This window comes from Sphingopyxis sp. GW821-FHT02C12 (genome assembly GCF_059421785.1).
Genome location: NZ_JBWKVQ010000001.1, coordinates 1980403 through 2091776, shown reverse-complemented (window position 1 = coordinate 2091776; position 111374 = coordinate 1980403). Strand labels below are relative to the sequence as shown.

The window sequence follows — 111374 nt, the reverse complement described above, 5'->3', positions numbered from 1 at the left end:
AAAGCCGCGTCATCCGCATGGGCTATGGCGCCGACACCATCTATTCCGAGATGGCGCGCGAATCGCTGCCCTATTGGAAGACGCTGTCCGACAGCGCGAGCGCGCCGATCTTCCACAACACCGGCGTGCTCTGGTTCGCGCCGCAGGGCGACGCCTATACCGCGCAGTCGCTCGCCTGGCTCCAGGCGAACCGCATCGGCCACGAACAGGGCGACGTGAGCTGGCTCCAAAATAAATATCGCCAGATCCAGTTCTACCAGGGCGAAACCGGCATCCTCGAAACCGAAACCGGCGCGCTGATCGCCGCACGCGGCGTGCAGGAAGTGATCGCCGACGCACAGATTACGGTCGAACCCGTCGTCATGCCCGCGCCGCTCTTGTCGAAGAAGATCCAGCGCCACACGCTGCCCGACGGCGGCACCGCCGACCATCTCGTCTATGCCTGCGGACCCTGGCTCGCCGAAATCTTCCCGCAGCATCTGATGGGCAAGATCGTCGCAACGCGGCAGGAAGTCTATCATTTCGGCGCGCCGCAGGGCGACACCCGCTTCGCCCCGCCGAACCTGCCGGTGTGGGCCGATTTCAACAACGGCCGTATCGTCTATGGCATCCCCGACCTCGAAGGCGCGGGGTTCAAGATCGCGATCGACGTGCATGGTCCGGTGGTCGACCCCGACACGCAGGAGCGCGCCCTCACCCCCGCGGGCATCGCCGAGGCGCGCGCCTATGTCGCGCGCCGCTTCCCCGGTCTCGCGACCGCGCCGCTGATCGGCGGGCGCGTCTGCCAATATGAGAACAGTTCGAACGGCGACTATCTGATCGACCGCTTCCCCGGCCAGCCGCATGTCTGGCTTGTCGGCGGCGGCTCGGGGCACGGTTTCAAGAACGGCCCCGCGGTGGGCAAGCGCGTCGCCGCGCATATCCTCGACGAAAACCTGCCCATCGAACCGCGCTTCAGCTTCGCGACCAAGGGCACCGTCGCGGCGCGGACGGTTTTCTAAACTTCGTCATTGCGAGGAGCGCAGCGACGCGGCAATCCAGAGCCTGCGTAAAACCGCCCTGGATTGCTTCGCTATGCTCGCAATGACGGGGTAAGAGCGGGGCCGAAATGAAACTCACCGACTGCCACAATATCGACGATTTCCGCGCCCTCGCGAAGCGGCGCCTGCCCTGGCCGGTGTTCGACTATATCGACGGCGCCGCCGACGACGAGGTCACCCGCCGCCGCAATCGCGCCGCCTTCGACGATTGCGACCTCATCCCCCGCGTGCTCGCAGGGGTGGAGAGCATCGACATGCGCACCACCCTGTTCGGACGCGAGATGGCGATGCCGCTCTTCCTTTCACCCACCGCGCTCCAGCGCCTTTTCCACTGGCAGGGCGAGCGCGCGGTGCTGCGCGCCGCGGCGAACGCCGGCACCGTCGCGGGGATCAGCAGCCTCGCGACGATCGGCCTCGCAGAGGCCGGCGCGCTCACCGACGGCCCGAAGCTCTTCCAGCTTTATGTCCACCACGACGAAGGCCTCAACACCGCGATGCTCGACGCCGCGCGCGCCGCGAAATTCGATGCGGTCGCGCTCACCGTCGACACGATCGTCGGGGGCAATCGTGAACGCTGCCTGCGCTCGGGCTTCACCTCGCCGCCGCGCTTCACGGCGCGCAACATGCTCTCCTATGCGATCAAGCCCGGCTGGGGCCTCAACTATGTGCTGCGCGAGAAATTCAGCCTGCCCAACCTGGCGACGCATGTCTCCGAAGGGTCGAGCGTGCCCAAATCGGTCGCCGAATATTTCACCTCGATGCTCGACCAGAGCCTCGACTGGAAGCGCGCCGAGGCGATCCGCAAACAATGGGACGGCCCCTTCTGTTTGAAGGGCATCGTCGCGGTCGAGGATGCGCGCCGCGCGGTCGACATCGGCGCGAGTGCGATCATGGTGTCGAACCATGGCGGGCGCCAGCTCGACGGCAGCCGCGCACCCTTCGACGCGCTCGCCGAGATCGTCGACGCGGTCGGCGACAGGATCGAGGTGATCTGCGACGGCGGCATCACGCGCGGGACGCATGTGCTCAAGGCGCTGTCGGTCGGTGCCAAGGCCTGCTCGGGCGGGCGCCTCTACCTCTATGCGCTTGCAGCGGCGGGCGAGAAAGGCGTCACCCGCGCGATCGCCCTGCTTCGCGCCGAGATGGAACGCGGGATGAAGCTGATGGGGGCGAAAACCCTCGCCGACCTGTCACGCGACAACCTGCGCTGGCGGTAACCCGGCTCGTCATTGCGAGGAACGAAGCGACGCGGCAATCCAGAGCAGGCATAAACCGCCCTGGATTGCTTCGCTTCGCTCGCAATGACGAGGTTTAAGCCGCCACCTCGCTCTTCTTCCCGACCCCACCCCAGTCGATATTCCGCGTCATGTACATCACCCCCGCGAGCGCGAAGAACATCAGCACCGACCCGATCAGCAGCGAATAGGCCTCAAGGTTGAGCAGCACATAGAGCAGCGCATAAAGCCCGAGCAGCATCGCCGCGAGGAAGCGCGCGCGTTTCCAGCTCTTGAGCACCGCCGCGCTATACGCCGCCAGCAACCCGATGATCGCGCCCGCCGCCAGCAGATAGGCGAACAGGAAACCGATCACCTCGGCGAAGGCCAGCAGCAGCACGAAGAACAACACGAGCGCCACACCGGTCAGCAGATATTCGGCCGCCGCGACGCGCGCACCGGCGATGACATCGAACATCAGGAAGGCCACGAAGGTGAAACCGATGAACAGGAAACCATATTTGATGCTGCGATCGACCTGGCTGTAGAGGTCGACGGGTTCGATCAGGGTGATCGCGATCGCCTTGGCGGTACCGCCCGACGCCTCGCTCGCGCCGTCGGCGGCCGCCGCAACGGCTTCGACCGCAGCGGTTTCGACATATTGGTCGCGCCCGCCGCCATAACTCACCTGCGGCGCCGACAGATCGCCGGTCAGCACCTGCGCCTGTCCGAGCGCGAGGTTCGGAATCGCATAGGTCGCGGTGAAGCCGCTCCCCGTCACACTGCGCGTCGCAGGCAGGAAATCGCCGCCGAAGCTGGGGTTCGGCCAACTCGACTTGACCGTCCAGCGCGTATCGACCCCGCGCGGGACCAGCCGGAAATCGCCGAGGCCGCGCACCCCGATCTTGTAATCGACCTTCATCGGCGCGCCGCCGGTCCAGTCGACGAAGGCGAAGGTTCCCGAATTGCCGGTCGAGAGCAGCCCCTTGCCGGGCTGCAGCGGCACTGCGGTGCCGTTCACCGCCAGGCTGTTGCCGTCGACGAGGCCGCGCGCGTCGCTGACGCCGAGCCGCAGTTCGGCGCGGTCGAGCAACAGCGCCTCGCGCGCGGCGCCATAGCGCGCGATGTCGGCGGGCAGCACGAAATCGGCGCTCCCCGAAATCTGGCTTTCATAGACGACGGTCTCGTAAATCGCCTTCTTGCGTTTCTCGGGCTTGATGACGACGTCGGCCTTGTTCGCCTGCGGCGAGAGATAGAGGTTTCGAAGAACGGTCACCGACCGCGTCACATCGCGGCCATTTTCGGTCACCGTCTGTGTCTCGGTCGCCCGATAGGGGATGACGATCACCGGCCCGGCGATCGTCTGTTGCCCGCCCCAGCCCTGCCCGATCGACGCCTGCGCGGTCTGCGCCTGTTCCTGTCGGTCCCACAGCAGCCCATAGACCATCAGCAGCGGCACCATCAGCGCGACCGCGATGAGCACCGCGATCACCAGCTTCACGCCCGGCGAGCGTTCGCCCTTTTCGCGGGGCGGATTGGGGGATGACGGGACGGGCGGAACGGACGCGGCTTGGGGCATGGGGGACTCCTCTCGCTCAACTCGTCGCTGGAAATAAACGGTTCATCGACAGCGTCAAGCGACTTGCGATGTGTCGCGGGAATGCTATCGCTGCATCGGGGTATCGCGACGCACGGGGGACAGAAGGTTGCGACGACCATGACTGCGCAAGAGGGGGACGCGTCGAACGAGCGCCCCTACGACATCTTCGTCAGCTACAGCCGCGCCGATGCGGACAAGGCGATGCAACTGCGCGACCTGCTGCTCGCGCGCGGCCATCATGTGTTTTTCGACGCCGAGGGGATCGACGCCGGCGCCGAATTTCCCGACGTCATCGACCGCGCCGTCAAGGGCGCCGGGGTCGTGCTCGGCTGCTGGACCCCCGCCGCGATCCAGCGCCGCTGGGTGCGCATCGAAAGCCGCATCGGGCTCGACCGTGGTTCGCTCGTCGCGATCGCGCTCGACAAGATCGATCCCGAGGCGCTGCCCGCCGAATTCTATAACGTCAACGTCCTCGACATGTCGGGCTTCGACGGCAGCGAGGCGCATCCGGCGTGGCAGCGCGTGCTGACCGCGATCGACCGGCGGCTGAAGAAGACCGGCGCCGCGCCGCCAACCGACGACATCCGTCCCGCCGGCCCGCAGAAGCGCCGCTTCTCGCCGCTCGCACTCGGCGGCGCGGCCGCGCTCGCGATCGCCACGGTCGGTGGCGGCGGCTGGTATTTTGCCGGGAGCGGCCCATCCTTCGACCAGACCGCCACCGCCGCGAGCTTCGACAAGACGGTCAAGACCACCGAACCCGTCATGGCCAACGCGCTGGTCAGCGCGCTGAACGACGTCGAGACCACCAACAACGGCAAGGTCTTCTGGGCGCTCGCCCAGCTCATCGCGGTCGAAAAATCGCCAAGCACCGAGGAACTCGCGCGCTTCGAGGCGGCGGTGACCAAATTCCTCGGCGGCCCCTGCCATTGCGTGATGGTCGAGGGTGCGCCCTTCACCATCGTCTCGACCTGGACGCTGACCGCTTATGGCGTGATGGACCGCGCGCCCCCTGCACCGGTGGTCGACGCGCTGCTCGCCGCGCAAAATCGCGAAGGCTGGTGGTCGAGCACGATGGACGCCGCTGACCGCCCCGACAATGCCGCCACTTATATCACCGCGCTGTCGGTCATCGCGCTGCGCGACATCGACCCGGTGCTGAAGGCCGATCCGGCGTTGCAGGCGAAGGCCAGGGCGGCGCGCGCCCGCGCGGTCGAATGGCTCAAGAAGCGTCGTCCGCGCGCCGGGGTCAACTGGTCCGACTATCCCGACAACAGCCTGCGCACCGAGGCGCCGTCGGTGTCGGCGATGGCGACGCTCGCGCTGCTGCCCGAGGTTGGCGCGGGCGAGGCGAAGGAGATCGCGGAAACCTATGTCGCGGGGATCGACAAGCTGTCGCCGGTCGACCAGAATATCTCGAACGATGTCAACGTCATCCGCGCCGGCGGCGACACCTATGTCGACACCTATCGCCACGTCCCCTTCGGCTGGGAGGTCTATGCGCTGGGGAAAAGCTATCCGCTGTTGAGCGGCGAGGCCGCGACCAAGGCGGCGAGCCTGCTCGATCAGGCGAAGGCGGTCAGCCTCTCCGACCCCAAGCTCGCACGCCAGGACTGGATGCTCGCCGAACAATTCCTCGGCCTGCGCGGCGCCCGCGACGCGCTGGCGGCGAAGAAGCCTTAGCCTGGAAGCACCGACCGGTCCGGGGTGGCTTCCCCTGACCGCCCACTCTTCCGTTCGTGTCGAGCGAAGTCGAGACACCCATTGGTAGCGCACGTCTTCGGGGTGTCTCGACTTCGCTCGACACGAACGGGGTTTATATGGCGGCTTGCCCATTTCCGCCCATTGTCACCCCAAACAGAAAAAGGCCGGCGACCGCCGGCCCTTTCCGTCGAGAGAGAAAAGGGAGGCGGCCTCCCCCCAGAGGCCGCCTCCGGGTCCGGCGTCAGAAAGAGGCGCCGAGCGAGAAGAGAACCGCACCGTCGGCACCCACGGCTTCCTTGTAGCCAAGGGTCTTGGGAGCGTCGGTGTTGACGTATGAAATGCCGAGCGTCAGCATCTTCCAGGTGAAGTCGACCCCGACCGAATAGTCGAACACTTCGCCGTCGAGCCCGCCGAGGAAGCTGTCGCTCTTGGCATAGCCGAGATGGCCCTTCAGCTTGATCGGGGTATCGGGGATCGCGACGCCGACATCGCTGTACAGATAGATGCCGCTGGCGTCGCCGAGCGAATCCTGGCCGCCGGGCGCCCAGGCGACGCCGCCCTTGATCGACGCCGGGCCGACGGTGCCGGTCAGCGACGCATAGGGTTCGATCACAGTGGTGTTGCCGACGCCGGGATAGAGATAGAGCGTCGCGCCGATGTCGCCGACGAGGCCCGAGGTCAGTTCGGTCGAATAGCCGCCATAGACGTCGATTTCGGTGCCGTTGTTAAAGCCGATGCTCGAACCCCAGGTGCCGACATAGAGGCCGCTTTCATGCGTGATCGTGAAAGTGCCCTGGATAGCCGCTTCTTCGTTCGACTGGCTGAAACCGCGGAAACGATAGTCGCTGACCACCGTTGCACCACCGGTGATGGTGATGCCGTCGGTGTCTTCTTCTGCGTCCTGGGCGTAGGCGGCCTGCGGAACGGCAACGGCGGCGAGAAGCATGCCGAGGCATGCGCGGGAGAGTTTCTTCATGGACAGATCCCCAAATGGAAAAACGGATCGTCCCTGCCTGCTGCGTGACAGCCAGCCTCTGTATCGGGCCGGTCCGGTCATGCGTGCGTCTCTTTTGGGCAAGTTGCTGCGCCGCACAATCGAAAAAGTTACCGCTCCTGTCTTAAAAAGGGTCGATGTGACAATTATGCAACAATTACCTTGCGTCGGACCGGTTTCACCCGAAACAATATTACGTCGGCCAGAATGAGCTAGAAGGAGAAACCGAGCGAAGCGACGACCGTCGCGTCATAGCGCCGGTCGATCGCCTTCACCCCGGTCTTGCGCACATCGGTGTCGACATATTTCAGCCCGAGGGTGAAGCGGTCGAAGGTCGCACTCGCGCCGAGCGACCAGTCGCGATAATCGCCCCCGGGCGCCAGCGCACCGTCGCTATGACCGACGCTGGCCTTCAACGTCACCGGCGTGTTCGGAATGCCCGACGACAGGCCGAGCCTCAGATAGAGATTGTCCGCATCGCCGAGCGCCGCCTGGTCCCAGGCATAAGCCACCGTTCCCGTCGCCTCGACCGGCCCCAGCATATAGGACAAGCGCGCACTCGCTTCGCCGAAATCGCTCGGTCCAAAAGCCTTGTCGCCGTCGGGATGCCAATAATAGGTAGCCCCCAGGTCGAGCCGCGTGCCCGACGCGATCTCGGTCTCATAGCCGCCATAAAGCTGCGCCTCGACATCGCCCCGCGCCGGCCCGGCATCGATATTCGATCCCCAGGCACCGAGGTAGAAGCCGCTGTCGTGGGTGACCGTGATCGTCGGCTGCACCGCGACGTCCTTGTCCGACAGCGAGAGGCCGCGGAAGCGATAGTCCGACACCAGATCGACCCCGCCCGACACCGACAGCGCGCTCGACGGCGGGTCGGTGATCTCCTGCGCGGTGGCGGGAACGGCGAACAGGAGCGCCGGGACGGCAAGCAGGCGAAGCATGGAAAATCCTTGGGGTGTTTGGGGGGAGCGCGACCTTGGCGGCGTGCGATGGCCGACGCAACCTAATCCGTCGCCCCCGCGCAGGCGGGGCCGCAATCGGCCTTGCGCTACTCCTCCAGCGGCCCTCGCCTGCGCGGGGGCGACGATGAATAGAAAGCTTCATCCCGCCACAATCCTGCTCTAAAGACCTCCCACCCCCTCCCGAGGACCGAAGAATGAGCGATCACAACCCCGGCCTGCGCCCCTGGCGCGACATCGCGCGGCGCACCAGCCGCCAGATCATGGTCGGCACCGTCCCCGTCGGCGGCGGCGCGCCGATCACGGTGCAGACGATGACCAACACGCTGACCAGCGACGCGGTCGCGACGATCGACCAGATCCGCCGCTGCGAAGAGGCCGGCGCCGACCTGATCCGCGTCTCCTGCCCCGACACCGATTCGACCGCCGCGCTCGGCAAGATCGTCCGCGCCGCGCGCGTGCCGATCATCGCCGACATTCATTTCCACTATAAGCGCGCCTTGGAAGCCGCCGACGCCGGCGCCGCGTGCCTGCGCATCAACCCCGGCAACATCGGCAGCAGCGAACGCGTCGGCGAGGTCGTCCGCGCCGCCAAGGCCAATGGCTGCGCGATCCGCATCGGGGTCAACGCCGGCAGCCTCGAAAAGGATCTGCTCGAAAAATATGGCGAGCCCTGCCCCGAGGCGCTGACCGAAAGCGCGCTCGACCATATCAAGCTGCTCCAGGACCATGATTTTCACGAATACAAGGTCGCGGTGAAGGCGAGCGACGTCTTCCTCGCCGTCGCCGCCTACATGCAGCTCGCCGATGCGGTCGACTGCCCGCTGCACCTCGGCATCACCGAGGCGGGCGGCCTAATCGGCGGCACCGTCAAGTCGGCGCTCGGCATCGGCAATCTGCTCTGGGCCGGCATCGGCGACACGATCCGCGTCAGCCTCTCGGCCGAACCCGAGGAGGAAGTGCGCGTCGGATACGAGATCCTGAAATCCTTGGGCTTGCGCACCCGCGGCGTCCGCGTGGTGTCGTGCCCCAGCTGCGCGCGGCAGGGCTTCGACGTCATCCGCACCGTCCAGGCGCTCGAAGAGGCGCTCGGCCACATCAAGACCCCGATGTCGCTCTCGGTCCTCGGCTGCGTCGTCAACGGCCCCGGCGAGGCGCGCGAGACCGACATCGGCATCACCGGCGGCGGCAACGGCAAGCATATGGTCTATCTCTCGGGCGTCACCGACCATCATGTCCAGGATGCCGACATGATCGCGCATGTCGTGAAGCTCGTCGAAGCCAAGGCCGCCGAGATCGACGCGGGCAGCGCGGTGAGCATGGACACCCTCCACGGCAAGGCCGCGTGAAGGCGAAGACCGGCATCGTCATCGAACCTCCGGTCGCCCGCAAGGCGGCCGCCGCCGGCGCGACGGCGACCGGCGCCGCAGCGCTCGGCGCGGGCCATATCGCCGCGCTCGCGATCGGTGCCTTCGCGCTCGGCGCCTTCGCGGTAGGCGCGCTCGCCATCGGCCGCCTCCGCATCGGCAAGGCGCGCATCCGCAAACTGCACATCGACGAGCTGGAGGTCGGCAAGATCGTCCGGCTCGGCGACGATGTGGGGCGGCCAGGGCGCGAATGAGAAGAGCGGGCAGCGTGCGGCGACCGCTCCGGATCGCTCTCCTCGCCGTCCTCCTCATCCTCGTCACCGTCCTTTGGCGCATCACCAAGCTGCCCTGCTGGCAGATGGTCGGCGAGGTCACCTGCCGCATCGAGACCGGCGAGAAGATCGTCGCCCTGTCCTTCGACGACGGCCCGACGCCCGAGGGGGTCGATGCGGTCATCGACGAACTGGCGAAGCGCCGGGTCCATGCGACCTTCTTCCTCATCGGCAGCAAGATGGCGCGCTACCCCGAACAGGCGAAGCGCCTGCTCGCCGCGGGGCACGAACTCGGCAACCACAGCTGGTCGCACAAGCGGATGATCGGGCGGTCGCAGGCGTTTTACCGCGAAGAGATCGCGCGCACCGACGCGCTGCTGCGCGCTGCCGGAGTGGCGCATCCGACCTTGTTCCGCCCACCCTTCGGCCGCCGCCTCGCCGGCCTGCCGCTCGCGGTCGAGCAGGAAGGGTATCGCAGCATCACCTGGGACGTCGCCGACGACGCGGTGCACAACATCACGCCCGAAACCTATGCCCGCGACATCGTGTCGCGCGCACGGCCGGGGTCGATCATCCTGATCCATCCGATGTACCGCGGCAACAGGGTCGAACGTGCCGCGGTGCCGCTGGTCCTCGACGGACTCGCTGCCAAAGGCTATCGCATCGTCACGGTCGGCGAATTGCTGAAGGGGGAACAGCCCGAATGACCACCGCATCCAAGGCCATGACGATCCTTCGCACGATCCTCTCCGCCGTCGCCCAATATCTCACGCTCAGCGCCAGCCTGTTCTGGGTCGGCCCGATCGTCGTCGCACTCGTCGTCGTTCCCGAATTCGCGCAGCATGTCGCCGAAATCCACCTCGGCATGTTCGACAGCGTCGCCGCCGCGAAGCTCGCCGGCAACGATCCGCTGCGCTGGGCCTTCGGCTATGCGAAGATCGCCGGACTCGTCCTGACCTTCATCGCCTCGGCGCGCTTCTGGTGGTGCCGCGCGCACGGCGGGCGCTGGTACGATATTCGCCGGCTCGCATGGGTACGGTTGGTGATCGGTTTTGTGCTGTTCATGGCGATCGGATCGATCGGCGAGCTTTTTGCGCTGATCGCCGACCGGAAAGCGCCGGTCGCGGTCTCGATCGTCTTCAGTCTGCTCTCGCTGCCCTTCCTGTTCGTGATGCTCGCGGGGCTGTTCGGCGACCGTGTCACCCCGATGAAGGCGCTGATCGCCAAAAGCTGGCCGTGGCTCCTGTTGCTCGCCTTGCTCTTGCCGCTCCTCTTCGCGCCGCTATCGTGGCTGCACGGGATGAACCACAAATGGGCGCTCGGCGCGCCCGATGCCATGGTCTGGGCGCTGATGATCTTCGACTCGCTCGTCGTCGGGCTGATGGCGTCGTCGGTCGGCGCGGCGCTGTTCGTCGCCTACGATCGGTTTCACCGGGAGAATGCCTCATGACGGATGCAAAGCTCGACGCGCTAGACCGTCTCGCCCAGCTGCTCCTGCTGGTCGCGGCGGTCACCACCATCGCCAACGGCCTCTTCATGCTGGCTAGGCCGCTCGACTGGTATGTGTTCGTGCCCACCGTCGTCACCACCGGCCCGCCGAACCAGCATTTCATCCGCGACATCGGCCTCGCTTATATCGGCTCGGGCCTGATCCTGCTCTACGCGACCGCCAGCCCGATCCGCCGCTGGCGCGCCGCGATCGTCGGCGGGCTGTGGCTCGCGCTCCACGGCGCGCTCCACATCTATGAGGTTGCGGCGGGCATCTGCGGCCCCGCGACCTTCTGGGCCGACGCCCCGGCGGTGATCGGCCAGCCCGCACTCGTCATCGCCGCGCTCGCGATCCTCGCCGCACGCGGGCGGATCGGGCGCGGCGTTTGACAGGTGCATGACGAACGTCCTTCGCCTCATCCTTCTCTTTCTATTGTCGACGACGCTCGCTCCCGTCGCTGCAGCACAGGGCGACGAGAACCTCGACAAGCGCAGCTTCACCTGCCCGCTCGGCGGCAAGACGTTCACGCAAGAGGTCGGTTATTCGGCCTTTCCGCTGATCACCCTGCCCGATGGCAGCTGGCTCGGCGATGCGCTGATGGATGTGCAGATTCCAGTCTGTCCCGACAATGGCCTCGTCATCCTGCCCGACTATGCGGCGATGGAAGCGAGCGACGAGCAGCGCATGACCTATGGCGATTACAGCGTCGCCGAACGCGCGCGGCTTCCCGGGCTGATCGCCGACCCCGCCTATCTTGCGCTCAAATCCGAAAATCGCCACGCTCAGGCCTATTGGCTCGCGACGAAGCTCGGCCGCCCTGCCTCGACGCGCTTCCATCTGCTCCAGCGTTCGACCTGGGCGACGATCGACCCGATGCTGCGCAAACGCCGCGTCGAGCAATTCGCCGCCGATGGCCCGGCGCTGATCGATGCGATGGACGAATCCGACGCCAAATTACTGGGACTGCGCCTCTATATCGTCAACGGCCTGCGCGAATTGGGCCGTTTTGACGACGCGCTGACGCTGCTCGACGCAATCGAGGGCAGCTTTCCCGGAGAAGGCGACGACCGCTACGCCGAGGCAGCCATCGCGGCGAGCCAGATGCGAAGGACGCTGGCCCACAGGGACGATGACCGCTATCCCGTCGATCTGCTCGACGACCGGATGGCGAACGACAAATGTTCGGCCACCATCCAGTATCCACCCTATGATCAGCGCACCGCCAAGACGGGAGAAGCCTGCAAACGCCGCGCCGCCGCAGCGACGAAAAACGAAATACTCAACGCTGCGTTGGCAGACCTTCGTGACGACCCCGCCCGGCTCGACACATTATGCGGCGCGACCGCAAAAGAAGATCAGAGCGAGGCGCTCTCCATCGCCTGCTTCGAGGCTCAGTGGAACCGTGATCGAATGATTGGCCGGGATATGGCAATGCACGGCGCAATCCTTGCGCCGCAATGCGAAGCGACACCCGAAACCGACCGTGAAGGTGCACTGGCCCACGCCTGCATCGCCTATGACGTGGCTATCGAATCGCAGCTCGCTAAACTGCTCACCGACGATGATGAAGGCTATCGTGTCCTTTGCAATGGCGATGGCGGCCAAGAGATTCCGGAACGCCTCCGCCGCGTCTCGGGTGCTTGCCTTAGCGCACAGTCGTACCGGCACGACCGCAGCATCGAAGCCATGCTTACCGATCCCGCGGTCATCGACGCACGCTGCACCGCAGTCCCCGAGGATTCCAGATCATCCGATCTGGCTGACGCCTGCAGCCGCCGATCGCGGCAGAAGTTCACCGAGCGGCTCGAACTGTTGATGGCGGACGACACAGCCTATCGGCGCGAATGCGCACGTTTCGGCGACAAGCCGCGTGACCTGTTCGCTATGGACAACCCGAGCGAGGACGAAGTCGCTTGCGACTTGGCGCGCTATCACCGCATGGCGGACAAGGGTGACCTCGCCGGCTGGACCGCCGAGGCCGCAATCGGCGACGAGGTGATAGATCTCGACGATGCCTCGGCTGGGGATATGGACTATTTTTCCGACGGCTCCGAACTCAGCATCGCCGCACGCGACGCCGCCACGGCGATTATCGCCAGAGCGAAAGCCGAAAACACCTATCCGCGCCGGCCGAAGGGACAGCGCGACTGACCCCGGGCTTGCGTCGCCGAAACATCGCGCCTGTGCACCGGCGGCATCAATGCCGTGTTCGCCGACGGATCGGTCCGGTCGGCCAACGCGCCCGCGAAGAGCGGCAACGGTGGCTGAAGGGTTTGACAGGCGCGGGCCCGCCCGACACAGGGGGGCGATGACCCTCGCCATCCGCCCCGCCGCAGCCGCCGACCTGCCGCTCATCGCGCAGTTCATTCGCGACCTCGCCGATTATGAAAAGCTCGCGCATGAGGTGCGCTTCGACGAGGCAGCGTTCGGCGACCGGCTGTTCGGCGCACGACCCTATGCCGAGGTGGTGATCGGCGAGATCGACGGGGCGCCGCAGGGCTTCGCGCTCTTCTTCCACAATTTTTCGACCTTCGAGGGCAAGCCGGGGATCTATCTCGAGGATCTGTTCGTCCGCCCCGCCGCGCGCGGATCGGGGCTCGGCAAGGCGCTGCTCGCGCATCTCGCGAAGCTCTGCGTGGAGCGCGACTGCGCGCGGCTCGAATGGTCGGTGCTCGACTGGAACGCCCCCGCGATCGGTTTCTACCGGAGCCTCGATGCGAAGCTGATGGACGAATGGACCGTGATGCGCGTCGACGGCGACGCGCTGACCAGGCTGGCACGCAGCTAACTCCCCTCCCTGCAAGGGAGGGGTTGGGGGTGGGTCGCGAGCAAAGCGAGCGTCCGCGCTGTCCGCCCTACCCACCCCTTGCAGGGAGGGGAAATCTCACCCCGGCTTCTTGAACCGCAGCACGAACTGGTCGGTCCTGCCCTTGATCGCATCGTCGAACACCGGCAGCGTGCGTGTATCGGCCTTGTTGATCAGCATCGGGCTTTCACCCTCAAGCACGAAACCCGCCGCGAGTACCTCGGCCTTCACCGCCTCGGCGTCGATGCGGTGCAGCGTGTCGACGTCGCGCAGCCCCGATCCGGCCGCGGCGCTATGGTCGAGCACGACATAATAGCCGCCAGGCTTGAGCGCCGCGAACGCCGCCTTGTTGATCCGCGCGGCGCCATCGGCGGGGACCTTCGGCCCTTTCAGGTCGTGATAGTTGCGCGACGTCCAGACGACGTCGGCGACACCCGCCGGGGCAATGTCGTCGAGCTTGCCGGTGAACACCTCGATATTGCCGCGCCCCGGTTCGGCGGCGATCGCCTGCGCCTTCGCCGGGTCGCGCAGCTCGGTCGCATAGACCTTGCCCTTCGGCCCCACCGCGTTCGAAAAGATGCGGGTGAAATAGCCCTCGCCGGGCAGGATTTCGACGACGGTGTCGCCGCGCTTGATCCGCGCGAACTTGACCATCATCCCGGGCTTGCGATTCACATCCTGCGCCTTGTCGGCGGCGGGGCGGCCGGGCTCGACCGCCGCGACCTGCGCGTGCGCGGGTTCGACCGGCAGCGCGACCGCTACCCCGGCGACGGCAAGCCCGAAGGCGGCGAAAAAATAGCTGGTGCTGCGAAGCAGTGCCGGACGCGACATGATATTCCTCCCTTTGTGGCGACAGATGACAGCAGCTAGACGCCAGCAACCCGATGATCGGATGCACGCGCGGCATAGAGAATTTGCACAAGTCAAACGTGTATTATTCTGCCAACACACTTGCGATGCCGACGAACGGACGAACGGCGCGGATCAATCCGGCAAATCGGGGTGCGGTCAGCCCGCGGGCTTGGGGCGCCGCCGCTCCATCGGCCAGCCCGGCTTGTGCGCGTCGGACAGGCGCTTCGCCTCGGCGGCATCGACGCCCAGCTCGGTCAGCGCGCGTTCGAGCGCCTCTGCGGGGGCGACCTGGATGTCGGGCAGCACGCCGCTGCCTTCCCAATCCTTGCCGGTCGTGGGATCATAGGTGCGCCCGACCGGGATGAAGGCGCCATAGCCGCCGCCCAGATCCTCGCCGAACCCGAAATGATTGGCACCCGCGGTCGGATCGCCGACCAGCACGCCGCGCCCGGTATGCTTCATCGCGAGCGCAAAATGCTCGGCCGCCGACGCGCTCGCGCCCGAGGTCAGCACATAGACCTTCGCATCGCGCAGCCGCGTGTCGCTATTCGGCGTCGCCCAATGTTCGCGCGTCACCATCGCCGCATCGCCCGTGACCGGCCGCATCGACGGCACCCCGTCGATCGGCGATCCGCCGCGCGCATCGACCGAGGCGCGCGTCGCCATCGTCACCAGCCGCGTCTCCTGGCCGAACAGCCAGGGAAAGATGACGTCCATCTGCGCGAGCCCGCCGCCATTATGCGTCCGGATGTCGAAAATGATCGCCTTCGCATCGGCATGGTCGGCCATGAACTTGGCGGCTTCGGCGGTCACCGCGGCATCGTCGGGAAAGACGTTGAAGCGGACGAAGGCGATGCCGGGGGCGATCCAGCCCGGCTGCTCGACCGGGACCTTTTTCGGGCGCGGCATCGGCGCGGGCGCGCCGGGCACTGCTCCCGCCGGCGGGGCGGCGAGCGGCGTGCGCAACCGCAGATGCCCGTCGGGCGACACCGCATTGATATCGGCGTCGATCGCGCGGCCGAGCGCCTCGCCGGTCAGCGGCGCATAGCGGCCCGCCTTGATCGCGGCGCGGATCGCGGCGGCATAACGCTCGCCGGTCTCGGGATAGACATAGTCGCGCGCGAGCAGCGCGGCATAGGCTTCGGCGACGGCGTTTGCGCTGATGGGGGCGCTCACCGGCGCGGCCTCGTCGGCGGCGAGCGCCGGGGATGACGCGGCAAGCGGTAACGCCGCCATCCCCGCAAGCAAAAGGGCAGGAAAAAGGCGCGGCGAACGAATCATCTTGGTCTCCAATCCAACCCCGGTCGGACGAAGGTGTATCACATCATCAATACAGATCAACTACATTTGTAGTCGAACGCGATTCACGGCTTCTTGCGCGCGAACCAGATCAGGAACACGCCGACCACCGCGAGCACCGTGCCGTTGCGCGTCCAGGTCGTGTCGCCGAGCATGAAACTGCTCGCCGGCCAGCGCACGATGTCGAGTCCCTGCAGGATCCACAGCCCGCCCATCATGATCGCCGCGATCCCGATGACCGCGATAATGCCCTTCGCTGCACCCATGCCCGCTCTCCCCTATCGGCGCTGCAGTCCGATCAGCGGCCGCAGCCAGGTGATGCTGCGCCCGATCCGGTAGAAAAGCCAGCATCCCGTGACGGTCGCCGCGAGCAGCACCACGAACGACGGCAACGCACCGACCCCCGCCTGCAACAGCCACCAGCCGACCACAACGATGATCGTCTGGTGAATGATGTAGAATGGGAACACCGCCTCGGCGAGCATCGCGCGGCTCGGATGGTCGCGGTTCCAGAAGCGATCGGCAATCCCGGCCAGTGCGACGATCACCAGCCAGCCGTTGATATTGCGCGCGACATGATAGGGCAGGAACACCCAATCGGGCGCGACCGTGTCGCCCGGCCATGTTCCTTCGACCCACGCGACGGGAACGAAGGCGAGCAGCCCGACGACCAGCGCGACCTTCCACCAGCGCGCGACCGCTTCGAACAGGACGGGCCGCACGCGCAGCAGCCAGCCGATGCCGAAGGCCGCCAGATAATGAAGATGCGACGGCCCGTCGTCGAACAGCGCGTGCGTCTCGTCATGGTCGGGAAAGGCGAGGTAGAGCGCGATCCACCAGAAAGCCGGCACGACCAGCAGCCGCCACCCGCCGAGAAGGTGCGCCGCGCCGTCGGCGATCCGCGCCCGCGCTGCGGCGGGGATCAGCGCCAGCAACAGTGCCGCGAGCATCGTATAGACCCACAGGTACACGACGAACCACAGATGCTGCCAGGTCGGCAGCGCGATGCCGTCGATGAACCGGAAGCCGAAATAATCGTGCAGCCAGAAATACAGGAAGCCGTGCGGATAGCCGTGCTGGCCCTTGAGGTCGATCCATGGCTGCGGCGGGACGATCACCGCCATGCCGAACACTAGCGGGATCAACAGCCGCGCGCTGCGCGACCGCGCGAAACCGCCCGGACCGCCGAGCTTCGCGAACAGCGCCGCGCTCGCATAACCCGACACCAGGAACAGCAGCGCAAGCCGCCAGCTGTTCGTCGCGAGCATCGGGATCGCCACCCAATCGAGCGGCTGGGCGATCTTCACATGCCAGCCCCACGGCACGAAATACATGCCGATATGATAGAGGATCAGCAGCGCGAACGCCCCGATGCGGAGCCAGTCCATCCCGTAATGGCGTTGCGTGCTCATCGGCCCCCTCACCCCGTCATTGCGAGCGCAGCGAAGCAATCCAGAGCGGGTTACGCAACCCTGGATTGCTTCGCTGCGCTCGCAATGACGAATTTACCGGAGAACCCGCCACGCCAGTTCGGCAAACTCGCACAGCAACGGCCGCGTATCGCGCGGGTCGATGATATCCTCCACCCCATATTTCTCCGCCGTCCGGAACGGCGATCGCACGCGGTTCAATCGTTCGCGGATCGCTTCCAGATGCGCCGCGGGGTCCGCCGCCGCCTCGAGCTCGCTCTTGTACGCGACCTCGACCCCGCCCTCGATCGGCAGGCTGCCCCAGTCGCCGGACGGCCAGGCGAAGCGGTACTGGAAGCGTTCGGCGTTCGACATCGCGCTCCCCGCGATCCCGTAAGCGCGGCGCACCACCACCGACGCGAGCGGCACCGTCGCGCGGTAGATCGCGTTCATCGCCTGCACCCCGTAACGGATCGTCCCCGTGCGCTCGGCCTCGCCGCCGATCATGAAGCCCGGATTGTCGACCAGATGCACGATCGGCAGCCGGAACTGGTCGGCCATCTTGACGAAGCGCTCGGCCTTCTCGCTCGTCTTCGCGTCCCACGACCCGCCGAGGAACGACGGATCGCTCGCCAGCACCGCCACGGGATAGCCATCGAGCCGCGCAAAGGCGGTGATCGCGGCTCGCCCCCAGCGCGCGCCCATCTCGAAAAAGCTGCCCTGATCGAACACCGCACCCGCGATGCGCCGCATCGAATAGACCTGCTTCGCCTCGCGCGGGACGATCGAGAGCAGGCTTTCCTCGCGCCGGTCGATCGGATCGCGGCATTCGGTCCGCGCCGCGCGGTCGTGGATCGACGAGGGCAAATACGACAAAAAGCGCCGCGCCGCCGCGAACGCCTCAGCCTCGCTCGCGACCTCGTCGTCGACCACGCCGTTGCGCGTATGCACGTCGACCCCGCCCAGTTCCTCGCGGTCGAGCGTATCGCCGATCGCCGCCGCGACCGCCGGCCCCGCCGCGAACAGCTGCGACAGCCCACGCACCATGATGCTGTAATGGCTCGCCACCACCCGCGCCGCGCCCAGCCCAGCGGTCGGTCCCAGCGCCAGCGCCACCACCGGCACGGTATCCAGATTGGCGATGATCTCATGCCACCCCGGAACATGCGGAATATAGGTATAGCCCATATCCTCGAGCGTCTTCACCGACCCACCGCCGCCGGTGCCGTCGATCATGCGGATCAGCGGCAGGCGATATTCATGCGCCATCGCCTCGCACTGGACGAATTTGCGGTGCAGCGCCGCATCGGCCGCGCCGCCGCGCACGGTGAAATCGTCGGCCGAGGCGACGACCGGCCGCCCGTCGATATTGGCGCGGCCGAAGATGAAATTGCTCGCCGCCAGATCCTCGAGTTCGCCATCGGCGTCATATTTTCCGCGCCCGGCGATCTTGCCGATCTCGCGAAAGCTGCCCGGGTCGACGATCGCATCGAGCCGCGCCCGCGCGTCCATCTTGCCGCGCCCGTGCTGGCGCGCGACCTTTTCATCCCCGCCCATCTTCTCGGCCATGGCGCGGCGCGCGGCGAGTTCGTCGACTTCTTTTTTCCAGCTCATGGGAGGAAGGCTATCTTACGTTGACGGAAACGTCATGCGAAACCTATCGTCGGGCCATGACGCGCAAAATCGCCCTCGCTTTCGCCGCCCTGCTGCTCCCGCTGACGCCCGTTTCGGCGAGCGAGGACGCGCCGCTCCGCAGCATCCCCGGCGTCGCCACCCCCTATGAAACCACGGCCTTCGATCCCGATGCCGACGCGATGGCGGCGGTCGACGCGGCGCTTCATGCGGCATGCCGGTCGGGCAAGCGCGTGCTGCTGGTGATGGGGGCGAACGATTGCCACGACAGCGCCTGGCTCGCCAATGCGGTGACCAGCGCCGACCTCGCCGCCGCCCTCGCCACCCGCTACCATATCGTCTTTGTCGATATCGGCATGCCGCAGGTCGGGCGCGGCCGGAACCCGGAAATCCCGACGCGCTTCGGCTTCAGGAAAATCAAGGGCACGCCCACGGTCGCGATCCTCGACGCGCGCGGCCATGTCCTCAACCGCAAGGCGGCGCCCAAATGGCGCAACGCCGCGAGCCGCAATGTGACCGAAATCCAGACCGAATTGATGCAATAGGGAGAGAGACATGGCCGAGATCAACCTTGCGGGGCGCACCGCGCTCGTCACCGGCGCCTCGCGCGGCATCGGCCGCGGCATCGCGCTGGCGCTGGCGAGGGCAGGCGCCGACATCGCGGTCAACTACACCCGCGACGCCGACGCCGCCGCCGCGACCGTCGCGGAGATCGAGGCGCTCGGGCGCAAGGCGAAAGCCTATCGGGCGTCGGTCACCGACGAGGATGCCTGCGCCGCGATGATCGCCGCGATCGAAAGCGACCTCGGCCCGCTGTCGATCCTGATCAACAATGCCGGCATCGCCAGCCGCGGCCGCACCGTCGCCGACACCGATCCCGCCGAACTCGAACGCGTCATCGCGACCCATGCGCTCGGCCCGCACCGCGTCAGCCGCCTCGCGCTGCCGCAGCTGCGCAGCCATGCGCGCAGCGACATCATCGTCATTTCCAGCGTCGCGACGCTCAGCCACAGCGCCAATGGCGCGCCCTATAATATGGGCAAGGCCGCGGGCGAGGCGCTCGCGCTGACGCTGGCCAAGGAAGAGATGGCGAACGGCATCCGGGTCAACATCGTCTCGCCGTCGCTGACTGTCAGCGACATGGGCGACAAGCTGGCACGCGCGATCACCGGGCAGGACGACATCCATCACCTCGACGCCAAATTCCCCTTCGGCCGCGTCTCGCTGCCCGACGATGTCGCGGCGGCGGTGCTATGGTTCGTGTCGGACGCCAACCCCTATTGCTCGGGGCAGAAGCTCAACATCGACGGGGCGGGCATGGCGACGTTTCGGTGACGCTTTCCCTCTCCCCTTGGGGGAGAGGGTTGCGAAGACTTGCCAGCTTGCTGGCTGGTCGCAGCTGGGTGAGGGGTTGCGAGCCCTTGGCTCGCGCGGAGCAAAGCTCCGCTCACCCTCATCCAAGTCCGCCTAATCGCCTGCGGCGATAAGGCTTCCTATCCTTCTCCCCTCAAGGGAGAAGGTCGGGTACAGCGCCCGCCATGCGCCCCGATTCGCCCTCCCCTACCATCCCCTTCCTGATCGCGTGCGCCGGCATTGCGACCTTCTCGGCGATGGACGTGCTTATGAAGGGGCTGTCGATCGACATCGGCGCGTATAACGCGGTGCTGTGGCGCACCGGCACCGGCGCGCTGGTCAGCGGCGCGATCTATGCCGTCAGCCGCCCGACGATGCCCGACCGCGCCACGATGAAAATCCACGCGGTCCGCTCGCTGTTCGTCGCGGGTATGGCATTGAGCTTCTTCTGGGGCCTCGCGCGGCTGCCGATGGCCGAGGCGATCGCGATCGCCTTCGTCGCGCCCTTGCTCACCCTCTACATGGCGGCGCTGTTCCTCGGCGAGAAGATCGGCCCGCGTTCGATCGCCGCGTCGCTGCTCGGCATCGCCGGGGTGCTCGTCATCGTCGCGGGCAAATTGGGCCGCGGCGACTATGCGCCCGAGGCGCTATGGGCGGTCGGCGCGGTGTTTTTCTCGGCGATGCTCTACGCCTATAACCTCATCCTCGCGCGGCGGCAGGCGAAGATGGCCGAGCCGCTCGAAATCGCCTTTTTCCAGAATTTCTTCGTCGCGCTGATCATCGCGCTCGGCGCGCCCTGGTTCCTCGCGGTGCCGGGCGGCGACCATGCGCCGCATATCCTCGGCGCCGCGATCCTCGCGACCCTGTCGCTGCTGCTGCTGAGCTGGGCCTATGCCCGCGCCGAGGCGCAGATCCTCGCGACCACCGAATATACCGGCTTCCTGTGGGCGATGATGTTCGGCTGGTTCTTCTTCGACGAACGCGTGACCTGGCCGACGATCGCCGGCGCGCTGCTGATCGTCGCAGCGTGTTTGATCGTGGCGCGCAAGGTCCCGCACGACGATCCCGTCGAGCCGGCGGCGGCTTAGTCCCCCTCCCGCTCGCGGGAGGGGAGAAGTTAGGCCGCCGCGCGCGACAGCCGGTCGTTGATCGCCGCGCCCAGCCCGTCCTGCGGGATCGTCGCCACCGCGATCTTCGTCTTCGCGCTCGCCGCCCCCGCGTGCAGCGCATCGAACAGGCGCGCCGCCGCCTCGGTCAAATCGCCCCCCACGCTCAGCTGGTAATCGCCCAAAACCGCGCCGAACCCGATCCCATATTCGTCCGGCGCAAAATCCGCCGCCCCCAGTCGCACCGGCTTGCCCGGCGCATAATGGCTCGCCAGCATCCCCGGCGCGACGATCTCGGCCCCCTTCACCCCGGTCACCGCCAGCCCGGACGCCTCGCCCAGCATCGCCGCCGTCACCGGCCCCGGGCGCAGCACTTCGACCGCGCCGTCCCGCACCCGCGCGATCGTCGATTCGACGCCCGCCGTCGTCGGCCCGTCGTCGATCACCATCGCGATCCGCCCGTCGAGCGTCGCGAGCACATGGCTTGCCTTGGTCGGACTCACTCCGCCGCTCGCATTGGCGCTCGGCGCCGCGAGCGGGGCACCGCTTGCCGCCAGCAGCGCCTGCATCGCGCGGTGCCCCGGCACCCGCAGCGCAATCGTATCGAGCCCCGCCGTCGCGATGCTCGCGACCGGGCAGCCCACCGTGCGCGGCACCACCAAAGTCAGCGGCCCCGGCCAGAAACGCGCCGCCAGCGCCCGCTCGACTTTGCCGAACACCCCCAGCTTTTCCGCCGCCGAGAGGTCGGGCACATGCACGATCAGCGGGTTGAAGTCGGGCCGCCCCTTCGCCGCGTAAATCCGCGCCACCGCCGCCGCGTTGCGCGCGTCGGCGGCGAGACCGTAAACCGTCTCGGTGGGCACCGCGACCGGCCACCCCTCCCCGATCAGCCCCCCGGCGCGCGCGATTGCATCCGCGGAGAAAGCGCGGGTATCGGTGAAGGTAAGCGGTGTTGTTTGACCCTCGGCCATGCCGCGCTATAGCGCCGCCACCTGTGGAATCATCCCTAAAAGGGGAACGCAGGGTCACCATCCGTTGCTGGCGCGCTCGAGGTTTGAGGCGATTTTGTTCAGGGCAAGGAAGCGAGACGAAGGCATATAAACATATTCCAAGGCTCGCTGACGCAGCCATGGACAAAATCGACCAAATCCCGCAGGGACGCCGAAATGGCTTCGATCTCGCCTCCGTGCGGCCTTGCTGATGGAACCACCATCAGCAGCGGCCCCACGAAGGCGATATCTTCGCCATTTCGACGCCTCGAGCGTGCCAGCAACGGATGGTGACCCTCACATGACCTATACGCCGCCGACCACCGAGCAACTTTTCGTCCTCGACCATATCGCGCGCATCGACGCGATGGCGCAGCACGAGCGTTTCGCCGACGCGACCCCCGACATGGTCGAGGCGATCGTTACCGGGATCGGCGAATTCGCGGCAGAGGTCTATGCGCCGCTCAACCGCGTCGGCGACGTCCAGAATCCCAAATGGGACAATGGCAAGGTCACTATGCCCCCGGGGTTCAAGGAGGCCTATCGGGCGTTCGTCGACGCCGGCTGGGGCAGCATCGACGGCCCGACCGAATATGGCGGGCAGGGCCTGCCCTTCACCCTCGCCACGGTGGTGATCGAGGCGCTCGGCAGCGCCGACATGGGCTTCACCCTCTGCAACATCCTGACCCCCGGCGCGATCCACGCGCTGATGGCCTATGGCACCGAGGACCAGCGCCGGACCTGGCTCCCGAACCTCGTGTCGGGCGCCTGGAACGGCACGATGAACCTGACCGAACCGAGCGCCGGCAGCGACGTCGGCGCGCTGCGTTCGACCGCCGAAGCGGTCACCGAAGGCCCCGACGCCGGCCTCTACAAGATCCGCGGGCAAAAAATCTTCATCACCTTCGGCGAGCATGACCTCACCGACAATATCGTCCACCTCGTCCTCGCCCGCACCCCCGGTGCGCCGGAGGGAACGCGCGGCATTTCGCTGTTCCTCGTCCCCAAATATCGCCTCGACGCCGCCGGCAATTCGACGATTTCGAACGGCGTCCATTGCGCGTCGATCGAGCACAAGCTCGGCATCCACGGGTCGCCGACCGCAGTGATGGTTTACGGCGAGGACGAGGATTGCCTCGGCGAGATCGTTGGCGCCGAAATGGGCGGCATGCGGGCAATGTTCGTGATGATGAACAACGCGCGCCTGATGGTCGGTTGCCAGGGGGTCCAGATCGCCGAGCGCGCAACCCAGCAGGCGCAGACTTTCGCCGCAGAGCGCGTCCAGTCGGCGCTCGCCGGCGGCACCGACCGCAATCCGGTCACCATCGACCAGCACCCCGACGTCCGCCGCATGCTGTGGCGGATGCGCGCCCAGACCGAAGCCGCGCGCGCGCTGACCTATTATGCCGCCGCCCAGATCGACTTCGGCAAATTGGGCGACGAGGGCGCCGCGATGCGCGCCGAAATCCTGATCCCGCTGGTCAAGGCGCATGCCACCGACATCGGCTGCGAGGTCGCCAGCCTCGGCATCCAGGTCCATGGCGGCATGGGCTTCATCGAGGAAACCGGCGCCGCGCAGCATTATCGCGACGCCCGCATCGCCCCGATCTACGAAGGCACCAACGGCATTCAGGCGGCCGACCTCGTCGGACGCAAGCTCGGCATGGCGGGCGGCGACCTCGTCCGCGGACTGATCGACGACATCGCCCGTGGCGCGGCCGATTTCCCCGAATTGCAGCAACTCGTCGACGCGTGCCGCGCAGTCACCGACTGGATGGTCACCGCCCCCACCGGCGACCGGCTCGCGGGCAGCTATCCCTATCTCACCATGCTGTCGACCGCGACCTGCGGCTGGCTGATGGCGCTGCAGCACAAGGCGGCGAAAACCGCGCTCGAAGAGGGCCAGGGCGACGCCGCCTTCCTCGCAGCGAAAATCGCCTCGACGCGTTTCTACCTGCAACAGATCGTCCCCGCCGCCGTCGGCCTCGCCCCGTCGGCTCTCGCCGGCGACGCGGCGCTTCCTGCGCTGGGATAACACGCCCAAACCAGCCACCCTTCCCATGATTAACGCGATGATAACCATCGCGGCCTAGGCACGTGGGGTAGTCGCTGGGAGACGTGCGCGCGTGCCGATTGGTGTCAACAGGATGATCGTCAGCTGGCGCACCCTCGGGCTCGCGCTGCTGCTCAGCATCGCGGTCGGCGTGTCGGGCATCGGCGAACTTCCCGACCGATTGATCGCGATGGTGACCAGCCGGGTCGGCGACCGCCCGGTTTCGGGCGATATCGTCATCGTCGCGCTCGACGATCGCACGCTCGGCCAGACCCCCGGCGGCAGTTTTTCGATGACCCAATATGGCGAGGTGATCAGCGCGATCGACAAGGCCGGCGCGAAGCGCATGTTCCTCGATTTCTATTTCGACCGCCGCGAATCGGACCCCGACTTCTCGCGGCTGACCGCCGCGGTGCGCAAGATGGGCGACCGCGCCGTGCTCGCGGTCGCGACCAAGTCGATGCCCGGCACCGACCGCAGCCGCTCGATCTTTCCCAACCCGGCGTTCGGCGACAAGGCGCAGCTCGCCAGCATCGCGTGGGATTTCGAATATTGGCAGGTGTGGAACGTGCCGATCACCTATGTCGCCGACGGCCGCAAGCTGCCCAGCTTCGCGTCGCTGCTCGGCGGCAAAAGCTCGGCCGAACCGAAAAGCTTCCGCCTCGATTTTTCGTACAACACCAGCAGCATCCCGCAATATGGCGCCGCCGACCTGCTCGCCGGCCGCGTCGGTGCGGCGCAGCTCCGCGGCAAGGACGTCATTTTCGCGCCGACCGCCTCGACCTTTCAGGACGCCCATTATCTGCCCGGCCACGACCTTGTCCCCGGTGCCTATATCCATCTGATCGCGGGCGAGACGCTGAAGCGCGGTAATCCGGTCGACATCGGCTGGGCGCCGCCGCTGGCGTTCGTCGCCTTGCTCCTGCTCGCCGCGCTGCTACCGCGCTTTCAACGCTGGTACGCCCCGGTCGCGCTCGCCGCGGTGGGGATCGCGATCGTCGGCAAGGTCCTGCTCACGACGCTGCTCATCACCACCTCGATCGGCGCCTCGCTGTTCCTGATCGCGGCGGTCAGCGCCAATGTCAGCCGCAAGCGCCGCCGCTTCTCCGCCCAGCGCGAAAACCCGGTGTCGGGCCTGCCCAATTTCGAAGCGCTGCGCACGCAGCCCGCCTTCGGCAGCGCGACGGTTATCGCCGCCAAGCTCGTCAATTTCGAGGATCTCGCCGCCTTCCTCCCCGGCGAGGGCAGCCAGCAGCTCGTCGACCAGGTCGCACGCCGCCTGACGCTCGCGTGCCACGGCACCCAGCTCCATCACGACCTCGACGGCACCTTCGCCTGGCTCGTCCCCTATTATCAGCACAGCCAGATCGAGGGACATCTCGCCGGCCTCGCCGCGCTGTTCAACGCCCCGCTGACGATCGGCGAGCTGCGCGTCGACGTCGCGATCGCCTTCGGGGTCAACGACGAGTTCGAGGGATCGAACGCGCAGCGCCTCGCCGCCGCGCTCGTCGCCGCCGAACGCGCGATCCGCACCCGCGCGCTGTGGACCAAATATTCGCCGCGCCAGAAGGAAGACGCCGGCTGGCAGCTCAGCTTCCACTCGCAGCTCGAGGATGCACTCACCGGCGGCGACATCTGGGTCGCCTTCCAGCCGCAATATGAGATCCGCACCCGCGAGCTTGTCGGGGTCGAGGCGCTCGCGCGCTGGACCCACCCGACGCGCGGGCCGATCCCGCCCGACGAATTCATCGTCCAGGCTGAAAAGAGCCAGGACATTTATCGCCTCACCCTGTTCGTGATGGACCAGGCGATCCGCTCGGCGGCGCAACTGCGCGACCGCGGACTCCGGATCAACATGTCGGTCAATCTCTCGGCCACCCTCCTCGACCACGCCGACCTTGTCGGCACGATCCGCGTCATGCTGACCGCGCATCATTTGCCGCCCGAAATGCTGACGATCGAGATTACCGAAACCGCGCAGATCGAAAACAGCCGCCAGGCGCGCCAGACCCTTGCGCAACTCCGCCGCGCGGGCATCCGTCTGTCGATCGACGACTATGGCACCGGCCAGTCGAACCTCGAATATCTGACCGAAATCGAAGCCGACGAAATCAAGATCGACAAGCGCTTCGTGATGACGATGCGCGATTCGCAGCGCAACTTCGAAGTGGTTAAGTCCACGATCGACCTCGCGCACCGCCTCGGCGCCGTCGCGGTCGCCGAAGGCATCGAGGATGCCCCCACCATGGCGCTGCTCGAAGAGCTCGGCTGCGACGTTGGCCAAGGCTATCACCTTGGCAAACCGCAACTATTTACCGAACTCACGACCTCGCTCGCGACCACCCCGCACAGCCGCTCCGCCTAATCGTTACCAAAATGGTACCAAAACTAGTTAAGACTCGATTTACCACGTCTCTTAGGGTATACGCCCTGTTAACTGCTCTGCTTGGGCAGTGCACGCGATGCATCTAGGAGACAGCACATGGGTTGGTTCTGGCGGTTCATGGGCGGCGGCGGCACCGGTAGCGGTGGTGGCCAAGCCTAATCCGAACGAAATAGAGAAAGGGCCCCGGCATCGCCGGGGCCTTTTTTTCGTTTGGGGTGGTGGAAATCGACCGGGCGGGCGGAACGAGGCCTGGCAACGCTCGACCGATTGCGGCCCCGCCTCTTCTTCAAGCGACGGGCTGCGGACATCGGCCACCATCGTCACCCCGGGCTTGATCCGGGGCCTGCCTTGCCTTTTCCCGCGAGGATGACGCCGCGATCCTGCGCGACGAGCGGATCAAGCGAGGGCTGCGGCCCTCGAATATGATCTGACGCAAGCTCGCCGAGGATTTCGGGTTCGAGTCTTTGCCGCTGGGGAGAAGAAAGGCGGGTCCCGGATCAAGTCCGGGATGACGAGGTTACAAACGTCCGCGTCTTTCCCAATACAATCCTCCCTTCCCTCACCCCTTGATGAACAGCCGGTCGGCAAGCCGCCGCACGACGAGCGCCATCGGGACGAGCAAAGGGAACGCCATCAACAGCACGATCAGCACGATATAGGCGAAGTAGAAGGCGGTGGAGAGCGGCGGACGCCAGGCGTTCACCGCCGCGTCCTGCACCAGCAGCAGCAATATCCCCGCCAGCACCACCGGCGCGGCCGGCAGGTCGGGCATGGTTCGGGCCCCCGCAACGACCACGATCACCGCCGCGATCAACAGGCCCACTCGCACCGCACCGAGCATCGTCGCGGGCAAGGCCTCCCATGTCGCCACCAGCCGTTCGCGCAGCAACTGCGCCGCCGCCACGACCAGCAGCCCGGGCGCGATCGCCTGAACCCATTCGGGCGCATGGACCACCGCAAAGGCGCCGAACAGCCCCGCCGCCATGATCGGATAGCGCCCGTTGTACAGGCCCCACAGCGCCGGATCGCGCTCGTCCTCGGACGGCAGCACCGCCCCGCTGAGCGGCAACAGCGCGACATTCGCCAGCGCGAGCGCGATGCCGATCGCCCAATGCGGCGGCAGCAGAACGGCAAGCGCGAACACCACCAGCATCAGCGCGAGCGCGCCGGCCTGCCGCGCCGTCAACGGACCGCCATAGCGCGACGGGCGCGTGGGGCGAATGCGCTGCAATCCCCAGCGATACGCGGCAAGCCCGACCAGCCCGGCCAGGAAAAAAACCCAGAAGGCGGCATTGCCGGCGGCGGCATCGAGGTCGATCCAGCTCGCCGCGATCGCCGCGATGGCGCCGAGCACGACGAGTCCGAACAACGATCCCAGCGAAATGCCGGGATTGCTCATCCGCTCCCACGCGGCGACGATGTCGGCATCGAACCGGTATTCGCCCTCGGGATGCCGCCGTCGCAGCTCGTCGAGGAAAGCGGTGATCCGCCGCTTCGGGAAAAAGTCGCGCCACCAGCGGCCGCTCGGCGCCTGTTCGATATCGTCGATCACCTGCTTCGCATGGCCGGCGATGACGCCTTCGCCGATCTGCTGGAACCAATGCTCGGCCGCGGCGCGCTGCCCGACTTCGCGGATCGCCCAGTCGGTCCCGACCCGCTGCGAACGCCGCACCCAGCCATAATGCCAGCTCGCCAGCCGCAAGAGATAAGACGCGTCGGCGCCATGGTCGAGCGCGAGATGGGCGAGGCGATACTCGGCATCCTCGGCCGCATCGACCGTCTCCAGCGCGGGTTCGGCCCACAGCGCGCGCATCTCGCGGTCGAGGGTCCGCTCGCGCCCCTCGCCGCCCGCCACCAGTGCCGCCTCGATCGCCGCGAAGCGCGCCGCGACCGGATCCACCGCGGGCGCGGCCCAAGGGTTGGCCCGCTCGGGCGTCCGGATCGATGGCACCGCCGCCTCCACCGGATCGCCGGACAGGGTCGTCCAGCCGTCACCCGCCGCCAAGCTGTCCCCTGGCCCTGCCGGGTCGTCCGGCGCATTCTCGGGCCAGTCGATGCCCTCATCGTCGATCGCGCCGTCGTCGATCCAGCGCGCTTGTCGCAGCGCGTCTTCCAGACGTCCGCGCAGCGCGATGAATTTCGCCGGTTCGGCCTCGACGTCGATCTCTTTCAGCTTCCCGGCATAGGCGCGCTTGATCGCCCGCTCGTCGCTCGTCGGATCGATCCCCAGGCTGCTCCACGGCGGCCGGCGGCGGCTCACAGGAACTGCTCTCCGTCCATGCCGTCGACCGCCTTGTCGAGTTCGGTCCGTGCCGCCTCGATCTCGCGCGGTTCCTGCCGCGCCAGCACCGCTTCGAATTGCGCGATCCATTCGCCGACCAGTTGCCGCTCATAGCCCAGCCGGTTTTCGAACAGCTGGTTGGCGCGCGCCAGCGTCGCGGCGTTCGCGGCTTCCTCGCGCGGATGGATCTTCAGCGCCTCCAGCGCCTTGCGGCGCTTGGCGAAATCGGCCTCGCTCTCGCGATCCTCCTCGTCGCGGATCACCAGCTGGCGCCGTGTTCCGGTGCCCGGCACTTCGACGTCGATCTCGAGCAGCCCCGACACGTCATAGGTGAAGCGCACCGCGATGCCGATCTGTCCGCCATGCCCCTGCGGCAACGGCACGTCGAGTTGCCCCAGCTTGACGTTCTGCGCGACGAAGCGCGATTCGCCCTGATAGATACCAAAGGTCACGCTCTGCTGGTGCGCCTCCATCGGCGAATAGACCTCGCTGCGGCTCGCCGGGATCACCGTGTTGCGTTCGATGATCGGCGAGAACAGCCCGGTGGTCACCTTGCCGCCCGCATCGCGGTGCCCCGTATCGACCCCCAGCGTGAAAGGGCAGACATCGGTCAGGCGGATCTCCTTCAGCGCCGCGTCGCGGCTCTTCAGCCCCGCCTGCACCGCCGCGCCCAGCGCGATCGCATGGTCGGGGTTGATCTGCGCGTTGGGAAAGCGCCCGAACATCCGCGTCACCGCGCGGCGGACCAGCGGCATCCGCGTCGCGCCGCCGACCATCACGATCTCCGACAGGCCTTCCGCCCGCACATTGCCGTCGCGCAGCGCGCGCAGCACCGGGTCGCGCAATCGGTCGATCAGCGGCTGCGCCCGCGCCTCGAACGCCTCGCCGATAATCTCGCATTCGAACGCCTCGCCCCTCCACACGATCTGGAACGGCGCGCGGTCGGCGTCGCTCAGCGCGCGGCGGGTGCGTTCGGCGGCGGCACGCATCACCTCGTCGAGCATCGCGCTGTCGCCCGGCTTCGCCTTCAGCCCCTCGCCCAGCGCATCGCGTGCCAGCGCGACGATCGCCGCGTTGAAATCCTCGCCGCCCAGCCGGTTGTCGCCCGCCGAGGCGCGCACCTCGATCACCCCGTCGAAAATCTCGACCAGCGACACGTCGAAGGTGCCGCCGCCCAGGTCGAAGACGAGGAAGGGCCGTTCCTCCTCGAGTTCGTGGATGCCATAGGCCAGCGCCGCCGCGGTCGGCTCGTTGATCAGCCGCTCGACCTTCAGCCCGGCGAGTTCGCCCGCGCGCCGCGTCGCCTTGCGCTGGCGGTCGTTGAAATAAGCGGGGACGGTGATGATCGCGCCGGTGACCGGTTCGCCCAGAAACGCCTCGGCATCGGCCTTGAGCGCGCCGAGCACCATCGCCGACAGCTCTTCGGGGCGATAGCGGCGCTTGCCCAATCGCGCTTCCTCGGTCGTGCCCATCCGCCGCTTGAAGATCGTCGCCGTCGCCTCGGGATGCGTCGCCTGCCGCTCGCGCGCCGCAAGGCCGACGAGCAGCGCGCCGTCGTCGCCGACGCTGACCGCCGAGGGGGTGAGCAGGTCGCCGAGCGCGTTGGGAATCAGTTCGGGGCCGCCGTCGCGCCACACCGCGACCGCGCTGTTCGTCGTCCCCAGATCGATCCCCACCAGCATAAGTGCCTGTCCCCCAACGCGCTTCCAGGGCACACCGCCTAAAGGCTGCGCGCCGCGATGAAAAGCCGCTCCCCCATATCTTGTGTCACCCGAAAAAATTTTTGCCGGTGCGGCACTTTTGTCACGCCCGCGCCGGACCCGCGGAAAGCCGCGGCCCGACTCCGCGAAGCGTGCTTTGCCATCGACGAAACGAATCAAAATGGCGACGAGTCGAGTCCCTAATCTGTCATTTACTCTCTTGCGTCTCAGCGCCGACGTGGCACTATGGATGGTGGGTAGACCACGGGGGCACCCCAAGAAATAGTGCTTGGCTGGAAATGGCGGTTTTCCGTCGCTCATGAGACATGGGCACGGGAAAGAGCGTTTTGCGCCCAAAAATATGTGCCCCCGAGGACGGTTTAGATGCTAGGCTGGGGTTTCGTCCCGAGTCGAACAAGACAGGAACAGGCGCGCGATGCGCGCCGGTGTAATCGAGGGCGTGATACATGGATTTTCGGGAAACGGACCGGGTGGAGACGAGCGACGTGGCGACGATGGAATTGACGAAAAACGACACGCAGGCGGCCCCCGAATCAAAGGGCGATTCGCCCGCAACGGCAAAGCTCAACGACAGCGGCGAGGCGAAAGTCCACGCGCGCCGGTTCGAGGTCGTCACCGACCGCAGCCGCGACGCGCTGCTCACCGACTTCGGCAAGGAAACGCTCGAAGACCGCTATCTGCTTCCCGGCGAATCCTATCAGGATCTCTTCGCGCGCGTCGCGTCGGCCTATGCCGACGATCAGGACCACGCCCAGCGCCTCTACGACTATATCTCGAAGCTGTGGTTCATGCCCGCGACCCCCGTTCTCTCGAACGGCGGCACCGGCCGCGGCCTGCCGATCAGCTGCTATCTGAACTCGGTCCCCGACAGCCTCGAAGGCATTGTCGAGACGTGGAACGAGAATGTCTGGCTCGCCAGCCGCGGCGGCGGCATCGGCACCTATTGGGGCAGCGTGCGCGGCATCGGCGAGCCCGTCGGCCTCAACGGCAAGACCAGCGGCATCATTCCCTTCGTCCGCGTGATGGACTCGCTCACCCTCGCCATCTCGCAGGGCAGCCTGCGCCGCGGCTCGGCCGCCTGCTACCTCGACATCTCGCACCCCGAGATCGAGGAGTTCCTCGAAATCCGCAAACCCTCGGGCGACTTCAACCGCAAGGCGCTCAACCTCCACCACGGCGTGCTGATCACCGACGAGTTCATGGAGGCCGTCCGCGACGGCACCGAATTCAACCTGCGCAGCCCCAAGGACCAGAGCGTCCGCGGCGCCGTCGACGCGCGCAGCCTGTTCCAGAAGCTCGTCGAAACGCGCCTCGCGACCGGCGAACCCTACATCATCTTCATCGACCAGGTGAACCGCATGATGCCCAAGCATCACCGCGATCTCGGGCTCAAGGTCACCACCTCGAACCTGTGCAGCGAAATCACGCTGCCGACCGGCCGCGACCATCTCGGCAACGATCGCACCGCGGTCTGCTGCCTCTCGTCGCTCAACCTCGAAACCTGGGACGAGTGGAACGGCGACAAGATGTTCATCGAGGATGTCATGCGCATGCTCGACAACGTCCTGCAGGATTATATCGACCGCGCCCCGCCCGAAATGGCGCGCGCAAAATATAGCGCCAGCCGCGAACGTTCGGTTGGCCTCGGCGTCATGGGCTTCCACAGCTTCCTCCAGGCGCGCGGCCTGCCGTTCGAGGGCGCGATGGCGAAATCGTCGAACCTGCGCGTCTTCAAGCATATCCGCGCCCAGGTCGATCAGGCGTCGATGCTGCTCGCCAACGAGCGCGGCCCCTGCCCCGACGCCGCCGATCAGGGCGTGATGGAGCGGTTCAGCTGCAAGATGGCGATCGCGCCGACCGCGTCGATTTCGATCATCTGCGGCGGCACCAGCGCGTGCATCGAGCCGATCCCCGCGAACATCTACACCCACAAGACGCTCTCGGGCAGCTTCTCGATCCGCAACCCGCACCTCGAAAGCCTGCTCGTCGACAAGGCGAAGAACAGCGACAATGTGTGGAACTCGATCCTCGAAAAGGGCGGCAGCGTCCAGCACCTCGACTTCCTGACCCAGGACGAGAAGGACTGCTACAAGACCAGCTTCGAGATCGACCAGCGCTGGCTGCTCGAACTCGCCGCCGACCGCACCCCCTATATCGACCAGGCCGCGTCGCTGAACCTGTTCATCCCCGCCGACGTCGAGAAATGGGACCTGCTCATGCTCCACTATCGCGCGTGGGAACTCGGCATCAAATCGCTCTATTACCTTCGGTCGAAATCGGTGCAGCGCGCCGGCTTCGCGGGCGGGGTCGAGGCCGACAACACCGCCGAAGCGCCGGTGTATCAGCTGGAGAGCACCGATTACGATGAGTGTCTGGCCTGTCAATAAGGCATAAAACCCCTCTCCCCTTGTGGGAGAGGGAGGGGCCCGTCGCCGCGTGAGCGGCGATGGGAGGGTGAGGGGGCGAGGCCGCAAAGCTGACCTCCCTTGGTGGACGACCGAAAGAGCACGCAAGCTCCGCCGCGAAGCCACCGACGCAGAGAAGCGCATGTGGCGCGCCTTGCGGGAGGCTTTCCCTCTCGCAAAGTTTCGCCGCCAGCAAGCTCTCGGGCCCTATTTCGCCGATTTCGCATCGCACGCCGCGCGGCTGGTGATCGAAATCGACGGGGGACAACATGGCGAAGCCGTCGCCTATGACGAAGCGCGCACGCGCTTTATCGAAGGCGAAGGCTATCGGGTGATCCGGTTTTGGAATGACGATGTGATGACGAATATCGAGGGAGTGCTGGCACAAATCGACGCCGCCCTGGCCCCCTCACCCTCCCAAGGCTGACGCCTTGGGCCCCTCCCTCTCCCACAAGGGGAGAGGGAATGAAGTTCGAACGCAAGGATAGACTGATGCCCCTTCTAGAAGCCCGCAAGACCTACAAGCCCTTCGAATATCCCTGGGCGTTCGATTTCTGGAAGCGCCAGCAGCAGATCCACTGGGTTCCCGAGGAAGTGCCGCTGGGCGAGGATTGCCGCGACTGGGCGCAGAAGATCAGCGACCATGAACGCAATCTGCTCACCCAGATTTTCCGCTTCTTCACCCAGGCCGATATCGAGGTGCAGGATTGCTACCACGACAAATATGGCCGCGTGTTCAAGCCGACCGAGATCAAGATGATGCTGACCGCGTTCAGCAACATGGAAACCGTCCATATCGCGGCGTACAGCCACCTGCTCGACACCATCGGCATGCCCGAGAGCGAATATGGCATGTTCCTCGAATATGACGAGATGCGCGCCAAGCACGACTATATGCAGCAGTTCGGGGTCGAGAATGACGAGGATATCGCGCGCACCCTCGCGATGTTCGGCGGCTTTACCGAGGGCTTGCAGCTCTTCGCCAGCTTCGCGATGCTGATGAACTTCCCGCGCTTCAACAAGATGAAGGGCATGGGCCAGATCGTCAGCTGGTCGATCCGCGACGAAAGCCTCCACTGCGAAGGCATCATCAAGCTGTTCCACACCTTCACCAAGGAACGCGGCTGCCTGACCAAGGCGGTGAAGGAAGACATCATCGACACCTGCCAGAAGACCGTGCGGCTCGAGGATGCGTTCATCGACCTCGCCTTCGAACAGGGCCAGGTCCCCGGCATGACGCCCAAGGAGATCAAGCGCTACATCCGCTACATCGCCGACTGGCGCCTGGGGCAGCTGGGTTTCCAGCCGATCTACATGATCGACGAACACCCCCTCCCCTGGCTCGCCCCGCTGCTCAACGGCGTCGAGCACGCGAACTTCTTCGAAACCCGCGCCACCGAATACAGCAAGGGCGCAACCCGCGGCGAATGGAACAGCGTGTGGTCGAGCTTCGACAACCGCAAAAAGGCCAAGACCAGCGACGACGCCCCCGCGGTGAACGACGCCGGCGACGAGGGCGAAGACATGTTCGCCAAGGCCGGGATCGCCGCGGAGTGATAACCAAACCCCTCCCCTTCAGGGGAGGGGCAGCGAAGCTTGCCAGCTTGCTGGCTTAGCGCAGCGGGGTGGGCCAGCAACCTCAGGGCACAGGCCCCCGCCCAATAAACAGAACAAGGCAAAGACAATGACCGACAAGAAACCCAAGCTCCTCATCCTCAGCCAGCCGCAACGCGCGACGCTCGAAGGCCTGTCGAACCGCCGCCCCCAACTCCCCACCGACCCGATCCGCGACGAACTCGTCACGCTGGGACTGGTGGTCGCACAGGGCGCCAAATGGGCGCTGACCCCGCAGGGCAAGAAGGTGCTGGCGGCCAGCTCGAACCGGCGGAATTCGGGCGGGTTTTCGGTTTAATGGTGGTATTCGAAGACCGTCATCAAGACGGCGCAAGACTTTACGGAACAGAGCATCCATGACGCCGTACCAGGCTATTGCCAGCGCCGCCGGAGTCGTCGCGCTGGCGCTCGCTGCGCCCGCGTCAGCAACACCGGCCGCTACGCCCAAGGTCGAACGCGTAACCGACCGTTACGGCACGGTACGGGACGTCCAAGTCCTGTCCCCATCGCCTGACGAGCCCGCTATACGCCCGCTTACTCTCGCTGAACGCTACGCGCTGTGGTCCGGCGCCGGAAGGGAAAGCGTCGGCTCGACGCGCGTATCGATGCTCTGCCCGGTCTTGCCTAACGGGGCCGTCAGCTTCGATTGCACCGCCGAGGGTTTTGACGCCGATGGTCCCACGGCGGCGATCGCCAAAGATTTGCTCTACTACGCGCATCCATCCTTCACGCCGTTCGCAGCGATCGAAGCCAGTGCCGAAAACGGCCCCTGGCGCAGCGTCCGCTTCGACGTGGATATCGACCCCGCAACGCGCCCTGCGCTCGATCTCGACAACGGCGAGTTCGTCGATAGCGTCCTGCTCGGGCCGTTGTTCAAGATCACGGCGGGCGACTATCCAGCGCGCGCGATGCGCTATAATGCACAAGGGACGCTCTCCGTCGAATGCCAAGTGCAGACCGACTATTCGTTGATTTGCCGGACCACTAGCGCGAACCCGCCAGAATTCGCTGGCTATTTCTCTCGCTGGGCTGAGCACCGGAGCCGCGAAGTGCGCATGCCCGCAACGCTGCCTGACGGACGTCCAACCGTCGGCCTACGCACACGTTTCCCCGTACGGTTCCAAAATTGATCAAGCCTAGTTCACCGTAACGCCGCTCGGCACCCCGCGCATCCCCGCCACCGCGAACATCACCCCGCCGCGCACCGCGTCGGGCGTGTCCTCCAGCAGCGCGAGCTTCACCAACTCGCGCGTCACCTCGCTGTCGTCGTCGACCACCAGCCGCAGCGATTCCACACCGACCCCGTCCTTCGCCAACACCACGTCGCGGACCAGCGCCAGCGGCCAGCGCGCGCTGCCGCCGCGGTACAGCGTCACCCCGTCGTGGCGGACATAGGCGTTCCGCCACCGCCACAGCCGCCGGAAATAGACGAAGCCCAATAGCGCGACCGCCATCAGCGCGGTCATCACGACATCGCCGAACATAATGTGCCGCACGACCTCGCCGACCGTGTCGCCGCGCGCCTGCATGGCGACCAGCGCGGCGAGCGCCAGCGCGCACAGCAATTGCCCCGCCGCCAGCGGTTTCGGCTTCAGCCGCGCGATCACGATCGTCATCCGGTCCCCAGTTCTCATCGCGCGCCTAGATAGGCACGCCCACGCGGCAGCGCCAGACGGCGGCCGCAAGAACCCGATAAAGGACCGCGTGACGAAATAGGATCGGCTCCGGCCATTCGCGGCTTTCCTAATTTATTCCGCCATGCTTCACCCGGTGCGATGACGCACGCGCCCACCCGCCCTCTCGCCGCCCCATGGTCCGACGTCGGGCGGCTTAAGGGCACAAAGGGCACAATTTCGCTGCGCGCACCGGGGAATCTTGTGACCTTAAGCGCCATCGCGGCCCTTCTGTTCCTCCTCGCCCCCCCCGCCGCCGCGCAGACCGTCACCCCTGTCCCCGCGGCGATTCGCGCCGAATTCGACCTGCCGCCGCGTGCCTATGCCAAATATCTCAACGCCGGCGGCATCCCCGTCCTCGGCTCGGCCGCGGTCGGCGACGCCGCGTTGCAGAAGGCGCGCGTCAATGTCCTCACCCTGCTCGCGACGCGCCCCGGGGTCGCGGCGCGGCTGCGCTCGCAGCGCGTCCGCGTCGTCATCCTCGCGCGCGGTGAGACCGTCGGCGCCATCCCCGAATATCGCGCCGCCTTTCCCGACCGTTCGCTCGACAAGCGCTTCTGGGGCGGCTTCGGCGCGACGCCGACGCTGCCGATCGTCGCGGGGACCGAGGCGAATTTGATCGACGGCCAGAATGACGAAAATGTCTTCGTCCATGAATTCGCGCATACGGTCGCCGAAATGGCGCTCGCCGCCGACCCCGCTTTCGCGAAGGGCCTGACCGCCGCCTGGACCCACGCCCGCAAGGCGCGGCTGTGGGCGAACACTTACGCGGGCAGCAGCCGCGACGAATATTGGGCCGAGGGGGTGCAGGCCTATTTCGACGTCAACCGCGAAGGCCCGCCGGGCGGCGACGGCGTCCACAATGACCGCAACACCCGCGCCGAACTGCGAGACTATGACCCCCTGCTCTTCGCGCTGATCGACCGCGTCTATCGCGGCGCGACCCTGCGCGACGCGGCGGACTGAGGCTGCGCTTGCATCGCATCGCCCGGACTGTATTATAAAGACAACACAGTAGGAAAACCGCCATGTCCCTCAGCTTGCTTCTCGCCGCCGCGCTCGCCGCCCCCGCTCCCCAGCCAATGCCGACCGGCGAGGCGCTCACCGCGCAGATCGCCGACGAGGACGCGCAGCTGTTCCAGGCGGTGTTCGAAGGCTGCCGGCCGCAGGCGCTGACCGACCTGCTCACCCCCGGTTACCGCATGGTCCACGACAAGGACGGCCTCGCCATCCCCGACCGTGCCGCCTTCGTCGCGGGGCTCGAAAAGCAATGCGCCGCGCGGGAACCCGGCGGCGCCAACGCGGGGTACAAGAACCGCCGCCTCCTCGTCCCCGGCTCGCGCACCGTCCGCGCCATGGGCGACTGGGGCGCGCTCGAGGAGGCGAGCCATGTCTTCTTCGAATGGAATGCAAAGGCCGACCGCTGGGACATGGTCGGCGGCGCGCGCTACATGCATGTCTGGCAATGGATGCCCGCCGAGGGCCGTTTCCGCCTGACCGAAAGCCTCAGCTACGACCATGGCGCCGCGGCGCCCGCCCCGTCTAGCGCGCCATGAACGGGATCATCACCGCGTCGGCGAGCACCCACAGCGACCAGAGGATCAGCCCGATATAAAGGATCGGCGACAGGAAGGCCATGATGCCGACGACCAGCGTGCCCGCGAGCAGCAGCACCATCGCGATGCCGCTGTTGTTGTAACCGAGGTAGAAACGGTGCGCCGCGACCCCGCCGAGGAAGAACCACAGCAGATACGCCACCAGGATCGATTTCTGGTCGCGCCGTTCGAAACGCACGTCCGAAAAGGCGTAAAGGTCGCCATTATATTCCGCCATCGCCATCCCCCTGCCGGCCCAAATACCCCGCCGCCCTCCTCGCACAAATTGCTGATCTATCGGTAAACGGCGCGCGCTTGACAGCGGGACGGCGACGGGCGCACCCCGGATACGGGCAGCCGCACCGCTCGCCGGAGGGAGACCAACCGATGACCGTCCGCCACCGCACCGCCACCGCCTTTCTCCCCGCGCTGCTCCTCCTCGGACCGCCCACCGCCGCCACCTCCGTCGTCGCGACCCCGCCGCACCGGATCGACCGCGCCTGCGCGATCGCCGCCGACGTGCTTGTCCGACTCGTCGCCAACGCCAGCCCGCGCCCCAACGTGCTGCTCGGCGTCAGCGTCACCACCGATGCGCTCGGCACGGCGACGTGGGAGGACAATGCCGCGCTCGCCGCCGAACTCGGCAGCCACGCGGGCCAGCCCGACCGCGTGCCGCTCCGCCTACTCTCGCTGCGCCGCCTCGACGACGGCGGCGACAAGACACGCGCGCTCTATGTCGCGACGGTCGAACGCGACCGCTGGGAACTCACCCGCTACACCGGCACCGACGGCCTGCTGATGCCCGTCTACGAACCCGATCCGCATTATGAAACAAGCAGCAACGCCTGGCTCGTCACCTTTCGCGGCAACCAGGTCGCCACGCTGCGCGAGGCGGGCGAACTCTGGGCGATCGGCCGCGGCGATGGCGCGATCGACTGCCGCGGCGCGATCGACCCCGAAGCCCCGATTCCGGTCTCGGCCCCTCACAGCGACTGACCGCCTCACCGGCGCGACAAGCCGCCGCCGCGCGCCGCGAAATCCTGCTATGCCGGTGGCGGAAGGAGACAGCCCATGCAGGCCGTAACCGAAGACGACCGCCGCAAGGAAATCCGCGTGCTGCTGCACCAGATCGAGGCGCATCCCGAACGCGACTGGAGCGCCGCGCGCCGCCGTCTCGCGACGCTGAGCAAGCTCGTCACGGTCCCGTCGAAGCGACACTGACCCGCACGACGGGCAAAAGAAAGGCGGGGCGGCGGCCGAAACCGCGCACCCCGCCGATCCTGTTTCCAGTGGCGCCGACGATGTCGGCGCGCCTTGGCTTATTCTTCGAGCCCGGCGAGCTTCGGACCGATCGTCTTGGCGACGTCGACGCGCACCGAGGCATTATGTTCGGCGACGGTCATCACGACCTTGCCGTCCTTATCGAGCAGCACCGCTTCCTCGTTCGAGCCTTCGGGCGCGAGCTTGACGATCAGCGGGCGCGGATAGAGGCGGTTGCTCGCCCCGTTGCTGCCGTCGACCACACCGCCGACGATGCCGCCGAGCAGGATGTTGCCGAACGCCGAACCGCCGAGCTTCGACTGGATCAGCACATAGGTCGGCTTGTAACCCGGCAGCGTGATGTCCGCGCGCTGATCATTCTTGCGCTTGAACTCGAGCTTGCACGGCGTCGTGCAGCTGTCGCCGCTGGTGAATTTGACGAGCGCCCCGCCCGGGTTCGTCTCGGTCGAATAATCGGTCTTGGTACCGTTCACTACCGTGGCGCAACCCCCGAGTCCGAAGGACAGGGCTGCTGCGACCGCCACAGAAATTTTCGCTTTCACTGGTATTCCCCCTTGTTGAAACCAACGTCGTGATGGATGCAAAAAATGCAACGGTAAAGCGTTTTCCTCGTGCGACGAACCGAGGGGCGGAGGCGCCCGCGAAAAGCGCGGAAAAGCGTGTAGTGAACGCGTGATTAACCGGTACGACGGGCCATCGCACCGGCAATTACAGCCCTCACCAGACCCTTCGTCGTGCCTTCGCGGCGCCCCGTCCGATTCGCCCCCGGCGCGCGCAACGCGCCGCCGGCACCGCCGTTTCGACGGCACGGCAAATCCATTCCGGGAGTTATATCATGCGTAAGGTCCTCATCATCTTGTCCGCCGGCACGGCGCTGTTCGCCGCCCCCGCCCTCGCGCAGGTCGCGGGCGTCGGCGGGCAAGTCGGGGTCGGCGGCCAGGTCGGCGTCGATACCGGCGCGACGCTCGGCACCGTCAGCGACCGTCTGTCGGGAACCGTCGATCGCGTCGACGGCACCGTGAACCGCACCGTCGACAGCACCAACCTCCGCGTCGCGACGCGCGAGCAGGTGCGCGCGGGCGCCGACATCCGCGATGGCCGCGGCAACAGCATCGGCACGGTACAGAGCGTCGAGGGCGACACCGCGGTCGTCGTGCGCGGCGGCAAGCTCTACAATATCCCGCTGTCCGACATTTACCACGACGCGAGCGGCACGGCGAACGGCCTTGTGACCAGGTTGTCGTCCGGCGAGATCAAGGCCCGCGCGGTCGCGGGTGCCGAGGTCAAGGGCAACTGACCGGCGACGGCGACCCCTCGCATGCCGGGACGTCGCCACGCATCGGGGGCCGGGTGCGCACCCGGCTCCCTTTTGGTTTTGCGCTATGTTACCGAGGCTTGGGTCGTCGCCTGAGTCAGATTTCGCAGGCGAGCACCGATATCCACGGATAGCTTTTGCTCCCGTCCTTGCGCGGAAGCAGTCGTCCATTGCCATCGAGCGATAGCTTCTTGCGGTCCACATTGTGGATGATGTTACCGCCGATGGTAATGGCATGGGTCGTCGTCACCTCGATGACGATATCACCGTGCGACGGATAGAAGCTGTCGGCCTGATAGATCATCTTGGCTTGGTCGTAATCATAGGTTTTGGCATATTCCCGCCCGCCACAGATGATGTCGCCGACCTTCGGCGTATAGGCCGCGGGTTTCATCGCTCGATATCCATAACCGGCGTTGGTCCCCGCGCTCGCCTTCATCGCGGCGTCGATATAGTGACAATGGGCCTGGCTATATTTGAACTTCGTGCCCGCCCCCGCCTTGCGGATGCAGAAAGAAACAAAGGCCGACGACCAGGCCGGCCGGATGCCGCCTTGGACCGTCCGGCCCGTCAGATTGTTGATGTTGATGCTCTTCCAATACTCTTCGACGAATAGATAATAGTCCTTCGCGATTCCCGGATCATCTGTACCCTGGGTTTCGCGTCCCGCACCGTTGTCCCAACGGGCATATTCTGCGAGACAAATCTGAGTAAGATTATCGGTAAATATAGTCATGGCAACGCTCCCCCAAAAATCTATGGCGTCGCGACTCAGTATTTTTTCACCGATCGGAAGAATGAGCGAAAAAGGTTAGAAAGCTAAATCAATATTGTTCAATCGACCGGCGGCACATCCGCGGCCGTCCCCGGAAAGGCGCGGCCCGCGCTGACCGCGATCTCGCCGCCTTCGCGTACCGGGATCACGCTGCGCCCGAACCACACATAGCGCGCCGTCGGCGCGTCGAGGTCGTGGTCGTAGCGCGCCGCCACCGTCGCGCGGTCATACCCCATCCACCCCAGGGTCGCCGGAAAGATCTGGCTCGCCGACCGCCCGCCCCCGGGCGCCGCGGCATAGCGCACCGCCAGCCGGTCGGGCACGAAGGCCACCAGCGGCACGCGAAACTCGTCGGCGACCGGCGCCTGGCTGCAATGCGGCAACGCCCCGGGGGCGAGGTTCTGGCCATGGTCCGACGTATAGACGACCGCGACCGCCTCGCGATCGACCCCAGCGAGCAGCGTGTCGAAGAAACCGCGTTTCGACCAGGCCAGCGCCGTGTCATATTGACGCGCGACCGGCGCGTCGGCGGGGATCGTGCCTGCGGGATAATGGTCGCGATACTGGAAATGGACACCGCGCAGCACCACCAAGGCAAAGCTTTTCCCCGGCGATTTCATTTGCGCGTTCAGCATCCGGGCGATCCGCCGGTCGGTGTCGATGCCCCCCGCCATCGACCGGAAATCGTCGATCAGTGCGCGTTCGGGCGGCAGCAGCAAATTCTGCGGCGCCCCCGCGGTCTGCCCGTCGATCAGGATCGTGCGATACCCGGCGCGCTTCGCATAGCCCCAGATCGACGGCGTCGCCCGCAGGTCGCTGTCCTTTCCGACATGCCGCACGTCGACCCCCGACCGCAGCGCGACCTGTGCCGGCGCGCTGCAATGCCCCAGCGCCGCCGCCACGCCGAAGTCCCGATGCGCCACACCGTGTAGCGACGGAGCGATCAACCGCGCGAAGGGTGCCGCCGCGACGCTTTCGTCGATCAACCAGACAATATGCCGCGGCGCATCGCCGGTATCGGGCACCAGGGTCACCGCTTCGCGCATCGGCGGCGGCGCCGCGCTCGCGAGCTCCCATGCCAGCCCGTACAGATTGCGCTCGGCGCCTTCGGGCCAGCGGTCGAGCGGGCGGATCAGCAATCCGGGCAACAGGAACAAGGCGGCGCCGGCCCAGGCGAAGATCCGGCCGGCGGGCAGCCGCCCGGATCGCAGCAGCATGGACCGCGCGCCCGCGAACAAGGCGACCGCCGCCGCCGCCTGCACGGCCGCCAGCATGAACGCCCCGCCGAATGCACCCGCGGCATTGCCCGCCTGCCGCGCCTCGGCCGCCATCCACGCGAGCGTGCCCGCGCCCATCAATTCGCTGACCAGCCCGCTATAGCCATGGTTGACGAGGATCGAGACCCCGGCGAGACCGAGCAGCAGCATCGCCCAGCGCCGCGGCAGCCAGGCCAGCGCCGCGAGCAAACCGGTCGCCTGCACCGCGAGGACGGCAAAGGCGCCGACGGCATTGCGCGGGTCGCCCGCCGCGAGGCGGTAGACGACGTCGTGGGTCAATTGATACCGGTTGGCGACGGCATAGCCGGCCGCGAACAACAGCAGCCCGGCGGCGACCCGCCATGCCCCGCTTGCTGCGCCCTGCGATCGTCGCTGTTTCGCCCAATTCCCCATACGCGCGCCGAGTTAGGGCAAACTCGTTGAAAAATAGCAAAAAGATGTGCCGCGTCCGCAAGCTGGCCTGCCCGCCCCCGTTGCGATAGGATAGGCCGGCGCGACGATGAGGAGGCCGACACGATGAACGGTGCCGCCGACAGCGAAAACGCGGGCGAGCGGCTGTACGCCGCCGCGGTCGCCCACGCCCAAAGCCGTGGCTTCCACCTCGGCGACGGCGCCGATCAATATTTTCGCCAACGATCCGGCGACGCCGCTCGGCAACTGGCGGGTGCGGCGAACGACGATGGCTTCGACCTCGCCATCGCCAACGCGCGCGCGCTGATCGACGCGATGATCGCCGCGCGCCCGGCGGCCTATGCCGACGATCCCGACCGGCTCGCGTCGGACATCATCGGCGAAGTCACCCTCGGCGAAGCCCTCGCACGGCTCTGCCCGATCTGGCCTTTCTGCTGATGGCCTTCGACGAGCGCACCGGCGCCGCTTTCGGCGCGGCGAGCGACACGGTGAAGCAATTGCTGGCTCTCGCGACGGCGTCGATCGGCGGCGCGATCGCCTTGTTCGACGACGGCGCCAAAGCGGGCATCGACTTCGGCCCCGCCGACCTCTGGGTCCGGGTCGGGCTGATGCTGCTGGCGTTCAGTGTGCTGGGCGGGCTGATGGCGCTCGGCGCGATCGCCGGACAGCTGGGCAGCGACAAGGTCGATACCCCCAGCAGCTATGCCCCCGGACTCCGCCTGTTCTACGGACTCCAGCTGCTCGCCTACGGTCTCGGCGTCGTCGCGCTCGTGGTCCACGCGGTCGGCTAGCAACGAAAACGGCCCACCCCGCGCGTCGGCGGGATGGGCCGGTTTCGATGCCGTGGCGGCGCGCGGTCCGCGCCGCCAACCCGCTCTTGCTTATTCGGCCTCCTCGAACAGGTCGACCGCATTGGCGGCGGTCGCCGACAGGCGGATCGTGTCGCCGTCGACCGACGCGACGAGCCCGGCGGGCAGATAATGATGCTTGCCGCCCTCGCCGTCTTCGGCCTGCGGGCTGTCGGCCTTGGTCAGCTTGATGCGCTCGCCGTCGAGATGGTCGACGGTACCGACATGGACACCGTCGGCGCCAACGACAGTCATATTTTCCTTGATCGCGCTATGGTCATGCTCTGCCATGGGGAGTCTCCTTGCCGCTCGCGGGGGCTGTTCCGGGCGAGTCCTGCGCATCATACGCCCGATCCTGGCATTCGATCCACCGGCTTCGACGATCCGCCCCAAAGCCGCGTTCGCCTTTCATTCGGGCGCGAAGCGACTAAGCTCGGCGCATGCGTTTCCCGGCCCTCTTCATCGCCCCCTTCATCGCCCTGGCGCTCTTCGCCGCGCCCCCCGCCGCCGCCTGCTCCCCCGCCCCCGGCTACCGCGTGCCGACCAATATGGAGCTCGTCGGACAGGCCGACCTGATCCTGCTCGCGACGGTGAGTCCCGGCGATTTCGAACCCGACGGCCCGCCGACCCAGCAAATCCTGCTGGAACCCGTCGCAGCGCTCAAGGGGACGATCCCCGACGGGCCGCTGGCGCTGTCGGCGATGATCGCGACCGATGCCGAGGCGATGCTCAGCAACCCCTATGAGCTGAACGAGGCGCATCCGCAAAGCTACACCGGATCGTGCACCCGCTACGCCTTCCCCAGCGGATCGCGCGTGCTTTTCTTCCTCACCAAAGAGGACGGCCATTGGCGCGAAGCCGGCGGCCCGTTCAGCCGCTGGGCCGAGGACGTACTCACCGACGATGCGCCCTGGCTGCGGCTCGTGCGCTTCTATCTCGAGGTTCAGGCGCTGCCCGAGGCCGAGCGCGACGCGGCGCTCGCCGAACGCCGCGCTTTTTGGGGTGCGCTGGGCGACGATCCGGTCGCGCAATTGATGGCGCAGGACATCGGCCGCCAGCTCGCGGGTCCGAACCCGCCGCTGCGCGGCGAACTGCCGCCGGCGCCCGAAGACTGAACCGTCAGCACCACGGCTGCCGCGCCCCTTCCCACCGCCTCGCCAGCCCCTCGCCGACAAGCACATCGCCGACACTCGCGCCGCCGCGCGTCACGATGCGCAGCTTGCGCCCGTAACGATCGCCGCCGCGCCCGGCACTTTCGAGGCTGAAGGACCCGGCGTTCAACCACGCCTGCAGCCGCCGGGTCGCCGCCCTGCCCAGTGCCGCCTCTTCCGCGCAGCGCGACGGATGCGTTTCGGGCGTATCGATGTCGGCGATGCGATATTTCTCGCCCGCGAACCAGAAGGTGTCGCCGTCGACGACACAGTCGCGCCCGCCCCCGCTATGACAGAAACCGAACCGCGCGGCATGGCGGCCGCCCGGCATCACCGGCGCTGCCCGAACTGCAAGGCCGTCGCCCTTGGCGCCATCGGCGAGAGCGGGCGAGAATTGCAGCGCCGCCAGCGTTCCCAGAAAGCCCAGCGCCATGACCGGCGTGATCCACCGGATCGCGCCGACTCCACCGCTGGAGCGTGCCGGTTTGCGGTGCCGCCGCTGGCGGCGATGGGTCGAAAGAAAATCGGGTCCGGCCATACCGCGACCCTGCCATCACCCGCATGCCAAAATCCCGACTGGCCCGCTCCGCTATGGCGGCGACCGCCGTCAGATTGCGCCGCAGCGGTGCCGGATGGGACGAAAACAGGCGTCAGGGCGCGCCGCGCGGCTCATCGTCCTCGATGCCGCCTTCGCCGAGTTCGCCATCCTCGTCGTCGTCGCTGCGTTCGCCGCGATAGGCGCCCATGTCGATGCGGCCCGAGCGTTCCATCTGGCGCATATGATCGACCAGATCCTGCATGTCGTCGCTGTCGCCCGGCCCTTTCGCCTTGACGCTGTCGCCCAGCGGCCGCGCGCGCCGCGCCGCCTCGGCGACGGTCTGCGCCTGCGCTTCCTCGTCCTCCTGCTCGCGGTTGACCGCTTCGGGGGCTTGGTCTTCGCGAGGTTCGTCGATCATGGCCGGCTCCTTGATGGGGATGACCGATCAACGCACCGCGCGCGCCCTCCGTTCCTCAGGCCGCGTCGGCCAGCACCTTGCGCTCGATCACCCGGATGAAGACCTCGGGGTCCTGCGCGCCGGGCACGAGCATCCGTCCGCCGAGGATGAAGGCGGGCACGCCGGTGATATTCTGGTCGGCCCAATAGGCCTCCTCGGTGCGCACCATCTCGCCGAACTCGTCACCACTCAGAATCGCCGCGGCGCGCGCGCGATCGAGCCCGACCGACGCCGCAACATCGGCAAGCACCGCATGATCGCTCACATCGCGGTTGTCGGTGAAATGCGCCTTGAACAGCGCGAGCTTGAGCGCGGTCTGCACCCCCGTCGCCTCGGCCTGCTCGGGGTCCTCGCGCGACCCCGCCCAGGTCAGCAACCGGTGGGCGTCGAAACTGTTGCGCATCCGGAAACCCGGCCCGCGGTTGAAGGCGAAACCCAGGTCGGCCGCGACCCCCGCCATCTTGCCGCTGTTGGCGCGGCTCTGTTCGGCGCTGACGCCATATTTGCGCATCACATGGGCGGCGGCATCCTCGCCCTCGGGCGGCATGTCGGGGTTGAGTTCGAAGGGATGCCATTGCACCCGAAACTCCAGCCGCCCGGAAAAATGCGCCATCACAGTCTCGAACTTCAGCCAGCCGATGATGCACCAGGGGCACATCACGTCCGACACGATATCGACGCTGAGACGCGGAAGCGGGGCTTGGGTCATGACGGGGCCTTTCACTGGCCCAGCCTAGCCCCCCGAATTTCCGGACGCCACCCCCGATCGGAACCGCCTAAAAGACGATGCGGCGATCGCTACCCGACCGGCGATCGACGCCCGAACGACGTTCGGGTCCGCGATAATCGGGGTCGTGCGCCTGGCGCCGATCCTCGGCACGGCGCCCCGGGCCGCCACGCTTGTTCTGTTGGGTTTCCATCTGGTCCCTCCTTTACCGCCCACGGCAAGAAGAGGACCATCGCAGAAGGGCGATGAAAAATGGTTAATCCGGTTCAGCCGAGGGGATCGGCCGGCGCCGGCGCCGGGCGCGACAACACCCACCAGCTGCCGACCATCAACAGCACCGACAGCGCCTCGATGATCATCCCCTGCACGATTCCGAAATTGGTCGGATCGCCCAAAGCGACTCCGATCAGCCTGCCAGTGAGCGCGGTACCATATAGCGCCGCCGGCACCAGCAACGCCCGCACCCACCCCGGCATCAGCACACCAAGCGCCGCCGATCCTGCCGACACGAGGAAGAAGGACGACAGGTCGGCGCGCAAGGTGTTGATCGCGACGCCGCTGATCGTGAAGCCGAAGGTTTCCGAATAGCTCGCCGGATCGATCACCCCGCGTGCCCCGATCATGAAGAAAAACACCGCCCACAACAGGACGGCGCCGCGCAAGACCCAGTTGACCATTTTCTTCTCCCCTGTCTGCCCACAGGCTGCGGCATCGGGAGCGAATGTGCAATCTATTCCGCGGCGAACGTCGCTTCGATCCAGCCGCCGCCCAGCACGCGCGACGCGTCTCCGGCATCGTAAAGCACCGCCGCCTGTCCCGGTGCGACGCCATATTCGGGTTCGGCGAAGATCAGGCGCTCGCCTTCGACCCGCGCCGCCACCGGCCGCGCCATGCTGCGGACCTTCGCCAGCACGTCGCGCCCGTCGACATCGCCGAGCCAGTTCGCCTCGCCCAGCCGCGCCCTCGACACCGCCAGCGCGCGCCGCGGCCCGACGACGACACGCTTCGCCTCGGCCTCCAGCCGCACGACATACAGCGGCTCGGCCTGCCCGCCGATCTCGATCCCGCGCCGCTGCCCGACCGTATAATGAATGAGGCCCTTGTGCGCGCCCAGCACGGTGCCGTCGACATGGACGATCTCGCCCTGGTCGTCGGCTTCGGGGCGGAGCTTGCGGACCAGCGTCGCATAGTCGCCGTCGGGGACGAAGCAGATGTCCTGGCTGTCGGGCTTGCCCGCGACGCCGAGGCCCAGGTCGCGCGCAATCTCGCGCACGACGCTCTTCTCGAGTCCGCCGAGCGGAAAGCGCAAAAAGTCGAGCTGGTCCTGCGTCGTCGCGAACAGGAAATAGCTCTGGTCGCGCGCCGGATCGACCGCGCGGTGCAGCTCGGCACCCGCAGACCCCATCACCCGCCGCACATAATGGCCGGTCGCGAGGCAGTCGGCGCCCAACTCCTTCGCCAGCGCGAACAGGTCGGTGAACTTCACCCCCATGTTGCACCGCACGCACGGGATCGGCGTCCGCCCCGCCAGATATTCATCGGCGAACTGGTCGATCACCGTATCGCGAAAGCGGCTTTCATGGTCATAGACATGATGCGCGAAACCCAGCCGGTCGGCGACCGCGCGGGCATCTTTGATATCCTGCCCGGCGCAGCAGGCGCCGACGCGCTTCGCCTTGGCGCCATGGTCATAGAGTTGCAGCGTCACCCCGATCACCTCGGCGCCCGATCGCGCTGCGAGCGCCGCGACAACGCTCGAATCGACTCCGCCCGACATCGCGACGACGATTCGCCGATCCTTCAGCGGCTCGGCGAGCTGGAAGTCGGCCCGGGCGAGCCCGGCGGGGGAAGAAATCAGCGTGGCCATGATCGCCGCCATCTAGGGACGATGCGCCGAAAATACCAGCTTTTCCGCGCCACCTGTCAAGATATTGACGCGGGTTAAGCTTCGCTAACGAGGGATGAAACGGGCATTTACGGGACCTTAGGCGGTCGGGGGTAGACCGGCCTCATGAACCTCGCCCCGTCCGACCTTCCGCGCCTTGCCGGTGCCGCCAGCCTGTCGAAGCCCGGCTTCGATATCATCCTGGCCGTCTCCGCCGCGCGTCAGGCGATGCTGCCGACCGCCGGTCTGCTGCATGAGCGGACAGCACGCGACGGTCGCGCCGACCTCTCGTCGGCGCGGCGCGCGATGCTGTGTGGAACGATGGCGGGATCATGGGCGTTCGGGCCGCGGCCGGCACGCTTTTTCGACCTGTCGGAAGAAGTGACCGTTCTGCCGGAAACTGTGAACAGCCTGTTTACCAGAGGATTTCAGCCGATGTTGAACTCCTCCACAGTAGACATGCTCGCGTCGGATGCCCCCCTGTCCGACGGCGAAAAAGTGGAATGAATATGATCGAAAATCAGAAAATCCGTCCGGCTCAAGTCATTGGCCCCCTCGGGGAGCCGCTGACGATCGATTCGCTGCCGCCGCCGAACACGACTCGCTGGGTCGTGCGTCGCAAGGCCGAGGTCGTCGCGGCCGTTAACGGCGGCCTGCTGACCGTCGACGAGGTGTGCGAACGCTATTCGCTGACGCTCGAGGAATTCGCGAGCTGGCAGCGCTCGATCGACCGCAGCGGCATGCCGGGCCTGCGCGTCACGCGCATCCAGCACTATCGCGACCTCTATGAGCGCCAGCAGCGCTTCTGATCGCGCGAGCAAAAAAAAAGGGAAAAGGGCGCCCGCGGGGCGCCCTTTTTTTGTCCGTCGATGACGGGCGGATGATCTCAGGCGAGGTTGAGCTCGACCTCGATATTGCCCGCAATCGCCTTCGAATAGGGGCAGACCTTGTGCGCGGCTTCGATCAGTTCGCGCGCCACTTCGCGGTCGATCCCGGGAACGGCGACGTCCAGCCGCGCGCGCAGTTCAAAACCGCCACCACGGTGGAGCAGGTCGATCGTCGCATCGATCGAGGGGGTTTCGGGCAGCGCGATCTTGCACTGGCCGGCGACGAGCCCGACCGCGCCGAGGAAGCACGCCGACCAGGCGGCGGCGAACAGCCGCTCGGCGGCCGGATGCGGTTCGGGCAGCTCGATTTCGAACGCGCCATCGGTGCTGCGCGCATAGCCTTCGGCGCCGCCGACGGTGTGGGTGGAGCCGCTGAACAGGATTTTATCGGTCATGGTCGTTTCCTTGCGAAGAGGGGGATATGTATTTAAATCGTGCCCGATTAGATCGGATACGATTTAAATACATATCCCGATATCCGATGTCAACCCTCTTCCGATTTAATCGTATACGATCTATATACGGCATCCGAATCCGCCGTGGAGACCGCCATGACCGCCCCCGAAAAATTCCCCGCCAAAGCGCCGGGACTCGCCGACTTCCTGTGCTTCGCCGTCTATTCGGCGAACCTCGCCTTTGGCCGCGCCTATAAGCCGATCCTCGACGAACTGGGGCTGACCTACACCCAATATATCGCGCTGGTCGCACTCGGCGACGGCGACGAGCAGACCGTCGGCGCGCTCGGCGAGAAACTATTTCTCGAATCGAACACGCTGACGCCGCTGCTCAAAAAGCTCGAGTCGGCGGGCTATATCCGCCGCCGCCGCGACCCAGAGGACGAACGTCAGGTCCGGCTCAGCCTCACCGCCGCCGGCCGCACGCTGGTCGACCGGGACCCCGGCTCCGCCGCGCTGTTCGCCGCCACCGGCCTCGGCGACGATTTCCGCGCCGTGCAGCAATCGGTGATCAGGCTCCGCGACAATCTGGTCCGCGCCACGCGCGGAGAGGCAAAGGAGTGAACGAGCGGGCAGATCGACGCATGTGATCCGGGACGTCGCGCGACCGGTGTGGATAAAGCCTCCACAACGCGCGGTATCGGGGAAACGACAGACGCCGCCGACGCCGCACGGTGGCCCCGTCTCCTGAATCGCCGTGAGACGAGCGGGTTCAGAAGACGGGGTTGCCGACACTACGCGGGGCTCGTCGCCGGGTTGCGCGGCGCTCCGTCCACCCGAAGGTGAGATCGCACCATCGCGCCTTTTGGCCGGCGCCGGGCCGATCCGCATCGCCAGTCCCAAGCCTGATCCGTCCCATGCCGGCCGGCCCTTTTCTCAATTTTCGACAGAAATCCACGCAATTCCCGCTATTTGACATTTTCTTTGCAACCCAATCATTCATCCGGCGTTAACCCCCCAAGTCAACCACGGGAGTCACCGACTATGCGTAAGATCCTCATTACCCTCGCCGCCACCTCGGCCCTCGCGCTCGGCGCCTGCCAGAGCCCGGCCGCCGACAAGGTCGAAGACCAGGCCGAAGCCAAGGCCGACGCGATCGACGCCCAGGCCGACGCGATGCCCGAAGGCGCCGCGAAGGAAGCGACCGAAGCCAAGGCCGACGCGGTCGAAGCGGCGGGCGAAGAAAAGGCGAACGCCATGGACGACAACGGCGAAATCGCCCCGTCGGAAGTGCCCGGCGCGACGCCCGAAAAGAAATAACAGGGCTGCCTCCCCTAAAGGGCAGGGTGAAGGGCGCCGGATCGATTCCGGCGCCCTTTGTCGTGCGCGCGATTTTTTCGGACAATGTCCGGACCTGTGACGCGCGTCACCGCGCCGTGCCTCCGCGCCGGCTAATCGGGTCATGTGGACGGGGGCACCGCCCGACCGGCCACCGCTACACCCTCCCGCCGCCGTCTTGCGACCCGCGGCGGCGGGAGGGACTAGCCTCCTTCACGTCACCACTGCCCGCGCCCGATATTCCGCCCGGTCCCACGCGCCCGTCGCGATGACATCGACCAGCGCCTCGCCCGCGCGCCACACCTCCTCATGGCTCAGCGTCAGCGGCGTCAGCCCAAAGCGCGCCACGTCGGGCGCGCGGAAATCGCCGACGATATCGCGCGCGATCAGCGCCTGGACGATGGCATGGGCCTCGGGATGGCGGAAACTGATATGGCTGCCGCGCGCCGCGGGATCGCGCGGCGTCACGCAGTCGAGCTCCGCCCGCGTCCCCGCCGCGAGCAGAATATCGAACAGCGCCGCCGACTTCGCCTCGATCGCCGTCAGGCTGGCGCCCTGCCACAGCCGCAGCCCGGCCTCGAGCGCGCCCATCGCCAGCATCGGCGGAGTCCCGGTCAACCAGCGCTTGATGCCGTCGGCGGGCGCGTAACCGTCGGCGAAACCAAAGGGCGCGGCATGCCCCATCCACCCCGACAGCGGGTTGGCCAGCGCCGCCTGCCAGCGCTTCGCGACGAACAGGAACGCCGGCGCACCCGGGCCGCCGTTCAGATATTTGTAACCGCAGCCAACCGCCAGATCGGCGCCTGCGGCGTTCAGGTCGACCGCGACCGCCCCCGCGCTATGGCTGAGGTCCCACAGCATCAGCGCCCCCGCCGCCTGCGCCCGCGTGGTCCACGCCGCCATGTCGAAGCGCGCGCCGCTCTTGTAATGCACATGCGTCAGCAGCAGCAGCGCGGTGTCGTCGCCCAGCGCCTCGGCCAGCCGCTCGCGCGGCACGACGCGCAGTTCGGCGCCCGCGACGCACCCGACTGCGCCCGCCGCGATATGCAGGTCGGTCGGGAAATTGCCCGCCTCGCTCACCACCACCCGCCGTTTCGGATCGCGGCGCCCGGCGTCGCGCAAGCCCGCGACGATCAGCTTGAACAGGTTCACGCTCGTCGAATCGCACGCGATCACCTCGTCGGCCGCGGCGCCGATCAGCGGCGCGATCAGCCCGCCGATCCGCGCCGGCGCGTCGATCCACCCCTCGTTCCAGCTGCGGATCAGCCGCTCGCCCCATTGCCGCGTCACCATGTCGGCGCTCGCCGCGACGCTGTCCGCCGGCAGCATGCCCAGCGAATTGCCGTCGAGATAGATCAGCCCCTCGGGCGCCGCAAAGCGTGCGCGCAGCGGCGCCAGCGCATCGGCCGCATCCAGCGCCCGCGCCTCGTCCAGCGTCGTCATGGCGCCGCCATCCCCAGCGCCTGCAGGATCGCCGCGCGCTGCTTGCCCCAGCTGACGCTGTCGGGCGCGATCAGTTCGACATGCCCTTCGCCCGGGGTCACCGCCATCGTCACCGTCCGCCCGCGCTTCGCCATCGCGGCGATATAGGCCGCCCCGGTCGCGGGCGGGGTGATCGGGTCGCGGTCGTTGTTGAACTGCATCTCCACCGCGTCGCCCGGCGGCATTTCGGGCGGCGAGGTCCGCGCATATTCGCCGCGTGCCATCGCGGCCGGCGCCTCGGCCCCGCAGGCATGATCGACGCTCTGTGCGCCCGCGCGCAGGTCGGGCAGTCCGCCCTGGCTGATCGCGACGTCGATCCGGATCGGGTCGGCCCCGCGCAGCGCATCGTCCGCCGCCAGCCCCGGCCGCCGCGCCAGCCACAAAGCCAGATGCCCGCCCGCGCTATGCCCGATCGCGATCCGCGGCGCGTCGGTCTTCAGCCGATATTTCGCCCCCGCGCGCGCGAACAGATCCGCCGCCGCGCCGACATCCTGATAGGTCCCCGGATAGCCGCCGCCGCGGTCGACCCCGCGATATTCGATGTTCCACACCCCGACGCCGTGCGATCGCAGGTCATCGGCGATCCAGTTCATGATGTCGCGCTCCGCGACCGCGGTCTGCCAGCACCCGCCATGGAGCATGATCACCGCCGGAAACGGCCCGTCCCCCTTCGGCACCCAGACATCGACGACCTGCAGCGCGTCCTTGCCATAGGACAAGGTCGCATCGGGCTTCGGCTGCGGCCGGTTCAGCAAATCGCCCCACCCCATGATCGGTTTCTGCATCGCCGCGCCCTCTTCCGTCGCCGCGGGCGCCGAGCAGCCGACCAGCGCCGCCGCGAGCATCGCCATCGCGGTCATCCGCATCGCCACCCCCTAACCCGCAAGCTGCGCGAACACATCCTGCACCCCCTGCGCCGCGCCGTCCGATTGCAGCGCCGCCAGCGCCGCCGCGACGTCGAGCCGATAGTCGGCGACCCCGGCGCTCTCGCCCTTCCACGTCGCGCCCAGCGATTTGACCAGATGCCGCGCCGCGCCATTCTCCGACAGGACATGCAGGTCGAGCGCCTCCAGCCCCTCGGCGCGGCAGTCGATCAGCAGCGCCGCGGTCAGCATCCGCCCCAGCCCCAGCCCCTGGAACGCGTCGGCCACCGCGACCGAATATTCGCCCACCGGCCCGTCGTGGCGGTCGCGCACCGCATGCACCGCGCCGATCGCCGGCTCGCCCGCGCACTCGGTACAGATCGCGCCCCAGCCGATATGGTCGTGCCCGTCGACATCGACCAGCCGCTCGATCACCGGCTCGGGCAACACCGCCGCCGGCGAGAAAAACCGCAGATAGCGCGACTCCGCCGACAGCGTCGCGATCCCGGCGCGCAGCAACGGCGCGTCATCGGGGGTGATCGTGCGCAGGCACACCGCGGTCCCGTCGTTCAGCCGGCTGTGCACGACGATGTCGGTCAGTGGCTGCCGCTGTCCCTGTGCCATCGCCGTCTCCGCTGCCGCGCCTGCCGACCAACCTAGGCCGCGCCGCCCCCGCTGGCAATCGCCGCCCCGTTCCCCCGCCCCGCACGCCGAAACGGAAAAAACGCTTTCCTATTTTATTCCTATATGGTTCGTTATGCGAATCACACGAACCGAAAGCGAGTCTCACCGATGACACAGGAAATCCTCCCGCCGCTCCCCGCCGATCCCGCCGCCATGCTCGACGACGACGATCTGCCCGAAGAGCTGGCCTTCACCCCCGTCGCGCGTCACGGCAAACCCTGGACCGGTATCAACGCCCGGAAACAGCGCATCTTCATCGCCCGGCTCGCCGCGACCGGCGCGGTCAGCATGGCGGCGCAGGCGATCGGCCACAGCAGCTCCGCGCTCTACCAGCTGCGCAAGCGCGAAGGCGCCGACAGCTTCGCCGCGGCATGGGACCGCGCGGTCGAGACGGGCGCGCGCCGCGTTGCCGACCTGCTCATGGAATATGCGATCTATGGCGTCCCCGAAACGCTGTCGAAGGAGGGCCGCGTCATCCTCGAACGCCGCCGCCCCAACATCCGCGCGATGCAGCATATCGCCGCGAGCCGCTTTCCCGAGGGTTTCGGCGCCAACCTCAACCCCGTCGACGGCCCCGACACCGCGGTCCCGCACAGCATCCGCCGCCTGCGCGACAAATGGCGCGCCGAATGGGAGGCCGAACGGCAGGCGCGCATCCAGGAAAACAACGGCAACCAGAACCGGCAGGAGACCGACCTCGACGATCGCCTGCGCACCATCCGCACCGCCTATCAGCGCCGCATTTCGCACGACCCGGTCAAGCGCGCCGCGTGGGACATGCTCACCGGCCCCGGCACCGATTGGGACGCGGTGCAAAAGGCCGACGCCTTCCTCCACCCGCAAAAGCATGAGTGGCACATGCACCACCCCGACATGATCGTCCCGCTCGCCGCCGGCGCGGGCAATATCGACTGGGAGGCGGAGGAAGGCGGCGACCTGTCGCACGTCGAATGGCACCCGCCCGCCGAAGACCCCGACGGCAGCAAGGGCCAGACCGACGAGATCTGGTTCGGCCACTATGGCGACCATATCGTCGAGGGCGCCTATGGCGAAAGCAACCTCCTCGACGGCACGATCACCCGCGGCGACATGCGCGCCGTCGCCCACACGGTCCGCGAACGCGCCGAGGCCTGGCAGGCCACACGTCCGCCCGTGCTCGACCGCCCCTATGGCATCCCGAAAGCGGACCATATGCGGGGCGGCACCACCCTCAAGGACCGCGACGCCGCCCGCCGCCGCGTCGAGGGCGACATCCGGCAACTCGAACGCGAATATGCCGCCGCCTACAGCGACGAAAGCTGGGCCGCGTGGAAAGCGGGCGAGGTCGGCGGCGGCACCCCGGCCGAAGGCGGCGGCGCATGAGCTTCGAACAGGAGCTGCACGAAGGGCGCCCCCACCCGGACCGCCCCGCCCGCTTCGGCCGCAATGTCGCGATCGAATGGATCCAGCCGCCCGAACCCGCGGGCGGCTGGACCGACTATGCGGGCCTTGAGCCCCGACCGGTGCAGACCTGCTATTCGGTCGGCCGCCTCGTCCACGACGACGATTGCGTCAAGATCCTCGCCGGATCGGCGATGATCGTCAGCGCCGAGCGGCGCGTGATGCTCAGCGGCGTGATCGAGATCCCGGCGCGATGCGTGGTGCGGATTGTACGGTTGGAGGAGGTGGCGAGGAGATAAGCGCCATAGGCGGGGGGTGGAGTTCCTACTCGGCGCGACTAGATTGTCGGGCAATGGATAACCGCTCGAAAGAAAGCCGCAGCCGATTGATGGCGAGAGTGGGCTCCAAGAACACCAAGCCGGAGATCGAAGTGCGATCTTTGCTTCATGGTTTAGGTTATCGTTTTCGCCTGCATCGCAAGGAATTACCCGGCAAGCCCGACATCGTCTTCAAACGTCGCCGTAAGGTCATTTTTGTCCATGGCTGCTTCTGGCACGGGCACGGCTGCCGGATCGGGAAGCTTCCCAAGTCCAACGTGGGTTTCTGGCATGAGAAGATCGAGCGCAACCGAAAACGCGACGCCGAGAAACGGTCCGAACTGGAGCGACTTGGTTGGTCCGTCGACGAGGTTTGGCAATGCGAACTTAAGGATATTCAACTGCTTGTTGAGCGACTGCAAAATTTTCTCGGCCCCACAAAACCGATCGACATTCCCTAAATGTTCTGCTACTCATACCCCACGAGATTCGAAGGGAATTTGAAATGAGGCCTATTGGGATCGACCTTTTCGCTGGCGCCGGCGGGATGAGTCTTGGTTTCGAACAAGCCGGTTTCGACGTCGTCGCAGCAGTCGAAATAGACCCCGTTCATTGCGCGGTTCACAAATATAATTTTCCGCATTGCGCCGTCATGCCGCGATCGGTCGTTGGCCTGACCGGCAGCGAAATCCGGGTCGCGGCTGGAATCGGCAAACGACGCGTCGATGTCGTCTTTGGCGGCGCACCATGCCAAGGTTTCTCGATGATCGGCCAGCGGGCGCTTGACGATCCACGTAATGCCCTCGTGCGAGATTTCTTACGGATCGCCGCCGAACTTGAGGCGACCTATTTCGTATTCGAGAATGTCAAAGGGCTAACGATTGGCCGGCATCGACAGTTTCTGGACGAGATCGTCGCGACAGCAGACGACCTCGGCTATGATGTCTTGGCACCTTGGCGTGTGCTCGACGCTGCCCATTTCGGCGTTCCCCAGCATCGGGAGCGCTTGTTCCTGTATGGCGCAAAGCGCCCAAAATGTTTACCTAGCTACCCCCAACAAACCACAAAAGCTGCCGACGGCCGCGGTAAAGCCCCTTTGACACTTCCTGTCGGACCAAACGCGGCCCAAGCTTTGTCCGATGTTCCCGATGCCGACCTATTCGAAGCCCTATTCCAAACCGACGAAGTTCGGCCCAATGCTTGGGGCAATCCGAGCCCCTATGCCAGCGAGCTACGCTGTTTAACCAACGATGCTTGGCACTTTGGCTACGTCAGGCAATGGGACCCGTCGTTGCTGACCTCAAGCGCCCGAACCGATCATACCGACATTTCGCGACGGCGTTTCGCTGCTACAATCGGGGGCGAAACCGAACCTGTGTCACGATTCTACAGGCTGGCTCCGGATGGCCTCAGCAATACGCTTCGTGCCGGGACCGACGGGGCGCGAGGCGCCTTCACCAGCCCACGTCCGATTCACCCCGAACACTCTCGCTGCGTAACCGTGCGAGAGATGGCACGACTGCATGGATATCCCGACTGGTTTCGTTTCAACGAGACCAAATGGCATGGCGCCAGGCAAATCGGCAATTCAGTCCCCCCCCCGCTCGCTCGCGCGGTTGCGGCGCAAGTTTTGGACTCAATGGGCATATTGCCGGAACGACCGTTCGAAACCGTCGAGTTGGGCGACGCTTCGTTATTGCGGATGAACCTATCCCAAGCGGCAGATCATTTTGGGGTGGTAGCTATTCCGTCTAAGCGGGACCGCAAAAGTGGTGCGACCAAGAGAAAGCAGGCGGATATCGAGGACCAAAAACGCAGCGAAAAGAAGGCAGCTTATGCCTGAACCGCGCGCGCAGAATCGTTATCAGGCATTGATCGAGGGCATTTTTTTCGACCATTGGAGTGAAGGCAAAACTTCTTTCGAATTTGTCCGGCCGGAAATCGAAGCGAAGGCAGAAAAATTGGGGATCGTGCTGCCGCGGAATGTGGGCGACGTTGTCTATGCGATTCGTTATCGAACCGCCCTCCCGGAGAAAGTTCTTCGAACCCAGACCGACGGACGAGAGTGGATTATCGAGGGGGCTGGTCGCTCGCGCTATCGCTTCCGTCTTGTAACTGCCACGAGGATCGTTCCGCGCGATGATTTGGTCGTAGTCACGATACCGGATGCAACACCGGAATTAATCCGCGCCTATGCGCTCGACGATGAGCAGGCCTTGCTCGCCATTGTTCGTTACAATCGGCTTATCGACACTTTTCTCGGGATCACGACTTACAGCTTGCAAAATCATTTGCGTACGACCGTCGAAGGGATCGGTCAGATTGAGATCGACGAGCTTTATATCGGGCTTGACCGCAATGGATGTCACTACGCCATTCCGGTTCAAGCCAAAGGGGGTAACGATCAGATCGGCGTCGTACAGACCACTCAAGATATTCGCTTTGTCGAGCAACGCTTTTCTGGAATGCGCTGCAGAGCCCTTTCCGTCCAATTCATGGAAGGAGGTGTCGTCGCCATGTTTGAGCTTACCTTACAAAACGACGAACTGCGTGTTGTGGAGGAGCGTCACTACAAACTTGTCCCCGCTGATCAGTTGGATGCCAAGGCGGTAAGGAACTACCGAACGAATTAGAGGCAATCTCGAGCTAGGAATAACCGATAAGCAGGCTCAGCCTAGAGGGCTTTCCCGCCATCAGTGTTATTGATCCTTTGATAAATAGAGACAGTGGATCAGGCATCATCCCCCATCCGCAGCGCGGCAATAAAAGCCTCCTGCAGAATGTTCACATTGCCATATTCGCGCATCCGGGCAGGCGGGTCGAAGCTGCCCCGCAGCTTCGCCTGATCCGCCCACCTGCCCTATTTCTGCTTTGATGAAAAAAGCGGTTTAGGCGTCGTCGCCCATCCGCAGCGCGGCAATGAAGGCTTCTTGCGGGATGTTGACGTTGCCGTACTCACGCATCCGCTTTTTGCCTTCCTTTTGTTTTTCCAGCAGCTTCTTCTTGCGGGTTGCGTCGCCGCCATAGCATTTGGCGGTCACGTCCTTGCGCAGCGCGGCGATGGTTTCGCGGGCGATCACCTTGCCGCCGATCGCGGCCTGGATCGGGATCTTGAACATGTGGCGCGGGATCAGGTCTTTCAGCCGCTCGCACATGCCGCGGCCGCGCGTCTCGGCGGTGCCGCGATGGACGATCATGCTCAGCGCGTCGACCGGCTCGTTGTTGACCAGGATGCTCATCTTGACCAGGTCGCCGGGGCGATGGCCGATCTGGTGATAGTCGAAGCTGGCGTAACCGCGGCTGATGCTCTTCAGCCGGTCATAGAAATCGAACACCACCTCGTTGAGCGGCAGTTCATAGGTGATCTGCGCGCGGCCGCCGACATAGGTCAAATTCTTCTGCACACCGCGGCGGTCCTGGCACAGCTTCAGGATCGGGCCGAGATATTCGTCGGGCACGTAAATCACCGCCTCGATCCACGGTTCCTCGATCTCGTCGATGCGGTTCGGGTCGGGCATGTCGGCGGGGTTGTGGAGCTCGATCTCCTTCGCCGCCTCATTCTTGGTGTGGCCGAGCTTGAGCTTGTACACCACCGACGGCGCGGTGGTGATCAGGTCGAGGTCATATTCGCGGGTCAGCCGCTCCTGGATGATCTCGAGGTGGAGCAGGCCGAGGAAACCGCAGCGAAAGCCGAAGCCCAAGGCCGCGCTGCTCTCCATCTCGAAGCTGAAGCTCGCGTCGTTGAGCCGCAGCTTCTGGATGCTCTCGCGGAGCTTCTCGAAGTCGTTGGCGTCGGTCGGGAACATGCCGCAGAACACGACCGGCTGGACTTCCTTGAACCCCGGCAGCGCCTGTGCCGCGGGCTTTTTCGCGTCGGTCACCGTGTCGCCGACGCGCGCCTGCGCGACGTCCTTGATCTGCGCGGTGATGAAGCCGATTTCGCCGGGGCCAAGCTCGGTCAGCTGCTCGATCTTGGGGGTGAAACAGCCGACGCGGTCGATCAAATGGGTGGTGCCCGCCTGCATGAACTTGATCTGCTGGCCTTTTTTCAGCACGCCGTCGATAACGCGGATCAGGATGACGACGCCGAGATAGGGGTCGTACCAGCTGTCGACGAGCATCGCGACGAGCGGCGCGTTGGCGTCGCCCTTCGGCGGCGGGATGCGCGTGACGATCGCCTCGAGCGCTTCCTCGATGCCGATGCCGGCCTTCGCGCTCGCGAGCACCGCGTCGTCGGCGGGCAGCCCGATGATGTCCTCGATCTCGGCCTTCACCTTGTCGACGTCGGCCGCGGGCAGATCGATCTTGTTGATAACGGGGATGATTTCATGGTCGTGCTCGATCGACTGATAGACGTTCGCCAGCGTCTGCGCCTCGACCCCCTGCGCCGCGTCGACGACGAGCAACGCGCCCTCGCACGCCGCCAGGCTGCGCGACACTTCATAGGCGAAGTCGACATGGCCGGGCGTGTCCATCAGGTTGAGCTCATAGGTCTCGCCATCATGCGCCTTATACGACAGGCGCACCGTCTGCGCCTTGATCGTGATCCCGCGCTCCTTCTCGATGTCCATGTTATCAAGGACTTGTGCGGACATCTCACGCGCGGTCAGCCCGCCGGTGAACTGGATCAACCGGTCGGCGAGCGTCGACTTGCCATGGTCGATGTGCGCGATGATCGAGAAATTACGGATATGCGAAAGAGAAGTTGTCATGCCGCGCCGTTAGCAGCGGAAAGCCGCGCTGTCAGCAGCCGAAGCTACAACCCCAGCCAGCGCGTGCAATCGTCGCGCACCCGTGCGTCGCGATCGTACAATCCGCGTTCGAGCACCGCCGCGCGGGCGTCGCCTTCTTCAACCGCCGCCAACGCGGCGATGGCGTTGGCGCGGACGCGCGGCACCGGGTGCACCTTCGCGAACTGCTCGGCGATATCCTTCCCATTATCGGTCAGATGCACCGCGCAGCGCAGCAGCATCTCGGCCTGGGTCAGCGTCGGGCGGCGCGCAATCGTCCCGCTTTCCAGGTCGACGATATATTGGTCGCGCCAAGGGATATGCTCGCCTTCCTCCATGATGTTGAGGCTGACCGAGAGGCTTGTCGGTGGGAGCTGGCTGTGGATATCGCGATGGGCGCGGTAGAGCATCATCCTGCCTTCGCTTAAGCTGCTGCGTTCGACGAAGCGGAGGTTCAGCGGCTCGCCGATGCCGCCGTCGACCGCTTCGGGGTCATAGTCATAATAGTCGCTGATGTAGCCGGGTCCCCAATAGCCGGTGGTGAGGAAGCTGAAATTATGGTCGTGTGGCAGGCCATAGGCGAAGGCCGCCGCGCCGCTGGCGCTGTAGGCGGCATCGCTCGCGGCGGGCCAGAGATTGGCGCGGAGAAAATGGCCGCGCGGGCTACGGTGGAGCAGAAAGACCTGCGCCGAATAGCGGCTGAGTTCGAGCTGGCCGGCGAAGCTCGCCTTGAGTTCGGCGATGACGCGGTCGGCGAGGAAGTCGCGGTTGCGCGCGAGCCCGGCGAGGAGGTGGGCGGCATGGGCGAGACTCGCTTCGTCGCTGAGGTCGACGCCCGTTTCGTCGAGCCGGGCGGTGACGTCTTCAAGGGCGAGTACTCCGCCGGCGGGTGGGTCGATCAGGCGAGGCATGGGTCGGCAACCTTTGGCATGAAAAGCGCCAGCGTCGCGGCGGCGGCGCGGCGCACTTCGGGGTGCGGGTCGCTGGTCGCCATATCAGCGAGCCGCAAACGCGCGGTCGCCGGGTCGAGCGCGACGAGATCGCGCATCGCGCTCCAGCGGTCGGCGAAACCTTCGGCGAGCGTGGCTTCGACGAACAACGGGGCGGCGTCGCGGCGGTCCATTTCACGGAGCAGGGCGAGCGCCATGGCGCGGAAGCTGCTGTCGCGGCGGGAGGCGGAGAGGTGGGTTGGGCGGCGGCTGACCAGTTCGTAGGTGCGCATCGGCAGCGGCGATGGCGGCTGCACCGCGAGTTCGAGGAGGAGGACGTCGGCCGTCGCGCCCGCGATGGTGAAGCTGGTGCGCGCGGTGTCGAGGTCGAGCATGTCGCCGGCGACGAGCGCGCGCGGCGGGTCGCTGCGACAGGGCGACGCGCCGGCGGCGGTGAAGGCGCCGCCCTCCTCGGCGGCCGAGAGCGCGACATGGTGGAGCGTCAGCCGCGCGCCGCCCGCAGCCAGCACGCGGATCGCGGCGCGGCCGGGCACGAAGAGCACGGTCGTCGGCGCCGCAGCCGCCTCGAATGGCAGCAATTGCAGCGACAGACGGATCGCACCGCATTCGGCAAGGATCAGACCGCCCGGTCCGCCGCCCCCGCCGACGATGCGCAGCGGCGGCCGGGCAAACGGATCGACGGCGAGCAGGGCAAGCGCCTCGGCCAACCGTGCCCCAAGCCAGCGCGGGTCGGCGAGCCATGGGCGGAGGCGCGCGATGGCCTGGTCGGGTTCGGCATCGCGCGCGGCGGCGAACGCCGTGAGCAGGCCGGCGGGCGCCGTATCGGCCGCCCGCCATCCCGCGGCGAGATCGCTCGCGGTGGCACGGATCGCAGCGGTGCGCAGGGCATCGGCGCGCGGATAATGATCGTGACGGGACGGGACGGGCATGGCGCGGTCACCGAATGCGGGCGCGGCATTGAAGCGCGCGCCCGCGGCCCGGTCAGTCGTAGATGATCAGCACGACGGTGACCGACACCTCGAAGACCGATGGCCCCGAAGACGCGGTCGGCGCCGCGAGCGAGCCGAACAGCCCGACCGCGGTGTCGAGCAACGGTATGGCGTCGATGTCGATGGATGGCAGGTTCATAGCTTCGCTCCCCAGTCAATGGCGGCGCGGATCGGCCGCCGACGGATGGTGCGAAGCAGGCGGGGCCGACGCCAGTTAACTTATCTTAATGTGGGAGCAAGGCCGTTCGTCGAAGCGCGGTTGCCGCCGCCCGCGCGGCGCCTAGGATGGCGGCGACAGCCACCGGGAGACGCTCCATGCGCCACGCCATCACCGTCCTTTCCACCCTGCTGCTCGCCGCAGCGCCGGTTGCGGCCGAAACCTTGCTGATCGGCAACAAGGGCGAGGATACGCTGAGCCTCGTCGCGCTCGACACCGGCGCCGAAGTGGCGCGCCTGCCGACCGGCAAGATGCCGCACGAGATCGCCATCTCTCCCGACGGCAAGCAGGCCGCGGTGGTCGCCTATGGCGCGACGACGATCGACGTGTTCGATGTCGCGGGGCGCAAGAAGTTGCGGACGATCGACCTCAGCCCGAACCAGCGACCACACGGGCTGGTGTGGCTGTCCGACGGACGGCTGGTCGCGACGGCGGAGGCGAGCCAGTCGGTCGCGGTGGTCGCGCCCGGCGGCGCGGTGACCTCGATTGCCACAGGGCAACAGGGCACGCACATGATCGTCGTCGCGCCCGACAATCGCACCGCTTACACTGCCAATATCGCGTCGGGCACGGTGAGCATACTCGATTTGAAGGACGCGAAAAAGTTGCGCGACCTGGCTGTCGGCGGCAAACCCGAGGGGCTGGCGCTGGCGAAGGGCGGGCGCGAATTGTGGGTCGGCGACCTCGAAGCGCCGCGCGTGTCGGTGTGGGATGTCGCGACGGGCGAGAAGATCGTCGAATTACCCGTGGATCCGGTCGCGATCCGCGTGCTCGCCAGCCCCGACGGCAGGCTGATCGCGACGAGCAATATCGGCGCGGGAACGATCAGCCTGTTCGACGCCGAAACGCGCGCGCCGGTCAGGACGATCAAGGTGTCTGGCGAGCAGGAAAAGGGACAGGTGACCCTGTTGTTCAGCGCCGATTCGAAGCGGCTTTACGCGGCCGAGACAGGGCACGACATGATCGCGGAAATCGACGTCGCGAGCGGCGAAGTGCTGCGCCGGATCGCGGCGGGCAAAAATGGCGACGGGCTGGCGATCGCGCCATAGCGAAGGGCTGTTTCGGATTTGGCGAGGACCTTGCCGATCCTCCCTGTCGCGCAGCGATGGGAAGGTGGCAGCGCGAAGCGCTGACGGAGGGGTCGACGCCGTCAGGCCGCGGTGCGAGGCCGCGGCCCCTCCACCACCTTCGGTGGTCCCACTCCCCACGGCTTCGCCGCAGGGCGGATCTCACGTCGCCTGCGGGTCGCTCGTAACCGTCCCGGTTGCCTGGCTTTCAATCCAAAGCGACAGCCCCGATGGCGGCTCGGTGGGCGGCGTATCGGCAATATGCCGCACCGCATCGGCCCGGGCGCGGGCGAGGATTGCGACGGGTGCGTCCGCCGGATGGAAGATATGATCCGCCTCGCCCAGCAGCCGCGCCGCGCGCAGCGTGAGGTCGTCGGGGTCGGAGCCGGTCAGGTGGATGGTTTCGAGGCGGCTTGGCGTGGACGCGACGTCACTGGCGAGCCAGGTTTCGACCCCGTCCACCGCATCGGCCGCGAGCGGATCGAGCACGCCGCCCGGCGCCAAGGCCGCATCGATCGCCCGGCGGCGGTCGGCGGCGGCGGGCCAGCGCGCTTTCATCGCATCGCGCGCGGCGTACAGCGCCGACGCCAGCGCGCCCAGGCGCGCGGGCAACAGGGCCTCGATTCGCTGGCGTACCGCCTTCGCGAGCCCCGCCGACGCACCGCCCGTCCCGATCGCGATCGTCACCGGCGCGCGGTCGACGATCGCGGGGGTGGTGAAATCGCACAGATCGGGGCGGTCGACGACATTGACGAGCAGGCCGCGCGCGCGGAGCGTTTCGGCGGCGACGCATGCTTCGGCATCGTCGGCGAGCGCGACGAAGGCGATCGTCGCGTCCGCTTCCCATGCCGGCACGATCCGCCCGCCCGCGCGGACGATCAGCCGGGCCTTGGCATCGGCAGCCTCCCCTTCCCCGACCAGCACGACCGTGCGGCCGCGCAGGTTGAGGAAGATGGGAAGCTGCTCCACGGCCTCAGTCGATCCAGTCGGGCACGCGTTCGGCGGCCATGATCGTGCCCGCCGCGATACGGTCGGCGACGACGGCATAGCGGTCGCCGTCGACGAGTACCTCGGGAACGAGGCTGCGGCTGTTATACGTCGACGCCATCGTCGCGCCATAGGCACCCGCGGTGCGGAACACCGCGAGGTCGCCCGGCTCGACCTTGTCGGTCTCGCGGTCGCGTGCGAAGGTGTCGCCGGTCTCGCACACCGGCCCGACGATCGACGCGGTCATCCTTTCGCCCGAGGGCTTCACCGCGACAAAATCATGGTACGCGTCATAGAGCGCGGGGCGCGCGAGGTCGTTCATCGCGGCATCGACGATCACGAACGGGTTGGTCGCGCCGGGCTTGACCCACAGCACCTCGGTCAGCAGCACCCCGGTGTTGCCCGCGATCACCCGGCCGGGTTCGAACATCAGCGTGACGTCCCAGTCGCGGGTCACGCGCGCGACCATCGCGCCATATTCGGCGGGGCTCGGCGGGTTGTCGTCGGCCTTGTACGGCACGCCGAGACCGCCGCCGAGATCGACATGGGTGATGCTGTGGCCGGCGGCGCGCAGTTCGGCGACGAGTTCGCCGACGCGTTCGAACGCGGCTTCGAGCGGGTCGAGGCTGGTCAGCTGGCTACCGATATGGACGGCGATCCCGCGCATGTTGAGCCCCGGCAGCGCCGACAGCCGCGCGAAGATTTCGGGGGCGACGTCGATGCCGACGCCGAACTTGTTCTCGGCCTTGCCGGTCGAAATCTTGGCATGGGTGCCCGCATCGACATCCGGATTGACGCGCAGCACCGCCGGCGCGGTCATTTCCTTGGCGAGCGCGATTTCGGCGAGCGCGACGCCCTCGGGTTCATGTTCGATGTTGAACTGGCCGATGCCGCGATCGAGGCCCTGCGCCAGTTCGGCGCGCGTCTTGCCGACGCCCGAGAAGACGATGTCCTCGGCCGCCATGCCCGCCGCGAGCGCGCGTTCGAGTTCGCCGCCCGACACGACGTCGGCGCCATAGCCCTGCCGCGCGAGCACGCGCAGCACACCGAGGTTGGGATTGCACTTGATCGCGAAGGCGAGGTGCTTCCTGGGCACATCCTTCAGCCCGTCACGAAACGCCTGCGCATGGCGTTCGAGCGTGGCGCGCGAATAGACATAGACGGGGGTGCCGATTTCCTCGGCAATGCGCGGCAGCGGAATATCTTCGGCGTGCATCACGCCGTCACGAAGGTCAAAATGGTTCATTGGAGAAAGTCCTGAAACTCAGCCCGGAGGGGGCAAATCAAAATCGTCGGGTTCGCGCTGTTCCGACCGTTTGAGAAGTTCGTCGCTGCGCGCGGGCCGGGCCTGCGCGTCAGGCGTCGTGAGTTCCTCCGTGGTTGGTTGTTTCTTGGCACCGACGGGCAGCGGCGGCGGGGCCTGGCCAGCGACGGGCTTCAGGTCCGCCTGCTTGCCGCAGGCGCCGAGCGCCGCGACGCAAACGGCACCGGCCGCGAGCAGTGCGAGGGCTTTCGCCGTTGCCATATCCTAATCCTCCAGCGCGGCGCGTGCCGCTGCGATGGCCTGCCTTACCCGTTCGGGCGCCGTGCCGCCATAGCTGGTGCGGCTGGCGACCGATGCCTCGACGGTCAGCGCCGCCAGCGCCGCGGGCGTCACCGCGGCATGGATGGCGGCGGCGTCTTCGGCGGGCAGCGCCGACAGCTCAACGCCGAGTTCCTCGGATCGTTTCACGCAGGCGCCGACGATATGATGCGCCTCGCGGAACGGCACCCCCGCCTCGCGCACCAGCCAGTCGGCGAGGTCGGTCGCGGTCGAGAAGCCCGACGCCGCGAGCGCGCGCATGCGGTCGGTGCGGAAGGTCAGGGTCTCGACCATGCCGGTCATCGCCGCGAGCGACAGCGCGAGCGCGTCGAAGGCGCCGAAGACGGTTTCCTTGTCGTCCTGCAGATCCTTCGAATAGGTGAGCGGCAGGCCCTTCACGATCACGGCGAGGCGCTGGAACGCCCCGAGCAGCAAGCCGGCCCGCCCGCGCACCAGTTCGGCGGCATCGGGGTTGCGCTTTTGCGGCATGATCGAGCTGCCGGTCGACCAGGCGTCGGGCAGGCTGATGAAGCCGAAGGGCTGGCTCGCCCAGATGACGATTTCCTCGGCGAGCCGCGACAGATGAATCGCGGCGATCGAGGCCGAGGCGCAAAACTCCAGTGCGAAGTCGCGGTCGGACACCGCGTCGATGCTGTTCGCCATCGGGCGGTCGAAACCGAGCGCAGCGGCGGTCGCAGCGCGATCGAGCGGGAAGCTGGTGCCCGCAAGCGCGGCGGCGCCAAGCGGCGATTCGTTGAGCCGCTTCGCCGCATCGGCGAAGCGCGAACGGTCGCGACCGAACATCTCGACATAGGCGAGCAGATGATGGCCGAGCGTCACCGGCTGCGCGACCTGCAGGTGGGTGAAGCCCGGCATGATGCTGGCGGCATGTTCGTCGGCGCGTGCGAGCAGCGCGGTCTGGATCGCCTTCAACCCGTCGTCGATGCGCGCGCAGGCGGTGCGCGTCCAAAGGCGGAAGTCGGTCGCGACCTGATCGTTGCGCGAACGCGCGGTATGGAGCCGCCCGGCGGCCTCGCCGACGATCTCCTTCAGCCGCGATTCGACGGTCATGTGAATATCTTCGAGCGCGAGGTCGACCGGCACGCCGTTCACCGCGAACTCCTCCGCGATCTGCGCGAGGCCGGCGTCGATCTTCGCCGCATCGTCGGCCGCGATGATCCCGGCCGCGCCGATCATCGCCGCATGCGCGCGGCTCGCGGCGATATCTTCTTCCCACAGGCGCTTATCGACGGGGATCGACGCGTTTATCTCTTGCATGATCGCCGCTGGACCGGCACCGAAGCGGCCGCCCCACATGCTGTTGCTGTTCGGAGATTCCGCCATCCGCCGCGTCCCAAGCCTTGTCCCTGCAATCCTCGCCCTGTTGCTGGCCGGATCGATCGCGGGCTGCGATAGGGAAAAGGCTGCGGGGGAGCAAGCGGGAGCGGGCCAAGCAAATGTTTCGGGCGCGCAAGCGAAGGGTGCGGGCGTCGAACGCTTCGTCCACCAGGTGATGCGCGAGAACAAGGGCAAGGCCGCCCCCGCCGCGACCTTCGTCGGCCCCGACGATGCGCCGACGACGCTCGCGGCGTTCCGCGGCAAGCCGTTGCTCGTCAATCTGTGGGCGACCTGGTGCGCGCCGTGTGTCGCCGAAATGCCGACGCTCGACAAGCTCGCCGCCGCGCAGGCCGACACGCTGAGGGTGATCGCGGTCGCGCAGGATCTGCAGGGTGCCAAGGTGGTCGATCCGTGGTTCCAGACCGCGGGGCTGACGACGCTCCAGCCCTATCTCGACCCCGAAAACGGCCTGCTCCTCGCCTATAACAGCGCGCTGCCGACGACGATCCTTTACGATGCCGAGGGGCGCGAGGTCTGGCGCATCATCGGCGCCATCGACTGGCAGGGTGCCGAGGCCAAGGCGTTGCTGGCGGAAGCGGGGGTTTAGGCGACCGCCGAGTCCGCCAGATCGACCAGCGCCCTACCCAGCGCGGTCAGGTCGGCCGTTTTCCGGACCCCCGCGAAGCAGCTCGCCGACAGGCAATATTCGGCGCCGCGCTGCGGGATGACCGCCGCGAGCGTGCAGATGCCGATATGGGTATAGCCGTCGTCGACCGCGAAGCCGGTCCCGCTCGCAACCCGCACCTGCTCACGATAATCGGCGAAGGCGATCGCCTTTTCCCAGCGCACCGCGGCAAAGCGCCGTGCGACCTCCTCGTCGCCCGGCGCCTGCGCCGCCGCGATCGCGCGCCCGACGGCGCCGCCGCCGAGCGGCTGGCGCTGGCCCTGCGCAAGGTGGATGCGCAGCACCGCCCTGCTCTCGGCATGCGCGACGAGTTGCAGCCGGTCGCGTGACGCGACCTGCCACAGGCCGGTGGTCACTTCATGCGCCTGCGCGAAGCGCGCCATCAGCGGGCGCAGCCGGTCGATCATCCGCCGCGCGTCGCCGTCGCGGAGCAGTCCCGCACGCGCCCAGCCGTCGGACAGGCGATAACGCTTGCCCGGCTGGTCGCGCACCACAGCACCTTCGGCGACCAATGTCCCGAGCAGGTTGAAACAGGAGGAGGCGCCCAGGCCCAGCGAGCGGCCGATGTCCGACAGCGTCATCGGCGCGTTGTCGGCGAGCAGCCGCAGCACCGCGAACGCCTGAGACACCGACCGAACTTCACCCGCCACGCGCACCTCTTTTCACAAATATGAAATCACTATTCTTTATATTGAATATTCCGGAAAGCTCAACTAGCCGATCCTCAGCCAATCAAGGGAGAGTCGCATGGGTATGCTGGACGGCAAGGTGGTCGCGGTGACGGGCGCGGGACGCGGCGTCGGGCGCGAAATCGCGCTGCTCTGCGCGAAGGAAGGCGCATCGGTCGTCGTCAACGACCTCGGCGGCAGCGCCGAGGGCGAAGGCGCCGACCTGAGCCCCGCGCAGGAAACCGTCAACGACATCAAGGCCGCCGGCGGCAAGGCGCTGGCCAACGGCGCCAGCGTCTCGGACCCCAAGGGCGCGGCGAGCATCATCGAGGATGCGGTGCAGGCGTTCGGTCGCATCGACGCGGTGGTCAACAACGCCGGCATCCTGCGCGACCGCATCTGGCACAAGATGAGCCACGAGGATTGGAATGCCGTCATCGACGTTCACCTCAACGGCTGTTTCAACGTGTCGAAGGCCGCGACGCCCTATTTTCGCGACCAGCAGTCGGGCAGTTTTATCCACTTCACCTCGACCAGCGGGCTGATCGGCAATTTCGGCCAGGCCAATTATTCGGCGGCGAAGCTGGGCATCGTCGGGCTGTCGCAATCGATCGCGCTCGACATGGCGCGCGCCGGGGTGCGCTCGAACTGCATCGCGCCCTTTGCGTGGAGCCGGCTGATCGCGACGATCCCCGCGACCAATGAAGCCGAAGCGCTGCGTATCGAGCGCATGAAGACGATGACCGCCGACAAGATCGCCCCGCTCGTCGCCTTCCTCGCGAGCGACGCGTCACAGGAGGTGTCGAACCAGGTCTTCGGCGTGCGCAAGAACGAGATTTTCCTCTTCTCCAAGCCGCGCCCGATCCGCTCGATGCAGAAGAACGAGGGCTGGACGCCGCAGACGATCGCCGACGAAATGCTGCCGGCGTTCCGCGGCAGCTTCGCCGATCCGGCCGAACGCTCGGGGGATGTGTTCGGCTACGACCCGATCTGATGACGATCGACCCCGACAAGCTGCTGTCGATGCCGCCGATCGTCACGCGGCAGACGCTGACCAAGCGCGACACGGCCCTCTACGCGCTCGGCGTCGGGGCGACCGAGCTCGACTTCCTGTTCGAGGAGCGGCTGAAGGCGCTGCCGACAATGGCGGTGACGCTGGGTTATCCCGGCTTCATCTGGCGCGATCCGGCGCTCGGCGCGAACTGGCAAAAGGTGCTGCACGGCGAACAGTCGACGATCCTGCACGCAGCCCTGCCGGTCGCGGGCGAGATTGTGGGATCGACGCGGATCGAGGCGCTGTTCGACAAGGGTGCCGACAAGGGCGCGCTGGCGCTGGTGGCGCGCGAGATCCACGACGGTGCGGGCACGCATCTCGCGACATCGCGCGCGGTGACCTTCCTGCGCGGCGACGGCGGTTTCGGCGGATCGAGCGAGGGCGCGCCGGTGCCACACCCGGTGCCCGACCGTGCGCCCGACAGCGTCGTGACGCTGACAACCGCGGCGAACCAGGCGCAAATATATCGGCTGTCGGGCGACCTCAACCCGCTGCACATCGATAGCGACGTCGCGACGGGTGCGGGGTTCGACGGACCGATCCTGCATGGCCTTGCCACCTATGGCGTAATTGGCCGCGCGCTGCTCGCGGCGCGCTGCGGCAACGAACCCGCGCGCCTCAAGCGCCTCGACGGTCGCTTTTCGTCGCCGGTCTACCCCGGCGAAACGATCGAGACCTCGATCTGGGACGAGGAAGGTGGCAAGCTCGCCTTCCGCGCCCGCGTCGTCGAGCGTGACAAGATCATCTTCACCAACGGCTATGCGGAGACGGCATGAGCGAGTTCGGAATCCTGTCGTTCGGCGCCTATGTGCCGATCACCCGGCTGCAGCGCAGCGCGATCCATGCGACGAACGGCTGGTTCGCCGGCGGCCTGCGCGGGCTGGCCAAGGGCGAAAAAGCGGTCGCCAACTGGGACGAGGACAGCGTCACCATGGCGCTCGAAGCCGCACGCGATGCGCTGGACGGCATCGACCGCGCCAGCGTCCAGCGCGTCGCCATCGCCTCGACCACCCTGCCCTTCGCCGACCGCCAGAATGCGGGGATCGTCAAGGAAGCGCTGAACCTGCCCGATACGGTCGGCGCGCTGGACGTCGCGGGATCGCAGCGCGCGGCGACATCGGCGCTGCTCGCCGCGCTCGGCGGCAGCGAAACGACGCTGGTGACCGCCGCCGAAATCACCACCCCCAAACCCGCATCGGAGCGCGAGATGACCAGCGGCGACGCGGCGGCGGCGGTGCTCGTCGGCACCGGGGAACCGCTCGCCAAGCTGGTCGCCAGCCACAGCGTCACGGTCGATTTCGTCGACCATTTCCGCGAGGCCGGCGAAGCGCACGACTATGACTGGGAAGCGCGCTGGGTCCGCGACGAGGGATTCGCCAGGATCATGACACCGGCGATCGCCGCTTTGCTGACCAAGGCAGGCGTGAAGGGCGACGCGATCGACCATTTCCTGGTGCCCGTCGCGGTCAAGGGCGTGCCCGAAATGCTCGCGAAAAAGGCCGGGGTTGCAGATAGTGCGGTCGCCGACGCCCTCACCGCGACGCTCGGCCATGCCGGCGCCGCGCATGCGCTGGTGATGCTGAGCGCGACGCTCGAAACCGCCAAGGCGGGCGAGCGCATTCTCCTCGCGAGTTTCGGGCAGGGCTGCGACCTGCTGCTGTTCGAGGTCACCGACAAGATCGGATCGGTCAAACCGCGGCTCGGCGTTGCGGGCTGGCTCGCGCGGCGCAATGAGTCGACGAACTACGCCAAATATCTGTTCCATCGCGGGCTGCTCCAGCTCGACCGCGGTGCGCGCGCCGAGCATGACAGCAAGACCGCGCTGACCGCCTTGTGGCGCAACCGCAAGGCGGTGCTCGGGCTCGTCGGCGGGCGCTGTAGCAAGACCGGGACGGTGCAATTCCCGAAGAGCGAGGTCAGCGTCAACGCCAACGACCATGCGGTCGGCACGCAGGAGGATTATCCGCTGGCCGAAGTGCCCGCCAAGGTGATGACCTGGACCGCCGACGCGCTCACCTACTCGCCCGACCCGCCGAGCTATTATGGCAATATCGATTTCGTCGGCGGCGGACGCATGATGACAGAGTTCACCGATTTCGCGGGGGGCGCGCTCGACGTCGGCGCCGATTTGCGGATGATGTTCCGCATCAAGGCATTTGATGAGAATCGCGGGTTCCGGCGGTATTTCTGGAAGGCCGCACCGGCGTTTTGATCCTTCTCCCCTTGAGGGCGAAGGATAGGGTGCCTTATCGCGGAGCGATTAGGCGGACTTGGATGAGGGGCTGCGAGCCAAAGGCTCGCGTGGTCGCAAGCGACCACAACCCCTCACCCAGCTACGACTAGCCAGCAAGCTGGCAAGTCTTCGCAACCCTCTCCCTCAGGGGGAGAGGGAGGTTGGTTTGGAAGGATGGGTTATGGCCAAGGGTATCCGCGACAAGGTCGCCATTTTGGGCATGGGCTGCGCCAAGTTCGGCGAACGCTGGGACAAGGACGAAGACCAGCTGATGCTCGAGGCCTATGAGGAGGCGATGGCCGACGCCGGGATCGAGGCGAGCCAGATCGACGCCGCCTGGCTCGGCGCCGCCTTCGACGCGCAGAATATCGGGCCGAGCGGCATCCCGCTCGCGGTCGCGCTGCGCCTGCCCGACATCGGCGTCACCAAGGTCGAAAATTATTGCGCCAGCGGCACCGAAAGCTTTCGCGGCGCGGTCTATGCCGTCGCCTCGGGCGCGTGCGATATCGCACTCGCGATGGGCGCCGAAAAGCTCAAGGACACCGGCTATGGTGGCCTGCCCGTCCGCACGCGCGGCACGACGCACGACATGGTCGGCATCACCGGCTCGGCGCCGGGCAATTTCGCCCAGCTCGCGAGCGCCTATCGCGGTGTCCATGGCGTCGGCAAGGACGACCTCAAGCGCGCGATGGCGCATGTCTCGGTCAAGAGCCATGCCAATGGCGCGAAGAACCCCAAGGCCCATCTGCAAAAGGCGGTGACGATGGAGCAGGTGCTGAACGCACCGATGATCGCCGAACCGCTGGGGCTGTTCGACTGCTGCGGGGTCAGCGACGGCGCGGCATGCGCGATCGTCACTACGCCGGAGATTGCCCGCGCATTGGGCAAGACCGACATCGTCACCGTCAAGGCGCTCCAGCTCGCGACCTCGAACGGGTGGGAAATGCAGGCGCAGGGGTGGAACGGCAGCTATTTCCACACTACGCGCGTCGCCGCGACCAAGGCCTATGACGAAGCGGGGATCACCGATCCGCGGTCGCAGCTCAGCCTGATCGAGGTCCACGACTGTTTCTCGGTCACCGAACTGGTGACGATGGAGGATTTGCACATTTCGAAGGAAGGCCAGGGCTGGCGCGACGTGCTCGACGGCTTCTACGATAGCGACGGCGCGATCCCGTGCCAGATCGACGGCGGGCTCAAATGTTTCGGCCACCCGATCGGCGCCTCGGGGCTGCGGATGATTTACGAAAATTACCTGCAGATTTTGGGGCGCGCGGGCGAGCGGCAGCGGCAGGATAGTCCGGTGTTTGCGCTCAGCCATAATCTGGGCGGGATGCCGAACCAGAATGTGTCGTCGATCGCGATCATCGGGCGAGCCGATGCCTGAGCTAATGCCGCTCCCCGGCGAAAGCCGGGACCCATGCGGCACCGGGCAGCCGTGGCTCCATGACGCTCTGGGCCCCGGCTTTCGCCGGGGAGCGGTGATGCATGTATAACCTCCTTCCCAATCTCTCGGTCATAGAGGCGTCGTCCTTCGTCGCTTCGCCGACGGCGGGGCTGTATCTGGCGCAGATGGGGGCGGAGGTAATCCGCGTCGACCAGATCGGCGGCGGGCCCGATTTCCGGCGCTGGCCGGTGACGACGAACAACGATTCCCTCTATTGGGAAAATCTCAACCGCGCGAAAAAGTCGATCGCGCTCGACCTCGGCCGGCCCGAGGGGCGCGAATTGTTGCAGGCGCTGGTGCGCGCGACCGGCCAGTTCGTTACCAACTTCCCCGTCGGCGGTTTCCTGTCGCACGAGCTGCTCGCCGAGGGTCGACCCGACCTGATCACCGTCCGCGTGATGGGCTGGGCCGACGGCTCGCCCGCGCTCGATTATACGGTGAACAATGCGGTCGGTTATCCGATGTTGACCGGAAACGGACCCGAGCCGGTCAACCATGTGCTGCCCGCCTGGGACCTGCTGACCGGCGCCTATGCCGCCTTCGCGCTGATGGCGGCGATCCAGCGGCGCACCGCGACCGGCGAAGGCGGCGAGGTGCGGCTGCCGCTCTCCGACATCGCGATCGGCACCGTCGCCAATCTCGGCGGCATCGCCGAGGTGATGTACGGCGGGCAGAACCGCCCGCGGCTCGGCAATGCCGTTTATGGCCTGTTCGGCCGCGACTTCGTGACGCGCGACGGCGAGCGGACGATGATCGTCGTCGTCACGCCGCGCCAATGGGCCAACCTGATTGCCGCCTTGAACCTCGGCGAAGCGGTTGCCGCCATCGAAACGGCGCGCGGCGTGTCCTTCGCCAGGGACGACGGGCTGCGCTTCGACCATCGCGACGCGCTCTATCCCTTGTTCGAACAAGCGATCGCCGCGCGCGATCATGCCGACCTCGCCGCCGCGTTCGACGCGGGCGGGATCGTCCATTCGCCCTATCGCACGATGCTCGACGCCGCGAACGACCCGGCGCTGGTCGCGGACAATCCGATCTTCGGTGCGGCGACGAACCCCAGCGGCTTCGCCTATCCCGCCGCGGGCGCCTTTGCGACCATCCCGCAGGCCGACCGCCTGCCGCCCGCCCCCGCCCCGCGCAACGGGCAGCATAGCGAAGAAATCCTCGCAGAGCGCCTGTCGCTGCCGTCGGGCGAGATCGCGCGGCTGATCGACGCCGGTATCGTAGGTGTGATTTAGCATGCATCCCCACTCTTTCGTCACCCCGGGCTTGACCCGGGGTCCCGCTTTTTGGTGAGGATGATTGTCCATCGGGCAGCGGGACCCCGGATCAAGTCCGGGGTGACGATGAAATTACCGCCCGACAGACTTTGACCGCCGTCCAATTCGGAGACTGACATGACCCTTCGCCGCGCCGCCATCGTCGCCCCCATCCGTACCCCCGTCGGCAAATTCGGCGGCGCGCTGTCGAGCCTGACCGCGGGCGACCTCGGCGCCGTCATCCTGAAGGCGCTGGTCGAACGCACCAAGATCGATCCGGCACGCGTCGACGACGTCGTCTTTTCGCAAGGCTATGGTAATGGCGAGGCACCTTGCATCGGTCACTGGTCGTGGCTCGCCGCGGGCCTGCCGATCGAGGTGCCGGGCTATCAGCTCGACCGCCGTTGCGGATCGGGACTGCAAGCGATCGTCAACGCCGCGATGATGGTCCAGACCGGCATGTCCGACGTCGTCATCGCGGGCGGGGTCGAATCGATGTCGAACGTCGAACATTACAGCACCGACATCCGCAAGGGCGTGCGCGCGGGCAATCTGACGCTCCACGACCGGCTGACGCGCGGGCGCGTGATGTCGCAGCCGGTCGAGCGCTTCGGCGTCATCAGCGGCATGATCGAGACCGCCGAGAACCTCGCCAAGGATTATGGCATCAGCCGCGAAGCATGCGACGCCTATGCGGTGCGCAGCCACCAGAACGCGGCGGCGGCATGGAAAAAGGGCCTGTTCGACGACGAACTCGTGCCCGTCTCGGTGCCGCAGAAAAAGGGCGATCCGGTCATCTTCGACCATGACGAAGGCTACCGCGCCGATGCCACGCTCGAAAGTTTGGGCAAGCTCCGCCCGCTCGAAGGCGGCGTCGTCACCGCGGGCAATGCGAGCCAGCAGAATGATGCGGCGGCGGCCTGCCTCGTCGTCGCCGAGGACAAGCTCGAGGAACTCGGCCTCGAACCCATCGCCTTCTATCACAGCTCGGCGGCGGCGGGCTGCGATCCCAGCCGCATGGGCATCGGCCCGGTTCCCGCGGTCGAACGGCTTTTCGCACGCAACGGCCTTGGCTGGAACGACATCGACCTGGTCGAGCTCAACGAAGCCTTTGCGCCGCAGGTGCTCGCCTGCCTCAAGGGTTGGGGCTGGTCGGAGGACGACAGCCGTATGGCGATGCTCAACGTCAACGGATCGGGGATCTCGCTCGGCCATCCGATCGGCGCGACCGGCGGGCGCATTCTCGCCAACCTGACCCGCGAACTGCATCGGCGCGGCGGACGCTACGGTCTGGAGACGATGTGCATCGGCGGCGGCCAAGGCATCGCCGCGATTTTCGAGGCAGCATGATGCAGGATTATTCGGACATCCGCGAAGAGGTCGCCAAGCTCTGCGCGCAGTTTCCCGGCCCCTATTGGCAGGCGAAAGACAAGGTCCGCGCCTATCCGAGCGAATTCGTCGCCGCGCTCGGCGAGGCGGGCTATCTCGCCGCCTTGATCCCCGAGGAATATGGTGGCGCGGGCCTGCCGCTGTCGGCCGCCGCGGCGATCCTCGAGGAAATCCAGCGCCAGGGCTGCAACGGCGGCGCGGTGCATGCGCAAATGTATGTAATGGGCACCGTGCTGCGCCACGGGTCGGAAGAACAGAAGGCGCGCTACCTTCCCCGCGTTGCGACTGGCGAACTGCGCTTGCAGGCCTTCGGCGTCACCGAACCGACGAGCGGCACCGACACGCTGAGCCTGAAGACCGTCGCAAAAAGGGACGGCGACACCTATGTCGTCAACGGTCAGAAGCTGTGGACCAGCCGCGCCGAACATAGCGACCTGATGATCCTGCTCGCGCGCACCACGCCGCGCGAGGAAGCGGCGAGCCGCACCGAAGGCCTGTCGGTCTTCCTCGTCGACATGAAGGAAGCGCTCGCCGCGGGCACGCTGTCGATCCGCCCGATCGACACGATGATGAACCATGCGACGACCGAAATCTTCTTCGACAATATGCGCATCCCCGCCGCGAACCTGATCGGCGAAGAGGGCAAGGGCTTCCGCTACATCCTCTCGGGCATGAACGCCGAACGGCTGCTGATCGCCGCCGAGTGCATCGGCGATGCCAAATGGTTCATCGACAAGGCGTCGGGCTACGCCAAGGAACGCGTCCTGTTCGGACGCCCGATCGGCCAGAACCAGGGCGTGCAGTTCCCGATCGCGCGCGCCTATGCCCAGATGCGCGCCGCCGAACTGCTCGTCCACGACGGCATCGCCAAATATGAAGCGGGCGACAATGCCGGGGCGGAAGCGAATATGGCGAAAATGCTGGCCGCCGAGGCAAGCTGGGCGGCGGGCGAGGCGTGCATCCAGACGCATGGCGGTTTCGGCTTCGCGGCCGAGTACGACATCGAACGCAAGTTCCGCGAAACGCGGCTGTATCAGGTCGCGCCGATCAGCACGAACATGATCCTGTCGTACGTGGCGGAACATGTGCTGGGCATGCCGCGGAGTTATTGAGGGCGGCCGCCTTGGGGCAGGGAGCTGCCCTGAAGATCCTCCCTGTGGCGAAGCCATGGGGAGGGGGACCGCCGCGAAGCGGTGGTGGAGGGGTCGCGGCGCAGCACTTACCATTGACGTCGCCAACCCCTCCGTCAGCCCTGCGGGCTGCCACCTCCCCATCGCTGCGCGTGGGGAGGATCGGAACGTCCGCTAACGCCCGAAAGCATAATACCCGCGCACAAGAGAAAGGGCGGGCGCCCCATGTGACACCCGCCCTTCCCTTGCGACCCAAGAGCGAGCCCTTGGGGAAGTCTTGCGAAAGCTTATCCGCCGACCGTCACGCGGCCGCTGCGATAGCCCTTCTTGCGCATTTCCTTGACATAATCCTTGTCGGCATCGACGACTTCAGTTTCCCATTCGTCCCACGCGTCCCAGCGGTCCTCGCGGTCGGTCGAATGGCGCAGGTCGCTGACCAGCTCCTTTTCGGCCTCGAGGATGTCGGCCTTGTAATTATACCAATATTGGTTGACGACGCCCGCGATCGGCGCGGTGCGGATGTGCGGCGTCTCGAACCCCGGCGGCTTTGATCCATAGGGCACGGCGGCGAGGGTGGTGGCCGGGAGAGCCACAAGAATAGCTAGGGTGGTCCACTTTTTCATCGTCCATCTCCTGATTGACACGCCCCGTTGCCGGGGGTCGGAACAGGAACGAGCCAGACCGCGATTTTCTTCGCAGCTTGACGGGGATTCAGAACGGCTCGCGGTGGAATCGCCTCAACCGGGATGCGCTTCGTCCCCCACCGACGATCGCAGCAGCCCGCGAAACACCTCCTGCGCGTCGCGTTTGCCCTGCGTCACGTCATAGACATCCTGCGCGATCGGCATCGCGAGCCCGTGTTTTTCGGCGAGCGCGATCACCGTCGGCGCGCTCTTCACCCCTTCGGCGACCATGTTCATGCCCGCGATGATCTCGTCGATCTTGCGCCCCTTGCCCAACTCGACCCCGACATGGCGGTTGCGGCTCAAGGGACTGGTGCAGGTCGCGATCAGGTCGCCCATGCCGGTGAGTCCCGCGAAGGTCTCCGCCCGCCCGCCCATCGCGACGCCCAGCCGGGTGATTTCGGCGAGCCCGCGCGTCATCAACGCCGAGCGGGTGTTGTCGCCTGCCCCCAGCCCGTCGCCCATGCCGACCGCGATCGCGATGATATTCTTGAGCACCCCTCCCAGCTCGCAGCCGAGCAGATCGGTGTTGGTGTAGACGCGAAACAGCCCCGAGTGGAACACGGGCTGCAGCGCGCGCACGACGATCTCGTCCTCCATCGACAAGACGCTCGCCGCCGCCTGCCCGCTCATGATCTCGCGCGCGAGGTTCGGGCCGGTGAGCACGCCGACGGGATGGCCGGGGAGGATTTCCTCGATCAGCTGGGTCATGCGCTTGCCCGACGACAGTTCGAGGCCCTTGGTCAGGCTGATCACCGGAACCCAGGGGCGGAGATGCGCTCTGGCTTCTTCGAGCACGCCGCGGAAGCTGTGCGAGGGGACGCCCATGATGAGGACGTCGGCACCCGCGACGACCTCGGCCATGTCGTTCGTCGCGCGGAGCGCCGACGGCAGGGTGATGCCGGGGAGATATTTGCGGTTCTCGCGCGCGCTGTTGATGCTCTCGACCGTCTCGGCATCGCGCGCCCATAAAGTGATCGGCGCATTGCGCGACACCACCGACGCCACCGTCGTGCCCCAGCTCCCCCCGCCGAGCAGCCCCACCTTCAACCGCATGAACCTCTCCTTGTTTTTCGGGAGAGAGTGACGGCACAATCAGTGCTTGGCAAGTTTACGATCCTCCCCTTGGCGAAGCCATGGGGAGGTGGCAGCGCGAAGCGCTGACGGAGGGGTAATGGCGCTACCGTTGAAACCCCTCCACCACCCGCTGCGCGGGCGGTCCCCCTCCCCAACGCTTCGCGATGGGGAGGATCTAATGCCGCCCGAGAAAGCCCTTCATCACCGCGGCAGTCGCCTTGGGGTCCTCGATCATCGGAACATGGCCGACATGTTCGAAGATATGGCTCTGGCTGCCAGCTATGCCAGCTTCGAGCACCGGCACGCAGCTGACATCGAGCAGCCGGTCATGGCGGCCCCAGATGATCTGCGTCGGCACCTTGACCTCACCGAGCCGGTCGTTGAGCGGATGGTCGCGGCCCTCGGTCGCGATGACCCAGAAGATGGCGTCGAGCTGGTCGCGATATTTGAGCGCGTCCGCATAAAAGACGGGCTTGAGCCGCGGCGGTAGATAGGGCGGTTTGTGAACCACCATCGCGACCAGCCGGTCGGCATCTTCCAGATTGGCGATGATGAGCGGGTTGTAATCCTCGTTCGCCGCCTGTTTCTGCAGGTCGCTTTCGTTCGCGCCGTTGACCCCGGCGTTATCAAGCAGGGTCAGTGTCGCGAGCGCGTCCGGATAGTCGATCGCATAGCGTAGCGCGATCCAGCCGCCCATGCTGTTGCCTGCGACATGCGGGCGGTCGAGGCCGAGCGCATCGGCGAACTGCTTGAGCCGCGCGGTCTGCTCCGCGATGTCATAGGCAAGCTGCGGGTTGCGCTCGTTCTGCCCGAAGCCCGGCAGGTCGGGCGCGATGATATGATAGTCGCGCGTCAGGTAAGGCGCGATCATCGACCAGTTGTCCTTGTCGCCCGCAAAGCCGTGGACGAGCAGCAGCAAGGGTTTGGCGGGGTCGCCGCCCTCGAGATAGGGCCAGTCGCGGCCGTCGACCGCGACGCTCTTCTGTACCGTGCCGCCGCGCTTGCGCAGCGCCCAGCGGGCGAAGGCGACAAGGCGACCGGGGAAAAGAAAATAGAGCAACGCCAGCGTGATCAGCGGCGCGAAGATCAGGATGAGGAGGATACGCATGACTTTAAGACTGTCCTCTCAATCCGTTCGTGTCGAGCGAAGTCGAGACACGCCAAGGAACGCGCTCCCCATGGGTGTCTCGACTTCGCTCGACACGAACGGGATTTGGGGCGGGCTTACCGCCCGACATGCGCGTCGAACCAGCCCACCAGATCGTCCAGCACCGCACCCTGTTCCGGCTCGTTGTAGATTTCGTGGAACAGGCCGGGATAGATTTTGAGAATCTTGTCCGCCGATCCGACATGGTCGAACAGATATTGCGACCCCGCGACCGACGCCAGGCTGTCCTTCTCGCCATGCTGGAGCAGGATCGGCAGCGTGATTTTCGGCGCGCCGGCCTGCGCCGCAGCCATCGCGTCCATGAACTCCTTGCCGAGCCGCGCGCCGATCTTGCCGGTATAGACCAGCGGGTCGGCGAGATAGGCCGCGACCACCGCGGGATCGCGGCTGACGCCATTGGCATCCAAAGCCAGCACCCCGAGCCGTGGAAAAAAGCGCGACAGGAACCGGCTGATCCAGACGGTGAAGCGCGACGGCGGCGCGCCGGGGACGATCGCGGGTCCCGACAAAGCGGCGGCGACGAACGCCGACTGCCGCTCGATCAGGAACAGCGTCGAGATCAGCCCGCCCATGCTGTGCCCGAGCAGCAGCCGCGGCGTATCGCCGTGGTTGACCTCGACGAGGGTCAGCAGTTCGGCCATGCCATCGGTGAACGCGGTAAAGCGCGGCACGAAGCCCGGCGTCCCGTCGGACCGGCCATGGCCCCAATGGTCGACCGCATAGACGGCATATCCCGCATCGGTGAGTCGCTTCGCGACATGCTCATAGCGCCCGGCATGTTCGGCGTAGCCATGCGCGAGCAGCACGACCGCCTTGGGCAATCCGGCGGGCAGCCAGTGGGTAACGTAGAGCGCGGCCCCCGCGCCCGCCGACCCTTGAGGCAGAACGAGCGCGCCCGAGGCCATCGTCAGCGCACCGCCTTTTTCAGCGCCGTGCTGCGGTGGCCGGGACCATCGTCGCCCGCCTTGTCGAGCTTCGCCAAAATCCCTTCGAGCGCGCGGCTGATCGCGGTCTGGGTGCGCACCATTTCGACCTTGGGCCAGGCGGTGCGCTGGCCGGTGTCGATCAGTTCGTCGATATCGTCCTGCGCCAGGTCGCTCAAAATCTTGGTCGGCGACCAGAATTTGGGCGGGCGGATGATGTTGATGTCACCGGTATATTCCTGATTGATCACCGAGCGCGCCATGTTCGCGATGCTGTTGAGCGGCGGGATCAGTTCGAGCGGCTTCTGGAAGATCACCATATTGGCGTTGAGCCACGCCTTGAAGGTCGCCATCGACGCATGTTGAATGGCCTCGATCGGCGCCATCTGCTTGCGCGTGTCGCTCGCGAAGGGCAGCGCGATCGGGTTCGCCTGGCTGACGATATGATGGTTGACCCCATAAAGGCGTTCGAGCCTTTTGGTCGGGATGTCGTGCGTCACCGACCCGTCGACCCAGCGCCGGTCGGGCTGGTAGGGCACGCGGTTGCCGCTGTCGTCGCGCGCCATCAGCATCACCGGCGGGAAGACGCCGGGCACCGCGCAGGACGCGAGCACGGCTTCGCGGATCAGCACATTGGGCGCGGTGATCGCGTTCAAGAGCCGGCCGTTCTGGTGCTTTTCGGCGGGCGCGACCGAGACGTTCAAATGGCGGCCGCTGATCTCATAAGCCTCCTGAAAGGTCAGGTCGGGGATCAGGTCGGCAAGCCGGGCGCGGACCTCGTCGGGCGCGAGACGCCGCGTGTCGGGCCCGCGCGCCGGGTTGGCGAGGCGGTCGCTTTCGAGGAAGGCGCCGATATCGGCATCCTTGCGGGTGCAGACGACCGCCGCGACGATCGACCCGCCGCTGGCCCCCGACATGATCGCGGGCAGCACGCCCTCTTCCCAAAGCGCTTTCACGACACCGATATGGAAAAAAAGAAAGCTTCCCGAGCCCGAGAGCAGCAGCGCCGAGCGGCCGTAGCAATGCTGGGCGCGGCGGAAAAAGTCGCGTTTTTCTTCGCGTCCGATGCTGCGCGACGCCGCGATCCTGTCGAGCGCCGCTACAACCTCTGCGACATACTCCTCGATCAGCCGCTTCGTACCAAACCGCGCCTTCGAATAGAGGCGCTCGTGCCCCATGCCGTCGATATTGCCGTGGATGCCCTCGTTGAGAACGAAGAGCAGCCCCTTGACGTCACCCGCCGCCGACAGGCTGCGCAGCCGTTCGAGCCGCGCGCGGATCGCCTTATAATCGAAATGCTTGCTTTCGTCGGCATCGCGCCAGACCTGCATCCCCGATTTCTTGTCATGCTCGCGCGCCGCCTTGGTCCAGGCGATATAATCGGACGCGGTCACGAGATCGCGGTCGGCGCTGAGCGTCGGGGTGAAAAGCATTCAGTGATCCTGCGAGACATGGTTTATTTTTTCGGAGTCTTGCGGGTTGCGTTGCCTTTGGCAACCGGTTTCCGTGCGGGCTTGGCGGTGGGTTTCGTCCCGCTTTTGGCCGCGGGCTTCACTGCAGCCTTGGGTTTGGCCGCCACTTTCGGCTTTGCCGTAGCGGCTTTGGGTGTTGGTGCGGGCTTTTCGGGCTTGGGTTCCGCCGCCATCAGGTCGGCGAAACTTTCGTCGATGCACGCACGGAAAAAGGCGATGTCGGGCATGATCGCGCGCTCGCCGATGATCGAAAAGGCAATGCGGCCGTTATAGCTCGGCGTCGCGATGAACAGCCCCATATTGTTCGCGAGCGGCGCCATGCCATGCTGCTGCACCAGTTGCGCACCCGCGAGATAGAGCGGCACCTGCGCGCCAGGCACGTTCGAGATGAAGAGGTTGGTGCCGCGCACGGCGAAGCGTTCGCTGGTCAGGATGCGCGCGACCGCCGCCATCGTCGCGCCCGGAATATGCTGCGACAGGTCTGTCATGATCCGCGCGCTGACCCCGGCCTTCGCTTCCTTGGCCTCGACCGTATAGTCGCGCACCGCCGCGAGCCGCTCCAGCGGATCGGCGATATCGGTGCGGATCGGCACGCTCATCGCCGACACCTGGTTGCCGGGGGTCGATGCTTTCCCTGCTCCCTTTTCCTTACCGCGCAGATTGATCGGCGCGACCGCGACGAGGCTCTCCTTCGGCAGTTCCTTGTGCTTCGCGAGATATTTGCGCAGCGCGCCGCCGACGGTGGTGAGCACAACGTCATTGACCGTCGCGCCCGGCACCTTCTTGCGGATCGCCGCGACATCGGCGAGCGCGACGGTGGTCGCGTCGAACATCTTGTGCGGGCCGACGGGCGCATTGAAGCGCGTTTCGGGGACCCCGGCGGTCATCCCGCCCTCGGCCATCGACTTGCGCGCCGAGGCGACGATCGCGGGCGAAACCTTGAGCAGCGCGTTCACGAACTTCACCGGCGACTGCATCGATGCCGACCAGGCGCGGGTCAGCGTCTCGGCGCTCGACGGTGCGCGGCCAAGATCCTCCGACGGCGGCGGCTCGGGAATCGCTGGCGTACCCTGTGCGTCGATGTCGCTCATCGCGATGAAGGCGTGTGCGCCCGAGGCGCCGTCGACCGCGGCATGGTGGACGCGGTGGAGCATCGCGAAGCTGCCCTTCGGAATCCCCGGAATCCGGTCGAGCCCCTCGATGATATAAATGTCCCACAGCGGGCGGTTCATATCCATCGGCTTCGAGAAATAGCGCGCGACCGCGATGCAGAACTGCCGCCAGTCGCCGGGCTCGGGCAGGCGCGCATGACTCATATGCGCCTCGATGTCGAAATGCTCGTCCTCGACCCAATAGGGATGGTCCATGTCGAAGGGCAGCCGGTGCAGCCGCCGCTTGAACAGGGGCGAGGTGTGGACGCGGCTTTCGACGTGGCGGATGATGTCCTTGAAGCGCACGAAGCCGCCCGGCGCGGTCGAGGGATCGTAGATATAGACGCCCATGATGTGGGTCAGATTGTTCGCGGTCTGGGTGTAGAGGAACTGGGCGTCCTGCGCGCTGAGCTGTTTAAGCATCCTGTCCTCCTGTGGTCGGCAATCGGTCGGCGAGCGCCAGAGTTGCGAGGCGCATCGATTCCATGACGTTGGCGAGCCCGCGCAGTTCCATCAGCAGCGCGCGACGCGCGGCGAGGATGTTGGGGGTCGCGGGTTCGGCGAGCCCCATATGGCGCATCAGCGACAAGCCGTTGGCAAAGAGCAATTTGCCGATCGCCGCCTCGCTGCTGATTCGGCGGAGCAGCCAGGCCTGCTTGCCCTCGACCAGCGCGGCCGCCTCGATGGCCTTGTCATCGACCGCCTCGCCCGGCCGCGCGCGCGACAAGATGTCGGCAACCACCGAATAGGCCTCGGCAAAGGAAAGCAGCACCGCATGGCCGACGAGCGGCTGGCAGCGTCGGATGAGCTGCGCCACGCCGCGGTCGCCGCTCGCGAGCCGCTTCGTCCAGGTCGGGTCGATGCGTGCCAGTTCGGCCGCGATCGCGGCATGATGTTCGTCGCGCGGCGGATAGAAGAATTCGAATTTGAACAGGTCGCGCAGGCGATCGACATGCGCCCAGAAAGCGGCGGTCGCATCGCCGCTGTCGGCATCGCGGAGCTGGAACAGCGCGATCTCGATCATCGCACGGTCGAGGAAATGATGGACGATGATATTGCGGTAATAGCTCGCCATCGGATGCTTGGCGGGGTCGATCGAATAGACATTTTCGCTGCCCGCTTCGTATCGCGTCAGCAGCCCGCTCTCGACCAGCGTGTCGACGGTGCTCGACAGCGCCCGGTCGTCGGCGCTTTCGAGTTCCTTGCTCAGCCGCACCCCGCGCACCTGTGCCCATGTCTTCACCGCGCCGATCGTCGCGAGCAGTTCTGCGGCGGTGACTCCGCGCGGTGCGGTACCGAGCAGGATCAGGCACATCACCGACGACACCGTCAGCGGGGTGACGCGATTGGCCTCGACCGCGACCGAGAAAGCGATTTTTTCGAGCGCGCGCTTGTCCTCGGGACCCGGGGCATCCTCGATCACGATCGGCTTGCCGATGTCGAGCCGGATGCGTCCCGACGGTTTCTTGAGGTTGCGCATATAGCCGACGAACCAGCCGAGGCTTTCGGCCTTTTTCACCCGCCCCGTCTGCTCGGCGGCATATTCCTCGACGTCGAGGATCAGGTCGAAGCTGGTGACGAAGGGCACGAAATGCACCCCCTTGGTCCCCGTCGCATGCGCGGCGTCGAGGACATATTTCATCAGGCCGTACTTCGGCGGCATCAGCTTGCCGAGGCGCGAACGCGTTCCCTCGAACGCCCAGCTGAGCGGGAAGCGCTTGGCGAGCAGCCAGGCAATGTAATGGCGCAGCACCAGCTTGTAGACCGGCTGGTCCTGGAAGCTGCGGCGCACGAAGATCATGCCCGAGCGGCGGTAGAATTCGCCCATCACCGCAATGTCGAGGTTCGCACCCCCGAACAGGTGCAGCATCGGCAGGTCATTCTCATAGGCGAGCCGGCTGGGGGTCGCGCCGTCGATATAGGTCTTGTGGGTGAACAGGATCGCGGTGGGATGCTCGCGCAGGATCGACCGCAGCTTGGCGAGTTCGGCGGCGTCGACCTCCATCTCGGGCGCGTAGCCGCCGAACATCATGCGGTCGACGCGCGCGCGGAGGTCGAGGAACAGCGCCGAAGGCCGCGCGATGACCTCTTTCATCAGCGGCCGCGCCTCGCGGTAGAGGTCGCCGACGGGGCGGCCGAGCGTTTCGGCGAGGTCGGCGAGCGCGGCGCGGAACTTGGGATTGGTGCGTAAGGAGTCGGCGACGAAGCGCGGCACCTTGTAGCGCGTGCCGCGTACCCCGCGTTCGGCGACGTCGAGCGCGAGCGCGGCCTGCCGCGCGACAAAGCCCGCGAATTCAGGGCTGTCGGTCCCCTCGCCGTCGCCACCGCCGGTCTGCGCGCAATAGCGGGTCCGCAGCGTGTCGAGCGACGCCGCCTCGCCGACCAGGATCTGCGCGCGCCGCCGGTCGCGGAGCAGGATCAGGCGCGAGCGGAGCGGCCCGGGATGGCGCGGATCGCCGAAGATCAGGTGGCGGAATTTGAGCGCACGGTCGCGCTCGAAGCCCGGGATGCGCCAAGCGACGCGCAGCGGCACGACCTGGCGCGACGGCGATCCGTCGAGCCGCGCCCGCAGCATGTCGAGCGGCAGCGCATGATCGTCATCCTCGATGTCGAGGCTGGTCCAGGCGGGCTCGCTGTCCCCCGCGGTCGCGTGGATCCAGTCGAGCAGCAACCGGCGCTCGACGCCATTGCGCGCGTCGATGATATAGAGCCGGTCGGCCGCCTCTTCCGCCACGATCGGAATGCGGGGCGTGCCGTCGGCCACCGCTTAGCCGGTCTTTCCCTTGCGGGCCGCCGGCTTTTTCGCGGGCGGCTTTTTCTTGGCTGCGGGTTTCGCCGCGGGCTTCTTCGGCGCCTTTTCCTCGTTCGGCGCTGGCTTCGGTTCGGTCGCCACCGATTCCGCCACCGTCTCTTCGGGCTGGCCGAGCGTGCGCAGGAACATGTTCCGCACATCGCGAACATGACCATTGATCGTCCGCGGCGTCCATTCCGACGTGTCGACCGGCGGCAGCACGGTGACCCGTACCGTCGCGGGGCGCATCACGAACTCATTCTTCGGCGCGACGTCGGTGGCGTTGTGGATCACGATCGGGACGATCGGCACCCCGGCCTGCATCGCCAAATGAAAAGCGCCCTTCTTGAACGGCTCGAGCTTCGGCGTCAGGCTGCGCGTACCCTCGGGCGAGATGCAGATCGACTTGCCTTCGACCTTGATCGCGTCGACCAAGGGCTCCATCGCCTTGATCGCGCTCTTGCCGTCGGCGCGGTCGACGAAGACGGTGCCGCCCCATTCCATCAGCTTGCCGAGGATGGGGATGTCCTTGATCTCCTTCTTGCCCACCCCGCCCATGTCGCGGCGGATAAGCTTGGCGAGGATCATCACGTCCGCCTTGCTCTGGTGGTTGAAAATGAAGACGCAGGGACGCGACGACCAGAGATTTTTCTCGTCCTCGACCTCGAGCTCGACGCCGGTGATCGCGGTCGCGAAATCGCCGAACAGCCCGATCGAGAAATTCGCTGCCTCGCGCTGCGAGCGGGTCAGCGCCCAGATCGGCAGGCCCGCGGCGAAGGCACCGACGAGCGACCCGGTGGCATAGATGGTGCGGGTATAGTCGACCCACGATGGCGTACCGCGGCTGCCGAAGCGCTGCACCGGCCAGCCCTTTTCCTCGGCGATGGCTTTCAGCTTGAGGTTCGGGTTGAGCGGGCGCGGTTTGCCGACGCGCTCGAGCAGTTCGATATCGTCGTCGCTGTCCGAATAGAAAAAGCTCTGATCGAGATCGAGGCCGAACTCTGCGGCCAGTTCCTCGGCGGCGAGCACCTTGCCCTCGCCGAAGCACAAAGGCCGGATGATGTCGCCGGTGAACACCCCATCCTCGATCTCATAGGCCGAGCATTTGATATGTTCGATGCCAAGGTCGCGCGCGGTCGGTTCGATCTGGTAGATCGTCGCCGACGAAATGATCGCCACGCGGTGGCCCTTCGCCTGATGCGCCTCGATGATCGCGCGCGCTTCGGGATAGATTTTGCGCGCGATATGCTTCTTGTAGAGTTCCTCGCCGAACTCGACGAAGCTTTCTTCGTCGACACCCTTCATGAACTTTGCAGCGCCCGACATCAGCCCCGAAAAGCCGATCGTGCCGAGGCTGTGCTGCGCGATGATCTGTGCGGTTTCGGCGATTTCTTCGACCGACATTTCGCGGCGCTGGAATTTCTCGCGCAGCATCGCGGTTGCCGAGTAGCCCGAGATGATCGTGCCGTCGAAATCGAACAGCGCAGCGATATGCGGCCCGGGCTCGGACGCGAGAACTTCTTCCAGATGCGGCTGCGGTCTCGGCACGCCTGTCTCCCCACGAACGGCTATATTGCCGCTTATCCCTGCACGATGACAGGTAAAATGGGGTTAATCAATGGCGCGAAAGCGCCGACGCTTCCCGTGCCAGCCCCTCGATCCGCGCCGGGTCGAGCGGCCCCGACGGAACCACCCAACTGCCGCCAACGCACAGCACGGCGTCGAGGGCGAGCCAGTCGAGCGCCGTCGCGGGGGTGATGCCGCCGGTCGGGCAGAAACGCGCCTGGCCGAAGGGGCCCGCGAGCGCTTTCAAGGCCGGGATGCCCCCGCTGGTCGCAGCGGGAAAGAATTTGAAGCGATCGAGGCCCAAATCCATGCCGCGCATGATATCGCCGGCATTGGCGGTGCCAGGCAGGAAAGGAATGCCGCTCGCCACCGCCGCCTTGCCGAGAGGATCAGTGAGGCCCGGCGAGACGATGAATTCGGCGCCAGCGTGGATCGCGCTGGCGAGCATTGCGGGGGCGAGCACGGTGCCCGCGCCGACGATCGCGCCCTTGACCGCCTTCATCGCGGTCAGCGCATCGAGCGCGGCGGGGGTGCGCAGCGTGACTTCGAGCACCGGCAGGCCGCCCGCGACGAGCGCTTCCGCCATCGGCACCGCGTCTTCGACCCGGTCGATTACGATCACCGGGATGACGGGGGCGAGGCGCATGATCTGGTCGATGGACTTGTCGGTCATGTCTTTTTCCTTCGTCGCCCCCGCGAAGGCGGGGGCCGTTGGCAAGGTGGCGCGAGGCCGATGGCGGCCCCCGCCTTCGCGGGGGCGACGGATTAGGTCACGGTCTCCATCGCCGCCAAGACCGCCGACCCGCCCTTTTCGGCTTCGTCGGCATGGATGCGGAACAGCGCAAACAATTCGCGGCCGACGCCCAGCGCGGGCGGCGGGGCGACGGCGGGCGTGCGGGCGGCCCATAGGGTTTCGTCGACGAGCGCCACGACTTCGCCGGTCACCGCGCAGACACGGACGATGTCGCCGTCCTGCAAATAGGCGAGCGGGCCGCTGACACCGTCGGTCCCGGGCAGCGCTTCGGGCGAAAGATGGATCACTGCAGGCACCTTGCCGCTGGCACCGGACATGCGGCCGTCAGTGAGGAGAGCAACGCGGAAGCCGCGATCCTGCAACACGCCCAATGCCGGGGTCAGCTTGTGCAGTTCGGGCATGCCGTTGGCGCGCGGTCCTTGAAAGCGCACGACGACGATCACATCGCGTTCGAGTTCGCCCGCCTTGAACGCCGCGAGCACCGCGTCCTGGGTGTCGAAGATCCGGCACGGCGCCTCGATCGTCCAGCGATCCTCGGCGACCGCGCTGGTCTTGATGATCGCGCGGCCGAGATTGCCCGCGAGCAGGCGCATCCCGCCATCGGGCGAAAAAGGCGTCGCGACGGGGCGGAGGATGGCGTCGTCGCGGCTTTTCGCGGGCGCCGCCTGCCAGTGAAGTTCGTCCTCGACCAGCATGGGCTCGGCCGAATAGTCGGCCATCGTCCCACCGACGGTCAACACGTCGTCATGCAGCAGACCCGCATCGAGCAGTTCGCGCACCACAAAGCCGATGCCGCCCGCCGCATGGAAATTGTTCACGTCGCCCGCGCCGTTCGGATAGACGCGCGCCAGCAGCGGCACCGCGTGGCTGAGTTCGTCGAAATCCTGCCAGTCGATGATAATCCCCGCCGCGCGCGCGATCGCGGGCAGATGGATCGCATGGTTGGTCGATCCGCCAGTGGCGAGCAGGCCGATCGCCGCGTTGACGATCGCTTTCTCATCGACGCAGCGCGACAGCGGGCGATAATCCTCACCGTCCCAGCCGATCTGCGCGATGCGATGCGTCGCGGCGCGCGTCAGTTCCTGCCGCAGCTTGGTACCGGGATTGGCGAAGGCGCTGCCGGGAATATGCAGCCCCATCAGCTCCATCATCATCTGATTGCTGTTCGCGGTGCCGTAGAAAGTGCAGGTGCCCGCGCCATGATAGCTCGCCGCCTCGGCTTCGAGCAGTTCGTCGCGAGTGGCTTTCCCTTCAGCATAAAGCTGGCGGACGCGCTGCTTTTCCTTGTTCGCGAGGCCCGAGGGCATCGGCCCGGCGGGGATCAAAATCTGCGGCAGATGCCCGAAGCGCAGCGCGCCGATGAGCAGCCCCGGAACGATCTTGTCGCAGATGCCGAGTAGCAGCGTGCTCTCGAACATCGCATGGCTGAGCGCGATCACGGTGCCCTGCGCGATATTGTCGCGGCTGAACAAGGACAGGTCCATGCCCGCCTGCCCCTGCGTCACGCCGTCGCACATCGCGGGAACGCCGCCCGCGACCTGCGCCGTCGCGCCCACTTCGCGCGCGAACAATTTGATCTGCTCGGGATAGCGGCCATAGGGCTGATGCGCCGACAGCATGTCGTTGTAGCTGGTGACGATGCCGATGTTCATTTCGGCGCCGGACCGGATCGCGGGCTTGTCCTCGCCCGAGGCCGCAAAGCCGTGCGCGAGGTTGCCGCACGACAGATTGCCGCGGTTCGTTCCCGCCTCGCGCTGGCGGTCCATCAGGTCGAGATAGGCCGCGCGGCGCGTGGCGCTGCGTTCGATGATGCGGTCGGTGACCGCGGCGATGGCGGGGTGGAGGGTGGTCATGGGTATTTCCTGATCCCCTCTCCCCTTGAGGGAGAGGGTTGCGAAGACTTGGCGGCGTAGCCGCTTAGTCGAAGCTGGGTGAGGGGTTGCGGTCGCCCTGCGACCGCGCGAGCCAGGGGCTCGCAACCCCTCATCCAACTGCGCCTAGCGCCTGCGGCGCAAGGCTCCGTATCCTTCTCCCTCAAGGGGAGAAGGGAAGAAGCCCGATCAATCATGCCAGCTCGCCCCATCGCGTTCGATCAACGCGATCGCCGCGCTCGGTCCCCAGCTGCCCGCGGTGTAATTTTGCGGCGCCAGGTCGACCGCCGCCCAGGCGTCGCGGATCGAATCGATCCACTGCCATTGCGCTTCGACCTCGTCGCGGCGCACGAACAGGGTCTGGTCGCCCTCGATGAAGTCGAGCAGCAGCCGCTCATAGGCAATGCGCCGCCGCTCGCCGGCAAAGCTGTGCGAGAGCGAGACGTCCATCGTCACCTCTTTCAACTTCACGCCGTCGCGATCCAGCCCCGGCTGCTTGGCCATCACCTTGACCCGGATATTCTCTTCGGGCTGGAGATTGATGATCATGCTGTTGGCGTCGAGCTTCGGCGCGCCGACGCGTGCGAAGATATTATGCGGCACGGGTTTGAACTGGATCAGCACCTCCGACTTGCGCTCGGGCATTCGCTTGCCGGTGCGGAGGTAAAAGGGCACCCCCTTCCAGCGCCAATTGTCGATGAACGCCTTGATCGCGACGAAAGTCTCGGTGTTCGACGGCTGGCCCAGCTCGTCGGCATATCCGGTCACCGCCGCGCCTCCGACAGCGCCGCTGACGTACTGGCCCTTGACGCTGTGCGTCTTCGCATCCTCGGGCTTCATCTTGCGCAAACTGCGGAGCAATTTGACCTTTTCATCGCGCACGGCGGTCGAGGTGACGCTGGCCGGCGGCTCCATCGCGATGATCGCGAGCAGTTGCAGCATATGGTTCTGGACCATGTCCTTGAGCGCGCCGACGCCGTCGTAATAAGACACGCGGCCTTCGAGACCGACTGTTTCGGCCACCGTGATCTGAACATGGTCGATCGCCTGCGCGTTCCACAGCGGTTCGAACAACATGTTGGCAAAGCGCAAAGCGAGGAGGTTCTGGACGGTTTCCTTGCCGAGATAATGGTCAATGCGGAACACATGGTCTTCGGCAAAGGCGTCGCCGACCTCCGCATTCACCGCATGCGACGAGGCGAGGTCGTGGCCGATCGGCTTTTCCATCGCGATGCGGCATTCGGTGCAGGCGATGCCCGCGCTTTTCAGTCCCTGCGCGATCGGCCCGAACATCGATGGCGGGGTCGAGAGATAGGCCCCGATGGGGCGGCCGAGCCGGTCGCCGAGCAGCGCCGCGAGCGCGTCATAGCCGGTGCCCGCCCCCGCATCGACCGGGCAATAATCGATCCGGTCGAGAAAGGCTGCAATCGCCGCATTGTCGAGCCGGTCTTCGGGCAAGTGCTCGCCGAGCGCTGTGCGGACCATTTGATGGCACGCCGCGCGGTCCATTTGCGAACGGCCCGATGCGACGATCGTCAGCCCATCGGCGAGCAGCCCGTCGAGGTGGAGATTATAGAGCGAGGGAAAGAGCATGCGCTGAGCAAGGTCGCCCGTTGCCCCGAACAGGATCAATGTCTCGACTTTGACGCTCACAATCGTCCCCTTGAATATCCGTCGGCAGAAATGGCGGAGGGACCGCGTGAATGCAACGCGCATACGTAGGCCGGACACGAAGGTGCTGGCGATGTCGCCCCTTGGCAAATCAGGCGGCGCTGGCATAGGGAAACGTCATGCCCGACAGCGCCCAGCCCTATGATGTCATCGTGATCGGCGGCGGGGTCAATGGCGCGGGGGTAGCGCGCGATGCCGCCGGACGCGGGGCGCGGGTGCTGCTGATCGAGCAGGCCGACCTCGCGCAGGGCACCTCCTCGGCCTCGACCAAGCTGATCCATGGCGGGCTGCGCTATCTCGAACATTATGAATTCGGCCTGGTGCGCGAGGCGCTGAAGGAACGCGAAGTGCTGTGGAGTATCGCGCCGCATATCATCTGGCCGCTGCGTTTCGTGTTGCCGCACCGGCCGGGGCTGCGTCCGCGCTGGCTGCTGCGGCTCGGGCTGTTCCTTTACGACCATATCGGCGGGCGCAAGAAACTGCCCGCGACGCGCTCGATCGACCTGCGGCGCCACGAAGCCGGCGAGCCGCTGCAAAGCCAATATAGGCACGGGTTCGAATATTCGGACGGCTGGGTCGACGATGCCCGGCTGGTGGTGCTCAACGCCCGCGACGCCGCGAAACGCGGCGCGAAGGTCCGCACGCATATGCGCGCCGAGATGCTGCGCTGCGAAGACGGGCTGTGGATCGTCGAGGCGCGTGGCGACAACGACCGCAGCTATCGCTTCACCGGCAAGAGCGTCGTCAATGCGGCAGGGCCGGCGGTGCTCGACCTCTTGAAGCGCGCCGATGCCGAACCCGACCACAGGATGCGGCTGGTGCGCGGGTCGCATATCGTCGTGCGGCGCTTGTTCGCGCACGCCTATGCCTATTTTTTCCAGCTGCCCGACGGACGCATCTTTTTCGCCATTCCCTATGAGCGCGACTTCACGCTGATCGGCACCACCGACCTCGACCACGACGGACCGCTCGGCGAGGTGAAGGCGAGCGACGAAGAGATCGCTTATCTCTGCGAAGGCGCGAGCCAATATTTCCGCGAGCCGATCACTCCCGCCGATGTCGTGTGGACCTATTCGGGGGTGCGTCCGCTGATCGAGGACGGGTCGGGGCGCCCCGAGGCGGCGACGCGCGGCTACCGCATCGACGTCGACATGGACGAAGGCGCGCCGCTGCTCACCATCTATGGCGGCAAGATCACCAGTTATCGCCATGTCGCCGAACATGCGGTCGACGAACTGTCCGATCATCTGGAGGCAGTGTCGGTCCGGCGCTGGACGGCGACCGAACCGCTGCCCGGCGGTGATTTTCCGACCAAAGGCGCCGCCACGCTCAAGGCCGATATCAAGCTCGCCCACCCCTTCCTGCCCGCCGCGACGGTTGATCGCATCGTCAAGGCCTATGGCACCGAGGCGCGGGCGTGGCTGGGCAAGGCCGGGGGCTGGGACGAACTCGGCGGCGAAATCGCCCACGGCCTGTCCGCCGCCGAGGTCGGCTGGCTGGTGACGCACGAATGGGCGCGGACGACCGACGATATATTGTGGCGGCGGAGCAAGCTGGGGCTGCATTTCAACGCCGATGAGGTGGCGAAGCTCACGGCCCATCTCGCGGAATATCCGCGCTAAGCCCCTGCCATGATCGCCAGCGCATCGGCACCCGCCGGGAAATGCAGGCGTCCGCCCTCGTCGTGCACCGCCTGCCACACCGCTTCGGCGACATCGGCTTCGGTGGTGAACAGCGCCGGTTCGGCCATGCCCGCGAGAATCGGCTGGGCGTAGGTCCAATAGGGCTCGGGCAGCACGTCCTCGAGCCTGATGGCGGTATTCTGGGCAAAGGCGGTGGTCGGGCCATAGCCAGGTTCGACCAGCTTCACCGCGATGCCGAGCGGCGCGAGTTCATGCACGAGGCTGCCGGTGAAGCCCTGGATCGCCGACTTGCTGCCGGTATAGGCGGCCGCCAGCGGAAAGGGCGCGAGCGTCGCCGAGGACGTGACGTTGACGATCGTGCCCGACCCGCGCGCGCGCATCCCGGGGATCACCGCCCGCGTCATCGCGATCGTGCCGAGGGTGTTGGTCGCATAGACGTCGCGGATCTTCGCCATCGGCGAGGCTTCGAGCGCGCCGAACAGGCCGATGCCGGCGTTGTTGACGAGCACGTCGACCGGACCCGCGGCATCGAGCGCGGCGGCGATGCTCGCGTCGTCGGTGACGTCGAGGGGGAGAAGGCTGAGATTTTCGGACGGTGACAACGGTGCTGCGGAGGGGGTGCGCATGGTGGCGATGACTTTCCAGCCGCGGGCGTGGAAATGACGGGCGGTTTCAAGGCCATAGCCTGACGAGCAGCCGGTGATGAGGATGGTTTTCATGGGGGTGGTTCCTTTCTTTTTGCAATGGAACACCCCTAGCCGGCCCCATTAGGACTATCTATAATATGAAATCCATATTTCATTATAGATAGTCCTGATATGCTCGATCCGCTCTCCGACGTCATCGCGCTGCTGCGCCCCAGCACCATTTTCTCGAAGGGGATCAGCGGCGCCGGGGCCTGGGCGGTGCGCTATTCGGATTTCGGGCATCCGGGCTTCTGCACCATCCTCGAGGGATCGTGCCGGCTCGCGGTCGACGGACAGGCGGCGGTGACGCTCGAGGCGGGGGACTTCATCCTGCTGCCCGCGACGCCGGGATTTGTCCTGTCGGGGTTCGAGACCGCCGAGCCTGTCGCGCTTGACCCGCATGCGACGGCGGGAACGAGCGGCGAGGTGCGCCACGGGACCCCCGACGGCCCGCCCGACGTCCGGATGATCGGCGGCTATTTCGCCTTCGCCTCGCCCGACGCCGGACTGCTGGTGTCGCAATTGCCCGCGATGATCCACCTGCGCGGCGCCGCGCGGCTGGCGGCGCTGGTCGCGATGCTGCGCGAGGAGACCGCCGCCGAGCGACCGGGGCGCGACCTGCTGCTCGCGCGGCTGGTCGAGATCTTGCTGGTCGAGGCGCTGCGCGCGGTCGGCGGCGAGGAGGCGCCGCCGGGGCTGCTGCGCGGGCTGGCCGACGCGCGGCTCGCGGGCGCGATCCGCCGCATCCATGACGAGCCCGGGCGGGGCTGGACGGTCGCGGCGCTCGCCAAGGAGGCGGCGCTGTCGCGCTCGGCCTTTTTCGACCGCTTCGCGCGGATCGTCGGGGTGCCGCCGATGGAATATGTGCAGGGCTGGCGGATGAGCCTCGCCAAGGACATGCTGCGCCGCGGCGCGGGGCGGATCGAGGAGATTGCCGAACGCGTCGGTTACGGGTCGGCGAGTGCGTTCAGCACGGCGTTCGCGCGGCACGTCGGGGTACCGCCGAAGCGCTTTGCGATGGCGGCGGGCTAGGCGGGTTTGGAATCCGGCTTTTTGCGCTTGCGCGATGCCTCGTCGCGCAGCCGGTTCTCGCGCTGCGCCAGTTCCTCGAAGCGGCAGAGCGGGATCGGTGCGGGCGTTTTTTTCGGTTCGGGCATATGCAACCTCATCACCCCGGGCTCGACCCGGGGTCCCGCTCATCTTGGTCGAAAGCGGGACCCCGGATCAAGTCCGGGGTGACGAAAAATCAGGCCGCTTCAGCTTCTTCCTCGGCGGGCAGGCGGATCATATAGTCGAACGCCGACAGCGCCGCCTTCGAACCCTCGCCCATCGCGATGACGATCTGCTTGTACGGCACCGTCGTGCAGTCGCCCGCGGCGAAGATGCCCGCCTGGCTGGTTTCGCCGCGATGGTCGACCTCGATCTCGCCGTGGCGCGACAGGGCGACGGCTTCCTTCAGCCATTCGGTGTTGGGGACAAGGCCGATCTGGACGAAGATGCCTTCGAGTTCGACCTGATGCAGATCGTCCTTGCCCCGATCCTTGTAGCTGAGCCCCGTCACCTTCTCGCCGTCGCCGAGCACTTCGGTGGTCAGCGCCGAGGTGATGATCCGGACGTTGGGCAGGCTCGCCAGTTTGCGCTGGAGCACCGCGTCGGCGCGCAGCTGGCTGTCATATTCGATCAGCGTGACATGCGCGACGAGCCCTGCGAGGTCGATTGCCGCCTCGACACCGCTGTTGCCGCCGCCAATCACCGCGACGCGCTTGCCCTTGTAGAGCGGGCCGTCGCAATGCGGGCAATAGGCCACACCCTTGTTGCGATATTGCTCTTCACCGGGGACGCCGATCTGGCGCCAGCGCGCGCCGGTCGACAGGATCACGGTGCGCGCCTTCAGCGACGCGCCGCTCGCGAGCTTGACCTCGTGCAGCCCACCGGGCGTATTTGCGGGGATCAGTTTCTCGGCGCGCTGCAGGTTCATGACGTCGACGTCATAGTCCTTCACATGGCTCTCGAGCTGCGCGACGAGCTTCGGCCCTTCGGTGTGCTGGACCGAGATGAAATTCTCGATCGCCATCGTGTCGAGCACCTGCCCGCCGAAGCGTTCGGCGGCTATGCCGGTGCGGATACCCTTGCGCGCGGCGTAGATCGCCGCCGCGGCGCCGGCGGGGCCGCCGCCGACGACGAGCACGTCGAACGCGTCCTTGGCCGCAATTTTTTCTGCCGCCTTCGCCTCGGCGCCGCTGTCGAGCTTGGCGATGATCTGTTCGAGCTCCATGCGGCCCTGTCCGAATATCTCTCCATTGAGGAAGATCGTCGGCACCGCCATGATCTTGCGCTCCTCGACCTCGGCCTGGAACAGCCCGCCGTCGATCGCGGTGTGGGTGATGCGCGGGTTGACGACCGACATCAGGTTGAGCGCCTGCACGATGTCGGGGCAATTCTGACACGACAGCGAGAAATAGGTTTCGAAATGATAGTCGCCATCGAGCGCGGCGACTTGCTCGATCACCTCGAGCGCGACCTTCGGCGGATGGCCGCCGACCTGGAGCAAAGCGAGGACGAGCGAGGTGAATTCATGCCCCATCGGGATGCCGGCAAAGCGCACGGCGACCGCGGCATCGCTGGTGCGGCGGATGAGGAAGCTGGGCCGGCGCGCGTCGTCGTCGGCCCGGGTCACGCCGATCTTGTCCGAGAGCGCGGCGATGTCGTCGAGCAGGGTCGCCAGCTCGGCCGACTTGGCATCGTCGCCGAGCGACGAGATCAGTTCGATCGGTTCACGAAGATTCGTGAGGAGGCCTTGAAGCTGCTGCTTCAGATTGGCGTCAAGCATGGGGAGCGTTCCTGCGAGAGGGGGAGAGAAACCGTGGGGCGGCGATCATGCCGCCGCCCCTCCGGCATTATGCGGTCGGCTTAGATCTTGCCGACGAGGTCGAGCGAGGGCGCGAGGGTTTCGGCGCCTTCTTCCCACTTCGCGGGGCAGACTTCGCCCGGGTGGCTGACCCAATACTGCAGCGCCTTGATCTTGCGGAGCAGTTCGGCGGCATTGCGGCCCACACCCTCGGGGGTGATTTCGAGCAACTGGATTTCGCCATTGGGGTCGAGCACGAAGGTGCCGCGGTCGGCAAGACCGACGCCCGGACGCAGAACTTCGAAATTGTTCGAGATCACGTGGTTCTGGTCGCCGACCATGTAATAATTGATCTTGCCGATCGCCGGCGAGGTGTCGTGCCAAGCCTTGTGGCTGAAATGGGTGTCGGTCGACACGGCATAAACCTCGACGTCCATCTTCTGCAGCGTCGGGTAGATGTCGGCGAGGTCTTCGAGTTCGGTCGGGCAGACGAAGGTGAAGTCGGCCGGGTAGAAGAAGAAGACCGCCCACTTGCCCTTGACGCTCTCGTCGCTGACGTCGACGAACTTGCCGTCCTTGTAAGCGGTCGCGTTGAAGGGTTTGATGGTCGTGTTCAGAACGGACATTGGGAGAGCTTCCTTTTGTTGTTGGAGCCCTCCCCTAGCCATGTTTGTTGCAGTGCGGAAAGTGAAAAAGTCCGGCGCTTTAATCGGAAATATCGATCAATGGCGCAACATCAGGATTCCTGCCCCGGCGTCGGCAGCAACAGGAAGTGCGTGCCCGCCATCGCCGCCAGCACACACAGCCCGAACAGGATCGAATGCGGTGCGCTGTCGGGTACATAATATTCGCCCGCGACGCCCCTGCTCCAGTAAATATGCCGGAAAAACAACAGCAACAGGCCGACCAGCACCGCGCCCGTCGCGACGATGATATTGCCGGCGCGAAACGCCCCGGGCTGGTCGCTCCATTCGCCGTCGCGGTCGGCGAAGGCCCATACCCCCGCACTCTGATAGGCGAACAGGCCGCAGAAAAGCCCGAGGACGAACCAGATCGCATAGGGCAGCAGCCCGCTGTTGGCGCGCAGCGGCGCGATGTCGAACAGGGTGCAGACGATCACCCCGACGATATCGATGACGACGAGCCAGGCGATCAGGACGACGGCCGTCTTCGCCGCCACCGCCACGCCGCGGACCATTCAACGTGCCTCCATCGCCGCGACGCATTTGTCGATGTTCAGCGCGCCATAGTCGAAGATGTGCCGGCTACCGTCGGTGAGGGTCACCGTCGCTTTCTTGCTGAACAATTTGCGCTGGACCTCGATCTCGGTGATCGCGTCCTTTTCGATCGCCAGTTGACCCGCGACGACATGGTTCGTCAGCACGCCGATCAGGCTCGCCTCCAGCTTCGCATCGTAAAGCAGGCGCTGGTTCGTCACCGTCAGCTTGCCATTATATTTGCCGCCGCCGGGCGGGTGATAGAAAAGCGTCCAGCTGTCGATCGCCTGTTCGCCGGGGCGCAGGTCGTGGGCCATGATCTTTCCTTTCGTGTCGTCGAAGCGCGCTCGCCTAGGCCGAGGGCGGCGGGCAGCGATCGGCCTCCTGCCCGGCCCAGACCGCGAAATCCTCGAACGGCCGTTTCTGGAACTCGGCGTCGACCGCGTCGGCGGCCGCCTTGATCGCAGCGTCGACCTTTTCGGGCTTGTGACCGATATTCCCCCCGACATTGCGGGCGATGCCGCGATAGGCCTCGGCCGCCGCTGCGCGCTGGGTCGCGGTGGCCGCCATCTCCGCGTCGCCGCCCTGCTCGGACAACACTTTGTAGAGCCGCGCCACCGCGTCGAAACTGGCCTGGCAGCGGACCGCGATGTCATAACCCGCGGTGTCGATCTCGGCCGACGCGGCCTTGGCCTTTTCCGCCTTCTGCTCGGCCGATTCGCCGCAGCCGGCCAGCCCGACCGCGAGCAGCGCGATCATCATCCCTGTTTTCATGCCCCTGTCTCCCCTGTTGTTCCTCACGCGATTTCCTTGCCGACCAGCATCTTGCCCATCTGCCGCGACGAGCCGTCGAAAAAGCCCGCCTCGCCATGCCATTCGCGCGGGTTGCGAAAGGTGCCGAGCAGGATGTCGAAGATCGGGATGTCGCCATAATTATAGGCGTGCAGCCCGCGTTCGTGATGCACCGAATGGCTTTCGGGACGCGTGACCAGATAGCCGAGCCAGTGCGGGGTGCGGACATTGGCGTGCTGGAAGATGGTGCAGAAGGTCGCGACGACCGACACCACCAGCGCCGCCTCCGCCGTCAGGCCGATGCCGAGCACCAGCGCGCAGCTGCCGACGAGCGCCCAGCCGATCATGTCGAACGGGTGGAAATAGAAAGTGCCCCAGATGTCGACGCGTTCGGCGCTGTGGTGCATCTGATGCAGCCAGCGCCACAGCGGCTGGACCTTGTGCATCGTCCGGTGCCAGGCATAGATCAGGAATTCATAGACAAAGAAACCGATCGCGACCTGCGCCCAGAAGGGCCAGCGCGACCCGTCGACCAGCTGATATTGCCCGAGCGTCGTATCCCAGAGCAAAGGCGAATAGGTGGTGACGCCGAAATAGAGCGCGGTGAAGACGAGGCCCTTTGCGCGCCACAGCGGCACGTCGGGGAAATTCCGCGCGCGAAACAACAGGTCGAGCGCGGCGAAGACCCCGAACATCGACAGCGCGATTACATGATAGATGCCGAACATCGCGGTGCCCCCTGGCTGCTGGCTTTGGTCCGGCCTTGCTATGGCATCGTCCGGGACGGCGATAGTATACTTGCGGTCGCTTTTATTTTCCCGCAGAAATGCTGGAAATTCCGGCAAGGACGAAGGGGCGTCGGCGATGGAGGGATTGGATAGTGGAGGGTCCGCCGCGGCGGATGCGTCCCCGGCGCCGCTGGCGAAGGGCAAGCGGACGCGCGAGCGGCTGCTCGACGCCGCCAACGACGCGATATTGACCAAAGGCTTTGCCGCGACCTCGATCGACGAACTGGTCGAGGCTGCGGGCATCACCAAGGGCGGTTTCTTCTATCATTTTCGCGACAAAGGCGACCTTGCCCGGCAATTGCTGCAGCGTTTCCTGGAGGAGGACGACGCCGCGATGGACGTGCTGACCGACCGCGCGCACGACTTGGCCGAAGACCCGATGCAGCGCTTCCTGATCTTCCTCGACCTCTATGCCGACATGATGGACGAGATGGAGGAGGTGCATCCGGGCTGCCTTGTCGCAGCGATCATCTATCAGGAGCAGGCGTTCGACCGCGAGGTGCGCGCGTTGCTGTTCGAAGCGGCGATGCGCTGGCGTGCGCGGTTCCGCATCTGGTTCATCGCGATCGGCGAACGTCATCGCCCCGTCGCACCGATCGACCTCGACACGATCGCCGACAGTTTCAGCGCGGTGATCGAAGGATCGATCGTGCTGACCCGTGCACTCGGCGACCACCGGCTGATGGGGCGCCAGCTGCGTCTGTTCCGGTCGATGGTGCAGGCGGCCTATGGGGTGACCTGAAGCGGCGCCTTGCGGCGCGACCGGCCGCATGGCAAGATTTGCGCATGACGGGCGGGGCGGACAATCGATTGATAAGGCTGGATTTGCCGGGCGGGGTGCGCGTCACCGCGTCGGACGACCCGGCATCGCCGGTGCTGGCGCGCTTCTTTTCGGGTTACGACCGCGCCTTCGTGCTGCCCGACGAGCGCGAGGAACTCGATGGGTTCGCGGCGTGCCTCGCGCTCAATGGCAGCCATCGCCACGCCTATGGCCGCACCCACAGCGAGCTGGTCGCGATCTTCGAGGATGAAGGTGGAACGTTGCTCGGCGGCGCGAACTTCCTTGCGACCGCGATCGACCGCGGGGCCGCGTTGCCCCCGGCAGCGGTCGCGCTCAACTATGTCTATGTCGAGGAGGCGGCGCGCGGGCGCGGGATGCTGCGCGTCATCCTCGGCGCGGTGCGCACGCTCGCGCTCATCGCGCTCGGGCTCGATCCTGCCGGACCCGCGCCGGCGGTCTTCATCGAACAGAATGACCCGTTGCGGCTGACCGCCGAGGAATATGCCGCCGACACCGCGCATTCGGGCACCGACCAGGTCGACCGGCTCGCGATCTGGGCGCGGGTCGGCACGCGGATCGTCGACTTTCCCTATATCCAGCCGGCGCTGTCGGCGGGGCAGCAGGCCGACGACGGGCTGATTTACGCGGCGGTCGACTATCCGGGCGATGCGGTCGATGCGGGGCTGCTCCACGACCATCTCGAGAGCTTTTTCGGCATTTCGGTGCGCAAGGGGGCGGACGAGGCGCCGGGCGGGGTGGCGGCGGCGCAGCTCGCGGCGCTGGCATCGCGGGCCGCCCCGGTGGCGCTGCTGCCGATGGAACCCGCGATCGCCTGGCTGCGCGCCGGGCGGCAGACCGCGGGCCATGACGGCTTCCGCGCGCTCGCGGCGGCCGCGGCGGACGAGAGGGGGGGGTAGCCGATGGCGGTGCGGGGCGACTGGGACGATGCGCAGGGCTTTGAAAGCGCGAAGTCAGGCACGCTCTATTGGACGCTGTCGCTCTATATCGATCCCGACCGCGTCGCCGAGGCGGTCGGGCAAAAAGGCAGGCCCGTCGCGCACGGCCAGTTCGGCGTGGTCCAGCGCGACCACCTGCCGTCGGTGATGTTGCGCAACGCGATCGACCCGCTGTTCAACGACATCGCCGACCGGGAGGTGCAGGGCGAGGTGCAGGAGCATCTGATCGCCGCGATCGATGCGCCCGCGGGCGACTATCCCGCCACCCCGGCGGGCGAGCGCGCGCGGCGCAAGGCGGCCGACAGGGCGATCCGCCGTCACGAACGGCTGATCTTCAAACTGCCGCCCGCGATCGAATGGTCGACCGAAGGGCTGACCTATCGCGCCGCGCCGCCGGGGCTGAAGGACGATCGGGCGGTGCGCTTTCGCCGCTTCTGGCTGGCGCACAACAATGGCGGGCTGAGCTATCATCTGAGCTTCAGCCACCATTATGCCTCGCTCGCCGCGCCCGGCGACGAAGGCGGCTATGATCCCGCGACCTATTATTTCCTGTCGCTGCTGCAAAAGCTTGCGGCGCCCAAGGAGTTCGAACTCGACGCGCGCCACGGCGGCGAGGCGTCGGTGTTCGACGACAAGCTGGGGATCGCGCCGCTCGACGACATCACGGTCCGCGGCGGCCGCGGCAAGGCCGAGCGGTTCTGGCCCTTTGTCCGCGAACAATTGCTGCGCGACGGCGCACGGCTGTTCCAACGCCTGGCCAAGGTCACCGGCACGACGCCGATGGCCGACCTCGACGCGGTTCTGATCGACAAGGTGCCGTTCATCGAGGTGCCGGGGCTGAAGGTCCCCAAGTCGCGTTTCATGTTCCTGATACACGACGAGCGCTTCTTCAAACGGCTGATGCCGCTCGATCCCGCGTCGGGGGAGAGCGCGGCGCGCAAGGCGATGGTGCAGGAACCCTGTTACCAGCCCTATCAGGACGAGCTCGCCGAGCGCGTCGACAAGGCGTCGAAGGGCAAGGGCGTCGTCCAGCTCGACACGACATTCTGGGACTGGGTGAAGGCGCGGCCCGACTATGCGGACTGGATCGGCGGCGCCCGCCCGAACTTGCGGGCCGTCGGCGGCGGCGCCTTTGCGAGCGTCGGCGCGCTGGCCGAAGCGATCCGTGCCGACGGCGCCGAATGGGCGGAATATGATGCGACCGGCCAGGTCGCATCGGTCACCCCGATGCCCAGGATTCCGGCCTTCGAAGCCGGCCGGACCGATTGCCTCGACTATCTGTTCCTCGCCGGGTTCAACCAGAATATCATCGATTTCATGAACCAGGACACGTCGGAGATCCTCGACAGCATCGACCCCATCTATCCCGACAGCAGCGAACAGTCCGACGAGCGCTTCTTCGTCCGATATGCCAACCACCGCGCGATGATCAGCTATGTGCCGCGCAGCCGCAGCCTCGAGACGGGCAACGACTATATCGGCACCTGCCCCTATGCGTTCCTGATCCACGCGATGTCGCTGCACAACGAGTTCCTCGCGCGCGAGCATGAAGCGAAAAGCATGGCACGGATCGAGCGCATCGAGTGGCATGTCGCCAACGGCGAATGGCAGGCCGACAAGCGTCGGCGACCAGCGCCCGCGCCGCCGAGCGAGGCGGTCGCGCGGCTGAACGAACGCGAGCAGCTGACCGGTCATGACGATTTCGACAAGGCCGAAACCGCGATCAACCAGGCCAAGCTCGCCGAGTATAGGGAGTATGAGCGCTTCCGTTATGCCAACCCCTTTCGCTACGACACCGAGCGCGACGTCTTCACCAAGCTGGAGGAACTGCGCGGCACCAAGCGCAAGAAGGACGCGCTGACGCTCGCGGTAGCGAGCCTCGAGGATCATGCCAGCGATCTGCAGCGACGCCACCAGGCCGACGCCGACCGCGCGGCAGCCCGGCGCGAGACCCAGTTCAACATCCTGCTCGGCGGCACCGGGGTCTTCGGCGCCGGGCAGATGATCTACTGGATCGGCGACACCGCCGTCGGCGGCACCAGCGCCACCGCCGATTCGAAACCCGTCACGCTCGACTATCTGGGGCTGCCCGGCGTCGAGCTGACGGGACCGCAGATCATGCACGCGACCGAGACGGTCATGGCCTATGCGCTGATCCTCTTTATCTTCGCGCTTCTCTATATCGCCTTCGACGTCCTTTGGACGCGGCTGCGCGGCACGCGGCTCGGCGACTGGATCGCGGCGCGGCTGGCGCGGCTCCGCCCGCCGCGCCGATGATGGCGGCGATGCCGGTCCGGATCGAGACGATCGGCGACGAGGCGCAGCCGCTCTGCATCCTCGACGATTTCGCGCCCGACCCCGACGCCCTGCGCGGATTCGCTGCCACCGCCGCGTTCGAACCCGCGCTCCATCATTATCCGGGCATCCGCGCCGCGCTGCCGGCCGGATATTTCGACACGGCGCTGCCCGCGATCGCCGCGGCGGCGGCGCACGCCTTTGGCCGCACCGGACCGGTCACGATCATCGACGCGAGTTTCTCGATCGTCACCACGCCGCCGGCAGCCCTCGCCATCGCGCAGCGCCTGCCGCATGTCGACGCCTTCACCCCCGACCGCATCGCCTTCATCCATTATCTGTCCCCGGAAGGCGGCGACGGCACCGCCTTTTTCCGCCACCGTTCGACCGGGTTCGAGACGGTGACCGAGGAGCGGCGCGCGCTTTATTTCCGCCAGCTCGACACCGAACTGCGCCATCGCGGCCCGCCGCCGGCCGCCTATGTCGCGGGCGACACGGCGCTGTTCGCCCAGGCCCATGTCGCCGAGGCGCGCTACAACCGCGCACTGCTCTATCGCAGCAGCAACCTCCACAGCGGCGCGATTTCGCCCGAGGCCGCGCTGTCGCCCGATCCGCGCCAAGGGCGACTGACGATCACGGCGTTCCTGTCGATCGGCTGAGCGGCCCGGCCGCCATGGGGTTCATCGGCCGGCGCTCACCCTTGTCAAAGGCCCGGCGCCCCACTATTCCGCGCGGATGCAGCCCCCGCCCCCTCGACCAGCGGTCGCCGCGACCAAAGATTGCGTCCACTGAGCCCTGTTCCAGCCACGCCCTATGCCAAGCAGCTCAGCATCGGGCGGGGACGCCGTGCGCTTGCCATAAGCCTGACCGTATCGATCACGGGGCTTCTGCTGCTCATGCTGCTCTCCTTTGGCCGCGACCAGCCGCCGAAGAAGAAGGAAGAATATGTCAGCGTGGTCAACCTCCCGGACAACGAGATCGCGGAGGAAGCACCCGAACCAAGTAGCCCGAAGAGCAAGCAGGCCGACGACAAGCCCGTGCCGCCGCAGCCGACGCCTGCCGAACCGGCCAAACCCTTACCCCCGACAGCCGTCGAACCGAGGACCGCGCCGACCATGGCGCCGCCGTCCGAACCGCCACCCTTGCCGACGGTTCCCCGGATCGGCGTTCGTCCTCCCGGCGGGGCTGTCTATGGGCCGCCCAACAAGGGAGGCTCGTCCTCGTCCAGCGACACGGCGCGGGTGGGAACGGCGCCCAATGGCGAGCCGCTCTATGCCGCTGCCTGGTATCGCGAGCCGAGCAATGACGAGTTGCGCGGCTATTTGTCCACCGCCAGCGGCCCCGGCTGGGGGCTGATCGCCTGCCGCACGGCGCCGGATTATCGTGTCGAGGATTGCGTCGGGCTCGACGAATATCCGACCGGATCGCAGATCAATCGCGCGGTGCTCGCTGCTGCGTGGCAGTTCCGGGTGCGGGCTCCGCGGCGCGGTGGACAGCCCATGGTGGGCAGTTGGGTCAGGATCCGAATCGATTACAGCAACGGACGGCGTTAGGAGCGACGGCGGTGCGTCACGCCTTTGATCATCTGCCGACCCCATAGCGATGACATTCCGGTGAACGGCCAGGCCGGAGATACGCCTGTGGCAATGCGCATCGCATCGGGATAGGTGTGCGGCGCAAATTCAGATCCTTCAGGTAGACCCATGGCCCGCAGACATTCGAAACATGATCCCTATGGAGACCTGCACCGCGAGGAGACACCGCCGGCGACGATACCGTCCTGCTGGCTCTGCGGCCGCCCCACCGGCAAAACCATCGTCTGGCACCATCCCGTCCCCAAAAGCCGGGGCGGCCGCGATGTTGTTCCCATGCATTCGATTTGCCAGCAGACGCTGATCGCCAATTTCACGAATTCCGAGCTGCAGCGCTACGGGATGGATGTGGAGGGCCTCCTGGCCCACCCCAATGTGCGCAAATTTGTCGATTGGGTGGCGAAAAAAGATCCCGATTTCACCGCGACCACGGCCAAGAAACAACGTTGATCGGACGGGCCTTCTGCAAATCGGGCGGATAGCCATAACGCACCGGCAGCTTTCGAAGCTCAATCCGCCTTTTTGCGCGGACACTTTCTTTCTGCGTCCAATTGACAGTCACCGTGCTGCGGATTGTCTTGACCAACAGTTGAGCGAGGGTGCGGAGCGTTTCGCGCTCCATCAAGTCTCCGGCTGATCCATTCTCTGCCAAGGCATCGCAAAAGGCTAACTCTTCAGCGGCCATGGCAGGAAGGAAGTCGGAATTGGATGTAACCCCGCACCGCGTTGACGGACAGTAGCCAAGGCCAATCAATATTGCCACTTCGCCTGCACTGCGATCGTGCGCGGCGGCTGGATGAACTTCGAGATGACCCCGGCGGCGAGCGGCGTGTTGAAGGCGTGGCTCGCGGTCAGTTCGTCGGTCAGATTCTTGCCCACGATCGCGAGTTCCCATTTCTTGTTCGACGCGCGAATACCGAGCCGAAGGTCGAATTTGGCATAGCTGTCCTGCGCCGCCGCCGGATTATAGCTTTCTTCGAGGAACGCGCTGCTGCGATAGGTCATGCCGCCGTTGGCGACGAAATCGACCGAATCGCTAACCGGCACCGCAATATCGGCGAACAGCGTCCCGCTCCATTTGGGCGAGCGGGGCAGCGGTCGTCCGGCGGCATTGTTGTTCGCCAGCACGCAGGTCGGGTTGGTGAACGGGCACGGCGCGCCGGGGAATTCGATGAATTTGGCATCGAGATAGGCAAGCGAGCCGTTGAGCGACACACCGTCGGCGATCTGCCAGCTGAAATCACTCTCGACCCCCTGGCTGCGCGCCTCGCCGGCATTGGTGGTGATGAAGCTGTTGCTCACCGCGTCGAAGGAGGAGACCTGCAAATTGGTGAAATCGGTCCGGAACGCGGCGATGTTGAAGCGCAGGCGGCGATCGAAGAGCGCGAGCTTCGCCCCGACTTCGAAGGTCTCGGCCGCCTCGGGCTCTATCTCGAACTGCGCCTGCGTCGTCGTCGCCTGCGCGCCGATGAAGCCGCCGGCCTTCGAGCCCTGGCCATAGGAGGCGTAGAGCATCGCGTCGGGGGTCGCGTCCCATTGCAGCGCGACCGAAGGGTCCCATTCGCGCTCGACGCGATGCCCCGACAGCGGGGTCGCGAGCCAGGTCGGCTGGACAACCCCCGTGTTGACGCGCGTCTGGTCGGCGGTCTTGCGGTCATAGGTGTAACGCAGGCTGCCGATCAGGCGCAGGCTGTCGGCGACGTGCCAGGTCGCGCTGCCGAAGCCCGAAAGCGCGACATTCTCCTGCCGAAAACTGCGGTCGGAGCGCCCGTTGAACGGCCCGAAGCGGATCAGCGTGGTCTGGAACAGGTCATAGTCGTTCACATGGAAATAGCCGCCGAGGATATATTCGATGCGGCCCGTCGTCGGCGAGGCGAGGCGGATTTCCTGCGACATCTGGCTGAACTTCTCGGCAAAGCTCGATGCGAAGGACGGGTTCGGCCCGAAATCGGCATCGACCTTCTTCTCGAAATCATAGGAGGAGAAGCCGGTGACCGAGGTCAGCACATGGTCGCCGATGTCGATATTGGCGGTCGCGCTGGCGTTGAGATTGTCGGTGTTGTCGAAATCCTTGTCCATAAAGCCGGGGAAGCCGCCGGTCTGGCGTTCGCGGTCGGGATCGTTCGCGGTCAGGAAACGTTCGACGGCGGTACCCGTCAGGTCGACCTTGCCCCCCTCGACGCGGATCAACAGGTCGGCGCCATTGCCCGGATCGATCAGGACCGAGGCGCGGCCGAAGAGGCTTTCGCGCTTGGTTTCGTTGCCGCCAAGCAATGTGTTTTCGATATAACCGTCGCTGTCTTCATATTGCGCCGCGACGCGCACGCTGACCGCGTCGGACACCGGCCCCGACACCATGCCGAACAGCCGCGTCCCGCCGAGTTCGAATTCATAGCTACCCTCGAGCGTCGCGCGGAAATCGCGCGTCGGCCGCGCGCTGACGACGCTGATCGCGCCAGCGCTGGTATTCTTGCCGACGAGCGCGCCCTGCGGCCCGCGCAATATCTCGATCCGTTCGACGTCGAGGAAGGGCGCCTGGAACTGGCGCGCATGGCCGCCATAGATGCCGTCGACGAACAGGCCGACGGTCTGTTCGAACGCCAGATTGCCCGGGGTCGAGCCGATCCCGCGAATGTAGAAGGCGTTATTGCCCGGCGTGGTCTGGACATAGAAATTGGGGACGTAGCGATCGAGTTCGTTGAAGTCCTTGATGCCGAGCTCGCTGAGCTGCTCGCCGCCGACCACGGTCAGCGAGATGGGCACGTCCTGCACATCCTGTTCGCGCTTCTGCGCGGTCACCACGATGATATGGCTGTCGTCCGACGCGGCGGTGTCGTCGGCCTGCTGCGCCAGCGCCGGGACCGCGAAAAACATCGCCCCCGCCGACGCCAGCAAGCACAGGCGGACCGAACGAAATTGCGCTGCCTTGGCCGTCATCCACTCTCTCCCTCTGGCCGCCCTGATTTTGCCGGTGCGGTCCGTTGCGTCGACCATTCGTTTAGTGTTCTAAGCATATATTGTAAAGTAGGTTGACATAATTTTCGATCTGAGAGAGCATGGCCGGACTGCGAAAGAGCCAAAAAACGCCGCGATTTCCTTTCGATCGCTTCGCCGGAAGCGACGCAGAAAAATCGGATCGCACGGATCAAAACCGGTCGATATCGCGGCGGGAAATAAGAGAGAGGATGGCATCATGTTGAGCAGGCGGACCTTGGTGAAGGCAGGTGCGGCATCGGCGATCACCGGTTTGCTCGGTGCGCCGGCGGCCGCCCGTCCGGCGGCGGCCACGGCCCCCAATATCGTCTTCATCCTCGCCGACGATCTCGGCTTTGCCGACCTCGGCTGTTTCGGCCGCGACGATATCGCGACCCCCGCGCTCGACGCACTCGCGGCCGGCGGCGTCGCGCTGCATCGCTCCTATTCGAACAGCAGCGTCTGTTCACCGACCCGGCTGGCGCTGATGACCGGCCGCTATCAATATCGCTTTCCGGCGGGGCTCGACGAACCGCTCGGCGTCCACCCCGAACTCGGACTTGGCGACGAGGTGGTCACCCTGCCCGACCTGTTGAAGCGCGCGGGCTATGACACCTCGCTCGTCGGCAAATGGCACCTCGGCGGCCTTCCCGACCATGGCCCGCGCAAGAGCGGCTACGACCGTTTCTTCGGCATCTATCAGGGCGGCGCCGATTATTTCGAGCATGGCATGACGATTCGCGGCAATTTCCGCCACGACCTGTGGGAGAATGAGACCGAGATCCGCCGCAGCGGCTATCTCACCGACCTGATCACCGAACGCTGCGTCGCCGAACTCGGCCGCTTCAAGGAGGCGGGGCGCCCCTTTCTGCTCAGCGCGCATTACACCGCGCCGCACTGGCCGTGGGAGGGGCCCGCCGACGAGGAGGTGGCTAAGACGATCCGCGATTCGTTTCACTATGACGGCGGCAGCAACGCCGTCTACGCCGCGATGGTCGAAAGCCTCGATCGCGGGGCCGGGCAATTGCTCGCGGCGCTCAAGGCCAATGGCCAGGCCGACAACACGATCGTGATCTTCACCAGCGACAATGGCGGCGAGCGTTTCTCGAAGGTCTGGCCGCTACGCGGGATGAAGGGCGAATTGCTCGAGGGCGGCATTCGCGTGCCGACGCTGATGCGCTGGCCGGGACGCGTGAAGGCCGGCACGCGCAGCGACCTCGTCCAGATCACGATGGACTGGGTTCCGACCCTGCTCGCGGCGGCGGGGGTGGCAGAAAAGGACTGGCCGGCGCTCGACGGCCGCAACCTCCTGCCTCAGCTTCTCGACGGGACGACGGGGTCGCCGCGCCAACTCTTCTGGCGCCACAAGGCGCAGGACCAGCGCGCGGCGATCGAGGGTAAGCTCAAATATCTGGCGATGAGCGGGCACGAGTTCCTGTTCGACATCGACGCCGACCCGCGCGAGGTCGCGAATCTGAAGACCGTGCAGCCCGAGGCCTTCGACCGGCTCAAAAGTGCATTCGCGGCATGGGACCGCGACATGCTGCCCTATCTGCCGTCGACGTTCAGCTACGAGCTGCGCGGCAACGGCCACCTCGCGGGTTATTGAGCGGCGGGCTCGGGGATCTGGGGGGGCGGACCCCAGTCGCGCGCCAGCGTGGTGCGCAGCGCGTCGAGCGCCTTGCTGCCGATCCGCTCGCCGAGCGCCGCGTCGATCTTGCCCAATATCTCGAGCGCGTCGGCGCGCAGCTGCCGCGATTTTTCGCTGAAGGCGACGATCGACGCGCGCTTGTCGGTCGGGTCGGGCTCGATCACGATCCAGTCGCGCTCGACCATCTCCTGCAGCATCTTGCTGACCCCCTGGCGCGTGATGCCGAGGTTGCGAGCGAGGTCGGCGGGGCGGCGCACCCCGAGCGCGATATTGGCGAAGGTCATCGACTGCGAGCGCGACACGGCCTCCCAGCCCCGCGCGCGCAGCGCCGACTGGAGACCCTCGTCGAACCAGTAGAAGGCGCGCATCACGTCGAGCATCAGATAGCCGTCCTGCATCGCGCCCGCTTCGCCCAGCCGCGCCGATTGCGCAACCAAATTGATCGCCGCCTGCGCGAGCGGGAAGAGATAGGCGCCGTC

The 111374-nt window shown here is 66.3% G+C and carries 114 protein-coding genes (2 of these 114 only partly in view); 56 read left to right on the top strand and 58 right to left on the bottom strand.

The window, feature by feature from the left end:
• Both AC07U1_RS10045 and AC07U1_RS10040 read left to right on the top strand, forming a co-directional pair.
• Nucleotides 1-1001 carry the 3' portion of an FAD-dependent oxidoreductase gene (locus tag AC07U1_RS10045; RefSeq protein ID WP_495176620.1) on the top strand. The gene continues 256 nt to the left of window position 1, outside the view, so 1001 of the gene's 1257 nt are visible here — the last part of the coding sequence; the start codon falls outside the window, past its left edge; the stop codon is at nt 999-1001.
• A 107-nt stretch (nt 1002-1108) separates the two neighbouring features.
• A complete protein-coding gene (locus tag AC07U1_RS10040; protein WP_495176621.1) occupies nt 1109-2257 on the top strand; it encodes an alpha-hydroxy acid oxidase in 1149 nt (382 codons plus the stop codon).
• Nucleotides 2258-2351: 94 nt separating this feature from the next.
• On the opposite strand, the gene creD is transcribed toward AC07U1_RS10040, so the two are convergent.
• Nucleotides 2352-3833 (bottom strand): cell envelope integrity protein CreD, encoded by a 1482-nt coding sequence (gene creD / locus AC07U1_RS10035; RefSeq protein ID WP_495176622.1) that lies wholly within the window; start codon nt 3831-3833, stop codon nt 2352-2354.
• Nucleotides 3834-3971: 138 nt separating this feature from the next.
• On the opposite strand from creD, the gene AC07U1_RS10030 reads away from it, so the two are divergent.
• Nucleotides 3972-5534: a toll/interleukin-1 receptor domain-containing protein gene (locus tag AC07U1_RS10030; RefSeq protein ID WP_495176623.1), complete on the top strand. Its 1563-nt coding sequence runs from the start codon at nt 3972-3974 to the stop codon at nt 5532-5534.
• A 262-nt stretch (nt 5535-5796) separates the two neighbouring features.
• Here AC07U1_RS10030 and AC07U1_RS10025 read toward each other — a convergent pair whose 3' ends face one another.
• A complete protein-coding gene (locus AC07U1_RS10025) occupies nt 5797-6531 on the bottom strand; it encodes a TorF family putative porin (protein ID WP_056346198.1) in 735 nt (244 codons plus the stop codon).
• A 230-nt stretch (nt 6532-6761) separates the two neighbouring features.
• Nucleotides 6762-7490, bottom strand: a complete 729-nt coding sequence (locus tag AC07U1_RS10020) for a TorF family putative porin (RefSeq protein WP_495176624.1) — start codon at nt 7488-7490, stop codon at nt 6762-6764.
• Between the two features lie 215 nt (nt 7491-7705).
• Here AC07U1_RS10020 and ispG point away from each other — a divergent pair, with 215 nt between their 5' ends.
• The 8 genes from ispG to AC07U1_RS09980 are packed head-to-tail and all read left to right on the top strand — an operon-like array spanning nt 7706 to nt 13424.
• Nucleotides 7706-8857, top strand: a complete 1152-nt coding sequence (gene ispG / locus AC07U1_RS10015) for a flavodoxin-dependent (E)-4-hydroxy-3-methylbut-2-enyl-diphosphate synthase (protein ID WP_056346194.1) — start codon at nt 7706-7708, stop codon at nt 8855-8857.
• A complete protein-coding gene (locus AC07U1_RS10010; protein ID WP_495176625.1) occupies nt 8854-9129 on the top strand; it encodes a hypothetical protein in 276 nt (91 codons plus the stop codon). The genes ispG and AC07U1_RS10010 overlap by 4 nt, the downstream gene beginning before the upstream one ends.
• Before the next feature lie 14 nt (nt 9130-9143).
• Nucleotides 9144-9854: a polysaccharide deacetylase family protein gene (locus AC07U1_RS10005; RefSeq protein WP_495176626.1), complete on the top strand. Its 711-nt coding sequence runs from the start codon at nt 9144-9146 to the stop codon at nt 9852-9854.
• On the top strand, nt 9851-10597 hold the full coding sequence (locus tag AC07U1_RS10000; RefSeq protein WP_495176627.1) for a hypothetical protein: 747 nt from the start codon (nt 9851-9853) through the stop codon (nt 10595-10597). Before AC07U1_RS10005 ends, AC07U1_RS10000 begins: the two co-directional genes overlap by 4 nt.
• Entirely contained in the window at nt 10594-11025 is a 432-nt protein-coding gene (locus AC07U1_RS09995; protein WP_495176628.1) for a hypothetical protein, read from the top strand. Before AC07U1_RS10000 ends, AC07U1_RS09995 begins: the two co-directional genes overlap by 4 nt.
• A gap of 7 nt (nt 11026-11032) precedes the next feature.
• Nucleotides 11033-12787, top strand: coding sequence for a hypothetical protein (locus AC07U1_RS09990; protein ID WP_495176629.1), 1755 nt, complete (start codon nt 11033-11035; stop codon nt 12785-12787).
• A 30-nt stretch (nt 12788-12817) separates the two neighbouring features.
• Entirely contained in the window at nt 12818-12904 is an 87-nt protein-coding gene (locus tag AC07U1_RS09985; RefSeq protein WP_495177464.1) for an H-X9-DG-CTERM domain-containing protein, read from the top strand.
• 40 nt (nt 12905-12944) lie between these two features.
• Nucleotides 12945-13424 (top strand): GNAT family N-acetyltransferase, encoded by a 480-nt coding sequence (locus AC07U1_RS09980; protein ID WP_495176630.1) that lies wholly within the window; start codon nt 12945-12947, stop codon nt 13422-13424.
• 96 nt (nt 13425-13520) lie between these two features.
• Here AC07U1_RS09980 and AC07U1_RS09975 read toward each other — a convergent pair whose 3' ends face one another.
• The 5 genes from AC07U1_RS09975 to AC07U1_RS09955 form a co-directional block, all read right to left on the bottom strand.
• Complete coding sequence (locus AC07U1_RS09975) at nt 13521-14273, bottom strand: class I SAM-dependent methyltransferase (protein ID WP_056346180.1); 753 nt, start codon at nt 14271-14273, stop codon at nt 13521-13523.
• A 177-nt stretch (nt 14274-14450) separates the two neighbouring features.
• Nucleotides 14451-15530, bottom strand: a complete 1080-nt coding sequence (locus AC07U1_RS09970; RefSeq protein ID WP_495197689.1) for a S41 family peptidase — start codon at nt 15528-15530, stop codon at nt 14451-14453.
• Nucleotides 15531-15658: 128 nt separating this feature from the next.
• Nucleotides 15659-15859, bottom strand: coding sequence for a hypothetical protein (locus AC07U1_RS09965; protein WP_056346175.1), 201 nt, complete (start codon nt 15857-15859; stop codon nt 15659-15661).
• Nucleotides 15860-15871: 12 nt separating this feature from the next.
• Nucleotides 15872-17005 (bottom strand): acyltransferase family protein, encoded by a 1134-nt coding sequence (locus tag AC07U1_RS09960; RefSeq protein ID WP_495176632.1) that lies wholly within the window; start codon nt 17003-17005, stop codon nt 15872-15874.
• 93 nt (nt 17006-17098) lie between these two features.
• Complete coding sequence (locus AC07U1_RS09955; RefSeq protein WP_187142107.1) at nt 17099-18616, bottom strand: acyl-CoA carboxylase subunit beta; 1518 nt, start codon at nt 18614-18616, stop codon at nt 17099-17101.
• 56 nt (nt 18617-18672) lie between these two features.
• Here AC07U1_RS09955 and AC07U1_RS09950 point away from each other — a divergent pair, with 56 nt between their 5' ends.
• From AC07U1_RS09950 to AC07U1_RS09940, 3 genes are all read left to right on the top strand, one after another.
• Nucleotides 18673-19179, top strand: coding sequence for a thioredoxin family protein (locus AC07U1_RS09950; protein ID WP_495176633.1), 507 nt, complete (start codon nt 18673-18675; stop codon nt 19177-19179).
• 10 nt (nt 19180-19189) lie between these two features.
• Nucleotides 19190-19969 (top strand): SDR family NAD(P)-dependent oxidoreductase, encoded by a 780-nt coding sequence (locus tag AC07U1_RS09945; RefSeq protein WP_495176634.1) that lies wholly within the window; start codon nt 19190-19192, stop codon nt 19967-19969.
• Nucleotides 19970-20172: 203 nt separating this feature from the next.
• A complete protein-coding gene (locus tag AC07U1_RS09940) occupies nt 20173-21075 on the top strand; it encodes a DMT family transporter (protein ID WP_495176635.1) in 903 nt (300 codons plus the stop codon).
• 29 nt (nt 21076-21104) lie between these two features.
• Here AC07U1_RS09940 and AC07U1_RS09935 read toward each other — a convergent pair whose 3' ends face one another.
• Entirely contained in the window at nt 21105-22064 is a 960-nt protein-coding gene (locus tag AC07U1_RS09935) for an L-threonylcarbamoyladenylate synthase (RefSeq protein WP_495176636.1), read from the bottom strand.
• Between the two features lie 319 nt (nt 22065-22383).
• Between AC07U1_RS09935 and AC07U1_RS09930 the strand changes: the two genes are divergently transcribed.
• Together AC07U1_RS09930 and AC07U1_RS09925 are read left to right on the top strand one after the other, a co-directional pair.
• Nucleotides 22384-24117 (top strand): acyl-CoA dehydrogenase, encoded by a 1734-nt coding sequence (locus tag AC07U1_RS09930; RefSeq protein ID WP_495176637.1) that lies wholly within the window; start codon nt 22384-22386, stop codon nt 24115-24117.
• 91 nt (nt 24118-24208) lie between these two features.
• The gene (locus AC07U1_RS09925) at nt 24209-26500 is read left to right on the top strand and encodes an EAL domain-containing protein (protein ID WP_187142114.1); all 2292 of its coding nucleotides are present in this window, start codon (nt 24209-24211) and stop codon (nt 26498-26500) included.
• Between the two features lie 580 nt (nt 26501-27080).
• Here the strand turns inward: AC07U1_RS09925 and AC07U1_RS09920 are convergent.
• Nucleotides 27081-28781: a hypothetical protein gene (locus AC07U1_RS09920; RefSeq protein ID WP_495176638.1), complete on the bottom strand. Its 1701-nt coding sequence runs from the start codon at nt 28779-28781 to the stop codon at nt 27081-27083.
• Nucleotides 28778-30484: an Hsp70 family protein gene (locus tag AC07U1_RS09915; RefSeq protein ID WP_495176639.1), complete on the bottom strand. Its 1707-nt coding sequence runs from the start codon at nt 30482-30484 to the stop codon at nt 28778-28780. Before AC07U1_RS09915 ends, AC07U1_RS09920 begins: the two co-directional genes overlap by 4 nt.
• 485 nt (nt 30485-30969) lie before the next feature.
• Here AC07U1_RS09915 and AC07U1_RS09910 point away from each other — a divergent pair, with 485 nt between their 5' ends.
• The 5 genes from AC07U1_RS09910 (at nt 30970) to AC07U1_RS09890 (ending at nt 35672) form a co-directional block, all read left to right on the top strand.
• Nucleotides 30970-32910 (top strand): ribonucleoside-diphosphate reductase subunit alpha, encoded by a 1941-nt coding sequence (locus tag AC07U1_RS09910; RefSeq protein WP_056346153.1) that lies wholly within the window; start codon nt 30970-30972, stop codon nt 32908-32910.
• A gap of 160 nt (nt 32911-33070) precedes the next feature.
• Nucleotides 33071-33355, top strand: coding sequence for an endonuclease domain-containing protein (locus tag AC07U1_RS09905; protein ID WP_495176640.1), 285 nt, complete (start codon nt 33071-33073; stop codon nt 33353-33355).
• Nucleotides 33356-33420: 65 nt separating this feature from the next.
• Complete coding sequence (locus tag AC07U1_RS09900; RefSeq protein ID WP_056347227.1) at nt 33421-34485, top strand: ribonucleotide-diphosphate reductase subunit beta; 1065 nt, start codon at nt 33421-33423, stop codon at nt 34483-34485.
• A gap of 127 nt (nt 34486-34612) precedes the next feature.
• Nucleotides 34613-34840, top strand: coding sequence for a hypothetical protein (locus AC07U1_RS09895; RefSeq protein ID WP_056346149.1), 228 nt, complete (start codon nt 34613-34615; stop codon nt 34838-34840).
• A 58-nt stretch (nt 34841-34898) separates the two neighbouring features.
• Entirely contained in the window at nt 34899-35672 is a 774-nt protein-coding gene (locus tag AC07U1_RS09890; protein ID WP_495176641.1) for an energy transducer TonB, read from the top strand.
• Between the two features lie 6 nt (nt 35673-35678).
• Here AC07U1_RS09890 and AC07U1_RS09885 read toward each other — a convergent pair whose 3' ends face one another.
• Nucleotides 35679-36176 (bottom strand): hypothetical protein, encoded by a 498-nt coding sequence (locus AC07U1_RS09885; RefSeq protein WP_495176642.1) that lies wholly within the window; start codon nt 36174-36176, stop codon nt 35679-35681.
• A gap of 243 nt (nt 36177-36419) precedes the next feature.
• On the opposite strand from AC07U1_RS09885, the gene AC07U1_RS09880 reads away from it, so the two are divergent.
• Entirely contained in the window at nt 36420-37181 is a 762-nt protein-coding gene (locus AC07U1_RS09880; protein ID WP_495176643.1) for a hypothetical protein, read from the top strand.
• Between the two features lie 62 nt (nt 37182-37243).
• Nucleotides 37244-37771, top strand: coding sequence for a DUF4440 domain-containing protein (locus tag AC07U1_RS09875; protein ID WP_495176644.1), 528 nt, complete (start codon nt 37244-37246; stop codon nt 37769-37771).
• Here AC07U1_RS09875 and AC07U1_RS09870 read toward each other — a convergent pair.
• Entirely contained in the window at nt 37758-38048 is a 291-nt protein-coding gene (locus AC07U1_RS09870) for a TM2 domain-containing protein (RefSeq protein WP_495176645.1), read from the bottom strand. The genes AC07U1_RS09875 and AC07U1_RS09870 overlap by 14 nt on opposite strands.
• 149 nt (nt 38049-38197) lie before the next feature.
• Here AC07U1_RS09870 and AC07U1_RS09865 point away from each other — a divergent pair, with 149 nt between their 5' ends.
• Together AC07U1_RS09865 and AC07U1_RS09860 are read left to right on the top strand one after the other, a co-directional pair.
• Nucleotides 38198-38806, top strand: coding sequence for a hypothetical protein (locus AC07U1_RS09865; RefSeq protein WP_495176646.1), 609 nt, complete (start codon nt 38198-38200; stop codon nt 38804-38806).
• A 75-nt stretch (nt 38807-38881) separates the two neighbouring features.
• Nucleotides 38882-39031 (top strand): hypothetical protein, encoded by a 150-nt coding sequence (locus tag AC07U1_RS09860; protein WP_187142430.1) that lies wholly within the window; start codon nt 38882-38884, stop codon nt 39029-39031.
• A 98-nt stretch (nt 39032-39129) separates the two neighbouring features.
• Here the strand turns inward: AC07U1_RS09860 and AC07U1_RS09855 are convergent, their stop codons facing one another.
• Nucleotides 39130-39564, bottom strand: a complete 435-nt coding sequence (locus AC07U1_RS09855) for a hypothetical protein (RefSeq protein WP_056346140.1) — start codon at nt 39562-39564, stop codon at nt 39130-39132.
• 362 nt (nt 39565-39926) lie between these two features.
• Here AC07U1_RS09855 and AC07U1_RS09850 point away from each other — a divergent pair, with 362 nt between their 5' ends.
• Complete coding sequence (locus AC07U1_RS09850) at nt 39927-40388, top strand: hypothetical protein (protein WP_495176647.1); 462 nt, start codon at nt 39927-39929, stop codon at nt 40386-40388.
• 115 nt (nt 40389-40503) lie between these two features.
• Here the strand turns inward: AC07U1_RS09850 and AC07U1_RS09845 are convergent, their stop codons facing one another.
• Both AC07U1_RS09845 and AC07U1_RS09840 read right to left on the bottom strand, forming a co-directional pair.
• Nucleotides 40504-41142 (bottom strand): DUF2272 domain-containing protein, encoded by a 639-nt coding sequence (locus tag AC07U1_RS09845; RefSeq protein WP_495176648.1) that lies wholly within the window; start codon nt 41140-41142, stop codon nt 40504-40506.
• Between the two features lie 98 nt (nt 41143-41240).
• Nucleotides 41241-42851 carry a sulfatase-like hydrolase/transferase gene (locus AC07U1_RS09840; protein ID WP_495176649.1) on the bottom strand — a complete coding sequence of 537 codons (1611 nt, stop codon included), beginning with the start codon at nt 42849-42851 and terminating at the stop codon, nt 41241-41243.
• Nucleotides 42852-42974: 123 nt separating this feature from the next.
• Between AC07U1_RS09840 and AC07U1_RS09835 the strand changes: the two genes are divergently transcribed.
• Together AC07U1_RS09835 and AC07U1_RS09830 are read left to right on the top strand one after the other, a co-directional pair.
• Entirely contained in the window at nt 42975-43307 is a 333-nt protein-coding gene (locus AC07U1_RS09835; RefSeq protein ID WP_495176650.1) for a hypothetical protein, read from the top strand.
• The gene (locus tag AC07U1_RS09830) at nt 43307-43660 is read left to right on the top strand and encodes a hypothetical protein (RefSeq protein WP_495176651.1); all 354 of its coding nucleotides are present in this window, start codon (nt 43307-43309) and stop codon (nt 43658-43660) included. Before AC07U1_RS09835 ends, AC07U1_RS09830 begins: the two co-directional genes overlap by 1 nt.
• A 90-nt stretch (nt 43661-43750) precedes the next feature.
• Here AC07U1_RS09830 and AC07U1_RS09825 read toward each other — a convergent pair whose 3' ends face one another.
• On the bottom strand, nt 43751-44008 hold the full coding sequence (locus tag AC07U1_RS09825; protein WP_495176652.1) for a DUF2171 domain-containing protein: 258 nt from the start codon (nt 44006-44008) through the stop codon (nt 43751-43753).
• A gap of 149 nt (nt 44009-44157) precedes the next feature.
• Between AC07U1_RS09825 and AC07U1_RS09820 the strand changes: the two genes are divergently transcribed.
• Nucleotides 44158-44832 carry a hypothetical protein gene (locus AC07U1_RS09820; RefSeq protein WP_495176653.1) on the top strand — a complete coding sequence of 225 codons (675 nt, stop codon included), beginning with the start codon at nt 44158-44160 and terminating at the stop codon, nt 44830-44832.
• A 4-nt stretch (nt 44833-44836) separates the two neighbouring features.
• Here the strand turns inward: AC07U1_RS09820 and AC07U1_RS09815 are convergent, their stop codons facing one another.
• The 6 genes from AC07U1_RS09815 to mnmA all read right to left on the bottom strand — a co-directional run bounded on the left by AC07U1_RS09815 (nt 44837) and on the right by mnmA (nt 48457).
• The gene (locus AC07U1_RS09815) at nt 44837-45406 is read right to left on the bottom strand and encodes a thermonuclease family protein (RefSeq protein ID WP_495176654.1); all 570 of its coding nucleotides are present in this window, start codon (nt 45404-45406) and stop codon (nt 44837-44839) included.
• A gap of 112 nt (nt 45407-45518) precedes the next feature.
• Complete coding sequence (locus AC07U1_RS09810) at nt 45519-45824, bottom strand: hypothetical protein (RefSeq protein ID WP_056346131.1); 306 nt, start codon at nt 45822-45824, stop codon at nt 45519-45521.
• A gap of 55 nt (nt 45825-45879) precedes the next feature.
• A complete protein-coding gene (locus AC07U1_RS09805; RefSeq protein ID WP_495176655.1) occupies nt 45880-46572 on the bottom strand; it encodes a DsbA family oxidoreductase in 693 nt (230 codons plus the stop codon).
• A gap of 67 nt (nt 46573-46639) precedes the next feature.
• Complete coding sequence (locus tag AC07U1_RS09800) at nt 46640-46783, bottom strand: hypothetical protein (protein ID WP_495176656.1); 144 nt, start codon at nt 46781-46783, stop codon at nt 46640-46642.
• Between the two features lie 73 nt (nt 46784-46856).
• Nucleotides 46857-47267: a hypothetical protein gene (locus tag AC07U1_RS09795; protein WP_056346128.1), complete on the bottom strand. Its 411-nt coding sequence runs from the start codon at nt 47265-47267 to the stop codon at nt 46857-46859.
• Between the two features lie 53 nt (nt 47268-47320).
• Entirely contained in the window at nt 47321-48457 is a 1137-nt protein-coding gene (mnmA, locus tag AC07U1_RS09790) for a tRNA 2-thiouridine(34) synthase MnmA (protein ID WP_495176657.1), read from the bottom strand.
• A gap of 144 nt (nt 48458-48601) precedes the next feature.
• On the opposite strand from mnmA, the gene AC07U1_RS09785 reads away from it, so the two are divergent.
• Complete coding sequence (locus AC07U1_RS09785; RefSeq protein ID WP_495176658.1) at nt 48602-48982, top strand: hypothetical protein; 381 nt, start codon at nt 48602-48604, stop codon at nt 48980-48982.
• 2 nt (nt 48983-48984) lie between these two features.
• Nucleotides 48985-49284 carry a CtrA inhibitor SciP gene (gene sciP / locus AC07U1_RS09780; protein ID WP_056346126.1) on the top strand — a complete coding sequence of 100 codons (300 nt, stop codon included), beginning with the start codon at nt 48985-48987 and terminating at the stop codon, nt 49282-49284.
• Nucleotides 49285-49361: 77 nt separating this feature from the next.
• Here sciP and AC07U1_RS09775 read toward each other — a convergent pair whose 3' ends face one another.
• Nucleotides 49362-49757, bottom strand: a complete 396-nt coding sequence (locus tag AC07U1_RS09775) for an Ohr family peroxiredoxin (RefSeq protein WP_495176659.1) — start codon at nt 49755-49757, stop codon at nt 49362-49364.
• A 156-nt stretch (nt 49758-49913) separates the two neighbouring features.
• On the opposite strand from AC07U1_RS09775, the gene AC07U1_RS09770 reads away from it, so the two are divergent.
• Both AC07U1_RS09770 and AC07U1_RS09765 read left to right on the top strand, forming a co-directional pair.
• The gene (locus AC07U1_RS09770) at nt 49914-50381 is read left to right on the top strand and encodes a MarR family winged helix-turn-helix transcriptional regulator (protein WP_495176660.1); all 468 of its coding nucleotides are present in this window, start codon (nt 49914-49916) and stop codon (nt 50379-50381) included.
• A 420-nt stretch (nt 50382-50801) separates the two neighbouring features.
• Nucleotides 50802-51077 (top strand): hypothetical protein, encoded by a 276-nt coding sequence (locus AC07U1_RS09765; RefSeq protein WP_056346123.1) that lies wholly within the window; start codon nt 50802-50804, stop codon nt 51075-51077.
• A 231-nt stretch (nt 51078-51308) separates the two neighbouring features.
• Here the strand turns inward: AC07U1_RS09765 and kynU are convergent, their stop codons facing one another.
• The 3 genes from kynU to AC07U1_RS09750 are packed head-to-tail and all read right to left on the bottom strand — an operon-like array spanning nt 51309 to nt 54064.
• Nucleotides 51309-52538, bottom strand: a complete 1230-nt coding sequence (gene kynU / locus AC07U1_RS09760; protein WP_495176661.1) for a kynureninase — start codon at nt 52536-52538, stop codon at nt 51309-51311.
• Nucleotides 52535-53443: an alpha/beta hydrolase family protein gene (locus tag AC07U1_RS09755; RefSeq protein WP_495176662.1), complete on the bottom strand. Its 909-nt coding sequence runs from the start codon at nt 53441-53443 to the stop codon at nt 52535-52537. Before AC07U1_RS09755 ends, kynU begins: the two co-directional genes overlap by 4 nt.
• A gap of 9 nt (nt 53444-53452) precedes the next feature.
• Nucleotides 53453-54064, bottom strand: a complete 612-nt coding sequence (locus tag AC07U1_RS09750; RefSeq protein WP_495176663.1) for a GNAT family N-acetyltransferase — start codon at nt 54062-54064, stop codon at nt 53453-53455.
• Nucleotides 54065-54232: 168 nt separating this feature from the next.
• Between AC07U1_RS09750 and AC07U1_RS09745 the strand changes: the two genes are divergently transcribed.
• Genes AC07U1_RS09745 through AC07U1_RS09725 form a run of 5 tightly spaced genes read left to right on the top strand, consistent with a single transcriptional unit; the run spans nt 54233 to nt 58454 of the window.
• On the top strand, nt 54233-55486 hold the full coding sequence (locus AC07U1_RS09745; protein ID WP_495176664.1) for a hypothetical protein: 1254 nt from the start codon (nt 54233-54235) through the stop codon (nt 55484-55486).
• A complete protein-coding gene (locus AC07U1_RS09740; protein WP_495176665.1) occupies nt 55483-55803 on the top strand; it encodes a hypothetical protein in 321 nt (106 codons plus the stop codon). The genes AC07U1_RS09745 and AC07U1_RS09740 overlap by 4 nt, the downstream gene beginning before the upstream one ends.
• 53 nt (nt 55804-55856) lie before the next feature.
• On the top strand, nt 55857-56282 hold the full coding sequence (locus tag AC07U1_RS09735) for a very short patch repair endonuclease (protein ID WP_495176666.1): 426 nt from the start codon (nt 55857-55859) through the stop codon (nt 56280-56282).
• Nucleotides 56283-56326: 44 nt separating this feature from the next.
• A complete protein-coding gene (locus AC07U1_RS09730) occupies nt 56327-57664 on the top strand; it encodes a DNA cytosine methyltransferase (RefSeq protein WP_495176667.1) in 1338 nt (445 codons plus the stop codon).
• The gene (locus tag AC07U1_RS09725; protein WP_495176668.1) at nt 57657-58454 is read left to right on the top strand and encodes an endonuclease; all 798 of its coding nucleotides are present in this window, start codon (nt 57657-57659) and stop codon (nt 58452-58454) included. Before AC07U1_RS09730 ends, AC07U1_RS09725 begins: the two co-directional genes overlap by 8 nt.
• A 255-nt stretch (nt 58455-58709) precedes the next feature.
• Here the strand turns inward: AC07U1_RS09725 and lepA are convergent, their stop codons facing one another.
• Genes lepA through AC07U1_RS09705 form a run of 4 tightly spaced genes read right to left on the bottom strand, consistent with a single transcriptional unit; the run spans nt 58710 to nt 62629 of the window.
• Nucleotides 58710-60533 carry a translation elongation factor 4 gene (gene lepA, locus AC07U1_RS09720; RefSeq protein WP_495176669.1) on the bottom strand — a complete coding sequence of 608 codons (1824 nt, stop codon included), beginning with the start codon at nt 60531-60533 and terminating at the stop codon, nt 58710-58712.
• Nucleotides 60534-60577: 44 nt separating this feature from the next.
• Nucleotides 60578-61462 (bottom strand): transposase, encoded by an 885-nt coding sequence (locus AC07U1_RS09715; protein ID WP_495176670.1) that lies wholly within the window; start codon nt 61460-61462, stop codon nt 60578-60580.
• A complete protein-coding gene (locus tag AC07U1_RS09710) occupies nt 61450-62430 on the bottom strand; it encodes a hypothetical protein (protein WP_495176671.1) in 981 nt (326 codons plus the stop codon). Before AC07U1_RS09710 ends, AC07U1_RS09715 begins: the two co-directional genes overlap by 13 nt.
• Nucleotides 62431-62482: 52 nt before the next feature.
• A complete protein-coding gene (locus AC07U1_RS09705) occupies nt 62483-62629 on the bottom strand; it encodes a hypothetical protein (RefSeq protein ID WP_156377623.1) in 147 nt (48 codons plus the stop codon).
• A 176-nt stretch (nt 62630-62805) separates the two neighbouring features.
• On the opposite strand from AC07U1_RS09705, the gene AC07U1_RS09700 reads away from it, so the two are divergent.
• Nucleotides 62806-63756 carry a beta-propeller fold lactonase family protein gene (locus tag AC07U1_RS09700; protein WP_492736919.1) on the top strand — a complete coding sequence of 317 codons (951 nt, stop codon included), beginning with the start codon at nt 62806-62808 and terminating at the stop codon, nt 63754-63756.
• 180 nt (nt 63757-63936) lie between these two features.
• Here the strand turns inward: AC07U1_RS09700 and AC07U1_RS09695 are convergent, their stop codons facing one another.
• The 4 genes from AC07U1_RS09695 to argH are packed head-to-tail and all read right to left on the bottom strand — an operon-like array spanning nt 63937 to nt 67660.
• Complete coding sequence (locus AC07U1_RS09695; RefSeq protein ID WP_495176672.1) at nt 63937-64743, bottom strand: precorrin-2 dehydrogenase/sirohydrochlorin ferrochelatase family protein; 807 nt, start codon at nt 64741-64743, stop codon at nt 63937-63939.
• Between the two features lie 4 nt (nt 64744-64747).
• The gene (lysA, locus tag AC07U1_RS09690; protein ID WP_492736923.1) at nt 64748-66007 is read right to left on the bottom strand and encodes a diaminopimelate decarboxylase; all 1260 of its coding nucleotides are present in this window, start codon (nt 66005-66007) and stop codon (nt 64748-64750) included.
• An 18-nt stretch (nt 66008-66025) separates the two neighbouring features.
• On the bottom strand, nt 66026-66286 hold the full coding sequence (locus AC07U1_RS09685; RefSeq protein WP_187140638.1) for a hypothetical protein: 261 nt from the start codon (nt 66284-66286) through the stop codon (nt 66026-66028).
• A gap of 3 nt (nt 66287-66289) precedes the next feature.
• Complete coding sequence (argH, locus tag AC07U1_RS09680; RefSeq protein WP_056346105.1) at nt 66290-67660, bottom strand: argininosuccinate lyase; 1371 nt, start codon at nt 67658-67660, stop codon at nt 66290-66292.
• On the opposite strand from argH, the gene AC07U1_RS09675 reads away from it, so the two are divergent.
• Nucleotides 67659-68288, top strand: a complete 630-nt coding sequence (locus AC07U1_RS09675) for a TlpA family protein disulfide reductase (RefSeq protein WP_495197688.1) — start codon at nt 67659-67661, stop codon at nt 68286-68288. The genes argH and AC07U1_RS09675 overlap by 2 nt on opposite strands.
• Here the strand turns inward: AC07U1_RS09675 and AC07U1_RS09670 are convergent.
• On the bottom strand, nt 68285-69016 hold the full coding sequence (locus tag AC07U1_RS09670) for an IclR family transcriptional regulator (protein WP_495176673.1): 732 nt from the start codon (nt 69014-69016) through the stop codon (nt 68285-68287). The genes AC07U1_RS09675 and AC07U1_RS09670 overlap by 4 nt on opposite strands.
• Nucleotides 69017-69113: 97 nt before the next feature.
• Here AC07U1_RS09670 and AC07U1_RS09665 point away from each other — a divergent pair, with 97 nt between their 5' ends.
• The 7 genes from AC07U1_RS09665 (at nt 69114) to AC07U1_RS09635 (ending at nt 77528) form a co-directional block, all read left to right on the top strand.
• Nucleotides 69114-70028, top strand: a complete 915-nt coding sequence (locus AC07U1_RS09665; protein ID WP_495176674.1) for an SDR family NAD(P)-dependent oxidoreductase — start codon at nt 69114-69116, stop codon at nt 70026-70028.
• Complete coding sequence (locus AC07U1_RS09660) at nt 70028-70864, top strand: MaoC family dehydratase (RefSeq protein ID WP_495176675.1); 837 nt, start codon at nt 70028-70030, stop codon at nt 70862-70864. The genes AC07U1_RS09665 and AC07U1_RS09660 overlap by 1 nt, the downstream gene beginning before the upstream one ends.
• The gene (locus AC07U1_RS09655) at nt 70861-72300 is read left to right on the top strand and encodes a 3-oxoacyl-[acyl-carrier-protein] synthase III C-terminal domain-containing protein (protein WP_495176676.1); all 1440 of its coding nucleotides are present in this window, start codon (nt 70861-70863) and stop codon (nt 72298-72300) included. The genes AC07U1_RS09660 and AC07U1_RS09655 overlap by 4 nt, the downstream gene beginning before the upstream one ends.
• A 202-nt stretch (nt 72301-72502) precedes the next feature.
• Nucleotides 72503-73708: an acetyl-CoA acetyltransferase gene (locus tag AC07U1_RS09650; RefSeq protein WP_187140633.1), complete on the top strand. Its 1206-nt coding sequence runs from the start codon at nt 72503-72505 to the stop codon at nt 73706-73708.
• 101 nt (nt 73709-73809) lie between these two features.
• Complete coding sequence (locus AC07U1_RS09645) at nt 73810-75006, top strand: CoA transferase (protein ID WP_495176677.1); 1197 nt, start codon at nt 73810-73812, stop codon at nt 75004-75006.
• A 159-nt stretch (nt 75007-75165) separates the two neighbouring features.
• Entirely contained in the window at nt 75166-76377 is a 1212-nt protein-coding gene (locus AC07U1_RS09640; protein ID WP_187140631.1) for an acetyl-CoA C-acetyltransferase, read from the top strand.
• Nucleotides 76377-77528 (top strand): acyl-CoA dehydrogenase family protein, encoded by a 1152-nt coding sequence (locus tag AC07U1_RS09635; RefSeq protein WP_495177466.1) that lies wholly within the window; start codon nt 76377-76379, stop codon nt 77526-77528. The genes AC07U1_RS09640 and AC07U1_RS09635 overlap by 1 nt, the downstream gene beginning before the upstream one ends.
• A gap of 305 nt (nt 77529-77833) precedes the next feature.
• Here the strand turns inward: AC07U1_RS09635 and AC07U1_RS09630 are convergent, their stop codons facing one another.
• The 11 genes from AC07U1_RS09630 to zwf form a co-directional block, all read right to left on the bottom strand.
• The gene (locus AC07U1_RS09630) at nt 77834-78139 is read right to left on the bottom strand and encodes a hypothetical protein (protein ID WP_495197687.1); all 306 of its coding nucleotides are present in this window, start codon (nt 78137-78139) and stop codon (nt 77834-77836) included.
• Between the two features lie 144 nt (nt 78140-78283).
• The gene (locus AC07U1_RS09625; protein WP_187140629.1) at nt 78284-79285 is read right to left on the bottom strand and encodes an NAD(P)H-dependent glycerol-3-phosphate dehydrogenase; all 1002 of its coding nucleotides are present in this window, start codon (nt 79283-79285) and stop codon (nt 78284-78286) included.
• Nucleotides 79286-79481: 196 nt separating this feature from the next.
• Complete coding sequence (locus AC07U1_RS09620; protein WP_495176678.1) at nt 79482-80414, bottom strand: alpha/beta fold hydrolase; 933 nt, start codon at nt 80412-80414, stop codon at nt 79482-79484.
• Nucleotides 80415-80530: 116 nt separating this feature from the next.
• The gene (locus AC07U1_RS09615) at nt 80531-81379 is read right to left on the bottom strand and encodes an alpha/beta hydrolase (RefSeq protein ID WP_495176679.1); all 849 of its coding nucleotides are present in this window, start codon (nt 81377-81379) and stop codon (nt 80531-80533) included.
• Between the two features lie 2 nt (nt 81380-81381).
• Nucleotides 81382-82830 (bottom strand): DUF3336 domain-containing protein, encoded by a 1449-nt coding sequence (locus AC07U1_RS09610; RefSeq protein ID WP_495176680.1) that lies wholly within the window; start codon nt 82828-82830, stop codon nt 81382-81384.
• Nucleotides 82831-82853: 23 nt separating this feature from the next.
• The gene (locus tag AC07U1_RS09605) at nt 82854-84443 is read right to left on the bottom strand and encodes a wax ester/triacylglycerol synthase family O-acyltransferase (protein ID WP_187140626.1); all 1590 of its coding nucleotides are present in this window, start codon (nt 84441-84443) and stop codon (nt 82854-82856) included.
• On the bottom strand, nt 84436-86784 hold the full coding sequence (locus AC07U1_RS09600; RefSeq protein WP_495176681.1) for a glycerol-3-phosphate 1-O-acyltransferase: 2349 nt from the start codon (nt 86782-86784) through the stop codon (nt 84436-84438). Before AC07U1_RS09600 ends, AC07U1_RS09605 begins: the two co-directional genes overlap by 8 nt.
• Before the next feature lie 3 nt (nt 86785-86787).
• Nucleotides 86788-88359: an HAD-IB family hydrolase gene (locus AC07U1_RS09595; protein ID WP_495176682.1), complete on the bottom strand. Its 1572-nt coding sequence runs from the start codon at nt 88357-88359 to the stop codon at nt 86788-86790.
• A 67-nt stretch (nt 88360-88426) separates the two neighbouring features.
• Nucleotides 88427-89050 (bottom strand): bifunctional 4-hydroxy-2-oxoglutarate aldolase/2-dehydro-3-deoxy-phosphogluconate aldolase, encoded by a 624-nt coding sequence (eda, locus tag AC07U1_RS09590; protein WP_495176683.1) that lies wholly within the window; start codon nt 89048-89050, stop codon nt 88427-88429.
• A gap of 92 nt (nt 89051-89142) precedes the next feature.
• Nucleotides 89143-90984, bottom strand: coding sequence for a phosphogluconate dehydratase (gene edd, locus AC07U1_RS09585; protein ID WP_495176684.1), 1842 nt, complete (start codon nt 90982-90984; stop codon nt 89143-89145).
• A gap of 207 nt (nt 90985-91191) precedes the next feature.
• On the bottom strand, nt 91192-92595 hold the full coding sequence (gene zwf / locus AC07U1_RS09580; RefSeq protein WP_495177467.1) for a glucose-6-phosphate dehydrogenase: 1404 nt from the start codon (nt 92593-92595) through the stop codon (nt 91192-91194).
• 197 nt (nt 92596-92792) lie between these two features.
• Here zwf and glpD point away from each other — a divergent pair, with 197 nt between their 5' ends.
• Nucleotides 92793-94295, top strand: coding sequence for a glycerol-3-phosphate dehydrogenase (gene glpD / locus AC07U1_RS09575; RefSeq protein WP_495176685.1), 1503 nt, complete (start codon nt 92793-92795; stop codon nt 94293-94295).
• On the opposite strand, the gene AC07U1_RS09570 is transcribed toward glpD, so the two are convergent.
• Complete coding sequence (locus AC07U1_RS09570; protein ID WP_495176686.1) at nt 94292-95035, bottom strand: SDR family oxidoreductase; 744 nt, start codon at nt 95033-95035, stop codon at nt 94292-94294. The two genes, glpD and AC07U1_RS09570, sit on opposite strands and share 4 nt — an antisense overlap.
• Nucleotides 95036-95134: 99 nt before the next feature.
• On the opposite strand from AC07U1_RS09570, the gene AC07U1_RS09565 reads away from it, so the two are divergent.
• Nucleotides 95135-96034 (top strand): AraC family transcriptional regulator, encoded by a 900-nt coding sequence (locus tag AC07U1_RS09565; RefSeq protein WP_495176687.1) that lies wholly within the window; start codon nt 95135-95137, stop codon nt 96032-96034.
• Here the strand turns inward: AC07U1_RS09565 and AC07U1_RS09560 are convergent.
• From AC07U1_RS09560 to AC07U1_RS09530, 7 genes are all read right to left on the bottom strand, one after another.
• Nucleotides 96031-96159: a hypothetical protein gene (locus AC07U1_RS09560; protein WP_495176688.1), complete on the bottom strand. Its 129-nt coding sequence runs from the start codon at nt 96157-96159 to the stop codon at nt 96031-96033. The genes AC07U1_RS09565 and AC07U1_RS09560 overlap by 4 nt on opposite strands.
• Before the next feature lie 89 nt (nt 96160-96248).
• On the bottom strand, nt 96249-97832 hold the full coding sequence (ahpF, locus tag AC07U1_RS09555; protein WP_495176689.1) for an alkyl hydroperoxide reductase subunit F: 1584 nt from the start codon (nt 97830-97832) through the stop codon (nt 96249-96251).
• A gap of 80 nt (nt 97833-97912) precedes the next feature.
• The gene (ahpC, locus tag AC07U1_RS09550) at nt 97913-98476 is read right to left on the bottom strand and encodes an alkyl hydroperoxide reductase subunit C (RefSeq protein WP_056346058.1); all 564 of its coding nucleotides are present in this window, start codon (nt 98474-98476) and stop codon (nt 97913-97915) included.
• 110 nt (nt 98477-98586) lie between these two features.
• On the bottom strand, nt 98587-99048 hold the full coding sequence (locus tag AC07U1_RS09545; protein ID WP_495176690.1) for a hypothetical protein: 462 nt from the start codon (nt 99046-99048) through the stop codon (nt 98587-98589).
• Nucleotides 99049-99384 (bottom strand): hypothetical protein, encoded by a 336-nt coding sequence (locus AC07U1_RS09540; protein ID WP_495176691.1) that lies wholly within the window; start codon nt 99382-99384, stop codon nt 99049-99051. It lies immediately after the preceding gene.
• Nucleotides 99385-99418: 34 nt separating this feature from the next.
• Nucleotides 99419-99841, bottom strand: a complete 423-nt coding sequence (locus tag AC07U1_RS09535) for a hypothetical protein (protein WP_495176692.1) — start codon at nt 99839-99841, stop codon at nt 99419-99421.
• Nucleotides 99842-99864: 23 nt separating this feature from the next.
• Nucleotides 99865-100587 carry a sterol desaturase family protein gene (locus tag AC07U1_RS09530; protein ID WP_495176693.1) on the bottom strand — a complete coding sequence of 241 codons (723 nt, stop codon included), beginning with the start codon at nt 100585-100587 and terminating at the stop codon, nt 99865-99867.
• 136 nt (nt 100588-100723) lie between these two features.
• Here AC07U1_RS09530 and AC07U1_RS09525 point away from each other — a divergent pair, with 136 nt between their 5' ends.
• From AC07U1_RS09525 to AC07U1_RS09500, 6 genes are all read left to right on the top strand, one after another.
• Entirely contained in the window at nt 100724-101389 is a 666-nt protein-coding gene (locus AC07U1_RS09525) for a TetR/AcrR family transcriptional regulator (protein ID WP_495176694.1), read from the top strand.
• A 44-nt stretch (nt 101390-101433) separates the two neighbouring features.
• Nucleotides 101434-102345, top strand: a complete 912-nt coding sequence (locus AC07U1_RS09520; RefSeq protein ID WP_492736971.1) for a hypothetical protein — start codon at nt 101434-101436, stop codon at nt 102343-102345.
• A 3-nt stretch (nt 102346-102348) separates the two neighbouring features.
• Nucleotides 102349-104661 carry a hypothetical protein gene (locus tag AC07U1_RS09515; protein ID WP_495176695.1) on the top strand — a complete coding sequence of 771 codons (2313 nt, stop codon included), beginning with the start codon at nt 102349-102351 and terminating at the stop codon, nt 104659-104661.
• Nucleotides 104658-105338, top strand: coding sequence for a DUF6445 family protein (locus AC07U1_RS09510; protein ID WP_495197686.1), 681 nt, complete (start codon nt 104658-104660; stop codon nt 105336-105338). The genes AC07U1_RS09515 and AC07U1_RS09510 overlap by 4 nt, the downstream gene beginning before the upstream one ends.
• A gap of 120 nt (nt 105339-105458) precedes the next feature.
• Entirely contained in the window at nt 105459-106232 is a 774-nt protein-coding gene (locus AC07U1_RS09505; protein ID WP_495176697.1) for a hypothetical protein, read from the top strand.
• A gap of 150 nt (nt 106233-106382) precedes the next feature.
• Nucleotides 106383-106721: a hypothetical protein gene (locus tag AC07U1_RS09500; RefSeq protein WP_056346042.1), complete on the top strand. Its 339-nt coding sequence runs from the start codon at nt 106383-106385 to the stop codon at nt 106719-106721.
• On the opposite strand, the gene AC07U1_RS09495 is transcribed toward AC07U1_RS09500, so the two are convergent.
• Both AC07U1_RS09495 and AC07U1_RS09490 read right to left on the bottom strand, forming a co-directional pair.
• On the bottom strand, nt 106690-106956 hold the full coding sequence (locus AC07U1_RS09495) for a type I restriction enzyme endonuclease domain-containing protein (RefSeq protein ID WP_495176698.1): 267 nt from the start codon (nt 106954-106956) through the stop codon (nt 106690-106692). The genes AC07U1_RS09500 and AC07U1_RS09495 overlap by 32 nt on opposite strands.
• 65 nt (nt 106957-107021) lie before the next feature.
• Complete coding sequence (locus AC07U1_RS09490) at nt 107022-109208, bottom strand: TonB-dependent receptor (RefSeq protein ID WP_495176699.1); 2187 nt, start codon at nt 109206-109208, stop codon at nt 107022-107024.
• 256 nt (nt 109209-109464) lie between these two features.
• Between AC07U1_RS09490 and AC07U1_RS09485 the strand changes: the two genes are divergently transcribed.
• Nucleotides 109465-110853, top strand: coding sequence for a sulfatase-like hydrolase/transferase (locus tag AC07U1_RS09485; RefSeq protein WP_495176700.1), 1389 nt, complete (start codon nt 109465-109467; stop codon nt 110851-110853).
• Here AC07U1_RS09485 and AC07U1_RS09480 read toward each other — a convergent pair.
• Nucleotides 110847-111374, bottom strand: partial view of a flavin reductase gene (locus AC07U1_RS09480; protein WP_495176701.1) — the 3' portion only. Its footprint extends 468 nt past the window's final position; the window shows 528 of its 996 coding nt (coding positions 469-996); the start codon falls outside the window, past its right edge; the stop codon is at nt 110847-110849. The two genes, AC07U1_RS09485 and AC07U1_RS09480, sit on opposite strands and share 7 nt — an antisense overlap.

Coding starts and splice junctions, on each gene's coding strand:
- AC07U1_RS09830 (WP_495176651.1), top strand. CDS start 43,307: ATGGCCTTCGACGAGCGCACCGGCGCCGCTTTCGGCGCGGCGAGCGAC.
- AC07U1_RS09620 (WP_495176678.1), bottom strand. CDS start 80,414: ATGCGTATCCTCCTCATCCTGATCTTCGCGCCGCTGATCACGCTGGCG.
- AC07U1_RS09870 (WP_495176645.1), bottom strand. CDS start 38,048: ATGGCGGAATATAATGGCGACCTTTACGCCTTTTCGGACGTGCGTTTC.
- creD (WP_495176622.1), bottom strand. CDS start 3,833: ATGCCCCAAGCCGCGTCCGTTCCGCCCGTCCCGTCATCCCCCAATCCG.
- AC07U1_RS09800 (WP_495176656.1), bottom strand. CDS start 46,783: ATGGAAACCCAACAGAACAAGCGTGGCGGCCCGGGGCGCCGTGCCGAG.
- AC07U1_RS09640 (WP_187140631.1), top strand. CDS start 75,166: ATGACCCTTCGCCGCGCCGCCATCGTCGCCCCCATCCGTACCCCCGTC.
- AC07U1_RS09610 (WP_495176680.1), bottom strand. CDS start 82,830: ATGCTTTTCACCCCGACGCTCAGCGCCGACCGCGATCTCGTGACCGCG.
- AC07U1_RS09825 (WP_495176652.1), bottom strand. CDS start 44,008: ATGGCAGAGCATGACCATAGCGCGATCAAGGAAAATATGACTGTCGTT.
- AC07U1_RS09605 (WP_187140626.1), bottom strand. CDS start 84,443: ATGCTTAAACAGCTCAGCGCGCAGGACGCCCAGTTCCTCTACACCCAG.
- AC07U1_RS09915 (WP_495176639.1), bottom strand. CDS start 30,484: ATGCTGGTGGGGATCGATCTGGGGACGACGAACAGCGCGGTCGCGGTG.
- AC07U1_RS09525 (WP_495176694.1), top strand. CDS start 100,724: ATGGAGGGATTGGATAGTGGAGGGTCCGCCGCGGCGGATGCGTCCCCG.
- AC07U1_RS10000 (WP_495176627.1), top strand. CDS start 9,851: ATGACCACCGCATCCAAGGCCATGACGATCCTTCGCACGATCCTCTCC.
- AC07U1_RS09540 (WP_495176691.1), bottom strand. CDS start 99,384: ATGGCCCACGACCTGCGCCCCGGCGAACAGGCGATCGACAGCTGGACG.
- AC07U1_RS09565 (WP_495176687.1), top strand. CDS start 95,135: ATGCTCGATCCGCTCTCCGACGTCATCGCGCTGCTGCGCCCCAGCACC.
- AC07U1_RS10040 (WP_495176621.1), top strand. CDS start 1,109: ATGAAACTCACCGACTGCCACAATATCGACGATTTCCGCGCCCTCGCG.
- AC07U1_RS09645 (WP_495176677.1), top strand. CDS start 73,810: ATGTATAACCTCCTTCCCAATCTCTCGGTCATAGAGGCGTCGTCCTTC.
- AC07U1_RS09905 (WP_495176640.1), top strand. CDS start 33,071: ATGTGGCGCGCCTTGCGGGAGGCTTTCCCTCTCGCAAAGTTTCGCCGC.
- AC07U1_RS09785 (WP_495176658.1), top strand. CDS start 48,602: ATGAACCTCGCCCCGTCCGACCTTCCGCGCCTTGCCGGTGCCGCCAGC.
- ahpF (WP_495176689.1), bottom strand. CDS start 97,832: ATGCTTGACGCCAATCTGAAGCAGCAGCTTCAAGGCCTCCTCACGAAT.
- AC07U1_RS09815 (WP_495176654.1), bottom strand. CDS start 45,406: ATGGCCGGACCCGATTTTCTTTCGACCCATCGCCGCCAGCGGCGGCAC.
- AC07U1_RS09980 (WP_495176630.1), top strand. CDS start 12,945: ATGACCCTCGCCATCCGCCCCGCCGCAGCCGCCGACCTGCCGCTCATC.
- AC07U1_RS09950 (WP_495176633.1), top strand. CDS start 18,673: ATGACGCGCAAAATCGCCCTCGCTTTCGCCGCCCTGCTGCTCCCGCTG.
- AC07U1_RS10025 (WP_056346198.1), bottom strand. CDS start 6,531: ATGAAGAAACTCTCCCGCGCATGCCTCGGCATGCTTCTCGCCGCCGTT.
- AC07U1_RS09965 (WP_056346175.1), bottom strand. CDS start 15,859: ATGGGTGCAGCGAAGGGCATTATCGCGGTCATCGGGATCGCGGCGATC.
- AC07U1_RS10020 (WP_495176624.1), bottom strand. CDS start 7,490: ATGCTTCGCCTGCTTGCCGTCCCGGCGCTCCTGTTCGCCGTTCCCGCC.
- lepA (WP_495176669.1), bottom strand. CDS start 60,533: ATGACAACTTCTCTTTCGCATATCCGTAATTTCTCGATCATCGCGCAC.
- AC07U1_RS09770 (WP_495176660.1), top strand. CDS start 49,914: ATGACCGCCCCCGAAAAATTCCCCGCCAAAGCGCCGGGACTCGCCGAC.
- AC07U1_RS09935 (WP_495176636.1), bottom strand. CDS start 22,064: ATGGCCGAGGGTCAAACAACACCGCTTACCTTCACCGATACCCGCGCT.
- AC07U1_RS09535 (WP_495176692.1), bottom strand. CDS start 99,841: ATGAAAACAGGGATGATGATCGCGCTGCTCGCGGTCGGGCTGGCCGGC.
- ahpC (WP_056346058.1), bottom strand. CDS start 98,476: ATGTCCGTTCTGAACACGACCATCAAACCCTTCAACGCGACCGCTTAC.
- AC07U1_RS09860 (WP_187142430.1), top strand. CDS start 38,882: ATGCAGGCCGTAACCGAAGACGACCGCCGCAAGGAAATCCGCGTGCTG.
- AC07U1_RS09885 (WP_495176642.1), bottom strand. CDS start 36,176: ATGAGAACTGGGGACCGGATGACGATCGTGATCGCGCGGCTGAAGCCG.
- AC07U1_RS09500 (WP_056346042.1), top strand. CDS start 106,383: ATGGCCCGCAGACATTCGAAACATGATCCCTATGGAGACCTGCACCGC.
- AC07U1_RS09945 (WP_495176634.1), top strand. CDS start 19,190: ATGGCCGAGATCAACCTTGCGGGGCGCACCGCGCTCGTCACCGGCGCC.
- AC07U1_RS09725 (WP_495176668.1), top strand. CDS start 57,657: ATGCCTGAACCGCGCGCGCAGAATCGTTATCAGGCATTGATCGAGGGC.
- AC07U1_RS09545 (WP_495176690.1), bottom strand. CDS start 99,048: ATGGTCCGCGGCGTGGCGGTGGCGGCGAAGACGGCCGTCGTCCTGATC.
- AC07U1_RS09740 (WP_495176665.1), top strand. CDS start 55,483: ATGAGCTTCGAACAGGAGCTGCACGAAGGGCGCCCCCACCCGGACCGC.
- AC07U1_RS09970 (WP_495197689.1), bottom strand. CDS start 15,530: ATGGCGGCGTTACCGCTTGCCGCGTCATCCCCGGCGCTCGCCGCCGAC.
- AC07U1_RS09530 (WP_495176693.1), bottom strand. CDS start 100,587: ATGTTCGGCATCTATCATGTAATCGCGCTGTCGATGTTCGGGGTCTTC.
- kynU (WP_495176661.1), bottom strand. CDS start 52,538: ATGACGACGCTGGACGAGGCGCGGGCGCTGGATGCGGCCGATGCGCTG.
- AC07U1_RS09560 (WP_495176688.1), bottom strand. CDS start 96,159: ATGCCCGAACCGAAAAAAACGCCCGCACCGATCCCGCTCTGCCGCTTC.
- AC07U1_RS09940 (WP_495176635.1), top strand. CDS start 20,173: ATGCGCCCCGATTCGCCCTCCCCTACCATCCCCTTCCTGATCGCGTGC.
- AC07U1_RS09650 (WP_187140633.1), top strand. CDS start 72,503: ATGGCCAAGGGTATCCGCGACAAGGTCGCCATTTTGGGCATGGGCTGC.
- AC07U1_RS09990 (WP_495176629.1), top strand. CDS start 11,033: ATGACGAACGTCCTTCGCCTCATCCTTCTCTTTCTATTGTCGACGACG.
- eda (WP_495176683.1), bottom strand. CDS start 89,050: ATGACCGACAAGTCCATCGACCAGATCATGCGCCTCGCCCCCGTCATC.
- AC07U1_RS09875 (WP_495176644.1), top strand. CDS start 37,244: ATGTCCCTCAGCTTGCTTCTCGCCGCCGCGCTCGCCGCCCCCGCTCCC.
- AC07U1_RS09795 (WP_056346128.1), bottom strand. CDS start 47,267: ATGGTCAACTGGGTCTTGCGCGGCGCCGTCCTGTTGTGGGCGGTGTTT.
- AC07U1_RS09715 (WP_495176670.1), bottom strand. CDS start 61,462: ATGCCTCGCCTGATCGACCCACCCGCCGGCGGAGTACTCGCCCTTGAA.
- mnmA (WP_495176657.1), bottom strand. CDS start 48,457: ATGGCCACGCTGATTTCTTCCCCCGCCGGGCTCGCCCGGGCCGACTTC.
- AC07U1_RS09515 (WP_495176695.1), top strand. CDS start 102,349: ATGGCGGTGCGGGGCGACTGGGACGATGCGCAGGGCTTTGAAAGCGCG.
- AC07U1_RS09705 (WP_156377623.1), bottom strand. CDS start 62,629: ATGAACCTGCCATCCATCGACATCGACGCCATACCGTTGCTCGACACC.
- AC07U1_RS09820 (WP_495176653.1), top strand. CDS start 44,158: ATGCGTTTCCCGGCCCTCTTCATCGCCCCCTTCATCGCCCTGGCGCTC.
- AC07U1_RS09745 (WP_495176664.1), top strand. CDS start 54,233: ATGACACAGGAAATCCTCCCGCCGCTCCCCGCCGATCCCGCCGCCATG.
- AC07U1_RS09845 (WP_495176648.1), bottom strand. CDS start 41,142: ATGACTATATTTACCGATAATCTTACTCAGATTTGTCTCGCAGAATAT.
- AC07U1_RS09930 (WP_495176637.1), top strand. CDS start 22,384: ATGACCTATACGCCGCCGACCACCGAGCAACTTTTCGTCCTCGACCAT.
- AC07U1_RS09890 (WP_495176641.1), top strand. CDS start 34,899: ATGACGCCGTACCAGGCTATTGCCAGCGCCGCCGGAGTCGTCGCGCTG.
- AC07U1_RS09485 (WP_495176700.1), top strand. CDS start 109,465: ATGTTGAGCAGGCGGACCTTGGTGAAGGCAGGTGCGGCATCGGCGATC.
- zwf (WP_495177467.1), bottom strand. CDS start 92,595: ATGCTCTTTCCCTCGCTCTATAATCTCCACCTCGACGGGCTGCTCGCC.
- AC07U1_RS09660 (WP_495176675.1), top strand. CDS start 70,028: ATGACGATCGACCCCGACAAGCTGCTGTCGATGCCGCCGATCGTCACG.
- AC07U1_RS09750 (WP_495176663.1), bottom strand. CDS start 54,064: ATGGCACAGGGACAGCGGCAGCCACTGACCGACATCGTCGTGCACAGC.
- AC07U1_RS09805 (WP_495176655.1), bottom strand. CDS start 46,572: ATGACCCAAGCCCCGCTTCCGCGTCTCAGCGTCGATATCGTGTCGGAC.
- AC07U1_RS09615 (WP_495176679.1), bottom strand. CDS start 81,379: ATGGCCTCGGGCGCGCTCGTTCTGCCTCAAGGGTCGGCGGGCGCGGGG.
- AC07U1_RS09960 (WP_495176632.1), bottom strand. CDS start 17,005: ATGAGCACGCAACGCCATTACGGGATGGACTGGCTCCGCATCGGGGCG.
- AC07U1_RS09520 (WP_492736971.1), top strand. CDS start 101,434: ATGACGGGCGGGGCGGACAATCGATTGATAAGGCTGGATTTGCCGGGC.
- AC07U1_RS09675 (WP_495197688.1), top strand. CDS start 67,659: ATGCTGTTGCTGTTCGGAGATTCCGCCATCCGCCGCGTCCCAAGCCTT.
- AC07U1_RS09910 (WP_056346153.1), top strand. CDS start 30,970: ATGGATTTTCGGGAAACGGACCGGGTGGAGACGAGCGACGTGGCGACG.
- sciP (WP_056346126.1), top strand. CDS start 48,985: ATGATCGAAAATCAGAAAATCCGTCCGGCTCAAGTCATTGGCCCCCTC.
- AC07U1_RS09665 (WP_495176674.1), top strand. CDS start 69,114: ATGGGTATGCTGGACGGCAAGGTGGTCGCGGTGACGGGCGCGGGACGC.
- AC07U1_RS09895 (WP_056346149.1), top strand. CDS start 34,613: ATGACCGACAAGAAACCCAAGCTCCTCATCCTCAGCCAGCCGCAACGC.
- AC07U1_RS09775 (WP_495176659.1), bottom strand. CDS start 49,757: ATGACCGATAAAATCCTGTTCAGCGGCTCCACCCACACCGTCGGCGGC.
- AC07U1_RS09730 (WP_495176667.1), top strand. CDS start 56,327: ATGAGGCCTATTGGGATCGACCTTTTCGCTGGCGCCGGCGGGATGAGT.
- AC07U1_RS09865 (WP_495176646.1), top strand. CDS start 38,198: ATGACCGTCCGCCACCGCACCGCCACCGCCTTTCTCCCCGCGCTGCTC.
- AC07U1_RS09510 (WP_495197686.1), top strand. CDS start 104,658: ATGATGGCGGCGATGCCGGTCCGGATCGAGACGATCGGCGACGAGGCG.
- AC07U1_RS09755 (WP_495176662.1), bottom strand. CDS start 53,443: ATGCGGATGACCGCGATGGCGATGCTCGCGGCGGCGCTGGTCGGCTGC.
- AC07U1_RS09955 (WP_187142107.1), bottom strand. CDS start 18,616: ATGAGCTGGAAAAAAGAAGTCGACGAACTCGCCGCGCGCCGCGCCATG.
- AC07U1_RS09685 (WP_187140638.1), bottom strand. CDS start 66,286: ATGGCAACGGCGAAAGCCCTCGCACTGCTCGCGGCCGGTGCCGTTTGC.
- AC07U1_RS09850 (WP_495176647.1), top strand. CDS start 39,927: ATGCGTAAGGTCCTCATCATCTTGTCCGCCGGCACGGCGCTGTTCGCC.
- AC07U1_RS09625 (WP_187140629.1), bottom strand. CDS start 79,285: ATGCGGTTGAAGGTGGGGCTGCTCGGCGGGGGGAGCTGGGGCACGACG.
- AC07U1_RS09835 (WP_495176650.1), top strand. CDS start 42,975: ATGAACGGTGCCGCCGACAGCGAAAACGCGGGCGAGCGGCTGTACGCC.
- edd (WP_495176684.1), bottom strand. CDS start 90,984: ATGACCACCCTCCACCCCGCCATCGCCGCGGTCACCGACCGCATCATC.
- AC07U1_RS10030 (WP_495176623.1), top strand. CDS start 3,972: ATGACTGCGCAAGAGGGGGACGCGTCGAACGAGCGCCCCTACGACATC.
- lysA (WP_492736923.1), bottom strand. CDS start 66,007: ATGAACCATTTTGACCTTCGTGACGGCGTGATGCACGCCGAAGATATT.
- AC07U1_RS09495 (WP_495176698.1), bottom strand. CDS start 106,956: ATGGCCGCTGAAGAGTTAGCCTTTTGCGATGCCTTGGCAGAGAATGGA.
- AC07U1_RS09810 (WP_056346131.1), bottom strand. CDS start 45,824: ATGATCGACGAACCTCGCGAAGACCAAGCCCCCGAAGCGGTCAACCGC.
- AC07U1_RS09635 (WP_495177466.1), top strand. CDS start 76,377: ATGCAGGATTATTCGGACATCCGCGAAGAGGTCGCCAAGCTCTGCGCG.
- AC07U1_RS09570 (WP_495176686.1), bottom strand. CDS start 95,035: ATGAAAACCATCCTCATCACCGGCTGCTCGTCAGGCTATGGCCTTGAA.
- AC07U1_RS09490 (WP_495176699.1), bottom strand. CDS start 109,208: ATGACGGCCAAGGCAGCGCAATTTCGTTCGGTCCGCCTGTGCTTGCTG.
- AC07U1_RS09995 (WP_495176628.1), top strand. CDS start 10,594: ATGACGGATGCAAAGCTCGACGCGCTAGACCGTCTCGCCCAGCTGCTC.
- AC07U1_RS09975 (WP_056346180.1), bottom strand. CDS start 14,273: ATGTCGCGTCCGGCACTGCTTCGCAGCACCAGCTATTTTTTCGCCGCC.
- AC07U1_RS09700 (WP_492736919.1), top strand. CDS start 62,806: ATGCGCCACGCCATCACCGTCCTTTCCACCCTGCTGCTCGCCGCAGCG.
- argH (WP_056346105.1), bottom strand. CDS start 67,660: ATGTGGGGCGGCCGCTTCGGTGCCGGTCCAGCGGCGATCATGCAAGAG.
- ispG (WP_056346194.1), top strand. CDS start 7,706: ATGAGCGATCACAACCCCGGCCTGCGCCCCTGGCGCGACATCGCGCGG.
- glpD (WP_495176685.1), top strand. CDS start 92,793: ATGCCCGACAGCGCCCAGCCCTATGATGTCATCGTGATCGGCGGCGGG.
- AC07U1_RS09735 (WP_495176666.1), top strand. CDS start 55,857: ATGGATAACCGCTCGAAAGAAAGCCGCAGCCGATTGATGGCGAGAGTG.
- AC07U1_RS09710 (WP_495176671.1), bottom strand. CDS start 62,430: ATGCCCGTCCCGTCCCGTCACGATCATTATCCGCGCGCCGATGCCCTG.
- AC07U1_RS09840 (WP_495176649.1), bottom strand. CDS start 42,851: ATGGGGAATTGGGCGAAACAGCGACGATCGCAGGGCGCAGCAAGCGGG.
- AC07U1_RS09900 (WP_056347227.1), top strand. CDS start 33,421: ATGCCCCTTCTAGAAGCCCGCAAGACCTACAAGCCCTTCGAATATCCC.
- AC07U1_RS09765 (WP_056346123.1), top strand. CDS start 50,802: ATGCGTAAGATCCTCATTACCCTCGCCGCCACCTCGGCCCTCGCGCTC.
- AC07U1_RS09655 (WP_495176676.1), top strand. CDS start 70,861: ATGAGCGAGTTCGGAATCCTGTCGTTCGGCGCCTATGTGCCGATCACC.